The following is a 115,343-nucleotide window of genomic DNA, read 5'->3' as shown; positions in this document are numbered from 1 at the left end:
GCAGGTGTTTAATGGAAATTCAGAAGCGGGGCCCTATACCGAAAGCAGTACGCCGATTCCCAACACCTATTATGGCACTACCAAACTAATGGCAGAAACGGAGGTGCTCAAACATTGTCCGACTGCCTGGATTCTGCGCCTTACCTGGGTTTATGGGCTCCCGACCAAAGAATTCCCTAAGGTAAATCCGAATATTTTATGGGATAGCATTGTTGCGGGAAAGGAAGAAACTTTAATCAGCGCTTCCAAAAATGAATACAGAGGGCTGACTGAAGTTGGTGAACTGATGAGCCACTTGGACCATATTGAAACCATCCCCTATGGCATTTATCATTTCGGCAGTGAAAATAACGTAAGCCGATATGAAATCACGGAATACATTCTGCGGGAGCTTAACTTTGATGCAGACAATTTGCTAAGGGAAAAAAGGGCCGGCATCAGGGATTTACGCCTCAGCAACGAAAAAATAAAGGGAGAAGGGCTTTCCTTCCGCGATAGTAAAACAGCTATTTCCGCTTCTATTAAGGCATATCAACAACAATAGGGCTGCAATGAAAAAAAGGTGATTGGCCATTTATAAAAATGACCCATCACCTTTTTTTATCTTAATTTTTTCAGCCGACTCATAAGGGCAATCCCTATTGAACTGACCTATCAGTAGCCTAAAATTTTCATCATGGCTTTGTGGCTTTGCTCTTTGGAGAACAATTTGGTTGTAATTTCTCCATCCTGATCACGATCGATAATGACGTGTTTAGGCTGCGGAATCAAACAATGCTGTAGGCCTCCGAAACCACCAATGGTCTCCTGATACGCTCCAGTATGAAAAAAACCAATGTATAACGGTTCGTCACGATTGTATTCAGGCAAGAAAATCGCGTTGGCATGTTGTTCAGAATTATAATAATCATCCGAATCACAGGTCATTCCGCCCAGTAATACTCGCTCGTAGGGATCATTCCAGCGATTGATCGGCAACATAATAAACCTTCGACTGATCGCCCAAACATCAGGAAGCGTCGTCATGAAAGAACTGTCAATCATATTCCACGACTCCCGATCATTTTGTTTTTTCTGATTGAGGATCGAATAAATCATACCACCACTTTCACCCACAGTAAAAGAACCAAATTCTGTAAAAATATGAGGTTCATCAATCTGATCTTCTTCACACATTACTTTTATCAGGCCGATAATTTCCTCCGCCATATATTCATAATCGAAGTTGAAGCTTAACGAAGTGGATACAGGGAAGCCCCCACCAATATTAAGACAATCCAATTCAGGGCAGATCTTTTTCAGTTCACGATAAACCTTCAAACACTTCCGCAATTCGTTCCAGTAATACCCCGTATCGCGGATACCCGTATTGATGAAGAAGTGCAACATGCGCAATTTCAATCGCGGATTTTCCTGAATCTTCTTTTTATAAAAGGGAACGATATTTTTATACCCTATCCCCAATCTCGAAGTATAGAATTCAAATTTAGGCTCCTCTTCAGAAGCGATTCGAATGCCAAGATTGATCGTTTTATCATCGTCCACCAATTCCGTTAGGGCGTCCAGTTCACGATAGTTATCCAGTATCGGAAAGGTATTATGATAACCACTGTTGATTAAATTGGCAATATTCTCCACATATTGCTCTTTTTTAAACCCATTACAAATGATGTAATTCTCCTTGCTGAGCAGCCCTCGCTCAATCAGATTTTCTACAATATTGATATCAAAGGCAGAGGAAGTCTCGAGGTGGATATTATTTTTGAGCGCCTCCTCAACAATAAAAGAAAAGTGTGAGCTTTTGGTACAGTAACAATAATTATAAGAGGCCTGATAATCCACCTTCGCCATGGCTACATTAAACCACTTTTTTGCCCGCTTGATATTGCGCGAAATATTCGGAAGGTAGGAAAAGCGCAATGGAGTACCATATTGTTTGATCAAATCAGACAATTCAATTCCCTCGAAGGAAAGTTCTCCTTGCTCATTCACATCGAATGCTTCATTTGGGAAATCAAAAGTTTGATCCACCAAATCAATGTATTTATTCTTCATAACACTAAACTAACCAAGACACTTACCCTTTGAAAAGAACAAATAAGAAAGATGAATCAGTAAAAATGAAATCACTTAAATAAAATAAATCTAAAATAATGACTAAAAACGGCCATTATGACCATACCATTAAAATATTTCGAAATATAGTGTATAAAATTTAATATGCAACAATATTTCCATTCACTTTACTGAGTAAAAATCAAAGCCATCTAAATCGGTTAAATACTTTATTTGATCGCAAATAATTTGATTTATTGGTAGCAAAATAAAGCGTGAATAGCCATTTTTGCTTCATGGATGAAATCAATTTAACAGGCGAATGGCACTATCATGAAGATTTTGGCTATGGGACTTCTAAAGGGCATTTAGTTTTAACAGATCAGGCGGGAGAAATCACGGGCACCCTATTGGCGACTGAACAAAGCGAAGATGCGGAAACTTTCCGTGTGAAATTATTGGTAGAAGGAAAAATACAGGAAGGGGAAATTAGCTTTCTACAGCTCAGTGCGACCTCCTATGAAATTATCGAAGGTGAAGTAGACGACTACCAGCTTGATAAGTGGCGGGGGCGAATCATGTCGGACAAATTAATTGTGGGTGAGGCCGAAGACGACCAAGGTGTGTTGGGGATTTTCACCTTTAAACGTACCTGAGAAGGACGGTCGTATAAGTCTGTTTTGTGATCAGATCACTGAATAGCGAAATGCTATTTCATTTCTATCGGCCGAATTGTACGGCTATTTCAAGGAGATAACAAAAGACCGTTCTATCATCGCATGGACTTAATCGCCCGACAATTTTCAATTGTTTTTTAATTTTTTATCCACAGATTAAAGGGATGTAATTGAAGACAACAAGCACACTTTAAACACCTCAATATCATCTTTTCACAATAAATAAAAAGGACTTTGGTGGTTGCTCCCTAAATATCTAATCTCAATAATCTGTGGACAACAGTGCTACAGCACTAAACTTTTTCGCCCAATAGCGACCTAATCACTACAGAAGCGACCATCCCTCCTAACATCGGTGGCATGTAGGAAATGGTACCGATAACCGATTTCTTGTGCATGAGCCCATCTACCTCGTGAACCTTTGAAGTGTCGATATCTTCAGGAGAAAACACTACTTTAAAGCCTTTACGAATCCCCATTTTATGCAATCTTTTGCGAAGCATTCTTGCCAGCTTACAATTGTAGGATTTCGAGATATCAGCGACCGTCAATTTACTTGGATCCATTTTCCCTCCTGCACCCATCGCTGAAACTAAAGGTAACTTACGTTGCAAACAGTTGGAAATCAGGAATATTTTTGGTGTCAGGGTATCTATACAGTCCATCACATAATCATATTGGTCACGGTCAAGCAATTCCTGAATCTCAACATCAGTCAGGTATTGATTTACCACCGTCAGCTCCAAATAAGGATTGATGTCCAACAGTCGTTCGCCAAGCACAGTAGCCTTTTCTTTACCCACCGTGCTATCTAAAGCAACCAACTGTCGATTTTTATTGGACAAGTCCACCGTATCGCCATCAACGATCGTCATCTTGCCCACTCCTGCCCGCGCAATACATTCTGTCGCGAAGCCACCAACACCACCGAGCCCAACAATCAGGACGTGGCTATTGGCCAACATTTTTAATTTCTCATCGCCGAGCATTAACTCGGCACGTTCTAACCATGCATTATCCATAGCGAATTATTATAGGGATTTTGTTTGAGTCAATTATGGATATAGATCCTTAAAGTTTTGCCACAACTGAAGGCGAAGCTCATCGAGCGACTTACCACTGAGGTCGGCTGCCGTCTGATAAATTTTGACCAGCGGAGCTTCCGATTCATCGGTTTCCAGAAACAAGCGATCAATAGGCAGTTCTCCGAAGGTCTGCTGTAATTGATCAGTCTCCAGTAAATGCGCCCCAAAAGAAAGGTAAAAACCCGCCTGAATCAACTGATCGGCCAATATTTTTTTTCCTCTGAAACCATGAATAACCATTTTTAATGATGAGGGGCGTTGCTTGCGCAAGCGAAGCAAATCAGCATACGCTTTTACCTGATGAATAACCACGGGCTTTCTCAACTGTTTAGCAATATCAAGTTGCTCTTCAAAAATTAGCGTCTGAGTTTTCACATCAACCTCGTACCGATAATCAATACCACACTCCCCTATCATAAGCACCCGGGGGTCGTCGAATGCAGAAAGTTGTAAGGATGGTTTGGGCGTTTGCTGAAATTGCAAAGGATGAAAACCTACAGAGCCAATATCTGAGCGAAAATCCTCCCCATAGCAATGATTCATTATGGTAAATTCAGAAGTCGAAGCCTCCCGATGACTATGGATATTCAGCAGCTTATTTACGGGCAACTCAATCATCTTCAAGTGCAATTGGATCGATAGCAGGCACTTGGGCATGTTTGAGGTATCGGCCACCATTTAAATAGCGGTCAAACAAATCGCGTTCGGGCCAATGAGGCACCAAGGCCATTCCATAACGCATGGCATTCCGAATTTGGGTAGGCATATGGTTTCGTTTATAGGTTGAAGTATTGAGAATCATCACCCATACCGTGCCATCCTTTTCACGGGAAACCATCGCTGAAGTACCTGCTAAAGTACCCGTTCGCCACCAGTGTTTCCCTGAAGCTGCTCGCCAGCCCATCACTAAAGAGGGGTTCAGTTTATTCTGAGGCGTGACCATCTCGTGAACAGAGGATTTGGAAAGCAATGGCGGGACCTGGCTGTCCTGCACCCCATTGGCGCCAGCGACAATCCTTGCCAAATCCGAAGCGGAAGCAATCCAGCCTCCAGCACCTTCAAGGTGAGGCAAGCCCGAAGCACCAGCGGTTGTCAAGGCTTCTTTATTAAAATCGTAATTGGATTCCCGCTTGTCCATCTTCGGAAAATCATAATAATCCACTTCGAAGCGGTTACGGTCTTTATGCAAAGCCTTGCCAAGCTCCATATCAGAAATCCCCAAAGGCTGAAGCACACTCCAGCGCACAAAATCCTCATACTTCATATCGGTAACCGATTCAATAACCCTTGATAATATCAGGTAACCGAAGTTGCTGTATTCATAGCCTCGTCCCGGAGTGAAGCGTAATCGGCGCTTTTTCAGCGTGAAGGAAATCAAACTGTCGGTTGGAACGGGCAATGTCCAACCCTGGGATTTTGCAAGTTCAGGCCCTTCGAAAAGAGGGTCGCCAAGCTTTGCCGTAAAGCCTCCTTGATGATACAAAAGTTCCCGACAGGTGATACGGCGTGTTCGTGAATCCCTGAAAGAATTATAAATAGGCCCTTGCAGGTAGCCGTCGGTGCCAAAAACAGGCTTATCAAGATCAAGAATACCAGATTCTACCAGGCGCATAATCGCAATACCTGTTACCAATTTAGAAACAGAAGCAATGCGAAAAAGATGGGTGGGATTGACTTCTAAAGTATGCGAAGTATCGGTATATCCAAACCCCTTGGCATACACCAATTTATTATGTTTCATCACCGCAACCGATGCCCCCACAATATCCCAACGGCGCATCCACCGCTCAATATAAGCGTTCATCTTTTTGAAATCTTTTCCTTCCGAAATCACATTTTCCAAAGAAGGGGTCAGGTATTCCTTTTCATAGTCAATGGGCTCTTTACCCGTATGCGCAGAGAAGGGCGCCACGGGAAAAATCACCATCAGTAGGCTGAGCATACTGAATATCACTAAAAATGAATGCGCTTTTAGACGGTCAAAAATCACAATAAAAATCTATCTGTTCAACATTAGGCGTACATTTTGAAGCGATACGCCTTGGTACAAAAATATTAAAAGGGAAAATCGTGCGAAACTTTCAAAAAAACAGGATAAGCAAATTTAAAGGCTGAATAGTCACATTATTTAAATGTTAAAACTTAATTGATTTTGAGAAACGCCCATTAAATTTGATAAACGATATAAAATTCGTGCCCCCACATTGGCGTCCCAGGGATCATCACCTACTTCTGAAAGATCGAAACCAATGATGGTTCTACCCGAACGAACAGTCTGCTCCAAAAGGTATAGCGCCTCATTGAAGGATAAACCTCCTGCAACAGGCGTTCCCGTATTTGGGCAAAGGGATGGATCGAGCCCATCAATATCAAAGCTAATATAAACATGCTGAGGCAATCGTTCCACAATTTCCGTCACTTGCTGATGCCAACTGATGCCTTGGAAATGTCCTTTTTTTAGCTGAGCATCAGTAAACATGACCACCCGCCCATCAGACGCCTCGACGAGCTTTACTTCATCCTCACAAAAATCTCGAATTCCTACCTGAACCAATGATTTTACTTCTTCCAATTGCAGCACATTGTGCATAATTGAAGCATGGGAAAACTCGAAACCTTCATAGGCTTCACGCAAATCAGCATGCGCATCAATATGCAGAATGCCAAAATCGTTGTGCACCTCAGCCAAAGCACGAATCAGTCCCAAAGGCGTAGAGTGATCACCGCCAATTGTGGCAACCAACTTCCGTGCGGCTAAAAGTTCACTGCTTTGCTGATAAAGCCAGTCATTCAGCTTTTCACTCCCCTTATTAATTTCCGATAAAACAGCCTGATTTTCTTTTGCATCAACGGTGGTCGTCCCTTCTTCCAACGCTTCAATATATGGATTGACCTTCTGACGCAAATCAGCCCCCAAAGCAGATAGCTTTTCGGGGAATTCCGCCAAAGCAATACCCAGCTTCCAGGCATCAGTAATATCCTCCTGATAAAAATCCAATTGAGGAGAAGCTTCCAAAATTGCCGCGGGTCCCTTGCTTGTCCCTTCTCTAAAAGAAACCGTTACGTCCCACGCCACAGGAATCACGACCAGCTTGGCGTTTTCTACAGAAAAGGGCATGCCGAACAGCCGCCCTTGCACGCCTACACCATTTGGATCAAATGTATTGATGTCGAATTTTTCTGAACTCATAATGTTTCTAAGGTTTGACCTACAGCTAATCGCCGATCAATAATTTCTGCCCGATGAACTTTCCCACTGAAAGCCGAGCATAATAAAGAGATACTTTGATTTAAATCAATATCATCAGCACATGAATAAAAATCAAAAGAAGCAAAGCCACATTCAGGCCAGGTATGAATAGAGAGGTGACTTTCCTGAATCACAACCACCCCAGAGACACCCTGAGGCTCAAACTGATGAATGACTGATTTTACGATGGTTGCTCCCACCTGTTGTGCCACTTGTTCCAATAATGATTGTACCATTTTACAATCATCTAAAAGGGCAGCATCACACGCTTTCAGGTCCAGCAACAAATGCTGTCCGCCAATACCAATCTTTGAATTCATACCATTCTATTTTTTGCAACTCCAAAGATGATAAAAATATCTTAAACCCGAAAAAAATTGCTATTTTGAGCCACAAATAGCCTATACTCCTTAATTTTGCACCAATTCATAAGCCTATAAACAAGCAATCTAATGCAAAGCCCAGGGATAAAAAAAGTAAAATTAAACCTCAATGAATTGATTGAAGGAGTGGATTTTTACAAAGATGAGCGGGGACGAACAGTCTTTACCCGAGCTTTTCACCTGAAAAGGGGGCACTGCTGTAAGCCAAGAAGAGCCAATAAATGTAAAGAATGCCCCTATAAAGAATAAAAAACCATATAAATTTGTTGTATATCCATATATTTGTCGTTGAAAAACTATCAGCAAGTATTGCTTGTTGCTTACTTGTAATTATACAAATACAACTTATACTCCAAATTCATGAAAACAATCTACCTATTGCTTAGCCTATGCTTATGCATTTTATTCATTCAGCCGACCCAGGCGCAAACTGATGTTGGTGCAGGTGGGGATATTCAACTTGGGCTAAAATTCTCCCCCGTATTTTCCTACTCACGAATTGATAACAGCAGCCCTGACTATGACATTTCAAGAGGTGGCACAGGAACAAAATTTGCTTTTGGTTTGGTCGCTGATCTTCCCTTCGGCGCCAACTACTATTTCAGTACAGGTTTAATTTACCTGCCAAAAGGAGCCAAAATAGACTATACCAACAAAACCACAGGGGAATCAGGCACTGAAAAATACAAAACACACTATTTGCAAGTTCCACTGACCATCAAGTTAAGAACCAACGAAATCGCAGAAAGCATCAGCGGTTATGCTCAACTTGGAACTGCCGTGGATTTCAAAATCAATGACGATACAGGTGGCGACAAATTCATTGTCGAGAAATTCTTCTTTATGGATGTATCCTTAGTTGTTGGCGGCGGGATCATGTATGACCTCCCATTTGGTAACACCATTGGTTTGGGGATTATGTACCAACGCGGGCTGATCAATGCCGCAAGAGATGGGCAGGACATCCGACTGAAAAAAGACTTGTTGGTATTGGATGCCACTTTCTATTTTTAGACAAAAAAGAGGCTGCCGTATCGGTCGTTTCCATCATCAAATCACCTGATTATAAATGCTCATTCCTATTTTGCATCACATCGCTTGAAGCTTTTGCCCGATGCAAACCACGGAATAAATCAGTAACTTATGAAGAAACGACAAGGATACCACAGCCCCTTTCAAATATCTATGGCGCAATGTACTTACCTGCCGAACGGCTATACCGACAGGCATTGACCCAAAATGAAATTTCGCTAAAACATGCTAAAGAGCGCTCTATTAAAAATTAGAGGGCTCTTTTTCGTTGTGCTCCTCCTGCTGATCCCAAACAGGTAATTTGCGTTCAGGATCATCTTTCAATACCTTTCTATAGTAACTTTCACTTGCCCCCTTTTGCTTGATGCGGTTTTGCTCATCTTTCACATAGCCATCATTGTATTTCATGATCAGGAACTGCCCCAAGTCAATCCAGTCGGCAACGACAGATTCTGCGGTATTATTCGTGTAGTCCGTCATCATTTCTATGGCTCCTTTTTTATTCTTCTTCAATTCCGCCACCACTTTTGCTTCAAATGTCGCCTGCTGATCGATCAGCTCTGATTCAATCGCTGATTGCTTCTTTTGAACATCTTTCACCATATCGTTATAGCGAAGATTGACGTAATTGCCTACAAAATTAAAAACCCACCAAGCCGACGACCACGAAAATTTATTGATATCACCAGTATTGAAAGCGACAGGCATTTTGGTGCTTGACACATAAACAGGCATATAGCAATTGGTATAATTGTTATCCAATCCGTACCACATTAAAGCCCCAACCTCTCGGGGCAAATCAGCCCTTAACTGCGCAATAAAACTATAAGCCGTTACAGGAGTGGAAATCGGGCGCTCCCAGGAGCAAGTCGTGTCATCGACTTTCCAGGTCATTGGGCGCGCATAATTTGGCGAGCCGTAAGCCCCCGACGCAATCCCTTTACGCATATCCCAAGGCATGCCCTCGTAATGATCCCGAACCAAAGACATCATATTTTTTAAACTGATTTTTTCATCAGGCTTAATCCATAGCGGGTAGGCCTCAGCCCCCTGAACACCACGACAATAGTCCGAAGACAAATCCATTGAGGGTGCCATACGGTGGTACAAACTATACACCCGACTTTCACAATAGCGAAGCTTTGCAGGGGAAACGGGATCATAGGCTGAATTGAACTCAAAAGGCTTTCCAGATTTCGGATCGTAATACCCCTTTTCAACAGCGAAACTCACCACATCATGGGAATAAATACAGTTTTCAGGATCATTCATTGGAAAACTACTGATTCTACTATGGTTTGCATGTGCCACCACCATACCATCAGGAATTCGCTGAGCCACATAAAGCGCGCCGTGGCTCCCCTCGCCCTTGCCAATCATCTCCAGCAACCAAGCCTCATTGGGATCAACAATACTGAAACTCTCCCCTTCCGAACCATAACCATATTGCTCCACAAGATCAATAATAATATGTACCGCCTCTTTGGCCGTTTTCGCACGGCGAACCGCTTCCTCCATAAGGTGCCAGTATTCCTGCGCAACGGAACGGTTATGTAACTCGTGGCGGCCCCCAAAAGTGGTTTCACCGATGGCGACCTGATATTCATTAATATGATAGCCCAAAGCTGTATAGCTTTTTTTAGGCTGAGGGATATTTGCCCGAACGCCATTTGGCCAGCTGATCAACTCCACACTATCCCGTTTGGACCAACGTTGCCCCGCATGAATAGGCAGAACAGGGATATACTCGCCATCGTTGGCATAAAACAACATCGTTGAACCATCCGCAGAGGCTCCTTTAGTAACGATAAGGTTCGTACAGGCTTTGGCGCTTTCTGTCATCAATAGAATGACGCCCACAAAAAATAATAATCGTTTAATCATATCAGTCTTTCCTAAAAATCAAATTCCAATATCGAAACGATGGGGCAAATTTCAGTCAATAATTCGGATACATCAGGCATACAAAGCCACTGTAGCTGTTCAACAGTAAAAAAAGACGATAAAAAGCATACAACATAAAAAGCTGCGGTTAGCGAATAAATCAGGCTATTGATAATTGTTTGAAAAATAAATGCCCGCGGGAGAGTTGTAAGATTAGATGCCCAAATGCTATTCTATGATAAGACCTTTCCTATTCCTGCTCAGCTTACTTTTCTTCCTCCCCTCCATCAATTGGGCTCAGGGCCGAATGGCCAAAAAAGGGTATGCGTACCACACTTCACCGCAAAGTCCTTTGAAGGTGAATCTGTTTGCGGGAGTCAATGCCTATTATGGGGAATTTGGCAAACCATTTCAGCCCAAATCACAAAATGGCTATGCCAATCCGAACCTCGGAATTGGTCTGGAGTATGATGTATCGAACAGGGCCATGTTACGGATTGATGCCAGCTGGTTTAAACTGATCACCAAACAAATCAATAATAACAATTCGCAAGCAAGAGCAAGTACCACAGGTTACGAAGCCTGGGTGGGCTATAATCGGAATATCTTTTTGTCCCTGCAATCAGGAAGAAGTCGGAATTTCTTTTCCATGTATTTATATATCGGTCTTGGCATGATGGCCTTTAAACCTGAAATCGCCAATGCAGATGATGGTATCGATGGTGAAAATTTCCTTGATCAACAGCTGGAAGTGATGGTTCCTTTGGGTGGCGGGCTGCGGTATCACTTCAACGACACCTGGCAGCTTACTGCCGAGGGGGGTGTCCGTATATCTGGCACAGATTTGCTTGATGGGAAAGAGCTGAAATCGCGCTTACCAGATTTACTCTTCCCGCTCAATATAAAAATCAGTTACCGATTTAAAGGCAAGGGGAAAAGCAAATTCTTGTATCGGGATTATTCAAAGTTCAGGAAAAAGAATCCCTATATAAACAAAGGCTATTGATTCAGGAATCCTTCAGCCAATGGATAAGTTCTTTGTTCGACGACAAAAGGGCATCCATCAGTTCAAGGAGCTTTTCATATTCATCAGACATTTTCTTGACATCTTCGGTGATGATCGGATTGTTGGACATCTTAAATTTATGAAATTGACGAAAACCTTCGAGGATTTTCTGCATGTCGTCCGACTGTCCGATAAATCGCTCCAAGCGTTTCTTATTGTCCTCTAATTCCTCAATGAAGTGCTCCGTAGCTTCTCCTTCTCCTAAATTCGTAGGATTGGATTCACTATTCACTTTCTCCATTTCTTCTTGAATGATTGCGATATTTTGCAAATCTTTTTCAAGAAACTCCGACACCTCTACATTGAAAAATTTACATATTTTTAATAGATTTTCAATTTTTGGCTCTGCCGTCATTTTCTCGTAAGAGGCGATATTTCCTCTGTTAAGTCCGAGATGCTTAGCCAATTGCTCCTGGCTAAAATTATTCTGCCGACGTAAAAACTTTAAGTTATCCGCAAAGTATTTCATGAAAATCTAAAAGGGTGTTATCAATAATTAATCTACAAATATAAGACATATTTCATTGCTCAATACACCACAAGTTGTAATTATTTTTTACAAACAGCCTTGAATTGTAAAAATTATTGTCTAATTTTGCAGAATAATTAAAAAAAGCGGGTATCGCCTGCTTATTCTTCAACTAAATTAGTCATTATCGGTTTTACAGCAAAAAATACGGCAAAAAAATTATTACCACCAATAGCCCTCTTACCTACGGGCCAACATATTTCACGCCGTTACTCCCTGCGTGCCTGTCAAAGAAACAGGCAACATGTAAATATTTTTTACATTACGGGAAATTTTTTATACAAATTGCTGATTCCCAATAACACCGATAAGCCTCCTGCTTGTTATTCAATTTAGTATTGTTATTTTCAATAGCATACTTCTCTTGATCAATATGATTATCAATCCCTACCCAACCCTTCCAACTTAAAAATATTCTGAACTCAAAATTTTTGCATGAAGTATTCATTACCTATTATTCTATTACTGTTTACCATTCTGCCTTTCAGTATACAGGCACAAGATAAGCCCGAACTCCATGTAGGGGGAGCGTTGCGGTTTAACTACAATTACTCCAACTGGAAAGAAGGCCACAAAAAAAGAGGTGGCGATTTTGGCTATGATGTCTTCAGGATTAATGCACAAGCCAAATACAAAGGCGTTAAGCTTGATGCCGAATATCGCCTCTATTCAACACCGTTTGGTGGTGGCATGCTAAAGCAGGGTTGGTTAGCCTATGATTTCAGCCAAAATGATGAAATTCAGCTCGGTTTAACGCAAGTACCTTTCGGGATTACACAATACAATTCACATAACTGGTTTTTCAGCATCAATTATTACGTTGGGCTTGAGGATGATCACGACATGGGATTCAAATATTCTCATCAGGGCGAACACTGGGATTTTGATCTGGCGTTTTTCAAAAATGCTGAAGAGATGAATTTTGGCAGCTACTCTGATGCTTCTTACAGTCGCTATTCCTATGATGTAACCTCGTTCAGGGACGCGGCAGGCAATTATAGTTATCGAAATAAAGAAACAAACACCGTTAATGGGCGCTTAAAGTATAAGGCAACCACGGGTGAGGTTAAGCATGAGTTTGGAATTTCAGGCCAATATGGAGGAATCTATAATCTGGATACCGAAAACATGGGCGACCATTATGCTTTTGCGCTGCACTATGAGATGAACTACAAACGCTTTAATATCAAAAGCCAGTTCGCTCAATATGAATATCATACTGCTGGACCAGATACCGAAAGTAAAGATTTAATTGCCATGGGTGCTTATGGCGCGCCTTATTTTGTTGCGGCAGCTGCCAATTTATATACTTTCGGAGTTTCTTATACACAACCCGTAAGTTGGGGACCAGTCTCTTCCTTACAGTTCTATAACGACTTCGGCTATATGGACAAAGCGGTCGCATCTTTTACAGATACTTACCAGAACACTACTGGCGTTTTGGTTACCGCAGGCAATGTCTATACTTATATTGACCTTGCAGGTGGAAAGAACCAACCATGGCTCGGCCCCGATTTTAACGAAGGCTTAGGAGAAGGCAATCCAGATGCGGATTACACTTTTCGCTTCAATATTAACGTCGGATACTATTTCTAAGAAAAAAATTCATCATGAATATGAGTGAAAATACACCAGTAAAAATTAAAGTTGAAGATCTTTCATTAATCTTTGGAGCGCAAAAGAAACGTGCGCAAAAATTGTTGGATGAAGGCGTATCAAAAACAGAGATTTTAGCAAAAACAGGCTGCACCATTGGGGTCAATAAAGCCAATTTTGAAATTTTCGAAGGTGAAATCTTCGTGATCATGGGGCTTTCGGGCAGTGGGAAATCTACTTTGCTTCGATGCCTTAATAGATTGCACACCCCAACGGCGGGTAAGGTGTTGATCAACGGACACGACATCACTAAGGAAACCAACAAAGAATTGCTTGAAACCCGACGCACTGAACTGGGCATGGTATTCCAAAAATTTGGCTTGCTACCTCACCGTTCGGTATTGGAAAATGCTGCTTTTGGGCTGGAAATTCGGGGAGAAGGCGAACAACAACGCCTCGCTCAAGCGGCGGAAGCCCTGGAAACAGTAGGACTCAAAGGCTATGGCGACAAGCTCCCTTCTGAACTTTCGGGGGGAATGCAGCAACGTGTAGGTTTAGCACGTGCTTTGGCCAATAACCCTGAAGTTTTATTGATGGATGAAGCTTTTTCAGCATTGGATCCACTGATTAAATCGGATATGCAGGATGAGTTGCTGGAGATCCAAAGCAAGCTCAAGAAAACCATCGTTTTCATTACCCACGACCTTGATGAAGCCATTAAAATTGGTGACCGAATCGTGATTATGAAAGATGGGGTGATCGAGCAGTTGGGTACCGCAGAGGAAATTCTTACCAATCCTGCCAGTGAATATGTCGAGGCGTTTGTGGAAAAAATTGACCGCAAGTCTGTCATTACCGCTGGCACCATGATGTTCGAAAAAGTGACTAAAGTAAACGTGAAGCACCACGGACCTGAAGGGGTTATCCGCAGAATGCGAACCGCTGGAATGGAAGTGCTTCCTGTTGTTGATGAAAATAAATCCTTCCTCGGCTTTGTGTGGCTGCAAGATGCGATCGAGTCTTCAAAGGCGAAGAAAAGCTCTATTCAGGACATCATCAAAACGGAGGTACCGAGTGTGTACGCTGAATATACCGTGGAAGAAATGCTGCCTTTGATGGTGGGCACGAAATCCCCGCTTGCAGTGGTTGACCCGAATACGAACAAATTGCTTGGAGTTGTTTACCAAACTTCGCTGATCATTGAGGCAACAAAATATGACAGGGCAGAAATTAAGGAAATGAAAGAACAAGCAAACGACCAATAATCATGGAGAAAAAAATATTCTTAGGAAAATATATCAAGGTGGCCATTGAGGTGCTTGAAGAAAAGCTCTACCCGATATGGAATGCCATCGACATCGCCATCAGCTGGACTGTTGATACCTTCAATCATCTATTGTTGGCAATCCCCTTCCCAATCTTTGTTTTGCTTATTGGCGCCATTGCCTACTACTCTCGAGCAGGGAAAGATGGATTTAATAAAAAAGGATTCAAAAAAGGTTGGGGCTTAGCACTTGGTTCTATTTTGGGACTCATTCTAATTTACCTTCTGGGCTATTGGGTGGAAGCCATCCAAACGACCACACTGGTACTCACGGCTACGTTTATCTCTCTGTTATTGGGAATTCCAATGGGGATCATGGCGGCAAAAAACAGGGTAGCCAACATGATTATCAAGCCATTGCTGGATTTGATGCAAACCATGCCTGCCTTCGTTTACCTGATTCCTGCTATTTTCTTTTTCAGTGTTGGTAATACACCTGGTGTAGTGGCTACTGTTATTTTCTCCCTGCCGCCAGCGGTTCGTCTGACCTCACTTGGGATTAAAAATGTACCTTATGATGTGATAGAAGCAGGTTATGCTTTTGGTGCCACGGAACAACAGATTCTTTTCAAAATTCAGTTGCCTCTGGCCATGCCAACAATTCTTGCGGGGATTAACCAGGTGATCTTGCTGTCACTTTCTATGGTTGTTATTGCCTCTATGGTAGGTGCGCGCGGACTTGGTGCAGTAGTTTATCAGGGAATTCAGCAGAATGATATGGCCAAAGGATTTGAATCAGGTTTGGGTATCGTAATCCTTGCCATCATCCTGGATCGCGTAACGCAATCGTTCGGAAAGAAAAAATAACCAAGCAAAACAGATTATGAAATTTATACTCAATAAAAGTATCTCTCTTCTGTTGGTGGTATGTATGACCGTCTGCATGATCTCCTGTTCGGGATCAAGACCCATCGACCCAAACAAAGCGACCATCCTTTATCCCAATTGGGCGGAAGGTATTGCGATGACTTTCCTTGCGGAAGTTGCTTTGAAAGCCCATGGTTTTGAGGTGGCACTGATAAGCCTTGAACCAGGACTTATTTATGGTGACCTTTCAAAAAAACACCCTACAGGTGATTTCATGCTCGATGCATGGTTGCCACATACCCAATCAGATTACTGGAAAGTGTATGGCGACAAAATTGATATTGTAGGTAATGCTTTCGATGATGGATCTACGGGATTGGTCGTGCCTTCTTACGTGGACATTAACTCTATCGAGGAGCTGAATGCGCATCGTGATGAGTTCAAAGGAAAAATTATCGGAATTGGTAGTGGTGCTGGTATTCATGCCAACACGGAAAAAGCCATCAAAACCTATAACCTGAATTTTGAACAGGTAACTTCCAGTGGTTCTGCAATGGTAGCGACCCTCGAAAAGGCCATTTTAAGACATGAACCTGTAGTGGTTACAGGCTGGAAACCACACTTTATGTGGGGACAATTTGATCTGAAATTCTTGAAAGACCCGAAAGAGGTTTTCCCGAAAGATGCCTGCTCGATTATCGCAAGAAAGCGTTTGAAGCAAGATAAGCCGAGATTGTTTTCTGTACTTACCAAGCTCAACCTTTCAGAAGAGATGCTGAATGAGCTGATGAAAGATGTGCAAAAAGACGATAAAATCGGTGCTAAAAACTTCTATCAGAAGCACAAAAAAACCATTGATGCTTGGTTTGACTAAGATCAATTAAAATAAAAAAAGGCTGCCTTCGATCATCAATCGCTGGCAGCCTTTTTTCTGTTTAAGCCTGAAGAATTAGTCTTTCAAATCCCACAGTTCTTCCATCTCTTCCAAAGATTTACCCTTGGTTTCAGGAACACATTTGTAAATGAATGCGATCGTAACGAAACACATCAGTCCATACACCCAAAATGGAAATCCACCGTGGAATTGCTGATCAAGGGTTTCGTTTTCCATCATCATCGGGAAAGTTTGTGCCACTAATGCGTTAGAAATCCATTGTGCCGCTACAGCAATTGCCATACCTGTTCCCCTCAGTTTGTTAGGGAAAATTTCTGACAATAAAACCCAGGTTACAGGTCCTAATGAAACCGCAAAACAGGCAATGTAGCCCAACACAAAAATCAGCAAATATCCTGCGGTATTCTCAAAATATGCCGCAAAACCGATGGCGGTAATACATATCCCCATTCCGAGTGCGCCAATCAGCATCAACGGCTTACGCCCCACTTTATCAACCGTATAAATGGCCACTACCGTGAACGACAGGTTCACCGCGCCAACAATGATGGTCTGCAACATCGCCGAGTCGGCTCCGCTACCCATATTCTTGAAAATCTCTGGCGCAAAATACAAAAACACATTAATACCTGTGATTTGCTGAAAGATACTGATACAAACCCCGACGAAAATCACCCACACTACTTTCATGTTTCGGTAATTGACACGAATTTTCTTTCCTGCTTTATCACTCAGTGAATCTCGGATCTCCGCAATTTTTGCACTGATCAACGATACATCACCAATTTTCTGCAAAACCTGGCTCGCCTGCTCGTCCCTGTTTTTCATCACTAACCAACGAGGGCTTTCAGGAACAAAAAACAACATGATAAAAAAGGCAAGTGCAGGGATGGTTTCAGAACCAAACATATAACGCCAACCCATATTAACATTCCAGACCGCATCGCCTTGTACCGCGATACCATAGTTTACAAAATAAACGACTAACATTCCGAAAATAATGGCGAACTGATTGCATGCCACCAGTTTCCCCCGCATTTCTGCAGGTGCCATCTCAGCAATGTATAAAGGCGAAACCATAGATGCCAAACCAACACCTACCCCACCGACAATACGGTAAATAGAAAACATGGTAAAGTTATCTGCCAGGCCAGAACCGACCGCAGAGATCGAAAACAACACCGCGGCCAATAACATGGCCTGCCGACGTCCAAAACGATTAGACCACCAACCCGCAATGGCCGCACCAAACATACAGCCAAACTGCGCGCTACTTGCTGCCCAGCCCATCTCGGCGGCACTCAAATTGAAATACTCTCGGAGTGGCCCAATGGCCCCAGATATCACGGCAGTGTCATATCCAAATAAGAGACCTCCTAAAGCGGCCACCAAAGTAATGCCGACGATGAAAAAGTAATTTGTAGCGCCCGATTTAATCTCGGGTTCCGCTACTTTTAAGGTTTCCTGCATATCAAAAAGTTAAAAAAAGGGATCCTGAAAAGATCCCAATAAAAATTATGCTTCAATTAATTCCTGTGCTTTGGCGTGATCCGCCAAAAATTGTGCAAGCCCTTTGTCTGTTAAAGGGTGTTTTGTCAGGTTGGTGATAACTTTGAACGGACAGGTGGCAACATGCGCTCCTGCTTTGGCACAATCCAAAAGGTGCAAAGAACCACGTACCGATGCGGCCAATACCTCGGTATTCAGCGATGGATAATTGTTGAAAATAGTAACAATATCACGGATCAATGTCATCCCTTCCGTAGCGATATCATCCAATCGGCCGATAAAAGGTGATACATAAGTCGCACCCGCTTTGGCTGCAATAAGAGCTTGTGTGGCAGAGAAAATCAAGGTACAGTTCGTTCGGATTCCCTTATCAGAAAGGTACTTGATCGCTTTTACACCTGCTTCGATCATAGGAATCTTCACTACAATCTTTGGATCAATCGCTGCTAAAGCGACGCCTTCCTTAATCATGCCTTCATAATCTGTAGAAATAACCTCTGCAGATACTTTGTCATCCACTAAATCACAGATGGCTTTATAATGTGCCAAAACGGCCTCATCACCTGCAATTCCCTCTTTGGCCATCAAAGATGGGTTGGTGGTTACGCCATCCAAAATACCCAAATCTTGTGCTTGGCGAATCTCACTTAGGTTGGCGGTATCAATAAAAAATTTCATAATTGCTAAAATAAAAATGGAAATAGACTTTTGTCAGTATTAAGATAAAGTATAATAATCGAATTTTTAACCCCATTTTAGGTTTAAAACAAAAAAAGCGGTTTCGCAACCGTTCCCATCACCGATATATGCTTCAGGAATCGGCAAAAAACAAACAGGCACCATTTGTTATGGTTTTAAACTAAAGTAACATGCGCAAGGCCGCCAATATTTGTCCACAACCAATAAAGTTTCTATTTTTGACTTCTAATCTACGAAAATAATGAAAGCATACTTATCAATTATCCTTGGTGCGGTGGTATTGTTTTCCTGTAACAGTCCTCAGGAGAAAACCATTCAGCAGGTGCTTAGCCCTGAAGACCAAATTGCTGCCAATGCAGATCAGCATTATAACAGCTTCAAAGAAACCAAAAGCTACCCATTTTCATTTGGTGGAGATTCACAATATGAAGTATCAAGATATGACTCCGACAGCTTTCCGACCTATATGCAGGTACGCATAAACGCCGGAGATTATGGGCATGAGGAAAGTCAATTCTATCTGGATCGAAACAATCAGTTGCTGCTGATCACTCAAAATGGTTTGAGACGTGGGCCCGAGCTGCCCAGGGGCGGAGAGTTTTATGAAAGGAAGGTATATATTACGGCGGATACTATAAGAGTGGCCAAAGAAAAAACAGCGAGTCACAAAGAGGATTTGCAAAATGCAAAGTGGGAAACCTGGAAGCCAAAATCGCTTACCGAAGGCCAGTTCCGCCCAATATGGATGCTCAAGCATAATTACTATGATGCCGTAGCAGCGCAAGGAAACTTTGATTGGCACTTTGAACAAATTCAAAAGATTTCCGATGATATCAGTTTAATTGTACTAAATGGAAAAGAGCATGTTCAAAGTTCCTTCTTTGTGCACCCCAGCAAGGCCACGGGCTTACTTAAAGAATTAATTGATAAGCCTGAAGATTTCAAGGGCCAAAAAATTGAGGTGCAGTTGGTGAAAGAGGAACTTAATGGCGACATCGTGAATTTTGCCAAGTCGGCAAAAAAATAATCGAGGGATAAGGTGATCGGCAGGAAACTGAAAGACTATTATTATTTCCCAAATTATTATTTTATTGTATTTCCTTTATGCATAAATTGGGAGAAAATAACTCATATCAAACAATGATCGATCTTCTTAATAATAAAGAGTCAATAGTTAACTTTATCAACAGATTTTTTGTCGCTGTTGATGACCGTAATTGGCCTATCGTGCAGCGCCAATTTGCACCTGAAGTGGTGCTTGATTACTCCTCGATGGGCGCGGGCCCTGCAGGAACTGTTCGCCCTGAGGAAATCATTACAGAATGGAAAAAACTCCTTCCAGGATTTGACAACACTCACCACCAGGTCGGCAACCACGTTATTGAGCATTCGCAGAATAACACCACAGTGGTTTGTTATGCCACTGCATCGCATTATCTGTATAATGATTCAGGAGACCATATTTGGCGAGTGGTTGGGACGTACAATTTTGAAATTGCTCCGAACGAGCACAATAAATGGCGAATTCACCTGTTAAGATTCAATCTGAAGTTTACCGAGGGCAACGAACTTCTTCCAGAAATTGCCAAAAAGAAAATTAAGGAAAGCACCGTAAGCTAATCACCGAATAAAAAGCGCGATCTACCACAGATCGCGTTTTTTATTTTTAAAGAAAGTTGTAAGAAATGAGCTGGAACCTGATACAAAAGCAGCCCCAATCATTTCGTGCTTTGAGTATTTCTTGAGCGTTCAATTAATCGAAAAATCCGCCGCCGTCACTGTCACTATCGTCGCCACCAAAGTCAAAGAAGCTGCCACCATCGTCAGAACTCCCGCTGTCAAAAAAGTCAAACAAACCACCACCACCACTGTCGCCGTCTGAATCACTGCTGTCGCTGAAGAAGTCGAAAAAGCTGCCACTGTCATCCGAAGCATCATCATTGCTGCCAAAATCAAAAAAGCTGCCTTCGTTATCTGAGGAATCATCCTCTAAAAAGCTGCCCTGTTCCTCCTGATCCTGGTATTGACTGTAATCATTGTCCCCACCATCGGAATAGTCATAATCATTGCCATCAAAATCATGATCATCAAAATCGTGTTGCTCATGCTCCATATTCTGTTCATGGAAAGCTTCCATGCGCTCTTGGGTTGTCAATCCATAGTCAAACAAGGCGATATCACCCGCTTCTACACCATCAAGATAACCCATTTCATAACCATCGTGATTCACCACATAAGTATTATGAATATGAATATTATGACTGCGGCTCATGCCCGACCATAACATCGCATAAAACAATGCATCTGAAAAACCATAGTATTGATCGTAATGCTGATATGATGAACCTGCTGCAGAGGGCACGTCTTCCTCCTCAGGAACGATCATTTTCTGACTAAACGAAACGGCTATTTCATCCACACGAATGAACATCGCCAAAGTGCTTTTCAGCTCTTTAACAAAAGATTCAAACTCTACCCGTTTCCCTTCCACAAATTGATTGTAGGACTCTTGCGTCTGGAAAATAGTCTCCATTCTTTTGCGCATCTGGGCACTTGTCGCCCCATTTGCCGCCTTGAATTCCTTAATAAAACCATCCACCTTCACTTCAATAGGAAAAGTACCTACATCATGTGTTCGGTTAATGGTTACCTCAATGATATAATTAAAAGAGCCGTGGCTATGCTCCAACACCAAAAATAGCTGTTTAAAAAATTTAGCCATCGACTGATCAATGCGCATGTCATAATTTTCAAACGCTTCATCAAAATCATCTTCTTTACCTTCCCTGTCGAGGTAAAAATCAATATCATCATGAGATAACCGAATGATATTATTCACCTGTACCCTTTGCAAGCCCAACTTAAGTTGTTCTAAAATGGCTACCGCAGTAAAAGTTTCAATTTCTTCTTTTCTGCTGCTGAGGCCAAAAGTAAGGTTATGACAAAACTTTCGAAAGCCACCAGTCGGAACAACACGCTGAATTTTTGTCAGTTGGCTTGGGTCAACACCCATACTTGCATTAAATATCATAACAATGAGGTTTGTGTTTTTTACAATGTTAAAAGCAAAAAATAGACCATAATAATTTTTAATGGTAAGATCTACATATTGTTAAGGATTTCAAAAATAATTGTACTTTCTATGAGTCTGTTTAAAAACTTACAATCCTGCCGCAAATTATAATTTATAATACGCTCCAAGGTAACTTCCAAAAAGCTTAAAAATTAGAAAAAATATCTACACTATCGAAAAAAAAATTCTTCAACCGTAAACTTATCAAAGCTTTAAAACCGTAAAATATATAACGTGAATCATACGTACAAAAGCCATTTTTTAGGGAGTATAAGCACTTTTGATGGATTTGAACAAACGAAATTCATGTTAAGACTTACATTTGAACCCTTAATCATAAAAATCATTTTCAATAAATTATACTTTATAACAAAGCACATTAGCTTTAACACTGATGGTGTTTTACTCCTTAACAATAAAGTATAACCCTATGAACTCACTATTCCAGCAAATTGTATTTATTGATGATGATGAAGCCACCAATTTTCTGAATAGAATAATTACTAACAGTTTAAAAATCACCAACCAAGTGGTTCTTTTTGACAATCCAAAAGAGGCCATCTCGCACCTTAAACAGCAATTGCCCAATGGTCCTGAACTGCTTTTCCTCGACATTAATATGCCAGAAATGGATGGTTGGGAATTTTTAAAATATTTTGAAGAAATTCAGCAACAACAACAAGTACCTACTAAATTATTTTTACTAACAACTTCCAATAGCCAAAGAGACATGATCAAATCAAGGTATCATTCTTTAGTCAATGAATTTATTCAAAAGCCTTTATCCCGCAGACATATCAAAGACATATTAGCTAAACACTACTCACTAAACTATCAAAACTATGACTTCACTAACCAAAATTTTGCTAATTGATGATGAAGAAGCCACCAATTTCTACCACAAGCACATTATCTCAGAAATTGGGGTAGCAGAAAAGATAGAATGCTTCGAAAACGGCACGGATGCCATCAATTATTTGTTGAAAAATAATGAGGATAACGATCGGACCCTCATCTTTTTAGATCTCAATATGCCTGGAATATCGGGCTGGGAGTTCATGGAAATTTTCGGGAACCTCAAAAGCATCACAGACTTCAGAAATACAAAGCTTTATATTCTGACCACCTCTGTACACGATGATGATGAATTCAAAGCCTTGGAAGACATGAGTATCAATGGATTTATCAATAAGCCGCTGACCCAAGCCTCGGTAGAGGATATTATCGAAAAACATTTCAAGGCCGATCAAGTCTAAGAGCTTTTCACTTTTCCCCACCCTATTTACTGTTTCTCTACTTTTTGTTGTCGAGCATCAAAATTATTATATAAAATAGATTATAATTTTATTTTTTTGACACGATTTTTGATGTGGTACGTTGAATTTGACAACTACCGTATAACTGATGAAAAAAAACGACAACCTGACAGGCACGCTAATCGTGCTCATTTTACTTTGGCTACCCTTTTCCCCACCACACCTTTTTGCTCAAAATACCAACAACAGCTTCTTAAAAATAAAATCGCAATCGGGAAAAGTACTTTTAACCAACGATTTTCTGAAAGGCGATAACGAAACTTCTTCGCCTATCGATTATTACCATGCATATGCCCTTGAATATGGTCGGCAAACTGCGGGCAATAAGGCTTGGGAACGTGCTTACTTAATGCCTAAATATGGCCTGGGCTTTTATACTGCCGCTTTTTTTTATGACCAGGAAAATGAGGATCAGAGATTAGCAGCCAATGAACTTGGCCACCCCATGGCTGTTTACGCCTTTTTTGAAGGCCCATTTAAAAGGTGGCACCGATTTAGTTTACAATATCGGATGGCCTTTGGTCTGACTTACAATTGGAATGCCTACGACCCTGATGACAATCATTTTCAGGTGGCTATTGGATCAAAAAAAACAGTTTATATCGAGGCGGGTACTTTTGTGGATTATATGGTCAGCCCAAGATGGAATTTGCAGGCAGGTTTTTCTGCCACGCACTTTTCAAATGGAGCGACAACAACGCCCAATTATGGAGTCAACCTATTTGCCCCCTACCTGAGTGTACAATATAATTTCAACGATAATATTGCACCCAAATTTAATGAGCGTGTACGGGAACCCTTTGAAAAAAAGGATGAAGTTAATATCGGGTACGCCATGGGTGTCAAACAAATCAGCAATCCACAAAATACGCCGAATACCCCTTTCCCTGATCTTAACTTCGTAACCGCCAATATTAACACCAACTACATGCGACGCATCAGTCAGAAATCAAAGATTGGTGTAGGTATTGACCTGAATTTCGATGAGTCAAGTCATGCACAGGTTCGTGAAGACGAGCAAGGTATTCCTGAAAAGGAAAAGAATAAATTAATCTACAAGCTAAGTGCGGGCTCGTATGTCGGCTATGAATTAGTGGTCAATAAAGTATCTTTGGTGATGAATGTGGGCGCCTACCTGTTGCGCGAGCATTACGAGGGCATGAAACCAGTCATGTACCAACGTTTGGGGGTAAAATACCAGGCGACTGATCACCTGTATGGCGGAATTTACGTGCGTGCTTACAAATTCGGTATCGCCGATTTTATAGAATGGCAAGTAGGCTACCGATTCATTAAAAGCTAAAACGACCATGAAAAAAAGATGCCCTTGGGCAGAGGTGGATGACCTCTACCGAAACTACCATGACAACGAATGGGGTAAACCTGTTCATGACGACCGCCTGCTGTTTGAAATGCTCAACCTTGAAGGGGCACAAGCAGGAATTTCCTGGCATATCATCCTCAAAAAAAGAAAGGCTTACCAGGAATTGTTCTTGAATTTTGATGCTGAAGCCTTATTGGCCACTTCTGCCGATTACCGTGAACACCTTTTGCTGGAGCCTGGAATCATCAGAAATAAACTAAAAATAAAGGCCGTATTTACCAATGCCACGGCCTTTTTGAAGGTGAAAGAGGAATTTGGCTCATTCGATCAGTACCTGTGGGGTTTTGTTGATCATCAGCCTATCGACAATAAATTTACTACACTAAGCGAGGTTCCTGCCGAGTCAGAAATCTCTATTCAATTGAGTAAAGACCTGAAAAAAAGAGGGTTCAAATTCGTCGGTCCAAAAATCATTTATGCCTACATGCAGGCTATCGGAATGGTGAACGATCACCTCATGGATTGTCCCTGTCACTAAATAAATATTAATGGGTATAAAAATTATGTTTTTACATATTTGATCATAAATTTGTGGTTGATCAACCTATACCTATGAAACATTTTACCTACATTTTTGCGGCTGCTTTTTTGCTGCTTATGGGGCCATTCAGTGCCACAGCAAGTTCATTGGACAGCCTTAAACAACATAACAAACGAAACTTCCATCTTCGTTTTAAATACCAGGCCGGCGCTGTTTTACTGACCAATGATTTCCTTAAAGGAAACTTGGGAGACAATAAGGAATATGCCGACTTACCCGCAACAGATTATTACCAATCTTTTGCTATTGAATTTGGAAAACAAACTTTTGGAGAGCACGACTGGGAACATGCCTATAACTTTCCGAAATACGGTATTGGCTTTTACACCGCGCATTTTTTCGATGTAAATAATGCCGAAGTTTCCAGTTTACTCGGGCAGCCATCAGCTATTTACGGGTATTTTGAAGGGCCTTTCAAACGGTGGAACCGATTCAGCTTTGGCTACAGAATAGGTTTCGGACTTACCTATAACTGGAATCCGTACCACCCAGCAGACAACCCATTTCAAATTGCCATTGGTTCTTCTAAGACCGTGTATATTGAAGCAGCCCTGAAGGTAGATTACGAACTTACGGACCGTTGGGAACTTTCTGCTGGTGCTGGGTTTACTCACTTTTCAAATGGAGCCTCATCAACGCCTAATTATGGAATTAACCTGATGGCACCTTATTTGGCGGTTCAGTACAATTTCAATAATAACTTGCGACGGGATTTGGTAAGAAAACAGTTAGATCCAATAGAAAAGAAAAAAGAATTAAATATTGGTTTGTCGTTCACTTCAAAACAAATTGATTTTGATACTGATAAAGTAGGCGAAGAAAACAGATATGCGAATATTGATTACCTTGCCGTTAACCTGACCGCTTATTACATGAAGCGTATCAGTCAGAAATCAAAATTTGGTGCAGGGCTTGACTTAAACTATGACGAGTCGATCAATGCACAGGTGGATTTCAACGAAGGAGGAGAACTGGAAAAAGTAGAATCCTTACACAATGGCGACAAAGTAAGCCTTGGGGGATACGCTGCCTATGAATTGGTATTGGATCGTCTTTCAATCTTGATCAATGCAGGAGCATACATTTTAAGAAAGGATGATTACAGTGGTGTAAAACCGATCATGTACCAAAGAATTGGTCTGAAGTATAATGTTTACAATGATATTACCGCGGGAATATATGTCCGAGCTTATCACTTCTCAGTTGCTGATTTTCTCGAATGGCAAATCGGTTACCGTTTCGGCCAATAGGCGCTCATAAAGAAATGCTAAGAACCACCTTCGGGTGGTTTTTTCGTGGCATAAAAAAAGGGCGAAAACACAAAGTATTTCCGCCCCTCAACCCAACATCAACCTATGCAATTTAATTTGCAAGCTTTATGCCAAAATTGGGTCAGCCTTATATATATCGTAATTGTCTTAAATAATATTTGAATATTAACACAAAATCACCTCAACATGCTTAATTGTCTAATTTTCAATTATTTACATTTCCCAAAAAGGGACAATTAAACCCAGTTTGACATTATTTAGCGAAGGAAGCATCGTATTTGACCCCTCCGAACCAGTGCAAAAATATAATTCGGGAATACCTGAAAGTAAAAGGCAATAACGTGATGGCCACAATACTGATCCCCGCCAGGTACATCCAAAGGCTGGGTTCTTCTACCAGTACATTCAGGCCAATACTTACGGCAATAAAAATGGCAACAGAAACAGCGTAGGAAATGTACATTGCCCCGAAAAAGAACCCTGGTTCCACTTCAAATCGGAAATCACAGTGTGCACATTTTTCATTCATATCACTGAATTTATGCAATTTCGCCAAAGGGTACTGGAACATATCCCCCTGATGACACCTTGGGCACTTCCCTTCTAAAATAACTTTCGACATCCTTCCGTTTTTATTGATTTCACATCGAAAGATACAGCTTTTTAAGCAAATTAATGTTGATTTCAAATTACTTAAATCAGTCTGCTACGCTCTTTTTTCAACAATTTCAGTAGCCGTTTTATAAATTACATGAGATGGAACTGCTCCACGAACTGATTGAAGTGGGTAGATGACCGTATTTTTCCCAACAGCAAAGCCAGGGTTCAATACCGACTGGCACCCCACTTCCACAAAATCTCCCAATAAACCACTGAACTTCTCCAGCCCACTGGCGACATTTCGTCCATCAGGAAAGCGAATCACTATTTCGCCCTCAACCGATCGAAAATTCGACATAATTGCTCCTGCCCCCAAATGGGCCTTGTAACCCATGATGCCATCCCCAATATAGTTGAAATGTGGCGCCTGTGCGCCATCAAACAGGATGGCATGTTTAATCTCCGAAGAATTCCCGACAACACAGCCTCGCCCAATAATCACATTTGGCCTGAGGAGTGCCCCATGCCGAATCTCGGTACCACGCCCAATAATCGCAGGGCCAGTCATTTTCACATGCTCATCAATCATCACTCCTTCTTCCACCCACACCTGATGACCTATATGGTGAAAATCAGGTGGTAATTGATTAATCAGTTCAAGGATAATCTCAGGCAAATTGGCCAGCACCTCGAAAACAGACTGCTCCTTCAAATAAGGCCCAATCATGCTTTTGGAGAGATCAAAAAAATCGGTACTTCTCATCTTAAAAAAATTTAGTATCTTCTACCATGTCTTTTGCCACCTTTGGGCGGTGTGGGAACACTGACATTCCATCGTTTCAGAATGGCCACCCACTCATACTTTCTAACATAAGAAAGTCCGCCGTGAATCCCAAAAAGATCACTGAAGTCGGCATTTTTTAACTGTTCCTTTACTCTCTCCGCCATCTCGGCCAAGCTCCCCTGTCCAAACAACGCCTTCTTGGACTGTAAACCTATCAGCTTTCCAGCCATCATTGCCTGCTCAGCTTCAACCAACTGCTCCAAAGCCCTCAAATCTATGGCGTCTCTGTTTACGGATAACTCATCCCTGCCCCTGACCGACATTTTTGATCGGTCGCCAAAATGTTTCGCTGCCAATGACCAATTGAAAGGTTTCAGGTCCATAGAAAATACTCCTGCCTGCTGATACTCACGCGGCCCTGCAATTTCACGTGCACGCTGGGTTACCTCACGTACCTCATATTCGTCAAGCATCAACACATGATCAGCCACCCCGAAATAATCACCGATGCCGCCAATCACCAAAATCGTAGAGACCCCTTTGGCGCTCAACTCCTGAATTCGCTCGATATAAGCAGTGATCGGTTCTTTTGCTGTTGAAATCAGTTGTTGTACCTGCTGATCCCTGATCATAAAATTGGAGGCAGAAGTATCTTCATCAATCAAAAGGCACTTTGCTCCGCAGCCAATCGCCTCGATGATGTTGGTGGCCTGAGACGTGGAGCCAGAAGCATTTTCGGTACTGAACGACTGTGTATCTTTACGGTGAGGAAGGTTATTGATAAATGGGGAAATATCTACGGCATCAACATAACGCCCATCTTCGGCACGAACCTTCACCGCGTCTTCATCGGTAATGCACAATGTTCGACCATCGTTGGGAATATGATTATACACCCCCATTTCAAGGGCGTTCAACAAAGTAGATTTTCCATGAAATCCACCGCCAGTAATGACCGTGATTCCTTTGGGAATGGCCATGCCTGTAATCTTTTCCCCGTCAACATCAATGGTTTCCTCCATGGATTTCGGGCTCGAGAAAGGGACTGCATTAAGCATTGGCCGATCGTCTACACCTGATTTCCGCGCCAAAATACTGCCATTGGCAATGAACGCAAGCCATTGCTTTTACCTCAGTAAATCACGCACCTTTTCTGTCCGCTGATTGGTATTTACAAAGGCATCAATGCGTTTCGTATTCTGCTGATTGACTCGGAGGCTGGAGACCCAGGAAGGCAAATCCTCAAAGAACATCATGATGGCTTCCTTACCCAGGACACGGCGGCCTGCTGCAGGTAAACCCACAAAAAAAGTCAGAAAAAGCTGACCACCTTTAATTTCAACCGCTGACCTTCTGAACATCTGTTGCCCACATCGCTGCAGTTCGATCAGTCCGCTTTTACCACTCCCGCGTCGTGCACCACCTTTTAGGCCTTCTGCAGCAAGGTGATGGATTGCATTCTCCAGACCAACGATCTTCGCCTTATTGGAGTATAACGCATTCGGATAGCCAAAAGAAGCCAATGAAAAGTTCAGCCGCATCAAAGAGGGGCCTGCAAATGGATCCCCTTGTACCCTTACCACCTCAAGCTGATAATCATCGAACTGATAAGCACCTGCTATTTTGCGATAGGCGCCGTAAGATTGCCCATTGATCGTGGAAAGTAATTTTCTTAATTGGTTCATAAAATCTTTCTGAATTTAAAGCGATGAATTGAAATCCGCTGCTCAATTCAATCAACAGGACAAAAGTAATTGTAAAATTGGTCTGATGCTTCAATGTTGCAGACAATAATCCAGCATCAGGCTGCTTAATACAGTTCAACAAACAAGATAAAGTATCCAATTTCAATTTAATAATAGCTGAATTCGGCACATCGGTGATTATGGCATCATTTTTCATCACCTCTATTTTAACCTGCTATAAGAATACACCAATAAAGGTTAAACGGATTTAATAAATCATCTGTAAAAAGTATTCCTTTGATTAGTACAATAAAGCATTATCAATTCCTTGATTGTTTAACACAAAAACAATTGTATTAATATTTAAAGTCACCCTTTAACACCTTATCTTTCAAGTTTAAGTTGATAATTAATCAATAGTAATATATTTTAAATTTATCCTCCTAAAAAAAGACGATCGAATACCCCAACAAAACAGCTTGATAATCATTAAATTAGCCTTAGTAACTGCATTTATTCTGCAATAAATCATGCAATTACGGTAAAAAAAACTTAATTTAATGTGAAAGAAAATCATCATTGATTTCTTAAAAGGAGGTTTTGGTTCGAAATTTGTTACTATTACAAATGGAGGATTATTCATATAAACGCAATTCCGAAACATGAAAATTTTATTAGTTGAAGATGAATTCCAAATCTCGGAATTTATCAAAAAAGGATTAAGTGAAAGAAATTACGAAGTAGTTGTCGCTTCAGATGGTAAAACAGGCCTTGACCTGGCGACCTCAGATACTTATAATTTGATTATTCTGGATTTGATGCTGCCTAAGATGAACGGTATCGAAGTGTGTAAACACATCAGAATGACCAACTACGAAGTGCCAATCCTTATGCTTACCGCTTTGGATACCACTGACGATAAAGTAAAAGGTCTGAATGCGGGAGCTGATGATTACCTTCCTAAACCTTTTGATTTCGGTGAATTGGAAGCGCGTGTAAAAGCCCTTATCAGACGTTCAACTTTAGGTGCAAGTGCTCCTGTTGAAACTGAACACCGCAAATTGGCGGCTGCTGATTTGGTTTGCGATTTGGATAACAAACAAGTTACTCGCGACAGCAAGGAAATTCAGCTTACAGCTAAAGAATTTGCCCTTTTGGAATTGTTCCTGAGAAACAAAAACAAAGTATTGGACCGCGCGACTATCGCAGAGAAAATCTGGGGATTGACTTTCGATTCGGGAACCAACATTGTTGATGTTTATGTGAATTACCTTCGTAAGAAAGTAGATAAAGAATTCGACACCAAACTGATCCACACCCGTGTAGGTTTTGGTTATATTTTGAAGGATGAAGAAGCAGCTTCTGCATGAAAATCCGTTTAAAAATTGCCCTTAATACCACCCTTCTTTTTAGTGTCCTTTTGGCATTAATTCTTGGAGGGGTGTATTATATTACCCAGGCAATTATTGAAGTGAAATTTTATGAGCGACTGGAACAACGGGTTCAGATTGTCTCTAAGATTTACTTTGAAAAGGATGAACTTGAGGCCACCATTTATGCGGATTTTGCCGCAAGGTACCTCAAAAAGCTTCCTGAAGAAATTGATCAGATTTTTGATGATCAGATGAGTCCAGTGCTTCCGCCACTGCTCCCAGAGTTTGAAGATATGCCCTTTACCTTCAATAATGTCAGGGAGCAAAAGGTGGTGCAGTTCTCAGCCAACAAGCGATTGTATGTTGCCAAATATAAGCGCGATAATACAGGAGAATATATTGTGGTTGTTTGTGCTCAGGACTCCAATGGCGAGCAATACCTGAGTACTTTATGGCTCATTATGCTCTTCAGTTATTTAGTCAGTTTGGTGACGGTAATGCTGACGAGCTGGTTTTTTGCAGAAAAAGTACTGAGGCCGATCAATTCAGTGATTCGTGGGGTAGGAAACATCACCACCTCTAATCTTGAAGAGCGGCTTCCTGAAGGAAATGGCAAGGATGAAATTGCGCAACTGGCGAATTCATTTAATGGTATGCTCGACCGTATTCAGGAGGGCTTTCAGCAGCAAAAAAGCTTTGTTTCAAATGCCAGTCATGAATTGCGCACACCACTTACCGCCCTTATTGGGGAGTTGGAAGTGATGCTGATGCGTGAACGATCGGTGGAAGAATATCACGAAGGAGTAAGTACAGCGCTAATCCGTGCAAAATCCCTGCGCGAAATTATTAATCAGTTGCTGACTTTGGCCAAAACAAGTGAAGGCTTGCTGGCTGAAAAACTGGTTCCTGTACGACTGGATGAACTGATATTTGAAATTCAGATGCAACACCCACAGGGAGAAATCAAACTTGATTTTTGGGATATGCCTGAAGATGCTGACGACATGGAAATCATGGGTAACGAAGGCTTGCTGAGATTAGCGATTGGAAACCTGGCAGAAAATGCCTTGAAGTACTCTCAAAAAAGACCTGTAGAGATACAGTATTACCATGAAGGTCCCGTTGCCAACATCAGAATTATTGATAAAGGTATTGGTATTGATCCTGAGGATGTCCGTAAGGTTACCCAGCCATTTTACCGATCGCAACGTGCCAAAGATTTTGCACCAGGGAACGGTATTGGACTGGCCTTGGCTGCCAAAATTATTGCCATTTGTGGCGGCCGACTGGAACTCAGTTCCAAAGTTGGGGAAGGCACCACGGCACATTGTCAATTTAAGATGAAAAAATAATTTAAAGCACGCTGATCACAGCGTGCTTTTTTGTTTTCTTACATGGCAAGTTTAAAGTAAGGTCATCCTAAATATGTATCGATCAGCTACTTTTTAAACAAAAATAATTCAACAATTAGTGCACTTGCATAGGTTTATTCGTAACTGTAAAAAAGCATTTACCCAATAACCTAACCTTATGTGCCTACCGCCAAAAAGCGCTGCAATACAGCCTTACTTTTTCAGTTTGTTTGTAATTCTTCTTTGCATTCAACTGAGCAGTTGCATCTCCAATAAAAAGTTGGTCTACCTCCGCGATGAGGAAATGAAGCTCGACGAGGTCAAAACCTATCAGCCCCAAAACATTGAAGATTATAGGATTCAAGCCAATGATGTCCTCTCCATAGAGGTGCTCAGTCCTGACCCTAATGTTACAGGAATGTTCAACGGCAAAGGAAAAAACACCAATAATATGTCGTTCCGACAGGCGGAAGCGGCCTTCTTCCTGACTGGATATTCCGTCTCGGAACAGGGCAATGTCACTTTACCATTTGCAGGGCCAATAGCCGTCAGAGGTAAAACAGTCACTCAGGCCAATGACGCGATACAGTTGGAAATCAATAATTATCTGAAAAACTCAACGGTGATCACCAAACTGGTCAGTTTCAATATCACCATTCTTGGCGAAGTCAGAGCCCCAGGCCGTTACACGGTCTTCCATTCCAAAGCGTCAATTTTTCACGGTATAGGGCTCGCTGGAGATTTAAGCCCACGCGGGAAGCGGCAGGTGAAAGTCATACGACAAACCGATGCTGGCTCCGATGTTTTCGTTGTTGATTTAACCGACCCACAATTACTGGAAAAGAAGGCATACTATCTTCAGCCGAATGATATCATTTATGTGGAACCCATGGGAGCGGTCACCTCCAGAAATAACCTGAGTTTACTGACGACCTTTTTCGCTGGTATATCCACCCTTGTCCTTGTCCTTAACTACCTACAATAATACCTATGGGATCAATTATCAAAGGAGAAAAGCTAAATGTTACAGCCCTCATTTCAGCTGCACTCAGCAGATGGTACCTTTTTGCCATTTCCATTATTGGCTGCCTGGCTACTGCCTTTTATGTCGTATATACCTCGCCAATGGTCTTTGAGATTTCTGCCAAAGTTTTGGTCAGTGACGACAATTCAAAAGCTGGCCCTGAGGACTTTATGAAAGGGATGGAACTCTTTGCCACGGACACCGAACTGGAGGATGAAATTGGCCTTTTGAGTTCATATACCTTAATCAATAAGGCATTAATGCGCCTGGATGATTTTGATGTTTCCTATTATCAGGGCAATCAACTGAAGAAAAGAGAGCTCTATAAGACCTCCCCTTTCTCCGTGGAATTTGACAACTCAAAATTACAGCTCGCACAGAATTTCATCAACTTCAAGGTCATCAGCAATACCGAAATTCAGGTGTTTTTTGATATTGACAAAGGCCCTTTGTATAATTTGGAGTCGCAGAAAAAAATCACCAAGGTTGAGGATATTCAGGAAGACAAACTTCTACCGCTGAATCAGTGGTACCGCACCGACTACCTCAATTTTAAGGTGTCATTTTTAGAGGAAGACCTTTCTGATTATATCGGTGAAACCTTTGCTTTCAAGATTAATCCTTTGCACAAAATGACCAAAACGTATGTCAATAAACTTGACATTTCACCGATTTCCAAGGAATCGAGTATTGTAGAAATTGCATTACGGGGATCAACCCCTGAAAAGGAAGTGGAATTCGTTAATATGCTCATTCAGGTTTATTTGGAAAGCGACCTGAATAAAAAGAATGAACTGGGATTGCAAACCATTAAGTTTATTGACGGTCAGCTTGCTGGCGTTTCCGATTCATTAAAAAGTGTGGAAAAATCATTGGAAAATTTCCGTGCTGATAATGAAATTCTCGACATTACCACCACTTCCACCAACCTCTATACCAAGCTCGACCGACTGGAAACCGAGCAGGGGGAATTGAAGGCGAAGCTCAAATATTACCAGTATGTTTATGATTACTTAAATGCCTCAGCGAAGGATTTTCAGGACATCGTGGCGCCTTCCTCTATTGGGGTGGATGATCCGCTTTTGACCAACCTACTCATCGAGCTGTCGCAACTTAATCAGGAAAGAGCGGCCCTCGGTTACTCCACAAAAAACTCCAACCCCATCACCCAACAGTTTGATGCTAAAATTACCAACGCTAAAGCTGCGGTAAAGGAGAATGTGAACAACATCATCAACACGACAAAATTTGCTGTTTCGGATATCAACAAGCGACTTGCTGAGATTAAAAAAACGCTCAACAAACTTCCGAGCAATGAGCGCGCATTGGTGAATATTCAGCGACAATTCAATATCAATGATAATATCTACAATTACCTGTTGGAAAAACGGGCGGAGGCCGGCATTGCCATCGCTTCGAACACTTCCAATAAAACCATTGTGGATCAGGCCATGCTGAAAAGTGACTTCCCCGTGGCGCCAAAACCAAAAATCACCTACTTATTGGCGCTATTTTTCGGCATACTGTTGCCGCTGATCGCCATTGTGGTCCTGGATGCCATCAACGACAATATCATTTCAAAACAACAGCTCGAGCAACTGACGGAAATTCCAATTCTGGGAATGGTTCCCAATGGAAGTAAGGTACACCAGAAAGCAGTGGCCATTACCCACTACAAACCCGAAACAGTCCTTGCGGAAGCCTTTCGCTCCATCAGGGTGAACCTGCAATACCTCACTTTTAAAGAGGAACATAAAGTGATGGGCGTAACCTCCTCTATCAGTGGTGAAGGAAAAACCTTTTGCTCGCTCAACTTGAGTATCGTACTTGCACAGTCTGGAAAGAAAACCGTTCTTGTAGAAAGCGACCTCCGACGGCCAAAAATTTCAACTTACTGGGAGAATAGTCATTTTAAAACCGACAAAGGGCTGAGCTCTTATTTGGTAGGTCAGCATAATACGAAAAGTATTATTCAGAAATCAGAGGTAGAGAACCTTGACATTATTGTGGCTGGACCAACACCACCAAATCCCATCGACCTGATTTCGTCAGTAAGAATGAATGAATTAATTCAGGAGCTTCGGAAAACCTATGATTTCATTATTCTGGATACTCCCCCACTCACTTTTGTGTCGGAGTATATTATTTTGAAGGAGCTCGTGGACAACACCGTTTACGTGGTCAGGTCAAACTACACAAAACAGACATTATTGAATAACATCAATGAACTGTATCAGAAAAAACAGATCAACAATATTTCCATCCTGCTTAATTGCGTAAAAGAAGGCATGTTCTCTTCTGACAAGTATAAATCTTATGCGGCGAGTTACTCCAACACCTACAAGAATAAAAACTCAAAAAAAATAACCTCCAAAGCGTAAGGCGATTTTAAGCTTATTGCATTGCTAAAAATTTCAAGAATAATTCTATTAAAGAATTTCTGCCCGCTTTTTTGGAAATAAATTTCTTGATTAACCCTCTGAAAGTAAAATTTTAGAGGGTTTTTACTTTCCTTTGTGGCTTGATTTAAATTAACAAAAAATAGCGATAATGAGTATGATTTGCCCATGTGGACGCCCAAGGCTTTATGAAGACTGCTGCGGAAAATACATTACTGGACGAGAAAAAGCCCCTACCGCATTAGATCTGATGCGTTCAAGATATACGGCGCATGTGAAGGCAAACGTGGACTATATCGTCAATACCACCTTACCTGAGCAACAAGCCGACATTGACCGTGCTGCTGTAACCGCCTGGGCCGTAAAGACCCAATGGAAAGGCTTGGAGATTGTCAGCACCTTAGAAAAAGAGGAAGGCAATGAAGGTATTGTGGAGTTCAAAGCTTTCTTTGAAGCCAACGGACAGGTAAAACAACACCACGAAAGATCGATATTTGAAAAACGAGAAGACCAATGGTATTATGTGGGTGGTGCGACCAACCCCTCTTCCAAAGGAGATCGTATTCAGCGAAATGGCCAGTGCCCTTGCGGTAGTGGTAAAAAATATAAAAAATGCTGTGGAAAATAAATCCCCGCAAAAAAATAAAGCATACCCCAACGGTATGCTTTATTTTTTTATTTAAATCTGGCTAAAACTTCTTTTGTCAAATCATACTGTTCACTCCCCGAGAGTATGAAAATCGTGCCGCGAACTTTGGCGGTAAAAACATGAGTGAAACCCTCATTTTCTGCAATTTCCCGAATGTACCGGTCTACCTTATGATAAACAGGCTGAAACAGCGCTTGCTCTTTGCTCACAATATCGTCCTGACTTTTCTTGTCGAAGTCGATCAATGACTTTCGCATTTTTTCGACAGACTCTTCACGGCTCTTCACCACTTCCCCCGAGAAAGTATCCCGATAATGATTCAGTTCCATTATCTCATCCTGATACCGCTGCATTTTTTTGGCACGCTGCTCCGCAATCTGACGCTTAAAAAGCTCCAATTCTGCCTGAATAAGACCAAAACCGTTATGATGCTGCAAAACAAAATCTACATCTACATAACCTACCTTAACTTGTGCATGTGCTAAAGACGGTGAAATAAATGCTACCGAACAACTTAGGAATGCAAACAAAAATCGAATCATTTAAATCAATTACTCTTGAAAAAATCAATACCAAACACCAAAATAACCCCTTTTCGATAGATTAAGAAACAATGCTTCTCAAAATATCCTGATTATGGGCCAAAAATACCTACTGGGCTGAGATAGCACAGAAAATCATGACTTAAAGGAGAAGAATTATAATATGCAGTGGAATTTTTCAGGGTTCATGAACATTTGATCAACGGAAATGATTTTATCGCTGAACCAAAAAATGAAACCTTATGAGATCATTATTACTTTGTGTCTTATCCCTTGTGTTGATCCAAGCTGCGGCATTTGCCCAAGAGGATGATAATAACCGTTCAAAAAAAATTGAAACTTATGACCATAGTTCTCTTGCCGCTGGAACTTTCAGAATTGGGGCAGATTTTATTATCAGTGTTGAAGATGGCGACGACAATTATGGACTCACCACAGAAATTAATTATTTCCTGCTGAATAATCTGGCCATCGGTGGGGAAGCAACCTACCGCGATGTCGGCAACTCAACCACATTCTGGGTGGCAGCGAATTTGCGATATTATGTGATGTTCAATGAACGGGTAGGTATTTTCGGTAAAGCCGTTTTAGGTTATCAAAATGCCAATGCAAATGGCAACCCTGACAATGACAGTGAAAATGGGTCTGTGCTTTTCACCGCAACGCCTGGGTTGACGTATTTTATTTCCGACCGAATAAATTTGGAAACCGCTATTTCCCCTACATTTAATAATTTTGGATTGACTTTCAGTTACTTCTTTAAATAGTGTAATGGCCCTTCAGCATTAAGTTGAAGGGCTTTTTTGCTGAATTAATGCAGCACCCACTGCCGTTGCTGAAGCTGCTTGCGGAACGATGATGTATCGCTTATTATACAATACAGACAGTTGATCAAATACCTGTTTGGCATGCCCGAGAGTGGCCAACTTTCCTGTTACAATAATCGTGTTTGTTCCCTTCACCATTGCATGGGCATTGGCCAAAACCCCGACCGACTGACAAATCATATTCAAAATCGCCACTGCGTAATCTTCAGCGCTTGCACTGTCATGCGATTTCCCAAAATTCGATGCGGTTAAATGTGCCGGGAGGCCATCAATCGCCTTATCTACAATATCTCCTACTCGCAAGTCAACATTTTTCAAGTCCCCAACTTCAGACATTTTTTCAAGAAGTTGAAGGTCAGAAATCCCCAATATGGCATGGGCCAAGCCCTTGAGTGTACCACCGCCAATACCACTTCCTCCTACATGTTGAACGCTATCCTGATCAAAATAAACCATTGCGGTTCCTGTACCCATACTGACCACCAGCCCCGATGCTTCCCCTGAAAGATAAGCACCTCCGCGCCCAATAGCTTCAAACTCACTCACCATTTGTATTGGTAAACCCAATATCTGATCCTCAAAAAAAGTAGAACCAACCCCCGTGAGCCCTATATTGTCAATAGCGGAAAGGGGTAGCTTATGCGTCAACAGGAATTTTCCCAGCGCACCCGTAGCACTCGCGATCGGATCCGAAGCACTGACACTGACAGGCTCCAACATCACATCACCATTAAATGCTACTAAATCTGTCGTTGTTCCACCAATATCAATTCCTACGCTGAATCCCATATCAAAAAGGCTATAATTATTTAAAGTGCTACCAAAATTACCGTAATTTCGGCAATAAAGAAGTCAATAGAAAATGCAACACGAAAATAGTATTATCATTAATAAGCCCCTCAAGGAAGTTGTTCGCCTTTTTGAAAATGAAAACAACCTTTACGAGTGGCATGCCAATCTAAAAAAAATAAAACCCATTACCGGTAAAAAGCGGCAAACGGGCTATGAGGCCATAATGGTTTATGAAATTCAGGGGAGGTCATTTGAACTTCAGGAAAAAGTCGTGCTGAATAATTTACCTGAGCAATTCATCAGTGAGCACCTCCATCAAGGTGTTTACAACCGCGTTGAACACTGCTTCGAGGCCGAAACGGAGGAAGTAACACGGTGGACAACGGTCAATACGCTCGAACTCAGGGGATGGAAAAAAATATTCGGTATTTTCATGAAAAGCAATATGAAATCCACAGCACTACAAACAGCACGGGCGTTTAAAGCATTTGCAGAATCAAAGTGAAAAAAATAAAAAAATTTTGATCGCTAACTCCATGATCTATCGAAACTTAAACTTTTATGATAAAAATTGACAAATTATAGGTTTGGAAATTAGTCATAAATCACCTTATATTTGTTTCACAATCGGGATGTAGCGCAGTCCGGTAGCGTACATGCATGGGGTGCATGGGGTCGCAGGTTCAAATCCTGTCATCCCGACCACATAAAGTATTCTATTTAGCGCGGGGTGTAGCGTAGCCCGGTCATCGCGCCTGCTTTGGGAGCAGGAGGTCGCAGGTTCGAATCCTGCCACCCCGACAAAATATCAATAGAAATTACCCCAGGAGAGTTGGGTGAGTGGCTGAAACCACCAGTTTGCTAAACTGACGTACGGGTAACTGTACCGGGGGTTCGAATCCCCCACTCTCCGCCACCGTACCTTAGGCTTCCTGAGGTATTCGGGCTCTTAGCTCAGTTGGTTCAGAGCACCTGCCTTACAAGCAGGGGGTCATTGGTTCGAATCCAATAGGGCCCACAATTTTCTTGAAGACAAAAACAGGCGTTTCATTTGAGACGCCTATTTTTTTGACCAAGAATACCACCACATTATTTTAAAGATTATACCTATCTTTGCATTGAAAGACATCAAGATAAAATGGGAGTAGAAATCATTAACACAAAGGAAGTATCAAGTAGCCTGAAAATTCCTTTATGGCTTACAAAGTGGGTCATGAAATTGACAAAAATCAAAGACCTCAATAAACTTTACGAAAACGTGCATCCCGCACAAGGTATTGACCTTATGCATAAGGCACTCCACTATAATGGGACCAAAGCGGCAGTAAGCGAAGAGATGCTCGCAAAAATCCCTAAGGATGGTGCATTTATTACGGTAAGTAATCACCCTTTCGGTTTACTTGATGGGATCATGATTATCAGTGTTATTGGACGAATTCGTCCGGATTATAAGGTGATTGCCAATTATCTGCTCTCGATGATGGAACCACTGAAAGACTGTTTTATCTCTGTAGATCCTTTTGAAAATAAAAAGGACCGTAAATCTGGTATGGGCGCTTTTTCAAGATCGTTGAAACGTCTGGAGGCAGGACATCCTATCGGGATTTTTCCTGCAGGTGAGGTGGCCACAACTTACGATGGCAATCCAGAAGTTACCGATCGCCCATGGAGTTTATCTTCCATGCGATTAATTAAAAAAGCAAATGTGCCTGTCATTCCCATTCATTTTGGTGGGCATAACAGCAGCATGTTTCACCGCCTGGGCCGTATTCACCCGATGCTCAGAACAGCGACCATTCCGAGAGAGTTTTTCAAAAAGGCGAATACCGATATTCCTTTCAGTATCGGGGACCCGATTTCTGCAGAAGAAATTCAAGCACTTGACAAGCCAGACGCCATCCGTCAGCACCTCCGTGCCAAGGTCTTCGAAATGGATCCAGCAAAAAAGTAATTCAAATTAAGCTATAAATAAAAAGCGAAGCCCTAAAGATCAGGCTTCGCTTTTTTTTGGTTGAAAATGGAAAAAGCCGCTCCGAAGAGCGGCATTTCACATTAAATAAACAATAAATTAAAGAGGCTTACGAATATTGCAAAGCACATTGTCCCCCCCTCTATCCTACTGAAATACATGTGATCAAATTAATCCACATTTACACATGTCAACAATATTATGCTTATCGTATCAAGATTGTTTTTATCAAAAGATAATTTCAATATATCAATTACTTGGTCCACCAAAAATCCTGAGGCATTGCTTGAGCAGCCTGCATATTTTTCAAATTGGTTGATGCTTCAGAAATAGGATAATCGATTTTCCACTGATAAAATTCATCAAAGCTTTTATTAATATCATCGGAAACATCTACATAGTCCGTTCCAGGAATAAATACCTTACCGAAGAAAATATCAGCGTTTCTTCTAACCTCAGCATATGCTTCAGGCCCATTACCAATAAGTGCCACCCATTTTTGCTTCAAAATTGCGGCTTCAGCATCCGCGTTGAAGTCTGCCAAAATAGCTGCCCAAAATGCTGGATAATCTGTTTCTACATCACTACCCAAACCATAGTATTCTAAAGAAGCATTAACGCCATTTTTATAATACATCAATTTCATAGCAGCATCGGATGCGTGCTCTGCTCTCAAAAAGAATGCTTCAGCTGCAGTAAACACCAATTCTGGAGAATCTGCACCGCCTACATTTGCCGTATTACCTTTGAACATCCCATTAAGCGCACCTACATCCTCACCAGATTTTAGCTGCGGAGCGTACCATGGTTCTTCCGTCACAACACCCTCTTCATCCTCAGCCGTATTTGTAAAATAAACAGGTAGGCGAGGATCATCATTGGTCATATCCATATCATGTTGATTCATGGTATTCAATGCCGCCTGTGAAGGAAAAGCGCCTCCCCAGATAAAAGAAAATGCATCTCCATTAGAAGCTAATCCCCAAACATCACCTTCACCAGTATAAGGGATCATTGCAATGTCCGCATTAGTTTCAATTAATGGTTTTGACAGCGATTCCTGAACTTTGGCACTATTTCCAATACGAGTCGCCAAACGTAACCTCAAAGAGTTTGCTAATTTCACCCACTGCTCATGGTCACCACCATACACTAAATCAGCATCCCCAAAGGTATTACCAGGCTTAGAGAGGGTTTCCACTGCATTGTCCAATTTGGCAATCATATCATCGTAGATCTCTTGCTGAGAATCATATTTTGGCTTTAGGATGTCATCCGTAAGTTTTTCACCTGCTTCAGCAGCAGCAAAACCTTTACCAGCATCGAAATAAGGGATATGGCCATAGATATCAGTGATACGGTGAGCATTATACACTTTCCAGACATCGAGCATAGCCAATTTTGTAGCAGAATTGTCTGTCTTTTTAACATCACTTATAGCGACTTCCAAGTTACCAACAATCTTAACGTAAGATTTATTCCAATACTCTCCTACCCAGATTGGTCCATTACCTGTCAGCCACACACGAGAATCACCCCAGGCACCTACATAGTGCATACCTAACATTCCAGTTGTAAGGCTATTTAAACGAGATGTTTCATGACCAACTCCAGCAATTGCCAACTGTGTAAAAGTAAAAGTCTGCGCCGGTGATGGTTTGGTCGGAAGGTTAGGATTGGTATTTAAATCCTCGAAGTTACTTGTACATGAGGCCATTGTGATAGCCGCAAATGCTGTACAAGCAATATTTTTATATAATTTATTTAATATCATGATCGTTGTCTTTAAAAATAATAACTATCAGAGATCGGGGAAACTTAAAATTTTACATTCAAGTTAACACCATAGCTTGCGGTAGATGGTAAGGAAGCATACTCTACTCCAAGCATCCCACGAGAAACAATAGACTCAGGGTCAATACCATCCAATCCATTGTAAAGGAAGGCAAGGTTTCTACCTACTAAAGAGATGCTTGCATCACCAACATGAATTTTCTCTGTCCACGTTTTTGGGAATTTAAAGCCAAAGCTCACTTCACGAAGCTTCACATAAGTAGCATCCTTCACAAAGTCATCAGCAACTTTATTTTCTCCAACTTGACGATAATACTCTTGCGTATCCATCATCGTTTCTACGCCATTTTCATTAACAACACTTACCCCACCAGCATTTCGTTGTTCAGCCGTTGTTTGGTGGTTACCATTTTGGTGCAGCGCATAATTTGTATAGGAGAACATATCACCACCAACTTTCGCGTCTAATACCACATTCAAAAGGAAGTTTTTATAAGCGAAAGAGTTTGAAAGTCCCAATAGGTAATCTGGGGTAATATTTCCTAATGACTGATAAGTGTTCCCTGTATCATCTACTTCCAACATCAAGTTACCAGAACCATCCACCATTGGAAGGCCATCATTTGATCTTTGAAGTTTTGGCCCTTTGATTTCACCGTAAGCTTTACCCAATTCGGCAAAAATAGCAGCCTCTCCACGAGCTGATTGATTTAAAAGAATTTGTGTCAATCCTTCTTCCTCATAGAGCTCTTCCAAAACATTGACATTTTTAGTAAAGTTCAGACCAGCATTCCAACTAAAACCATTCAAATCCTCAACAATCTGAGCGGTAAGTAATAACTCAATACCTTTGTTTCGCATTGAACCTTGGTTAATTACCACAGAATGCGCACCAGATGAATAAGGTAAGGACACTGGAATTACCTGGTCAACTGTAATTGCATTATAATAGGTAATATCTAAGCCCAATCGGTTATTCAAAAATTTCAAGTCTGTTCCAAATTCAATTGCTGTTGTACGCTCAGGAGCGATGTTAGGGTCAACAAGACCAACAAATGCATCATCACCACGATTGTTTATTGAGCCTATTGAACCTGCTGGCTGACCATTAATGACATCCTGTGTAATCACTGAATAATTAAGGGTCTGTGCGTAAGGATCAGTATCTCTACCCACCTGCGCCCATGATGCACGAACTTTACCAAAGGTGAAACCTGAAGGATCAAGGTCTAACATTTCACTGAAAGCAAAAGCACCTGTGAATGATGGATAAAAGTAACCACTTGTATGGGTTGGCAAAGCAGACGACCAATCATTTCTTGCCGTTGCGTCTAAAAACAACATGTTTTTATAAGCCAAGCTTAATTGGGCATAGATTGATTGCACCTCTTTTTGCGTCAAGTTTTCTGTAGTTGCAGTACCGCCATCAGCATTATTAAAACTATACCAGTCTTTTTCCAATAAAGCATTAGCTGCTGTCAGGTTATGCTTCACGTTTTGCTTTAATAAATTACCCCCAGCGAGTAAATTCAATTCCAACTCATTAGCGAACGATTCTTTATAGTTCACCAAAAAATCAGTATTTTGCTCACTTACCATAAATTGATCCTTCAACAAACGCCCTGGTGCATGGTAAACGGTACCTTCAGCTCCTTTTGGTGCTGTTCTGTAACGCTCATGACTCCACATATCTGCCGCATGGCGTACCTGCACAGATAATTTCTCTGTCACATCATACTTTATCGAACCATATCCGATTACACGGTTTTTTTCATCCCAGTTAGGTGCATGATTAATCGAGAAATATGGATTAAATACAAATGCACTTTGAGTAAAGTTGTAATGCTCACCATTTCGAAGATAATTTGCTTTCAAATCTTGGTTACGAACCGTTCTTGGCATATTGATGAAGGTAAACATCGGATTCTCCATCGTTTCTGCCATATAAGCACGATTTTCTCCCTTTACATTGATATAATTGATTTTTGTATCAAACGTAAATTTGTTGCTTTTTAATCTACCTCTTAAGCCAAGGTTATTTCTGTTATATTCAGAAGATGGAATTAATCCTTGGTTTTGTAAGTTGGCATAAGAAACGCGGAAATCAGCTGTTTCCGAACCGCCAGAGATGGCAATAGAGTTGGTCATTGTAGAACCAGTCTGAAAGAAATCAGACACGTTGTTTGGCTGTGCGGTGTATGTAGAGGTCTCTCCTGTCCAATCAGTGTAAGACTGTCCCATTGTTTTTGCTCCCCAGCTCGATTGTGCATAAGCTTCTTTCCTTACATTATCTACTGAAGGAACCTCGCCATCACGTCCAACACCATATTGGTTTTGGAAACTCGGCATAATTAATGGCTTTTCAAAAGTGAAATTACCATTATATTCTACGCTGATTTTATCGGATTTTTTGCCTCCTTTGGTGGTAATAACGATCACACCACCACCAGCACGAGAACCATATAAAGCAGCAGCAGCAGGCCCTTTCAATACAGACAATGATTCAATATCATCTGCATTCAGATCCCCAATACCATCACCGTAATCTACACCACCATCCCAATAGGAACCTTGTGCAGAATAGAATGATGAGTTATCAATTGGCACCCCATCAACAATATACAAAGGCTGATTAGATCCAGTGAGGGAACTGTTTCCACGAATGACTACCCTTGAAGACCCTCCGGCCCCTGCAGCCGTTTTGGTGATCTGAACCCCGGCAATTTTACCAGAAATGTTGTTAATTACGTTTGGCTCTTTGGCAACAGCCAGATCCTCACCTTTAACTTCCTGCACTGAGTAACCTAAGGCTTTGGTTTCTCTTTCCATACCAAATGCTGTTACCACAACCTCATTAAGTTCGGCAACATCAGCATTTAACCTTACAGAAATAGTGCTTTGATTTCCGACGGTAACTTCTTTATCTGCATAACCGACAAAAGAAAAAACCAATACTGAAGACTCACCTGGAACGGTGATAGAGTATTGACCGTCAACATTTGTAGCAGTACCCGTTGTACTACCTTTAATAATCACATTCGCTCCAGGAATAGGCATGCCATCATCGGAGGAAGATACTGTACCTGAAATTGTCAGGCTCTGAGCCCAAGACACAGTGGTAACGCATAGCAGTAGAGCTACTGCCATTAATAGGTTAATGTGTTTCATGTGGTAAAAAATTGGTAAATAAAGTAAGTTAAGCATTAAAAAAATGTAAGTTTTTCTTCTGCTTACTCTAATGTATAAAGAAGATATTAAATAAAAAACGTTTTTATTAATAATTATCGTCTTTTTCTAATTTTAGCATTGTAATAGGCACTAATTTCAAAAAGCTTGTGAAAAAAGTGATTAATATTGCGTTTTACACAATTACACCCTCATGCATCATTATTTAAATAGCATTCCGTGAATTTAAGATGAGCAAAATCATGGATTTTCGGCTATTGTGTCATTTCAAATGATACGTTTCGGTTCTTTAATTGATCTTTTGAAACAGTAAAGGGGCGTATTTTTCGCCCCCACCAATTATAAATAAGGCTTTATTTTAAAAAAACACAGATTTTAGGGGCTAATTAAATAAATTATCTACATAAATAGGGGTGATAAAAAAATTTAGCTCAAATATTACCGGCTTCGTTTTTGGCAAAACCCCTCATTACGCGCGTAACAGGCTGATATTCTCAGAATAATTAAATAATCCAACTGATTAATAGTAAATAACTGATGTAATAATGGCAGTAGGCTGCTCATTTTTCGTTATAATAAGCGAAATATTTTTCTTAATGCCCCTACAAATCAAGCTTTGTAATACAGCCCAACAACTTTTATGTTTAACCTTATTCTCATCAAACTCCTTGGAGCTCCCCATAAGCTAACCTTCGAAAATAGAGGACTGAATGCCATGAACGGCATCCTGGTGCTTATTTGCTTAGTGATGGTCGCTATTAATGTCATATTTAACCAGGTGATGCTGCTCAATGTGCTATATATGGGATTGGTTGTTCTTTTTGGCTTTAACTATTATCTGTCAAGATTTGCGAATGCCTATAGAAAAAGTTTGCTGATCATGGTGAGCGGAATCATTACTGCCTTGGCCTATTTATGGTTTAAAACAGGTGGAATTACAGGATCAGCTTCCTTTGCGATTCTTTTTATGATTATCTGTATCATTCAGTTTACAGAAAAACGTTTCCTGACCACGACCGTCAGCTTGCTCCTGGTTTCTGTCTTGATACTGATCGTTGTTTCGGTGCTTTTCCCGAGTATGGTGATTCAGTTATCTGCAGAGGAGCGGGAATACCGGATGACGATGAGTTTTATCACAGGTGCGGTGATCACGATTCCGATCACCCTGTTTTTTAAAATCAACTTTATCAATAAGCAGCATAAGGAGGTTCGGCACCGAAAAGAGATTGAGCAATATAAAAATCAGCTTGAAAATCTGATGGACACCATCAGTGAAGAATTTTATGTTTTTTCAAGGGATGTATCCGAGGTGATTCTTTTTGCCAGCGACCACCCACAAGCGGTATTTGGAGAGGAATACACTACAGAAAATATTGCGCAACACCTTAAAGATAATATTCTCCCACAGAAAAAGGCGTCAGACGAACATACCTTTGAGGCCAAAGTGCAGCGTAATAATTCTGTGCAATGGATAAAAATCACAGAATTTGAAGTGATAGAAGCTGGCAAGGTGGTGAGGATAGATGCTATTGCTCAAGATGTCACCAAACGAAAATTCCTTCAGCAGAAAGTTACACAGGCTCTGGAAAAGGAAAGGCAGCTGAATGAAAGTCAAAGGCAATTTGTATCGATGATTTCCCATCAATTTCGAACTCCCCTGACGGTGATTAAAACGGCGAGTCAGTTTATTCAGCAGCTTTCTTCAGAGCAGCGGGAAGAAGTGAAAAGCATGATCGCGGGCAGGTGGACGCAAATCTATTCCAATATTGATCAGCTGACAGAATTTATGGAAAGCATCCTGACGCTCCACCAGCATGAATCCAGAAAAATTAAATTTACTCCTGGCAAATACAATATTGTGGAAATGATCAGCCAAATCTGTGAACAATATGCCATGCTGGATTTTCATAACAGAGAGATTCAGATCGTCACCGAAAATGAAAACATCGAATGGCTGTTTGACATCACTTTGTTGCGGCAGGCATTTTCAAACCTGATCTCCAATGCCTATAAATATTCTCCTGGAGCGGTGGCTCCACGAATTTTTATTACGGAAAAAAATGATACCCTATCAGTTGAGGTCCGAGATTTCGGTATGGGGATTCCTGAACATCAAAGGGACAAACTTTTCAAGCCCTTCTTCCGGGCAACGAATACCGATCAGATCAAAGGCACAGGCGTCGGGCTGACACTGGTAAAGCATCTTGTCGAATTACATAAAGGACAAATAAGAATGATTTTTCACGAGCAATCAGGCACCTCCTTTTTTATCGACCTTCCCCGACAACCAGATAAGCAAACCGCGCCACTACATAATGTGTGGATTGAAGCATAAAAAAGGGCAGTGAACCACTGCCCTTTTTTATCATTATTTATCTTTTAGCCAACCTTCCGTAACGGCATCCAAAGCTTTGATTTTCGCTTCCATATCCCCCTTCAGTCGGTCTCTGATGGATTTTAAATTATCCAAAAGCGACTGGGTATTATCGGGAAGTGCCTCATTCAAATATTCTTTAATGCGCTTTGCCAATGTTGGCGATTTTCCATTGGTAGAAATCCCAATTTTCAGATCCCCTTTTTTTACCGTTGAGCCAAGATAGAAATCACAAATTGCGGGCGTATCTGCCACATTGGTCAGCAGGTGCCTTTTCTGTGCCTCCGCCTTAATTTCAATATGCAGTTCATGATTGTCCGTTGCCAAAAACAATAAATCCCGGCCCGTCAGATCATCATACATGAAGGGGCGCTCCAAAAGTCTGATCTTAGGTTTATTGGCCACCAAGCTCTTCAGCTCCTGACAAATTTCCCTGGCCACCACCGTGATGTGCGCATCAGGATCATTGTTCAATAGCGCCGTCACTTTTTCCGTCCCGACATAACCACCACCAACAACCAAAATATTGATCTGATCAATTTTTACAAAAATTGGGAATAATGGATTTCCGCTGTTATTCATATTTGTGTTAAGATAATGCCTCTGCCTGTATGGCGTATGTTTCTTTTTTAACCGCCGTCAGCATATTGGCATTCAGCCTTTTACTTACCCCTCCAAAAACAATAATTGCTGGAGAGGCGAATTGGTGATCCCGTGCTAACTGCGCAATATTATGTGCTTTGCCAATGATTGACCGCTCCCCTTGCGCTGTACCATTTTGAATGATGGCCACATCAAGATCCGAACGCCCATGGCGACAAAACACCCCGCTGATTTCCTCGATTTTTGTCATGCCCATCAAAACCACCACCGTAGCAGAGGATTGAGCGGCAAGTTCAATATCTCTGGAAATTTCCCCGGTCCGCAACATCCCTGTAATTACCCAGAAACTTTGCGATACCCCGCGTTCTGTTAATGGAATGCCAGCGGATGCAGGTACTGACAAGGCACTGCTCAATCCTGGCACCAGCGAAGTCAATAAACCATGCGACTTTGCATAATCAATTTCTTCCTGACCACGACCGAACACAAAGGGATCGCCCCCTTTGAGTCGTACCACATTACCCCACAGGTGTGCATAATGCACAATCATCCTATTGATCTCCTCCTGCTTGGCAGAATGCTGACCAACACGTTTCCCGACAAAAATTTTGGGCACATTTGCGGGGGCATGCTGCAAGAGCTCGGGATTTACCAAGGCATCATAAAGAATGCAATCGGCATTAGCGATCGCCTTTACTCCTTTAAGTGTGATCAATTCTGGGTCCCCCGGTCCCGCCCCCACCAAGGTGAGTTGCGGGCACTTCTCCTGCTTCAAATTTTTCATTAAACTGATGCTTCTTGCTTTTGATAGTATGCTTTCACCTGGTCAATCACCGCCTGCGCATCTGCGTGAAATTGCTCCGCAAAGGCTTCGGTCGGTTCATTTTTATTGATCGACAAAACGAAATCTTCGTAGGAAGAAACGCCATTGATGGCCAACTCCCCATTAGAAATAAAATGCTCATCAAATGCCTGCAAAACTTTAATCTGGTTGCTTGCCTTCACCTCTTTGGTAATCAGCATCGCTTTGGCCAAATTCACAAGCGCGGCATAAGAATGATAAATACTATCTGCAAAAGCCCTGCCTTTCAGTGTATTTGAGGCAGAAATCATTTTTTCTTCCACTTCAAAAAGCAAGGTCGCTACTAAATCAACAATCACCCCTGCACACTCGCCAACTTCCGTTTCCACTTTAAAATCCTGCTCATAACCCCAATCCATATAATCATCAGGAATGAGTGTTGACAGGTTAGCCAAAGGTTTCAGCAGGTTGAAGAAATAATCTTTACCCTGACGCAGGTAATAATTAAAATAGTATTCGCCCTCTTGCTGATGTGTTTCGAAATCATTCAAAAGCATTCTCAAAGCCTCAGGCCCTCTTTTTGAAGGAATTTTGATCACCTTTTCCCCTAAATAACCTTGCCCGTCTTTTCCAATTCCACCGCCAATAAGCAACTGTAAAGCTGGAAGAATTTTTTTGTTTTCACGATTTTTAAGGCTTGAACCATGAATACCAATAGAAGCAATGGTGTGCTGCCCACAAGCATTCGGACAACCCGAAATTTTGATAGAAAGCGACTCATCCTTCACATATTCAGGATACTCGTTAACCACCACATTTTCTAACACACGCGCAATGTGCGTACTGTTGCTGATGGCCAAATTACAAGAATCAGTACCAGGACATGCAGTAATATCAGCAAGGGTATTGAAACCCGCAGCGGCCAAATCCAATAGGGACAACGCATTGTAAAGCGCAGGAATATTCTCTTCCTGAACAAAACGAAGCACATACCCTTGATTGATCGTTACACGGATATCATCAGCGGCAAACTTTTTCACGGCCGCAGCAAACAACCTTGCACGCTCGGCTTTGAGGTCCCCATTTTGCAATTTTACTGCGACAGAAAAATAACCCGCCTGTTTTTGTGGCTTAACATTCACCTGCTTCCACAATTCATATTTTGCCAAATCTCCTTGAACCTCTTCAGGGAAAATCGCCTCAGGAATAGGTGCTTGCTGATAATCATCAAGATCAACAGGCAACACCTGATGCGGCAATGCTTTTTCTTCCTCTTTCGCCAGACGAAGAATTTCTGTTGCACCCAAATCTTTCAGCAAAAACTTAAAACGGGCTTTCATTCTTCGGTTACGCTCTCCCCAACGGTCAAAAACGCGAATGATAGACTCCGAAAATGGAATCAGACGATCTTCTTCCAGGAACTCAAGAATTGGCTCCGCCATGCTTGGCTGTGCACCTAAACCACCACCGAGCAGGACTTTAAAACCACGAACTTCTTTACCATCAATCACTTTCACCTTAGGAATAAATCCAAGGTCATGAATAAAAGATAATGCGGAATCATCTTCACTTGAACTGAAAGAAATCTTGAACTTTCGGCCCATTTCCTGACAGAAAGGACTACGCAACAAATATTTGAACATTGCATAGGCGTATGGAGATACATCAAATGGCTCGTTAGGGTCGATACCCGCATAAGCAGATCCCGTGATATTTCGAACGGTGTTTCCACAAGCTTCGCGAAGCGTGATATCATCCTGCTCCAGCTTGGCCCATAATTCAGGGGTTCTGTCGAGGGAAACATAGTGAAGCTGAATATCCTGACGGGTGGTAGCATGAAGGTTGCCACTTCCGTATTCTTCAGACAAATTTGCAATATGAACCATTTGGTGGCTACTCATGCGGCCGAAAGGAATTTTAATTCGGATCATCTGTACGCCTGCCTGGCGCTGCCCATATACTCCCCGAGCCAAACGAAGGCTACGGAATTTATCGTCGTCAATTTTTCCCTCTTTGTGAAGTTGAATTTTATCTGCAAGATCGATAATATCCTGTTGAACAATCGGATTCTCGATACTTTCAAGTTCTGATCTGAAGCTTTGCATGATGGTTATTGTTATTTAGGTGTTGTTTAGAATGGATTGGGTATAAAAAAACCTTCTCAGAAAACTAAGAAGGCGCGCTTTAAGGATGATATGTGAGTATAAAACTAACTTTCACATTGACAACAAAGCACACCTGTCCCGCACATGCAACAACAATTGTTATCACCTGCTTGCTTGGCAAAGAATAAATAAAGATTAAACGGGACTGCGTTCATGATATTCTGATGTTTTACGATATTAAATGTATAAAATAGGAATCAATATCCCAAATATTGATTGGGATAAGCCATGATTTTTTCTGCTTTTGTTTTACTGGATGCAAACATAGGTGGAAATGTTGTAAATCACACAACATTTCCTGCGAATTCTTATCATCATTTTAATGTAATTTCTACTGATTTTTATTCAACTATGAGGTAGCAGGAAAGCGAGGTCGATAATTTTTGTCCACACGTTCCGCCGATAAATCCCGCTTTTTCTAAATCGAAAATGGCAGTAAGATCCTCACCCGCCAATAAATCAGAAGAGAAAACGCACCTGCATCAAACCAATAAAAATGAAAATGATCCCAAGTATGGCATTTAATTTCCGCTGGTGCCCCATCAGCCGGTCGCTGTATTTCATCCCAATGACGGAATATGAGCGGAGAATGGCGTACTTCCCACAAAATACCCCGATCAGGAATAAGGCCAATGTTATATAATGCTGCGCCTCCTGATGTTGTGTCAGAGGGTGCAGTGTAAAGATCAGCACCCAATAAGGGATAGCCTGTGGATTGAGTAATGCCACGATAATCCCACGGAAATAGGCGGGAAATTTCGCCCAATAGCTTTCTTTGTCGGAGGATTTGGGTTTGAGTAGCAGTACCACCAGGCCGATCAATACCAAAATACCGCCAATGATTCCCCGGATAATGGGGTGGGCATCAAGGTAATGAATAAACATGGCCCCGATTAATAAGGCGACACTTCCAAAAAGAAGTTCAACGGTGGCCGCTCCAAAACACATTTGCTTGGCAGACTGAATATCGCGCTGTGCGCTGGCTTTTAAAATAGACATATTAATGGGTCCCAGAGGAATTGCTCCAACAAAGGAGCCTCCGAAACCCATAAATAATGCGATTATTGATTGTATCATTCGTCAAAAAGAAAAGTCCTTCCCCCCTTTCAAAAAATTAAATGGGAGTCTATTATTTTTTGAAACCGTTAATAATTACCGTTTTCATATTGGTAAACTCAAGCATTCCTTCGGCGCCCATTTCCCTGCCGAAACCTGATTCCTTTACGCCTCCAAAAGGCATTTTTGGACTTGACTTCACCATTTCGTTGATGGCCAAAGCACCTGCCTGAATCTGTGGAATAACCCGCTCTGCCTGCGCTTCATCCTGGGTCCAGAAGGAGGAGCCCAAACCAAACGGAACCCCATTGATCAGCTCAACCATTTCAGCTTCCGTTTCATAAGTAACAATGACGCCCACAGGGCCAAAAATCTCATCGTGGAAAGGCAACATGTCAGTCGTAATATTACGCAGCAAAGTGGGCTCGAAATGATTGTCTTTTCGGTTCCCACCAAAAACAAGTTCGGCACCCTGTTCTATCAGCTTGTCCAGCTGTTCCTCTACGGTATCCACCAAATCTGTCCGTGACATCACGCTCATCTGGGTTTCCTCGTCCATCGGGTCGCCAATACGCCAGCTTTCATTAAGCGCTTTCAGTTTTTCAATCACCTGTTCTTCAATGGAGGCGTGCACAATGAATCGCTTAGCGGCAATACAAGTTTGCCCACTGTTCATCATTCGGCTTCTAAATGCACGATCTGTCGCTGTATCCAGATCTGCGGTTTCTGTAATCGTCAGGGCATCGGATCCCCCAAGTTCAAGGACACATTTTTTCAGGTACTTTCCTGCAAGCTGCGCCACGGCTTTTCCCGCATTTCCACTTCCGGTGAGCGTTACGCCCTGTACCTGAGGGTGGGCAATCACCTGCTCAACCTGGCTTGAATCAATCAATAAATGTCGAAAGCTACCCAACGGATAACCCGCAGCCTGAAAAAGCTGCTGAATAAATTCGCCACAGCCCAATACATTAGAAGCATGTTTAAGCATGACTGCATTTCCTGCAAGCATGGTTGGTACGGCAAAACGAATCACCTGCCAAAGCGGAAAATTCCAGGGCATCACAGCCACAATGGTACCAATAGGGTCATACCTCAGGTAACTTTGGTCAAAGTCTGAAGGTAGTTTTTTAGGCTGAAGGATTGTTGGTGCCTGCTCCGCAAAATAATTGACCAGCAAGATACACTTGTCCACCTCTGCCAAAGATTCCGAAATCGGCTTGCCCATTTCACGGGTAATCATCTCTGCCAAAGAACGCTTATTCTCTGTCAATAACTTCGCCAATGCCTTCGTTACCTCGCAACGCTGATCGATCCCCGTTACAGACCATTCTTTAAAGGCCTTTGCACTTTGGTCAATGGCGTTATCTATGGCTTCTTCATTCAATTTTGGGAAAGTTGCAAGTACCTCCCCTGTATATGGATTTATGCTTTGAAGTATATCTGACATCTTAATTTTTTGTTTGTTCGTGCTTTTTGTCCGCCCTCAGTGTGATCTTCGTCGGTTTTTCAAAAGAACCCCTAAAGGTAAGCAAGCAGTTTAAATTTTGAGTTGAATTTCACTAAATATTACACGATTTGATGGCTGAACATCCCTAAACAGCCACCAATCACCACCTTACAACAAATTGTATCCTGCTTTTCTTTTTCTTTTGGTCATATAACAACAAAGCCCCCCGCTGTGTCTACAACGGAGGGCTTCAATATTTTTAAAAATCTGAGGTGCTTAGCCTGCTACTTCGGAGATTTGTTGCTCAGAAAGTCCGATCAGCTGAGCAATTGGATTGATCACCTGAAGCTCACAACGACCACCCTGCTGACGTGCATGGTGCAATGTTTTCGCTGCCTGATTCAACCAGTCCGCTGACCGTTCAAATTCTGGATCAATGCCCTGTAAGCCAATCGTTGCTACTTCAGACAATTGCGCCGACAAGCCACTTACTTCTTTTAGCATAGGAGAATGTGCAATTACTTGCTGCAACTTGGCATCGTTAGCCTGCCACAGTTGAAGCATATCTTTGATGTCCTGCAACTTATCAAGTTTACCTGCTTTAAAGTCCTGTACCAAAAATTTAAACTTCAATGCATCTGGCGCATCGGCAGCACAGGCATCGGCAAATTTCTGGAATGAAAAATAGCTGTTGTACATCGTCCCCATAGGATTTCGGGTATAGCCTTTCATTGGCTCGGACACCCGCACCAAAGTATGCAAAGCGTTCGTTTCCTGCCCATTGGCCAACAATCGAATAATTCCTTCACGTGATTTAATATGCTGAAGGCCTTCAATTTCCAGCTGATGACTCACGATATCCAATCGTCGGTACATGTCCCGTACATCGCGAACATCTGCCGCAGACCATAAACGCTCCGCCACTGCGGCTGTTCTTGGCCATACACGACTCTCCTGTGTTGTAGCTGTTACAAGCTCCGACCACATGGTTGCTTCACCACCAAGAATCAAATCCTTCTCTTTCTGCGAAGTCAGCTGCTTTGGCATCACATAAGTATTGTAATGATCTTCCGCAGAAAATAATAAATCCAAATAAAAACCGTTCGACAACACCGTTGGGTAACCTGCCTGTACCGCCGTTACCAAACTCTCTCCTGGTCCTTTGCCTTCGTTTTCTCCTCTCCAGGAATGGATTACCGCAGTTGTCGGAATTTCTGGATTCTGAATTTCTTCCCAACCCATCATTTTCTTGTTATTCTTTTGAAGGATCTTCTCCACTTTCAGGTTAAAATAAGCTTGCAAGGCATGATTATCCTTGATGTTATTTTTTGCCATAAAAGCCTGAATTGAGGGGTTGTGTGTCCAGTGGTGCCCTTCATTTTCATCACCACCAATATGGAAATAAGGATCAGGAAATAGCGCGGCCATTTCAGTAAAAAGAGTATTCAGAAATTTATAGGTCGCTTTATTGGTAGGGTCAAGGGTTGGGTCAAAAATACCCGCATTTACCTCCCGCTGATAAGCGGTGGCGTTTTGGTCAGAGCCCAATGATGGGAAAGCCTCCAGAATTGCCGTGGCGTGACCAGGAACATCAAACTCAGGCATCACACGAATTCCGCGATCTGCAGCGTATTGAATAATCTCTTTGATCTGCTGTTGTGTATAAAACTCCCCATCGGAAGCCTTTGCCGTAAGCTGTGGGAATTTCTTGCTTTCAATTCTCCAGGCCTGATTATCCGATAGGTGAAAGTGCATCACATTCATTTTCACAAAGGCCATTCCGTCGATATTCCTCTTGATGACATCCATCGGCATAAAATGGCGGGCGGCATCAATCATCAGCCCTCTCCATACAAACCTTGGCGCATCTTCAACCGTCATGGCCTGAAAATAATAGCCGTTGGCATCAGATTTCACCAACTGGCTCAAAGTGGTAAGCCCGTGCATGGCTCCCAAATCTGTTGGGGCGGTCAATATTACCTTTGAAGGCGTAATTTCGAGCGTGTAGCTTTCATCCTCTCCTACTTCAAGGGTACCTGTGCGCTGTACGTTCACTTGCATGGGAAAGGCGGCATCGGCGGTAGCCTGACGGACAAACTGCTGGGGAAACCAAAGTCCTGTACGGTGATCAAGACCTCTGAGGAAATGGGTCGTTGCTTTTGAAAGTCGTTCTCCACCACCATTAATGGCAATTTTGAAAGACTGTTCCAATCGGTACTGTCCCTGGTCAATTTTTACACTTTGTGGTAATGGCATAACATCGACTGGGGCATTTTTCGATAGGCCGATATAGGGCACCAAGGCGATGAGCAATAGGAGGAGAAAAAACTGTCGCATGTGATAATTTTTATTTTCTAAAAAAAGAGCTTCTTATTTTTAACAAAAATAAAAAATATAGCCCAATAATTAAGCATAAATTATAAATAAATGCCTGCTATAGAAAATAAAAAGAAAAAACACCCCACCAACCCCTCAACTTACAATTAAAAAGGGCTTAAATAATCGCTGAAATTAATTATTACTGTTCTGAACCAGATGAAAAGTGAAATTATCTTTGGAAAACTTCTCACAGCAAGATTTCATCCAATGGCCTATTTCATTCATGTCTCGGCCTTTTTTGATTTTAGCCCTGAAAAGTCGAAGATCCACACCTTCCAAAACGCCATCGGTAGCCAAAAAGAATACATCACCTTTCTGAACCTCCGCCTGATAAACATCTGCCTGGGTTTTTTCTCCACGAAGAGAAACGCTACGGGTAATTACATTCCTGCCTGGCCAAACCTTGCCTTCTTTTTCGGAAATGACCCCAGCGTCAATGAGGTTCTGAACCATCGAATGGTCTTTGGAGCGGTAAACCTGCTCGCCGTTCTCGGAAAAATGATAAAATGGGGAATCGCCAACCCATGCCACAATCACCTGATCCTGCACCCATTGCGCAACCACCACAGTGGTGCCCATTTGCTGTGTTGCAGAGGAAGAAAATTCCGATCGAAAATCAAGCTCTGCGCGTTGAATTTCGTGCTGCAATTCCTCAGCAAGCCAGGGGGCATTATTGGTTCTCCATGCCGTGGCAATATGTTCAGCAATATACTTGGAAGCTTCCGCGCCTCGTTCAGCACCACCAACACCATCACAAACCACCAGCAATCGACCATAATCATTGGATTCCTCCGTGAAGTAGTCTTCATTGGCGCTACGCTTTCCCACTCCAGTACAAGCATATGCATGGGGATTTGCAAATGTGGGAAATAAAGACTTATTCATCAAACTCAAGATACGGGTGCTTACAAACATAAAAATATAGCTCTAACATATATATATGAGCAATAAATTCACAGAAACCACATCTTTTTTTTTACAATAGCCATTTATTTTGACTGATTTTAAGGAAAACTAAGGCTATAGGGTAATTGGTGCTATTTTATGAATGTTTTCCGTATCTTTACTTGTTCAATCAATATATATGATGGAAAAGACCATGCAAACAGGGAAACGCCCGATCACCGATTGGCTGCCAATCACCAGAAAAGAAGCACTCTCGCGAGGGTGGGATGAAATTGATGTTGTGCTGATTTCAGGGGATGCATATGTGGATCACCCCTCTTTCGGAGCGGCGGTTATCGGCAGGATGATCGAGGCCGAAGGTTTACGTGTCGCAATTGTTCCGCAACCCAACTGGCAGGATGACCTGCGCGATTTCAAGAAATTCGGGAAGCCGCGTTTGTTTTTCGGGGTTACTGGTGGCTGCATGGATCCTATGGTTAATCATTATACCGCCAACAAACGCCGCCGATCCAATGATGCCTATACCCCTGGAGGTGAAGCGGGATTCCGCCCCGATTACGCTACATCGGTTTATACGAGAATCCTGAAAGATTTATATCCTGACGTGCCCGTGATGATCGGTGGAATCGAGGCCTCTTTGCGTCGTGTAACCCATTATGATTACTGGCAGGACAAACTTTTACCGTCGATTATGGCCAGTAGCAATGCCGACCTGTTGGTGTACGGTATGGGGGAGCAACCCCTTCGTGAAATTATCCGACTGGCAAAAAAAGGCGTGCCTTTAAGTTCGATGCATAATATCCCTCAAACAGGAATTATGCGACCTATTGAAGAGCCTTTACCGATCAATAAAGGGTGGGAAGACCAACAATTGCATTCTCATGAATTATGCTTGAAAGACAAACTGGCCTATGCTGCCAATTTCAAACATATTGAGCAGGAAAGTAACAAGCTGTATGCAAAGCGGCTCATCCAGCCGATTGGCGAACACCACCTGATCATGAACCCGCCATATAAAACCATGACGCAGAAGGAAATGGACAAATCGTTTGATATGCCCTTCACCCGCCTGCCGCATCCGAAATATGACAAACGGGGGGTAATCCCTGCCTGGGAAATGATCAAGTTCTCCATCAATATGCACCGTGGCTGTTTTGGGGGCTGTTCGTTCTGTACCATTTCTGCACATCAGGGGAAATTTATCGCCAGCCGTTCACAAAAATCCATCATGAAAGAGGTGGAACAGGTAACAGAAATGCCTGACTTTAAAGGCTATATTTCTGATATGGGTGGCCCTTCAGCCAACATGTATAACCTGAAAGGGATAGATCAGGCGATTTGTGACAAATGTGTCAGCCCATCGTGTATTCATCCTGTGGTGTGTTCCAACCTCGACACCAACCACCAGAGTATGGTCGATCTTCTGAAAAAGGTGGATCAGCACCCGAAAGTAAAAAAAGCCTTTGTGGGCAGTGGTATCCGCTATGACCTGCTTGTGAAGAGTTTCAATAAAAATGGCGACAACAGCCTCGATAAATACCTCGATCAGGTGATTGGCCACCATGTATCTGGCCGTTTGAAGGTAGCCCCTGAGCACACCTCCGACGATACCCTGAAGCTGATGCGTAAACCTTCTTTCAAACACTTTCATGAGTTCAAGAAGAAGTTTGACCATTATAATGAAAAGCATGGTTTGAAGCAGCAGCTTATTCCCTATTTCATCTCCTCGCACCCTGGTTGCAAGGAAGAAGATATGGCGAATTTGGCGGCAGAAACCAAAAATATGGGCTTCCAGCTTGAGCAGGTACAGGATTTTACGCCAACCCCAATGACGGTGGCTACGGTTGCCTATTATGCAGGAGTTCACCCTTATACGCTTAAACCGATTTACACCCCAAAAACCAAAACAGAGAAATTGGCACAACATCAGTTTTTCTTTTGGTACAAATCGGAAAAACGCGAAGGTATCCGTCGTCGATTACGGGAGTTGAACCGAGAAGACCTCGAGGCTATTTTGCTCAAAGGTCCTGTAAAATCGAAAAACGACCGACCGTCGAAATCACCTGTGCGCAATAAAAAGAAATCGGATATGCACCAGGCATTTGTAAGTGCAGATGGGTCATCAGAATCATCTTCAAAAACGCGGAACGGGAAAAAACGCTCGACTACTGGCGTAAGAGATGGGAAGTCAAGAGCAAAAACAACCCATAATGGCGGAAAATCTTACAAGCCTAATAGCAAAAGAAAGTCCCGAAGATAAACCAAAAACAAAAAAACTGAAGCGTAATTTTTAATCGATTTACGCTTTAGTTTTTGAACAAAAAAAAGTCTCCTATTTTAAGGAGACCTCTACTGAACCCAAAATAAACTATTAAGTTTAATTTTTTGTCTGACCGAATATTTCGTCAGTCTTATCGTAAATGATAATTGCCTTGGACAAGCAACTATCGGCTTGGTAACAGCGTTACCGAATGTTTTTATCGACCTTTTAGAATGGATGTTGGTCGATTGATTAGTTCGATTTTTATCGAATGGCTTTTTGTTGTTAATTCAATATACAATAAATAATTACAAATTTTTCAATCTTCAATAATAATCAATGCTCAAAACCGAACAATGACGACGATAAATTGTGAAGATTAAAAAATATGACATGAATTAATTATTTATATTTTTAACCTAAATCATTATATCGCGATCGGGTGAAAATATTTTACTATGTTAACAAATTGTTAAGAAATTAATTAATCTGAAAAAGTTTTGCATTTAAAAGCACACTCGGCAAAATTGGATCGGAAGTCAAATAAAAAGAAGATGACAGAGAAGAAATTAAATCAGGTGGCTGAGCAGGAAGTCCGTCAGTTAAGAAGATTCATTAAAGAGGGACACGTTCCAAAGGAGTCCGTAACCATGGAGTTGTTTGTGGAAACCGTTTCTGAAGATCGCAATGTTCCCCGCGAACAAGCTGCCAAACTCGAAGAACGTTTAGCCTTCTGGATGAAGGAAATTGGCTTTGAACTTTAAGTTGATGAAATAAAAAAGGGGTTTCCAATAAGAATGGAAGCCCCTTTTTTTGCGACCGCTTTCAAGCTGATTGTAGCCATTTTATAAATTTCAGCACCTCAATTGAGGCGTTCATGCCTGATCCTACTTCATATCGCGCTGGCGAACGGCTTCAAAAGTAACGACGGCTGCCGCTACTGAGACATTCAGCGAATCGTTAATGCCCCGCATCGGGATCACGATATTTTGGTCTGACTCCTCTGCCCATAAATCAGTAACTCCCCAAGCCTCAGAACCTGCAATAATTGCACACGGACCTTTATAGTCCTGCTCATAATAAGGAGCCGCCGCTTCAATATGTGTTACATAAATTTTGATGCCCTTTTCCCTGAGGAACTTAATGACATTCTCGGAAGTGTCAAAAGCCACAGGCATCGAAAAAATACAGCCCACCGAAGAACGAATAGCATTTGGATTGTATAAATCCACCTGAGCGTCCGCCATAATAACGGCTGAAACGCCTGCGGCATCTGCGGTACGAAGCAAAGCCCCCAAATTTCCAGGCTTCTCCATTCCTTCACAAACCATCAGCAAAGGATTTTCGCCCAAAGGTAAATCTTCCAACTGCTGCGAACGCATCTTTACAATGCCCACCATCTCGCTGGTACCTTCCCGATAAGCAATTTTTGAAAATACATTATTAGAACACGCCAACCATTGCGGGCGCAAACCCTTCGCTGTACAGCATTGCTCTACGGCTGTCAGATGTTCCTGCACCGTCTTTTCTTTCGAATAATACAGCTCCTCAACTACCAGCCCATTTTCAATGGCAAAAGTAACCTCCTTGGTTCCCTCAACAACAAACAGCTGATTCTTCTTCCGCTCCCGAGATTTGGACTGCAACTTAATCAGTCGTTTTATCCTCTCGTTCGATGGCGCATTAATTTCAATATGCATGGATTCCTTTTATACTAAGATCATTCTCGATTTTCACAAAGGTCGCTGAAGTTGCCCTTAAACGCAAATCTGAAACACCTGCATTTTTTGTTCAGTGCACAACAGCTTATCATACATTGTACTTTCTTAACGGAAATATATCCTTATCTTTGCAGGAAGATTTTAGGCTTTTCCAAGATGCGGAAAAGCCTAAAATCTACATATTTCATTATAACACATTGCACATATATGTCTGTATATTCACTGAATAAGGCCGTTTGGAAGGATTATGAATTGATCGATTCTGGAGATTTTGAGAAGTTGGAACGTTTTGGTCAGATGGTACTTTGGAGACCTGAACCACAGGCGGTTTGGTCGAAACAACTGCCCCTATCAGAATGGAAAAAAAGACATCATGTGCGCTATATCCGTTCCAAAACACCAGGCATCAAGCTGACAAGCGAAAAAGGAATTTGGGAGAAAACACCCAAAGCGCAGGAGGAATGGCCGATCACCTATCATGGCTCAGAGTTCCATTTCAAACTGAAGTTACAACTGACCTCCTTTGGCCATGTAGGGCTTTTTCCTGAACAGTCTGACAACTGGGAGTATATCTACAAACAGGTAAAGGCACATTCAGAAACCAAACCTAAGGTCCTGAACTTATTTGCCTATACGGGTGGCGCTTCGCTGGCTGCTGCGGCAGGTGGTGCATTTGTTTCCCACCTCGATTCGATCAAAAAAACAGTAACGTGGGCCAATCAAAACCGACAACTGAATGACCATCTTCCAGAAATGCGCTGGGTGGTTGAGGATGCCCTGGCTTTCGTAAAGCGTGAAGCACGTCGTGGAAACAAGTACCACGGAATCATTCTTGACCCTCCTGCTTACGGTCGTGGCCCTAAAGGAGAAAAATGGGTATTGGAAGAGCAAGTGGACGATTTGGTAAAGAGTGTTGCACAGATTCTCGAAGAAGAATGCTTTGTCGTTCTGAACCTGTATTCAATGGGCCTTTCGGCGGTAATTATCCGCAACCTGGTGAGAATGCACATTAAAGGATCTCTGGAAATTGAGCTGGGCGAAAACGTTGTGCCCTCAAGCACTGGCGCAGAATTGCCTTTGGGGACCTTCCTGCGTGTATCAAAAAAGAACTAAAATTTTTTACCGACTGAATTATGAACAGAACACGAGCGCAAGAGTCGCGAGCGGCTATCGAAAAATTATATGTCATGATGCGCCACCTATTTATGCGTGGCTTTTACAAACCATTGGGAGTATCTGGAGAAGCATTGCGCTCTGCCCTGCTTTCCTTACGCCCAGAAATTTACGGGGTAATTGCCGATCCTGAGAAGGTGGAGCTGAATGGTTTGGCTTATGTGATTGAACGACTGCCGAAAGGCATTGAGCAATGTCGCTTTATAAAACTGACAGCCGACGAAGGTTATGCGGAATCCAAATTCCCGACGATTATTCCTTCAAAACGCCGACGCCGCTGTTTCCGCATCGATAAGGAAACCATGTACATTGAGGTTACCCGTGGCCGAAGTGAGATCTATGACATCCTGACCCACCTGACCTTCCTTTATGTGGAAGCGGACAAAATCCGCAGATATGCCCTTGACGACAAAGGCAATGTTACCCGCCAATGGGAAAAGCTTGCTGAAATTGCCCATGGGGATGTCCGCATTACAGATGAAAACAAAGAAAAAGCACTTGTTTACCTGTCGGGAATGCTGGGGCGCACTTTCCATGAAACACAGGCGGCCTATACAAGATTCGAAGAATCGAGTGAGGATCACAATGGTTTGTTCAAAGTCATTTACAGCCTTGGAAAACAAGCGATTGAAGAAACAAACGGGAAAAAATTACGCCAGGTGAGTTTCACGCCTGCATTGCGGGAACGAATTGGCCACCATATTCATGGGTCGGTTTGGGCTCAAAACATCAAACGAACCTTAAAAGAACACGGACTTATTGACCGTCCTATTCATATCATCAGTGCCAATCTGCACTCGGTAATGAATAGCCTGTACGCCTATCCGGCACTTGCTGCGGCCAAAGAAAAAACAGGTTCTATCCTCGAAATGGCCACAGCACTGAGCAAGTCAAATGCCAAGCGCAACCAAAACCTGATCAGGGAATATGCTGAAGCCAATGGATTATTGGAAATCCCTGATTCTTCAGGTACCAATATTGGTGTTCAGCTGATTGATACGCAGCAACTCAAATGGAAATCCTTGAGCCCAGAGATCAGCCGATTGGATACAAAATCACAGAAAGCTGCACCTGTTCTTTTGGTGATGGATTATGCATTTGGGGAACAGGCATTCGAAACGGTGGACGAACTGGTGAAGCCTTATAAAGAAGATGGACAGGTCATTCCACTGGATATTCAGTCGGTTAATATTATGGGTAAGGCTGGCATTCTGACAGGTGGCAAAGGAGATATTATGATTCCTAACGCCCATGTTTTTGAAGGTACCGCGGATAATTATCCTTTTGACAATGACCTAAGCATTGAAGATTTCAAGGACGATCAGCTTCCTGTATATGCAGGCCCGATGATCACCGTTCTGGGAACTTCTCTGCAAAATAAAGATGTGCTTTCGTATTTCCGCCATTCATCATGGAAGGCTATTGGCCTGGAGATGGAAGGTGCCCATTATCAAAAAGCGATACAGGCGGCCTCAAAAATCCGTTGCACAATTAACAGTGATGTCGTACTGCGCTACGCATATTATGCTTCTGATAATCCATTGCATACGGGCTCAACGCTCGCAAGCGGGCCTTTGGGCGAGGTAGGCGTACGACCGACCTACTTGATTACTGTAAAAATTCTGAATAAAATTTTCGAAAGAAAATAGAAATATGGACAAGCAAGGATTCTCCTATCATATCCTTAATAGTATTTCACAAAGCCCACTGTTGCACGACGAAGGTCTACACAACAGTGTGGCCTTTCAAGTGGTGGCCACCATCATGATTTTCGTGGTGGCTTTCGGCTTGGGGGAAATTAACCGCCGACTGATTTTCCGCCCGATAATCCACCTGATCTACCAAAGAGATAAGGACCTGCCCAAGAAGCTCGCCGAGCTGAAATTACTGCGGTTCATCTCCTTCTTTACCAACATTACCATCGTTTATTTACTGGTCGGTAATATCCCCTCTTTACTGGATACCATTCAAAATTTTATCGCCAAGCTCTCCCTGGTGATGCTGTTATTTTTGGGGACCCGTCTGGTTACGCTTTTCCTTGAATTGGCAGACTATAAATACGCCCAGAAAGCGATGCAGAAGCAGTCGTCTTTCAGTGGTTACATTGGAGTGCTGAGCTTCTTCATGTATCTGGTCGCCTTTATTTTCTCTTTGTCGATCATCATTAATGAATCACCTTTTGCCCTCCTGACAACCCTTGCGGGTTTTACGGCCCTGTTTTTATTGGCATTCCGCGATACCATTATGTCTATATATGCATCGGTGGTCATTACACACGGGCAGCTCGTTGAAGTTGGCGACTGGATAGAAATGCCTTCTGACGGGGTTGATGGTGAAGTGGATGAAGTTAGTCTGAATGTGGTAAAAGTCCGAAACTGGGATAAAACCATCATGACTTTTCCGACCTACAAACTTGTGGGTGGGACTTTCAAAAACTGGCAGGGAATGCGACGGTTGGGCATCCGCCGAATCAAGAGAATCATTCTCCTTGACATGAATTCGATCCGCTTTCTGAGTGAATTGGAAGTCAATCAGATTAAATCGCAAATTCCATTGCTGTCGGATATGAAGATCAAGGATGACCTTCACAGCTTTAATGCCGTTCCGCAGGACCCGATTACAAAATATGTTTCCAACGTAACGCTGTTCAGAAATTATATGGTTCAGTATTTACATGCTCATCCAAAAATTTCGAATCGGGGAATGTTGCTGGTGCGCGAAAAAGAGCCAAGTCAAAATGGCCTGCCAATAGAGATCTATTGTTTCTCCGACAGATCCGACTGGGTTTATTATGAAAATTTACAATCCTCCATTTTTGATCACATCCTTTCGGTGGTCGCTCTTTTTAAATTAAGAGTCTATCAGCGGGATCAGTCGTGGCAAAATGGGCTGCAAGGGACCTCTTCAGAAATATTCTGGGAAATGCCCAACAAACCGCATGGTTATAGCGATATCGACACCTTTAAAAAAAGATAAGTACTTAAAAGCACGGGCGGAATACCCCAAAAAGCAGTTTTTCTTACCTCTCAAAGTCCTTCGGGACTTTTTTTTATCCCCCATTAGCTTGGTTCACCCTTAGTGAAACACTTTTCATCCCGAATACAAAGGAGGCTAAACATAAAGTTTTCAAGTAGGTTAGTAAGGATAGTAATAACGCATTCTATTCGAACATCTTAACCTGCAATTTATGATTCAGAAAAAACAATTGCTCTCCGTTAATTATGCGATTGTAAACTATGAACAGGCTTCTGATCACTTGATTGAAAAGGCTAAAACCCGTACCTCATACGGAGTTTCTGCCTTGGCCGTTCATGGGCTCATTGAGTCTTACTGGGATCGCACACTGAGTGAACAAGTCAATAAAATTCCGCTGGTTGTTGCTGACGGGCAACCCATTCGATGGGCACTTAACAGCATATATGGCACTGGCATGAAAGATCGGGTCTATGGCCCGACCCTGACTCTTCACGTGCTTGAAAAGGCGAATCGCGATCATTTAAATGTTTACCTGTACGGCAGCACGGCCAGTACTTTGAAGCAATTTCAGGCATTTATCCATAAAACATATCCCAACGTACACATCTGTGGCGTGCATCAGGACAGGTTCCGTGATGCCACTGCGGAAGAAGATCTCGAAGACATTGAAAAGATCAATGCTTCAGGTGCTCATGTGGTTTTGGTGGGCAGAGGTTGCCCCCGACAGGAAAAATGGGTGGCGGACCATCTCGGTAAAGTAAATGCCATGATGATGGCCGTCGGTGCTGCATTTGACTTTCACGCGGGAACCCAAAAGCAGGCCCCAAAATGGATGCAAGACAATGGTTTGGAATGGTTCTTCCGACTGACTCAGGAACCCAAAAGGCTGTGGAAGCGCTACCTGACCACCAACAGCACCTTTGTCTATCTTTTTCTTCGTCAAAAGTTTTTCGCTTAACCAACATATAATAACAACTCACATCATGAAAGCAGTTTTAATCACAGGCGCTGCGGGCCTGATAGGAAGTGAGGCCGTGGCCTTTTTTGCTGATAAATTTGACACCGTTATAGGTGTTGATAACAACCTGAGAAAATATTTCTTTGGGGAGGCAGGTTCCGTAGAATGGAATCAGGCACGACTGAAGGAAAAATATCCCAACTACAAACATGTAAATCTGGATATTCGCGATCAGCAGGCGCTGGAGGAACTCTACAAGGAATATGGCACTGACATTGATCTGATTGTCCATACAGCGGCACAACCAAGCCACGACTGGGCAGCCAAGGAGCCATTTACAGATTTTACAGTGAATGCCAATGGCACCCTGAACCTTTTGGAGTACACCAGGCAGTATGCCCCAGAGGCCGTATTCATCTTCACCTCAACCAATAAGGTTTATGGTGACACGCCCAACTATTTACCCCTGATAGAGCTCGAAAAAAGATGGGAAATTGTGGAAACACACCCATATTTCGATCATGGGATCGATGAAAATATGTCGATAGACCATTCAAAGCACTCTTTGTTTGGCGCTTCGAAGGTTGCCGCCGACGTATTGGTACAGGAATATGGTAAGTATTTCGGAATGAAAACAGGTGTTTTCAGAGGTGGATGCCTAACTGGCCCCAACCATTCAGGTGCTAAACTGCATGGATTCCTGAGCTACTTGATGAAATGTGCCGTGTCTGGTGATCATTACACAATTTTCGGCTACAAAGGCAAACAGGTTCGGGATAACATCCACGCGCACGATTTAGTCAATATGTTCTGGCATTTCTACCAAAACCCACGACAAGGAGAAGTTTATAATGCTGGCGGTGGCCGCCACTCCAACTGTTCAATGATGGAGGCCATTGAAATCTGTGAAGGAGTCACAGGTAAAAAAATGAACTACTCTTATTCTGACGATAACCGAATCGGGGACCACATCTGGTATGTCAGTGATTTAACAAAATTTAAAAACCATTATCCAGATTGGCACTGGAAATATAACCTTGAGGATATTCTCAATCAGATTCACACTGGGATTACCGTGCGGGTCTAACAGAAAGAGCGATCAAATGATCGCTCTTTTTTTATTTTTCTATTTCCAGTTTTTCGCTGCCCAATCCTTACGAGCCTGCTCATCTTGGAAAGTCCAGGCTAAAAAGCGGGTACGCTTCTGCCCTTGCATCATTTTTATTTCTCTAAAATCTGCCACACCCACTTTTTTCAACTGCTTTTTAAGGTCAAAAATATGGTCTTTTTGCGACACCAATGCACTGAACCACAGCACTTGATCTTTATGGTTTAAGCTTTCCTTAATCATGAATTTCACAAAAAGCAACTCACCTCCAGGTACCCAAAGTTCGGCATCCTGACCACTGAAATTCCTTTTGGGTAAAACGGGCTTATCACGATGAAGCTTCTGCCACTTTTGAATATTGGCCTTTTCTGCTTCCGCCTCTGAACTGTAAAAAGGAGGATTACACATGGTGAAATCGTAACACTCCCCTTCACGGATCACCCCTTTGAAATACTGCTTAATTGCTTTTTGATGCACTAATTTGATTGCAGAAGGACCAAGGTCGTTCGCCTTCAAGATACTTAACCCATGCTGAATAGAGGCCTGACTTTGTTCTGAAGCAACAAATGACCACTGAAACAACTTTCGGCCAATGATCGGGTAAATCAAACTTGCGCCAGTTCCAATATCAACGCCCTTAACTTTATCAGTAGGAATCACTCCTTCGTTGCATTCTGACAACAAATCGGCCAGATACAATACATAATCGGCACGGCCTGGTACAGGTGGCACCAAATTATTGCGAGGAATATTCCAGTCACTGATCTCGTAGTGCGCCTTGATCAGTGCGCTGTTTAAAGCTCTTACCGACAAATCATCGCTGAAATTAATGGTCTTCAAACCATTTTGTTTGGTAATCACATATTTTGACAACGAAGGATCTTTTTCCTCCAAAAGGTCAAAATCATAACCATCTTTATGGGGGTTCGAAGGATGGTGAGGTGGCAATTCTACCACACCATTTTTCGATTTTTTCTTATTTTGCATCATGCAAGTTACGATTAAGTTTGCTCCTATTCAATCTTTTATCCAATACTTGAACAAGGTCAATGATTCATCTCGGTTAACCCCTTTAAACTGACGGATGTTTATCAAAAGCCTGATGGACATTTTTGCCTACCAAATTCGGAACACCGTCAAAATGGTAAAGCAAGGAACCTATTCGGTATTTTTGAGCCCCTCGAAAACATTCATTTCCATTTTCCACAAGCACTCGAATGGCAACACCCTGATTATCTGCAAGTCCTAAAAAGATCAGTTTGGGCTATTGTAATGGTATAAATATTGATATTCATTAATTCGAATATTCGATTGATAAAAATTTAAATTCAACAATTTCCCTTTTATCTTTGGTAACCTACTTTTCTGAAAATCCTATGGGAGCTTAGGCCCTCACTTTTGCAGTTTTAAACCGCAAACAAGCGCTTCTATGTTAAAATTTTCAGGAATAAAATTCGGTCTGTTATCCAAACTACTGCTCGCCATTATCCTTGGTATTGCTATGGGCAGCCTTGACTTTTTGCCGTTGGTTCGCCTAATGGCCACTTTCAATGGTATATTTGGCAACTTTCTGGGCTTCGTCATCCCATTGATTATCGTCGGGTTTATCGCCCCAGGTATCGGTGACCTGGGAAAGGGAGCCGGTAAATTATTGGCCATTACGGCTGGCCTGGCCTACCTCTCTACTGTTTTTGCAGGCAGTCTGGCGTGGCTGATCAACACCTTGGCCCTTCCCTCTTTACTTCAGGGAAATGTCTTCAGTATCGGAGAACAACAGGAAGCCGTTATTGCCCCATTTTTCAAGGTGGATATGCCTCCCCTAATGCCCGTGATGTCTGCACTGCTTTTGGCTTTTATCTTAGGCTTGGGTATTACGATCCAAAAAGGGAATGCGATCAAGAATGTGATGAAGGAATTTCAGCTGATTATTGAAAAGATCATCTCGACGATCATCATCCCATTTTTACCGCTGCATATTGCGGGGATCTTTGCACAAATGACCTATTCAGGACAGGCAGCGATGATCCTGTCAGTATTTATAAAAGTGTTTGCCATCATCTTTGCCTTGCATATGCTGATGCTTTTGATACAGTTTACGGTAGCTGGAGCGCTCACAAAGCAATCGCCCTTTAAGCTGATCAAAAATATGTTGCCCGCTTATTTTACCGCCATTGGTACACAATCCTCTGCGGCAACCATTCCTGTAACCTTAAAACAAAGTCTGAAAAACAAAGTCAGTGAAGAGGTCGCCGACTTTGCCGTTCCTTTATGTGCAACCATTCACTTATCAGGTAGTACGATCACCATTACCTCTTGCGCCATGGCGATCATGATGCTCAATGGTATGCCGACGGATTTCTCACTGATCTTCGGCTTTGTGATGATGCTCGGCCTGACGATGATTGCCGCACCTGGTGTGCCAGGTGGTGCCGTGGTTGCCGCTCTTGGCTTGTTGGAAGCCATGCTGAATTTCTCTTTACCATTGACTTCCCTGATGATGGCACTGTACATGGCACAGGACAGTTTCGGTACGGCCTGTAATGTAACGGGCGACGGGGCGATCAGTATCATGGTGGATAAGCTGAATAAACAGAAGGGAGAAAAAGTGCCAACAAAACAAATAGAAGACCTTCAGAGCGTATAAGTTACGCAGCCATGGGACTTCACTTGTCACTTATTTTGGGGCGGTCGCACAACTATAATTGCAATTTATCAAACCAAATAAAACTTACTCATGCCCATTTAACCATGGAATGAATTCCATGTCTATTACAAAAAGTCCTTTCAGGACTGGTATGCCAAAGGAACATTTTGTGAAAGCTTTGGCTTTTAAGCCGAAGTAGATAGGTGGCAGAATAAAATTTGGATATTGTTCTTCCATGGACAGTTACACAACATTCCTACAATGAAATATTAAAACACAAAAAGCACCGAACAAAATGCTCGGTGCTTTACTTATTCTTGTCTTGAAAACCATCTATGGTCAAGAAATATTTCTGTTAGTGTTTTGCTACTGCATAATGAGTCTGTTGCAAATTAGGGTTAGCCAAAACCTTATCTACTGGAATAGGCATCCAAAACTGTGGGCTTCCCGCCTGCGCAGAGGCAATATCCATTAGATGACCATCACTTGAATTTAACGCTTGAGAAGTTGTTGCCAAATGATTTCTTCTTAAATCAAACAAGCGGAAACCTTCAAATGCCAATTCCTTACGACGCTCTGTCAACACTTCATTCAAAGTACCTGTTGCTTTTGGAGGCGTAACACCTTCCTCAAATCGTTGTGCTCGAAGCTGATCAAGAATTGCCGCCGCTTCAGCCGTTTTGTTCAACTGCGCCAAAGCTTCTGCTTTATTCAATAATACTTCAGCATAGCGAAGGATTTTTGGAGCTGTTAAGCCAAATACACCACTTGCTTCTTTGAATTTTTCTGGGAACACATATTTAATGGTATCACCTGCAGAAGACAAATGGTATGCCTTTCTCATGAAATCGTCACGAACATCTCCTTTTTTGAAGACTGCCAATAGCGTTGGGTTCGCACAGAATGCGTTGTATCCGTCATGAAGGTAAAGGTTCCCCTGATTATTGGTTCCATTGGAATTATCTGCGGTTACGCCAAACTCAAAGATTGTTTCGTCCGCTGAATTTTGACCATTGAAATAATTCAAAAAATCTTTCGCTGGTACCAAAGAAACGCCTGTTACCTTATCCGCATTCTTTACCACCTCTTCCAAAGCCTGCTCTTTTGTCAAGCCATTCACTTTTCCTGCTTCCTCATCAGCAATAAAAAGGTAAACACGGGTTCTCAAAGCATAAACCGCATTTACGGTTGGGTGCTGAACATCCGTAGTATTTTTGATCATGGTCTCGGCTTTGGCCAAATCAGCCAATACTTGCGCATAGATCTCCTCAGGTGTTGCATTTTTTGGTTGGAAAGCTTTGGTTTCCTCGCTATCGTTGGTCATTACTTTATTTACCAACGGCACACCCCCATAATTCTTCACCAATTTGAAATCTGCCAAGGCGCGAAGAAAATAAGCCTGACCTTTAAGGTCCTGAAGTTGAGCATCGTCCTTAAAGAATGATGGCGCTGTTTCCAGGATAAAGTTAGCTGATTCAACGACCTGATAAAGTCCCAAATAGGGTTTCAAATCACAGTTAGCTGGAGAACTTGTCAGGTTAACTCTATTGGTAAATCTTCCTGATGTGTTCCATGAAGGAACAACATTATCCGTTCCAATATCTGCGCCGTAATATTCATTACGTCCATAGAGGTTTTCATTCCAGAGTTTGGAAATCGTTCCATCCAATAATTCGCTTGGATTTTCACGGATACCATCTGCCTTTTTTGCAAAATTTGGATCCAAGTCCAAGTTACAAGAAGTCAAGCCCAGGGCCATTGCAGCCAATGCCCCCAGAAAATATGTTTTAATATTCATTATACGCTCAGCTTAGAATTTAACATTAACACCTGCAGACACCAAACGTCCTTCTGGGTATTCATAGAAGGTAGCGCCGTTATCAACAGTTGTTGGGGTGTACCCACTGAAGTTTGACCATGTAAACAAGTTTTGACCTGATACATAAAAACGAACACTTGACAATTTCAATTTATTCGCTGTCGCTTGAGGCAAACGGTAACCCAATATAACATTACGCAACTGTAAGTAATCACCATCCTCTAAAGTACGGGTAGAAGGTTGATTTCCTCCTCGTGATCCCCAGGCAGGGCGGAAGGCAATATCTCCAGGTTTTTCCCAGCGATTTGTATTTGCTGCAGCCACCTGATTATCCAAATAGTTTCCGTCAGAATCAGCATAATCCAGTGTGCTGTTCAAGATTTTATTACCCCCACGGAAGTTGAACATAAAGCTGAAATCGAACTGTCTAAAAGAGAAACTGTTGGTAATACCACCATTCCAGATCGGCATGGTACTCCCAGCATCAATTTGATTTGCCTCGCCATGAACGGTCGTTGCTACTCGGCCATTTGGCGCATAGAATAGCGATGAACTTTTCTGTACCGTCTCTTTAGTGATAGGTGCATTTTCATTCACATACCAGGCAGGCTTACCTGTCTGAGGTTCAGCACCCATCCATTCTTGCAAATAGAAACGATTGTAAGGCTGACCTTCAATTGTTCTGTAAGAGTTGGTAATCATTGGAGCATTCAACGTCAGCACCTCATTCTTATTGTAAGAGAAGTTCAAACTGGTATTCCAGGTAAACTTATCCATTTTAAGGTTTTGGGAATTAATGGCAATCTCAATACCGCGGTTAACCATTGATCCGATATTGCTTTTAATACTTCGGAACCCACTTGAGGAAGCTAATTGCTGACTCAGCAAGATATCTTTCGACTTTTCACTGTATAAGTCGACGTTTACCGACACACGGTCGATAAGACTGAAATCAAGACCAATATTTGACTTCACTTTTTTCTCCCATGTCAGGTTCTCATTCCCCAATTGGTAGTGGTAAGCTGCAGGATTCCCCAAATAAGTATTATAAGAGAATAAGTTTTGCCAGTTATAGTTACCAATAGAAGCGTTACCTGTTGTACCATAAGAAGCTCTCAGTTTCAAGTCGGTAAAAAGCTTGCTTTTGAAGAAAGACTCATTGGCAATGTTCCAGCTCGCTCCCACCGCATAGAAGTTACCATAGCGATTTTTACTTCCAAAACGCGAAGAACCATCACGGCGCAAAGATAAAGAGGCATAATATATCCCGTTGTAATCATAAGTTGCCTGAGACAACAATGAGAAGAATTTAAAATCATAAGACTTTCCACCGATACCAAATTGATCAGAAGCTGAGCTTGGGTTCTCCAAACCTGAAGGAAGGGATGTTCCTTTCAAGTGGCCCCAGGTATTTGTTTCCGATTGGTACTCAGTACCTGCCATCACGGATACATTGTGCTTTCCGGCGAATGTATGCTCGTAGTTCACCAAGTTAGTAGTGGTGAATGTTCCGCGATTACCAAATGAATTATCTACACGACCATGCGAAGCATTTCCGTCAAAAGTAGAAGGCGCGGTGTATGAGTTAGAGAGCGATCGATTAAATCGATAAGAGTTGGTTGAACTCAAAGAGAAATCATCATTGATTTGGTAATTCAGTTTACCAGAAACACCACCCCAAAGATTATTTCTTTTGTTGTATTTGTTTGCAGATTCATAAAGGAAATTCGCACGAGTTGTATTCATTTCATCGAGACGAGGCAATGGGTTTCCGTGATCGTCACGGCCACTTACCAAAGGAGAGTTGCCATAAGCCCCAGACAATGGAGAAGAGTAAGCCTCTCCTTTACCTGCATTTGTTGTGTTCGACAAAGACAAATCCGTTCCAATATTGAACGATAATTTTTCATTGACTTGATCATCCAAGCTGAAACGGCCATTGATACGGTCAAAATCTGAACCGATCAAAATACCATCTTGCTGAAAATAACCCATTGAGGCATAGTACTTCACGCTTTCATTACCACCATTGGCAGACAATTGGTAGTCTTGAGTTTTGCCCAAACGGAAAGCTTCATCCACCCAGTCAGTATTTATGCCAGTATCAGGAATACCATGCATCTTGCCGATCGTCGACGCATAGGTAGGGCCGTCCATAAGTTTGAAATTCCCACGGTTGATCTGCGTTACACCGTAACTTCCTGAGAAGTTGAATTTAGTTTTACCTGCTTTCCCTTTTTTGGTCGTGATCACGATCACACCGTTAGAACCACGTGCACCGTAAAGTACAGTCGCTGCTGCATCTTTTAAAACACGGATATCTTCAATATCACTTGGGTTAATAGAGGATAGTGGATCAGTATCTGCACCATTTCCATCAGAAACTACAGGATCTGCACTAACAATCACACCATCGATCACATACAATGGGTCTGCGCTACTGGAGATCGATCCCATACCACGAACACGAATGTTTGCTTTAGCACCTGGCTGCCCTGATGACTGCTGAATACTCAAACCAGTCGCTTTACCTTCCAAGCCATTAGCTACACTTGGGGTAACAATTTCTTTTACATTTTCAATTTTTGGAACGCTGGTCGCCTGGTTCACCTTAGTATAACCGACAATCTCTACCGCCTCCAGTTGTTTGGCATCAGCGCCTAAAACCACATCCATTTTGGATTGATTTCCGATGGTTTTGGTGATGGTTTTCAAACCAACAAAAGAATATACCAAAGCCGCTTTTGGCTGATTGACTTCAAGGGAATAATGACCATCAAAATCGGTAACCGTACCGGTGGTTGTGCCCTTGATCATAACGTTTACTCCTGGGAGCGTTTCTCCCGTATCATCAGTAACCTGTCCGGTTACTATTTTCCCTTGTGCCAATGCCATATTTATGGTAGCCATGGCCAGGAAAAACATCAAAAAGGAAATTTTTCTCATCGCAAAGTGCTTTTCAAGAATTAAAGAATAAGTAGGTTAAATAAACTTCAAAGATCATACTAAACTTGATTGCCCCGAGTCAACGGGTCAATTTCACCTTCCGAATTATCAAATTCATTTTGTGTAGCGTCTTATCAAACAGTGAAATTTATATGGTATTAATTTGATAGAATATTGGGGTATTTAGTAAGAGATTATCACCATTGAATGCTCATTAGTGATAAAAACACAAAATTATCCCTCCTTCTAAAGCACTAAACTAATTGGTCGGAATCGCTTATACCAACTTGTTAAAGACAATTTACACTCCCTTAACTGCATTCTAATTAGCCGCCTTGAAGAGGGATAATTAACAATACCTGATTCACTAAATGCTGAATTAAGAAAAGATTGGCTACACAATAAAAATTGTATTTGACCGATATACATCAGTTTAGGAATAGACTCTCAGAATTCGATAACAAATATTCAATGCATAAATCATAAATAACCAAATATTATTTTGTTATGGCTTTGGGCGTATTTCAAGCATGGAAGATTAAGCCAAAACGATCGTGTGCCTAAGCAAAAATTCGAAATGATGAACGGTATTTTAAAATGACAAATAAAATAAGTGCAAATAGTAATTTGGCATCAGTGGGGGCTGATGAATAAAATGAAGCGCATGAAAAGTAGGAAGCAGGTCGCTTTAAGGCATGTAATAAATCAACTTTCAGGGATCACGCTAATTTCATCAGCAGCAACTCCTGAAAATAAAGGGGAAACTCGTATTCCGTTAAGAAAGTGCCGGGCGATATTCTCCCGTGTGCGATTGAAAAATCCGTGGCCAATAAAAAAGCCTCAACCAAGTGGCTGAGGCTAATTTAAGTGATGCGGTTTATTATTTCAGGTTTTCAGGGTTCAGTCCTTCCAACTCTGGAATTACAAATAATCCATCTTTGCGAATCAAACGGCCATCGAAATACATTTCGCCTCCGCCATATTCCTCACGTTGAATACAAACCAAGTCCCAGTGCACGCTTGAACGGTTACCATTGTCTGCAGACTCATAAGCCTGTCCAGGAGTGAAATGGAATGAACCGCCGATTTTTTCATCAAAAAGAATATCGCCCATTGGTTCCATGATATATGGATTCACGCCAATCGCAAACTCCCCAACAAATCTTGCGCCTTCATCAGTATCAAATACCTTATTGATACGCTCGGTATCGTTGGCCGTGGCTTTGATGATCTTTCCGTTTTCGAAAGTCAGCTGAACATTTTCATACATGAATCCCTGATAAGGAGACATGGCGTTATAAGTAACAGTGCCATTAACCGAATCCTTTACTGGAGCGGTAAACACCTCTCCGTCGGGAATATTTCGCTTACCCGAACATTTCACCGCAGGAATATCCTTGATCGAGAAAGTAAGGTCAGTATTTGGTCCTTTAATATGAACCTGATCTGTGGCTTCCATCAATGTCTGAAGTGCATTCATGGCTTCGTCCATCTTGGCGTAATCAAGGGTACAAACGTTAAAATAATGATCCTCGAAAGCCTCAGTGCTCATTTTCGCCAACTGCGCCATCGAGGCGGTTGGGTAACGCAACACCACCCAGCGGGTCTTAGCCACACGAAGGTCAAGGTGGACTTTCTTTAAAATAGTCTCATTGAAGATTTCTGTCTTTTCATGCGGAACGTCCGTGAATTCGTTCACATTATCACCTGCACGCAAACCGATGTAAGCATCCATATCCCTCATCATGTCAGCTTCGGCCTGCGCCATGCGTTCAAATTGCGCTTTAGTCGCACCCATTCGCAAGCTGCGTTCCACTTCAAGGTCTTTTAATGAAACAAAAGGAAGGGCACCGATTTTATTGGCCTCTTTCACCAAAGCTATGACTAATTCCTTTTGCACACCAAAATTTTCAATCAGCACTTTTTCACCTGCTTTGAGGTCGCAGGAGTAGTTAATTAAATTTTTGGCTAATAGATCTATTCTTGGGTCTTTCATGAGTGAACTATTTTGTTGTTTAAATTTATTTTACGAAAAGAGATTTTTTCAGCCCAAAGCTAAAGAAAGAATTTTAAGTGTGCTTATATTTTAAGCCATAGATTGATATTTTAGTTTAGGTGGTTTGTATGGTTGGAGGTGTTAAGGACCATGATTACCTTGATTTACAGGATTGCCGGGATATATGATAGGGGTAGTGAAAAGCGCCATCCCGTAGAGACGTTATTTTTAACGTCTAACACAGTGCTGATTTTATCTGCTTTCCCGTAGGTTTATTCAAATGGTTGGGTGAGTCGTTCTTCCGAACGCCGGTACATGCATTTCAAATTTAGGTTCGTACCACCTAAAATCTTTGACTTAATAACACGAGACTTGGGGTACGGTGCTTTAGCACAACGGAATTCAATAAATCTAACACAAAATATTTTTCTCAAACTGTAAGGGTACTTCCATCTTGGTTTAAGTATTTTGACATAAAAAAAGAGCCCCATAAGGAGCTCCTTTCCATTTAATGTTAATGATCTTTAACCTCTAATAATGAATTAATTATCTGTACAAATAACCTCTTCGTTGCGATAACCAGTATTGTCTTTGTACCAATCAGGATAGCTTACACCTCCAGATTCAGCCCACGTTTTAAAATAATTATAGGCTTTAGTAATGTCAACTCCTTCTTCCACTACTCGGTAATCATGAATAATATGAATAGCCCACGGATGTTTTTTAGCCGTTTGGTAATAAGCACCACTATCTGGATCTGAAGCGTCTTCCATTGAACCAAAAATATCCATATCGTGGAGCGCCGTAGGTTCTTGATTAAATAGGTGAATTTCATGTTTACGGTCACCATTTTTCAAAATAAAAGGATTATACGGAAAGTTCGTCAATCCAAAATCCTGCACACTCATTGGTCTGGCAAAGAACACCTCAACATTCATAATGTTGTACTCATCTTCAGGCAGGCAATGTCCATATTCACTCATCTGGGTACTTTGATCGTAAGCAATAATGACTAATCGGTTGTCGGGATTGACTTCTGTACCATTTTCATTTAGGTTAATCGCTCCAGTGTTTAGATTAGTACCCGTAATCTTTAATACATGATTAGAGACCATTTTTTCCGGCAACATGATACCAAAGCCATTATCGTAACTCGCTGATCTTGCCTTTTGCTTCAGTTTTATTTCCATTTTAGTGGCTTCTCCATCTGCATTAACATACAGTTTGAAGCGATAATTTACCACCAAATCGTTGAAGTCATAATCTCCTTTAGAAGGCCATAAATCTTCATAGGCAATTGATCCCCAGCCTAATTTACTTGGTCCATAAATGACTGAACTTATTGTTGGATCCTCTGGAAATTCATCTGCACAATCCAGCACACCATCACCGTCTGAATCAACATTTTCACATTCTTCAAGTGTACAAGGAAAAGCGGAGAGGTCATTAATCTTACCAGGCATATTCCCTCTTAAATCGTAAGCACCAGTCGCTTTATCCATCTCAACAAACAAGCTTGGATTATCGGTGGTTCCCATAAACAAACGATCCTTTTGGTCAATGGCTAAAGAGGTTGGTTTAAATGGTAAATTTTCCGCACTGATTCTTTCAGTTTTAATGATCCCATTTACATCATCAATGTCTGTGAATTTATAAAGTCCAGAAAAACAACACATAAAGACCTCACCCTCTAAACTAATCGCAATATCACCTCCGCCAAAAGGTTCTGCCAGACCTTCAATCGTAAATTTCTTTTTGATAGAGCCATCAGCGGGATCAAGAGTGTACATGGTTTGGTTGTCAGCGATCCATAATTCTTTGGTAACATGGTTATATTCCATTCTTGGATACTGGCGGTTGAAAGGGTTACCCTCTGCGATCGTCACCCATTCTTTGGTGTCAAGATCATAATATCGAAGTCTTTCTTCAAAGTTGATATAAACCCTTTTATTATATTTATCGACCGCACAGGCAAAAGACCCTCCATCGGGCATTTGTTGCTCTACGGTACCCCAGTCATAATTATTATCAGGATCAATCGTAAATAATTCGCCATCACCATTCACCCCGTAAATGGTTGGGGTACAATCCAGCATCCGTTGATTATCTGCAGTAAAGGAAATGTTTGTTGTCGGTGTCAGGTCAACTTTTTGCTTAACTTGCTGTCCATTAACAACCTTATTGACCACCAACTCTTTTACGTGAGCAGGAAAGGTCAATGGATAGCTGAAACTATTTTCTCCTTCACGAATAAACCCACGGCCAATTTCGATTTCCTGACCATCCACATCAACAAATGCAATTTCATAAAAAGCACCATTATTAGCCTGCTCATCATTTACATTTAGCGAAATTTGTGTGGTGGTTTCATAGGCAAAACCCTCTGGAACAGTAATGGACTCAAAACCACCATCGGATGGACTCACATCATCTCTTTTAGGAAAACAACTTGCCATCAGCAAAGTGAAAATCAATAGGAATTGGGTAGGCTTCATTTTAAAGTTATTTTAGTAAACAACCTTAATAACGGCCATTTAGCAATACCCAAACATAACAAGTATTATAATCAAGGAACTTGCAATAATTTTAATGCCACAGTGACCTTAATTGAATAAAAGGAGGTTTTAGCAGCTATTTTACAGCTGTATTCAATGTAAGTTTTAGAGGAATTTGAATAAATATATCACAAACAAAAGCCCCATTATTACACTTACCCGCTGTAAATACCCCCATCTGAACCTATGCCTCTTTAGGCTCGATGTATGGTCCCCCTAACCATATTAATACAGCCTTTATAAGTACTTGATCAAAAACAACTTGTATAAAGTGACCGGTGATCAGTGCCTCGTGACTGGTATTATTTGGACTCCAACCACCGATCACAAGTCACCAGCCACCTTTTCTCGGATAAATTCTTAGATCTTTGAAAATTTAAGGCATTCGGCATTATACAAGTTAAATATGACCAAGTACTTATATGAGCTAAAAAAATAAAGCCCCGACCCAAAGGCCGAGGCTTGCAAAAGTAAAAACAAATTATCTTAAAGCTTAGAACAAGTGGCGGTTAACCATTGCTTCAATGAACTCCTGACGGCCAGAAGTACGTGCAGGCTCACCTACGCCAACAGCATGCGTACGCAAATCTTCCAAAGTCAATTTTCCTGCTTCGAAGTCTGCACCGATACCTGCATCAAATGATGCATAACGTTCTTTTCTCAATTTCTTGTAATCAGAGTTTTCAAGGATGTCATTTGCCACCAACAACGCTTTGGCGAACAAATCCATAGAAGAGATGTGTGCGATGAACAAATCTTCCGCCGTGAATGAATTACGACGAATCTTGGCATCGAAGTTCACACCACCGCCTTGCAATCCACCACCTTCAAGGATGATCAACATCGCTTCAGTGATTTCCGACAGGTTGGTTGGGAATTGATCGGTATCCCATCCGTTTTGGTAATCTCCACGGTTGGCGTCAATCGATCCCAACATGCCATTATCAACAGCTACTTGCAATTCGTGCGTGAAAGTATGCCCCGCCAAAGTAGCGTGGTTCACCTCGATGTTCAATTTGAAATCATCCTGAAGACCATATTTATTCAAGAAACCTACTACTGTTTCAGAATCAAAATCATATTGGTGCTTGGTTGGCTCAGCTGGCTTAGGCTCAATGAAGAATGTTCCTTTGAAGCCATTTTTGCGAGCGTAATCACGTGCCATCGTCAAGAATTGAGCAAGGTGCTCTTTCTCACGCTTCATATCGGTATTCAACAAAGACATATAACCTTCACGGCCACCCCAGAATACGTAGTTTTCACCACCCAAAGCGATCGTTGCATCCAAGGCATTTTTCACCTGCGTACCCGCATGCGCCAATACATTGAAATCAGGGTTGGTAGAAGCACCATTCATGTAGCGTGGATTAGAGAATACGTTGGCCGTACCCCACAACAACTTCATGCCTGTTTCTTTTTGCTTCACCTGCGCATGCTCAACGATGCTGTTCAAACGGCGCTCATATTCCGCAATTGAACTGCCCTCATCTACCAAATCGATATCGTGGAAACAGTAATAAGGTGTTCCCAATTTTGACATGAATTCAAAAGCGGCATCCATACGCATTTTTGCGCGCTCCACTGCATCCGTTTTGGCAGCCCAAGGGAACTCACGTGTTCCAGGACCAAATGGATCACCACCCTCACCACAGAAGGTATGCCAGTAGGCGGTAGCAAATTTGAAGTGCTCCTTCATGGTTTTTCCTGCTACTACACGGTTTTCGTCATAATAACGGAATGCCATTGGATTCTTTGAATCCACGCCTTCGAATTTGATTTTATCGATGCCTTTAAAAAATTCACTCATAACTATATCTTTAAAAATGTTTATTATTTCTTTTTTTATGAAAAAGGTGATTTGCGGTGAGTAGTTTACCTACTGATTTTCACCGATTATTTGTTCTCCATTTATTTCAATAAAGCCTTCCAACGCTGATAAGCCTCCTGATATTGGGCACTCATCGCAGTATTGGGCTCAATCAATCCCAGTTTTTCGGTAGAAGCGAAAGCCTCATCAAAAGAAGCAAAATGCCCGTGTCCATAAGCTGCTCCCATCGCTGCCCCACGGCTTCCATCAGTGGCATATAGCTCAATCGGAGCTCCCGAAACGCCTGCAAGCGTATCTCTAAAAATCGGACTCAGGAACATATTCGCCTTTCCCGCACGGATCACCTTCGGATCAATTCCGATTTCCTGCATCACCTCCATGCCGTAATAGAAAGAGAAAACAATCCCTTCCTGCGCAGCACGCAACAATTGTCCTTTTCCATGACGGTTGAAGTCCAATCCATGAATCGAAGCACCAGGGTTTGCATTTTCCAATACACGCTCCGCCCCATTACCAAACGGCAAAATACTCAGACCTTCCGCACCGATAGCGACTGATGATGCCAGCTCATTCATTTCAGGATAAGACAAATCCTTAGCGACATTCTGACGCATCCAGTTATTTAAAATTCCTGTTCCATTGATGCACAATAACACCCCCAGACGCCTTGCGGATTCGCTGTGATTAACATGCGCGAAAGTATTTACCCGTGATTTTGGATCGTATTTCAATTGATCACTTACCCCATAAACCACGCCCGAAGTCCCTGCCGTAGCCGCAATACCCCCTGGTTTCATCACATTGAGAGACAAAGCATTATTCGGCTGATCTCCAGAACGGTAACATACTGGCACGCCCTCCCGAAGGCCGAGCTCTTCTGCCATGGTGGAATTTACACGCACCTGCTCGCCAAAAGTGGGAACAATATCGGGAATCAATGATGGAGAAATACCATACTGTTCAAGCACGATCTCCGCGACATCATTAGATTTAAAATCCCACAAAATACCCTCCGATAAGCCCGTAGGTGTAGTAGTGATTTCACCACTGAGTTTCATTGCGATATAATCACCAGGAAGCATCATTTTGTGTACCTGCTCATAAACCGCTGGCTCGTTTTCCATCACCCATTTAAGCTTGGAGGCCGTAAAATTTCCCGGGGAATTTAAACAGTGACTAAGACATTTTTCAGCACCGATATTTTCAAAAGCAGTATTTCCAATTTCCACCGCTCGACTGTCGCACCATATAATAGAAGGGCGTAATACCTGCTGCTGTTTATTGACCAACACCAGACCATGCATTTGGTAAGTGATGCCAATCCCATTAACAGCCTTGAGGTCAATTTTTTTTCCTGCAATTTTTGTCGCAGCAGTTAATGAGTCCCACCACATTTCAGGTGACTGCTCTGCCCATCCCGCCTGAGGGCTGTCAATTAATTGCTCCTGCTCAGGGTAAGTTACAGAGAGGACTTGCTGCCCATCAGTTGCCGAGATGACCGACAACTTTACTGATGAGGTTCCTATGTCATAGCCTAAAAAATACATATAGGATTAATTTTATGATGAAGCGCAAATCATTGAATAGTTCGTAATTCAATAAAAAATTCAACGCTGTATTTTGTGTTCTTCATAAAGAAACACTTAAAATCCGCTTATGTCAATATCCCTGTGCCGCCCGCTGAAAAAAAGCGGTTTCGCAACCGTTCCCGAGCCTATTTTTTTCTGCGGATTTGTTACATCTCCTACGTCGGGCAAGAAAATTTTCCAACAACTCAATGAAATGATCATGGTATATTATTGCTAACAGTATCACCAAAATCTTACTTATATGAAAGGCATCATTTTCACCGAATTTTTAGAATTGGTTGAGGACAAATTTGGGTTTAGTGTTGTAGATGAGATCATCGAGCAAAGTGAACTACCCTCCGAAGGTATTTATACTGCCGTTGGGACTTATAATTATAAAGAGATGGTCTCGCTGGTAATGAACCTCCAAAAGCAAACCGACATTCCCGCAATAACACTCATGGAAGTTTTTGGAGAGCACCTGTTCAGTCGATTGGCCAAACTATACCCCGTCTTTTTAAATGGAGTGGAAGACCCCATTAAATTTCTGATGAGTCTGGAGGATTATATCCATGTAGAGGTGAAAAAACTCTATCCCGAGGCAGAGCTCCCCTCCTTCGATACTGAGCTTCAGAAGCCCGACCAGTTAAAAATGACTTACCACTCCGTCCGATGCCTGTATCCTGTCGCTGAGGGATTGATTAAAGGCTGTTTCAAACATTTTGAATCTGAAGTACAAATCACTAAAAATATGATTACGGAAAGTGGCAATAAAGTAGAGTTCATAATTAACAAACTATGATGGAAAAGGAATTGGCGGCTTTAAAAAGAGCCATTCAGCGGGAGCGACAAGCAAGAAAGAATTCTGAAGCATTATTGGAGGAAAAATCCCTTGAACTATACCATGCCAATCTGAGATTGACCAACCAAAACAATGTCTTAGAAGAAGAAGTCAGCAGACGCACCAAGCAACTTGTAGAGGAAAAAGAACGCGCCGAAGAAGCCTCAAAGGCAAAGGCACAGTTCCTTTCTGTTATGTCGCATGAGATCCGTACCCCACTCAATGCCGTAATTGGTATGTCTCATTTATTATTGGACAATGAACCCCGTGAGGATCAGCTGGATTTGATGGAATCATTAGAATTTTCCGCAAAACACCTGCATAACCTGATCAATGACATTTTGGATTTCAGTAAAATCGAAGCTCAAAAACTTGAAATAGAAGAGATTAATACTGACCTCGGGTACATTTGCCGCCAACTTTCCAAAACGCTAAAATTCAGGGCTGACCAAAAAAACATCCTATTCAAACTTGATGACCCTGAGGTCATCCCTACGGTGCTTACCGATCCCACACGTATAGCGCAGGTCATTACCAACCTTGCGGGAAACGCCATAAAATTTACTGAAAAAGGGGAGGTTGGCATCCGTATGAAATCCCTCGAAAAGAAGGCGAATGAAATCCTTGTTCAAATCACTATTTATGACACTGGAATTGGTATTCCTGAAAATAAAATCGACACCATTTTTGAGTCTTTCAGTCAGGCGGATCTAAACACCACCCGAAAATTTGGAGGAACAGGACTTGGACTGACCATCACCAAAAATATTGTCCAAATGATGGGCGGACATATTAAAGTCACAAGCCAATTAGGGAAAGGCAGCCAATTTAATGTCATTATTCCATTCAAAATATCGCAAGATCATACATCAAGCAATACTTATGCGGAAAACAAAATCCCTACAGGCAAAACCATTCTACTGGCAGAAGACAATGCCATGAATGTAAAAGTGGCCAACGGGTTTCTCAAGAAATTGGGGATTAATATGGTGCATGCAGAGAATGGCAAAAAAGCCTATATGATGATTGTCGAGCAAGGCATTAATGCCGATTTGATTCTTATGGATTTGGAAATGCCAGAATGGGATGGCTACCAGGCTACCGAACAAATTCGTCACCATTTCCCTGAATTACCCATCATTGCCCTGACCGCAAATGCTACTGTGGAAATAAAAAAACGCGCGCTTTCTGTAGGGATGAATGACTATTTAACAAAGCCCTTTGACCCAGGGACTTTTACAGCGACACTCAAAAGACACCTCGCCCCGAAGGTCTTACAGTAAATTACATAGGATAATTTGAATGTTCATTTATAAAACGATAGGTTGAACATTACATGACATCACCCTAAAATAGCATAGCGTTGAAAAAAGCATGACAATAAAGCAACATGCAAATTTCAATCGTTCTACTTATTTAATCCAATTAGTTTTCAGGAGTTACCTGTTCTGGATGCTCATATTTGCAGGACAACGCGCCCTGTTTCTACTCTTTAATCAGCATCAGTTAACAGCCGTTCCTGTTCAAGACATTATTCTTAGCTTTTTATATGCCTGGAAGCTCGATACTTCCACCGCTTGCTATCTATTGGTGCTCCCAGCGCTGATCGCTTTTGCCGCTCAATACTTAACGTCAGGTCCTTGGCTGAAAATCTCCATTCGATATTATACCCTATTCTTTCTCACCTTTCTGAGCTTCCTGATCAGTGCCGAACTGAACGTATTTGAAGTATGGCAAACCAAGCTCAGTTACAGCGTTATGCGATATGTGCAAGAGCCTGAATTGGTGATGGATGTAACTTCTAATTGGATCATCCTGCGGACAATCTTCTTTTCAGCCTTACAAATTGGCTTCGGCTATTTGCTTTACCTTGTTGTGGTAGAGAAGCATTTATCAGTGATCCGTCAGCACAAAATCACTGCCATTCCACAGTTTTTAGTCATTGGGATTGCCATTGCCTGGGGAATCCGTGGGGGCCTTTTTCAAATGACCCCAATTACACAAAGTGTCGTGTACTTTTCAAAACATCCTTTTATCAACACCGCAACGGTCAACAGTCATTGGAATCTTATCCAAAGTATTGAAAATAATGCCCGAAATGGCAATGGGAAAGCATTTGAATTTATGCCCCACCAGCAAGCCGAGGCGATTATCAATCCGTTGCTTCAACCTAAAAAAGATACGACCACAAAAATTATTCAGGTTGAAAAACCCAATGTAATGATCTTCCTACTCGAAGGCTACACTTCTGACCTGATCGAAAGTTTGGGAGGCTATGCTGGAGCGACACCATTTATGGAGGAACTCATAGACGAAGGATATACCTTTACCAATTGCCTATCCTCTGCAGTAAGGACGGAGCAGGGCATTTCGGCGGTACTGAGTGGCTACCCCGCTCAACCACGGACAGCCATTATTGGGCAAATTGCCAAACATCAAAACCTGCCAAGTATTACAGAAGAATTTCAACAGGCTGGTTATTGGACCTCCTTTCACTACGGTGGCGAACTCAGCTACATCAACATTAAAGCGTGGATGTATTCTAAAAAATTGGACCTCATCATTGATGATGAACATTGGGCTGACCACCAAAACAAGGGTGGATTAGGCTTCCATGAAGAGTATGTTTTACCTCAACTACTGAAAGATCTCAATCAGGCACCGAAGCCATTTTGCTCGGCCATGCTCACGGTCAGTACCCACGATCCTTTCGATAATCCGAAAATTAAAACCTTTAAAGTGGGCAGGGTCATGAATCAACTACTTGATGCCGCCTATTATACCGATGCACAATTCAAAGCCTTTTTTCAGGCCGCAAAAAAACAGGATTGGTATAAGAATACTTTATTCGTTTTCGTTGCTGACCATGCCCGTGTCTCCCCTCGCGAATGGCCACGGGATTCCTACGATTCACGGTTAATTCCCATTATTCTTTATGGCGATGTACTGAAAAAAGAATATCAGGGAGTGAAAGACGACCGACTCGTTTCTCAGATTGACATCACTAAATCCTTGTTGCATCAGGTGTCGCTACCAAGTGACCGTTACCCGTGGAGTAAAGATATGTTTAACCCAACCATGAAGGAGTACGCATATTCTTCCTCCTTTGAAAATATCATTTGGTCAGAGGCCCCAGACAAATACCTCGTCTATGACATCAATGAAAACAAACCTGTTGAGCATTTAAGCAAGGGGTATTCTGCCAAAGACCAAGAAATAGTCAAAGCATATTCACAGTTATTAATGCAAGATTATAACCGCAGATAATTCACTTGAGTGTCAAATAACGTATCTTGCGCAGCATAAAAATTGACACTTATGAGATTTCTCGCCATAGACTTTGAAACCGCTAACAGTAGCCGAAATAGTGCTTGCTCCGTTGGGGTAGCATTATTTGAAGAAGGCAAACTGATTCAGAGTGGGCATTATTATATCAAGCCTGAACCCAATTACTTTGCCCCAATAAACATTGGTGTTCATGGCATTTATCTTGAAATGGTAGAGCATGCCCTGGATTTCAAAAGTATTTGGGAAGAAATTATGGTGGATTACGCCGCAGAAATTATGGTTTGCCATAATGCAGGCTTTGATATGAGCGTTATTCGTTCTTCCTTTGATGCTCTTGGCCTACCTTATCCACAGGTAAATTACGCCTGTACCCTTCAGTTGGCAAAAAAACTGCACCCTCAATTACCCCATCATAAATTGAACCTGCTTTGCCAGTGTTATGATATCCCATTGAATCACCACAATGCAGAAAGTGACGCCGTCGCCTGTGGGTTATTGATGACCCATTTTATGCATCACTTTAGCACCCAAAGTCCTGAAGACCTATATTTGCAATTAGATGGTAGTATGGGCACCTTACATTCCAATGCTTACGAAAGACCATACATTGGATATGCGCCTCAGATTCCTTTACTTTATCAATCGCCTACAGAAAAAAAAGCCAAAGAGGAAAGTCCGCTTACGGGCAAACGGGTAGCCTTCACGGGCAGTCTGAATAATTTCAGCCGTTCGGAAGCACAAAAACTGACGGAACAAGTAGGCGGAATTGCTTTTCCTGCCAATGTAAGCCGTTATACACATTACCTTGTTTCCAACAACCCACAGAGCCGAAGTACCAAAATCCAAAAAGCCCAACAGTTACAAAGTCAGTGTCATCCTATTCAAATAATTGATGAGGAAACTTTTACTCAATATGTGCTGGAGGAATGCGATTAGGAAGATAGGTTTTTGCCAGTGCGAAGAAATCTGACATTTCTTGATCGAGCCAGGCGGCATCCTTCTCCAGCAATTGCTGAAGGATCAGCCCAACCTCCCCTGCAATGCGCAGGGCTTCCTGGGCATCGAGAAACAGTGCTCTTGAACGACGGGCAAGGACATCTTCTATTTTTCGGGCTTTTTCGTGTTTTACAGCCCAATAAACCTGCCCTTCACTTAAATTCAATGAGGCGGAAATGACCCTCCCATAGTTTCCTTTTTCCAAAGCAGCCAATTCGGGCGCCGCAGCACCATAGTGCAGAAGATGCGTCGGAATATCATCATTGGCTGTTCCACTGAAGAGGGGGAGCTGTGCCGTTACACATGGCTGAACAGGTAGATTGAAATGTTGAATCACCCGATCAAGGGTATCTTCAGCCATCTTTCGATATGTCGTCCATTTCCCTCCTGTAACTGTAACCAGCGAAGCTTCATTGATATCAATAAAATGACGGCGGGAAACATCCTTGGTCGCTGCCTTTTTACCCTTGGTGGATACCAGTGGACGCAATCCCGCAAATATGCTTCTGATATCCGCCCGACGAACTTTTCGGGTAATAAATGCGTTCAGGGTGTCGAGGATAAAATCAACCTCATGATCGAAGGCCGTGGGATCTATTGAAGGAGATTTAATGGGCGTATCAGTAGTGCCAACCAACACTTTTCCGTGCCACGGAATTGCAAACAACACGCGACCATCCTGCGTTTTTGGAATGAGTAATGCCTGATCTGAGGGTAGAAATTCCCGATCAATCACAAAGTGAACGCCTTGACTGCTCTGTATTTCGAATTTTTTGGCAGGAGAAGATAAGGCATGAATTCGCTCAGAAAATACCCCCGTGGCGTTAATAACAACCTTGGCATTTAGGGCAAACTCCTCTTGACTTTCACGATCACAAGCCATCAGGCCTGCCACTTTGTCCTGATCATTTTTTATAAAACCAGTCACCTGGCAGTAGTTGAGGCAAACCCCGTGATATTGTTCAATCTTTTGGACCAATGTGGTCGCCAGACGGGCGTCATCAAATTGAGCGTCAAAATACTGAATACCGCCATTCAGCCTCTTTTTGTTTAAAGTTGGCTGTGCATACAACACCTCATTTACGGAAAGCCATTGCGAACTCCCCAGGCTCATGGTTCCTGAAAGCCAGTCATAAAACTTCATGCCCATCAAATAGTAACCACTTGAAAAGTAATTATAAGTCGGAATGATGAAAGAAAGTTTTTTTACCAAATGGGGTGCATTCTTCAGCAATAGTCCACGCTCCAGCAGTGCTTCATGAACTAACGAAATATCACCATTTGCCAAGTAGCGTACACCTCCGTGAATCAGTTTGGTGCTTTTGCTCGATGTTCCTTTGGCAAAATCAGCTTGTTCAAGCAGCAGTGTTTTGAAGCCTCGGGTAGCGGCGTCGAGGGCACAACCCAAGCCTGTGGCACCACCTCCAATAACGACTATATCCCAGTCTTTTTGTTGTTTAACCTCATGAAGTTGCCTTGCTCTATCCATCTCAAAATAAAACCGCAACAATCAATACTTGTTATATGATAATGCCCAACGACTAAAAAAATAGTTTAATGAAAACAATAATCTTAAAAGCGGGAGCGTACCACAAACTGATAAACATTTTCATAAAGACGGTAAGAGTACTTTAGGTTATCCTCCAATATATAAGTGAAATCTATTTGCCAGTGTGCTCCAATAACGTAACCTGTGCCAAAGGAAAAACGGTTCGTTTCGAAGCCTGTATGCTCCTGCCGATTAAATACTTTCCCTGAAAATATTTCGTTGGCCACCATCACAAAAACTTTTTTGCCTTTCTGAAAATTAAACCACGGAAGCTCATAATTAAAGCCTGCCAAATAGCGAACACGAGCACCTGTATCGTTGCTCGCATCGCTTCTCCAAAAATACCGTTCTTCAAAACGCAAACGATAAGAAACCTTTAAACCACTTAATCCGAGCGGATGCTTTCCTGTTAAGTCCTGATTGAGCCTAACCTCATTCACCCACTCGAATTGATCTCGGATAGATTCTACAGGTTGTTTCCAGTCCTTCCAGAATCCGCCACCAACACCTACCGTTAAGGATTTACTATTAAAAAGCGGGGTAACAGCCTTGGTCCGAATCTGAAAACGCTTTTGATGTTTGTCAAAATAATTGACATAAGCATAATCCGTATTGAAGGATAACCGCGGACTCACCGTATGCCGATCAAAGTGACGTAACCATATTCTACTGGTCTGCGCACTTGCAGTAACAGAAAAAAATAAAAACAATGAGGTATATAAAAATAGCTGAATTCTCATACACTAAAAATCGTAATATAAATTAACAATTACGAGTGATTTTTAAGTAAATTTATTCTAAATTATTAGACTGTCCTAAAGTGGTTAAATTTTAGAAATCATATCCAAAAAATCAAAAGTTTCATTCTTATCTTTAACAACAAATATCAGCTTATTGGGCACTTCTTCAATCAGTTGCTTTACTTTTGTCCCCATCAGGAGGCGGGTGAGTTTTGTCCGTGCTTGTGAACCAATCACCACAGCAGTATTGCTTGTTTTATTGATAAATTCCGCTAAGCTTCCCGCAAGCGTATCATATCTATCGAGGTATAAATGATGAAGCTCATTCACCTCATCTGTCCACTCATGCTCGGCCAAAAATTCATCAATATTCTTTCGTTCATTCTCTTCCATGATCGATTTGAATTCTTCGGGAGATTTCCCTGAAAATGAATAACCCTGCGGAAGAGAATAGGCATTTACCAAATCAATTTTAGCTTGCAATCGGGCTTTCATTCTTTTGGCAAATTCAAATGCCAACACGGACTCTTCACCACCGTCAATTGGCAGCAATACAGTATCAAATTTTAACGCTTCTTCATTTTTGGGGATAAAAGCCACAGAGCAAGGTGCCAGATTTAAAATACCATAAAGATTGGTGTCTGTAAACTTTTCCTTTCGCCCGAACATTAAAAGGTCGGCCTGCTTTACCTTTTGCCATTTGAGTACTTCTGTACCCAAATTTCCTTCTTTGACCATATAATCTACTTTCGTAGAATCACCATCAAAATAATGGCTCACCTCCTCCATCATCAAGGATTTAAGTTGCTCATCCAAGGGTTGTGGCTCCCCCTGTTTTGACTTATAATGCGGATGGTCAAGATCTCTGATCACATGCATGAGATAGATTTTCTCAAAATTTAACAGGCGATCATAATGATGTACAGCCTTCAGGACATACTGATCCGTAGCTGAAAAATCAAGTCCTACAATTACTCTTTTGATTTGCTCCATAGTTATATAATTAAAAAATGCAGATTTAATTATATATACGTAAAATACAATTTAGCGTTAGGAACCCAAAGACACATTTTTAACATTAAGACTAAGTTCTTTGAGAACTTCAACAGCCGAAGCCTGCCCTGAATTTTTCGCTTGTTCATAAAATATTACCGCTTGCTGAAGGTCCTTTTTTACACCATGCCCTGTCTGGTAAGCATGCCCAAGCATAAACTGTGCTTCCCCATTCCCCTGAAAAGCAGCTGTTTGCAGCCAATAAATCGCTAAATCCATATCATGCTTCACCCAAGCGGTATTTTCCATATAAAGTTTGGCCAATAACAATTGCGCTTCAGGGTGATTCTTTATGGCCGCCTTTTTTAACAATTCAAGTGCTTTCAGCTGTTCCTCTTCATCTGTGATTTGCAACAGACTTTTTCCGACTTCGAATTGTGCCTGAAGATCACCTGCAGCAGCAGCGGCTTTCCACCAGGTTTGCGCTACTGATTTATTGATCTGAATACCAATGCCATACTGGTACATTTTGGCCAATTGCTTCTGTGCGCCAACATGCCCCTGATTGGCCGCCACCTCCAAATGCTCCATCACTTGCACTGCCTTGCCCTGCGGGCCGACGGTGGTATGCATTTGCTTCATGGCTTCTATATAATGATTATTGGCTGACATCCCTAAATGTGGAATTTCAATTTTAAAGATGGCGCTGCTCACTAAAAAGCCCAAACCAACCAAAAGGAAGAGGCAATTGGCGTAAATGAATGATTTTTTAGAGTACATCAAGGTAGTTGTTTTAGCATATGTGGTAAATGGTCTACCTATTAAATGTAATATAGGCGTAATTTGTTAATGGAAATTCAATCTTTTATTTGTACGAGCTGATGTATGGATCAACCGATATAATTTGGGCCTAAAATGTAGATTTTCAACATTTTAAGAATGTGACTTAAAGAAGTTGAATTAAAACTTTAGATAAAAATAGCAGAATCACGACTTGGATAATTAATAATTTAATCATAAATCCAAAACGTTCAGATGCATGCCAAGTGGGCTAAAGGCAGTAATTTTAGAAAAAAACCAATGGCTTTTCAATTTCAATCTGTTCGACAAAAATTTACGGCCACCATTCTGCTTATGGCCCTGATTTCCTGTGTTAGTGGCGCGTTATCGTATTACCTTTTCAGGCAAAACAATGCCTTGCATCAAACTCAATTGATGGTCAATCAATTGGAGAAAAACCTGCAACAGGCAACCCAACAACAAACCCTTTTTCAATTGAGGGGTAGAAAAAAAGAGACTTTTTATATTCAGCAGGAAACATCAGAATTATTAGCGATGGATAAATCGCTGTCAGCAATCGATGCTACATTATCGACCCTTGAAAAAGACGAGATGATCAGTGATCAACAACTACAATTCAAAATTAACAGATTGTGGTTGCTTGTTGGCCAGTATGCTTCGCTAACCACACAATTATCAAAAGCCTATCTTGAAAGAGGCTATAAAAGCTATGGCTTGGAGGGGCAAATGCGAGAAGCCGCACATGCACTTGAAAAGTCAAAATTTAAAACAGATCAAATCTTCCTGTTGACTTTACGCCGACATGAAAAGGATTACATGCTTCGGGGAGAAAAAAAATACATCGAAAGTCTGCACAAAACCGCTGAAACATTTTTGCAACAGGTCGATCAAAATGGAGATGCCGCTCGCAAAAGCTACCAAAATGCCATCAAGCAGTATGTCCGTTTTTTCGATCAGATTGTTAAGGTCGATACGCAAATAGGACAAGATACTGAATCGGGTATTCGTAAAGAAATTGAGGTGGTCAAAGCCCGCATTCACCCGATAGTTGCTGAGATTGAGACTAAAATTACCGAACGAAACCAACAGCTAAAAACCAATTCACAAATGGCTTTGGCGTTGTTCATTATCATCAACTTATTGGCTGGTTGCTTCTGCATTTTCTTTATCAGCAAAAAAGTAACTGCATCTATCAGCAGGCTGAATAAAGCGGTAGGTAAGGTTATGATAGAAGATATTTCAACAAAAGAAATTGAGCGTCAGTTTGATGATCAAAGCAGGGACGAAATTGGCAGCCTCAACCGTTCATTTAAAAAACTGATGTTGCAGATTAAGCAAAGGGAAACGGAAAACAAAGCACAGACCGAAGCCCTCGAAGCCGCAGCTCAGGAAGACCAAAACAGACAGTGGATCGTAGCGAGTGTCAATGAGTTGCACCGGTTGTTCAAGGAAACAGATGGCATCAACACGCTTTGTAAGAATATTTTAAAGTATATTATTGATACCGCACAGCTGAACCAAGGTGCCCTTTTTGTGAAGCAAACAGACGAAGATGCTTCGAATATGGAACTGCGGGCATGTTATGCCTACAACCGCGAAAAATTTATTTCAGAAAAATATGAATTAGGGGAAGGATTGGTTGGTACCGTTTGGCAGGAAGAAGAAGCGATGTACATGACTGACATCCCTACAGACTATGTGAAAATAACGAGTGGCCTCGGGCATGCCACGCCAAAACATTTATACATTACGCCTTTGCTGCATAATGGGACCGTTGAGGGGGTTTTGGAGCTGGCTTCATTAACAGAAATTTCACCTACGGCAATGGCCTTTATTCAACAGGCAACAGGGCTGATTGCATCAATCATTAATTCAGTAAGAATTCAAGAAGATACCCACCGCCTTTTAAGGGAAAGTCAATCGCAGGCCGAGGAATTAAAGGCGCAGGAAGAAGAACTACGCCAAAATATGGAAGAGCTTGAGGCAACACAAGAAGAAATCCGCCGACTCGCAGACAAAAAAAGTGAAGAAATTAAGCAGTGCAGACAAACGGCAAGCTTGAAAAGCCTGATTATTGAGGAAAAAAAATCAAGCACTTCTGAGCAAGAACTTCAGGCTCATTAATGAAAAAAGATATACATATTTTTGTAATCTTCTTCCACCGACTTATTCGTCGCTGAATTGAATACACTGAGACTGTCATTCAGTGCTTCCTGAACAAGCTCCTCATGCTCTCGCGAGAGCACAATTTCTACATCCTCTTTTACCTCCTGATAAAATAAGGTATTGGCCTCATGGTTTACAGCCATGAGGCTAATGCATACAATAAGTCCGAAGAAGATTAGAATGTTTCTCATGCTGTAAATGTATACAAATCCAAATACAAAAAATGTTCCTTATAGTGCTATTGAGCACAATGTAAGGTTTTCCCATTTTATGCTGAATTACTCACAACAAAATACTGAATTCATATTGAGGTAACATTGAGATAACAACAATCCTACTGATGTATAAGTATACGATAATAATGCTGATGGCACTCGTCGAAAACGAACATGTAGGATTATTGTCAGAATACTAATTTTTGGACATTATCACTCGACAAAAAGCTATAATCAGTCCGAAAATTACAAGCTTTAATGCTCAAACTTTCTACGTAAAAATACACTGAATAAAGCGCCTGCACCTAATACCAATGCCCACTGCGTAATGACTGTGGCATTCGAATAAACATCTATAAAATTCCAGTTGCCGAGTTCATCAAACCAAGGGTAATCACTATAACCTCTCGACAGCCACCAGTAGACTAAACCCAACCCTAAGGGAATAATGGACAGCATGAAAATCTTGAATAACAGATCGGGGAATTTAAGATTGCCTGGCATGTCAATCCACTCCCTTTTAAAGTTGCCTATTCCAATTTTTAGCACCGCAAAGGTGACAAACATGCCACTGAGAATTAATCCTACTCCCCACACCCAGTCCTGATTGGTAAAGAAATCCAAAGACCAGGCCGAAGGGGCACCAAATACAAAGCATAAAATAGCAATGATAAATAATGCCCGCCCACGTGGCATTCCAAGATCAGAGACAAATCGTAAAAACATTTCCAGCATCGTCAATAAACTGCTAAAAGCTGCAAGGCTGAATGCGAGGAAGAATAAAATAGCCACAAACTCACCTGCCGGCAATTGCTCAAACAGATTGGGAATTACCGTAAAAGTCAGTGCCTGATTACCCGTTTGTAATAAACTTACTGCCTCCTGAGCACTCGGTGCCAATAAAAATACCGCAGGAATAATGGCTACTGCGCATACCATAGAGGCCACATTATTGCCAAGGCCAGACATCACCACATTGAAAGTAACATCATCGTCACGCTTGGAATAGGAACCTAAAGTCATGATCAAACCCCAGCCAGCACCCGTCGACCATGCCGACTGAGACAGTGCCTCTACCCAAACCACCGGGTCTGAAAACAGTTCAGGGCGAATATTAAACATATACGCAAGGCCTTCTCTACCGCCTTCCTGACTAAAAGTACTTGCTGCAAGCACCAATAAAAGCACAAACAAAGAAGGGATCAGTATTTTGCTGGCATACTCCAAACCATGTTGTACACCACGTACCAACACCAATACAGCAACAATAATTACCCCACCGTGCATCAACATCGTCGGCCAATGATTCGATGAAACGGTGTTCCATAAGTTATCAAAATACACCTGATCATAGGTTACAGGCACATCGGAAGTCCAGGATGAAAATGCAAAATCGAAAGCCCAAAACAGGAAGTGCAGTCCCCAGGAAACCACCACTGAATAATAGAAAGTAATACCAAGGGTACAACAGAAAATGAAAATACCCATCCACGAAAATTTCCATCCTGCTGCATTACTAAAAGAGGCAACGACATTTTTCCGAATTCGCTTTCCTATCGCAAATTCGGCCAATAATATTGGAATAGACCAAACGAACAAAAATAAAAACCACAATAAAATAAAACTGCCACCGTACTGTCCTGCAAGCCTTGGGAACCGCCATAGGTTACCTGCACCAATGGCCATTCCCAATGAGGTAATAATTAATCCCCATCGGCCACTAAATCCTTGTTCGTTCGTCATAAAATTAGTTTATGAAAGACTCCATCCGCGCAATCAACGCCTGGATGTTTCGCTCACAGTGCCACATATTAATTGTTTGGCTACTGAGAAAACCTTCGTCCTTCATCTTTGTGAAAAAAAGTTGCAGTGGATCATAAAACCCATCTACATTATGTAAAATTGAAAACTGATGATCGCCAGCTCCAATTGCTTTATTGGTAATAACTTCAAAAAATTCATCCATAGTGCCCGAGCCCCCAGGCAGGGAAATACTGCCAATAGACAGCTTTTCCATCAGGGTTTTCCTTTCGGCCATACTCGCAACAGGATATAATTCCGTAAGATTCGGGTGAAGAATTTCTTTGTCCTCAATAAATGGAGGGTAAACCCCAATAACATGCCCACCACTTTCCAGGGCTCCATTGGCCATAGCGCCCATCAGCCCTGAAATTGAACCGCCATACACGATCCGCCAGCCCGCTTTTGCCAAGGCCTGCCCAAGGGCAAAGGCCTGTTCCATATAAATATCTTTAGCGCCAGTTCGTGAGGCGCAATAAACCGCTACCGTTTTCGTTCTATTTTCCATTTTCTAAAAAGTGATAAACTCAAATATAATGGAATTCCGAAAGCTGAAGGGCATTTATTGGTCTTTAAAAGGCAACCATTGCTGGGTTTTATAAAGAAAGCCGAGATATCCCCTGACCATCAGGTGATCTCCTTCTCGCCAGATTTTGCCATCGTACATTTTGCCATTTTCAGGTTTGAGGATTTCTCCCCCAGCCCAGGTGTCCCCCTGTTGTTTCATGGATTTGATAATGACCATTCCCAACAGCGGCTGATTCTTCTGATCGCCTGGGCATTCCTTACAAAGGATGTCTTTATCACCCACCAGAATGTCGACAATCTTTCCAAACATTAGACCGTCTTGCTGATAAATCTCAACAATGGCTTTATGTTCCCCACTCACTTCATCAACCGTTATCCAACGGCCAAAAGGAGACTGTGCATAAAGCTGAACAAATGACAAACACACGAATGCGAAAGTGACCAATCCTATCCTCATGATGAATAATTTTTGAATGAATATTTATAAAATTACCCATTATTGCCCGTCAAAGCAAAAAAAAGCCCCTAAACTTAACTTTAGGGGCTTTTTTCAGCTACCGTAATTTTTTTATTTGCTGATGTTCATTTCCAATTCTTTGGCTTGCTCTGCATCATTTGTTGGAATTTTCCGCAGCTTAAAGTAAAGTAATACCATACTCAGCAACCCAAAAATGACCGTCATTAATGCAAGTACTTTCAGCTGAGGGATGATGTCTGATAAGCCAGCACCATAAAATGACAGCTCACGGAAAGCGGCCAAAAAGTGCGTCAAAGGAATGCATCGACCTATGAAAGCCACGGCATCAGGCATCTGAGATAATGGCCATGTAAAACCTGAAACCACAAAACTTGGCGTCGCCAAAACCATCGCAATTTCTGTGGCTTTCAGCTGGTTAGGCACCAACAATGAAAGCAAAATACCGAGGAATATCACTGGTAATAAAAATGCAAAAAGCAAAACGGCCATAGCTGGCATATTTTCGGCAAGCGGAATGTTGAACATTGGGAACATCACGCCTACCGCAGCGAGCATCATTACGCCAGTCAGTAAAAATGGTAAAATCTTGATCCCCATAATCTTCCATCCTTTTTTGGTTTTTGAGGTGATTTCATGCCATTTCCCCTCTTCAAACTCCCGAGCGAAAGTCAAAGCCAAGGCCAACAGGAATACCTGCTGAATAATGGTACCGATCATTCCTGGCCATAGGAAACGCATATAATTGGCCGTTTCGTTGTAGTATCGCTCATAATTCACCGAAAAAGGCTCATACTGATGGCGCGCAATTTCTTCAGGAATTCCCTGTTTTTTTAGGCCTTCAATTTCTATCCCCGCCTGCAGGGTTTTCATCACATATTGCACCCCTTTTGCAGAATAGTTTGCTGAGACAATATTGGCCGTATTGATCGCCACTGAAAGCTCAGGGTCCCGCTTTTGAAGAATATCCGCCTCAAAGTGATGGGGAATGGTAATGACCGCTTTATACTTTTCCGACCGAATTGTTTTCGGTAGGTCTGTTTTGTCATACTTGACCATATCCACAGTAATGAGTTCATTATCGTCAAGCATATCGACAATTTTAGAACTGAGTGCAGACTGATCAAGATCGACCACCATAATCGGTAAATTTGACGGTGAGCCTTTCTGATAGGTAAAGCCGAATAACAAACCATAAACCACTGGTGCGGCAAAAAATATCGCCATCACCACTGAATTACTGAACATCATTCGGAACTCCCGCTTTATTAAAGCTATAAATGTTTCCATTGCCCGTTAGTCTTTAATGAGTGCGTTGGTATTAACAAAAAGGTGGTTGGCTTCCTGCTGATCAATAGCCTTGACCTGAATTTCGAAAGCACTTTCACCAAGTTTAGCCGTAGGATAAGCCGTTGTACGGTCGGCGTATTTAGTCAAGGCGGAAACTTTACTCACTTTCGCCTTGATAGATTTATCAAGATATGGGACATAAACGGTATGTACAGCGCCCACTTTGTATTGGTTCACCTCGGATTCAGCTACCGTAAAACGGAAGAAAGTGCTGTTAGGCAACCAGCCAACAAAAAGGCTATACCCTGCCAAAGACAACTCCCCTTCCTTTAAGGTAATGGTAGAAATTTCCATAGATTTTGGTGCAATGACAAACCGCTCAGATTCGGCCACTTTAGCCAGCTCCACAGCCCCTTCGGCCCTTTGCATCGTGCCCAGCGCCATGCGTACTTTTTCATTCCTTACCCCCTTGGTAACTTCTTTCTTTTTGGCAAGGACACCCTCGTATTGGGCTTTGGCTCCGATGTACTTCATTTTTACTTCATCAAATTTCTGTGCGGAAATCAACGAGTCTTCGTACATGTTTTTCATCCGATGGAAAGATTTCGAAGCGAAATCATACTGCTCCTTAACTGCCGACAGCTTGGCATCAATCTGTGCAAACTGCTCTGCCGTAGCTCCGTTCAAAGCCATTTCATACTGCGCCTTAGCTGCAAGCAAAGCCCCTTCAGCCTGATGCTTCTTGGCTTCCACTTCAGGAATATCGAGAATGGCAAGGGTATCCCCAGCTCGTACAAAATCACCTTCCTCTACTTTTAGAGAGAGAATTCTTCCAGGAACCTTTGGCGCGACGGCAATAGAGGACTTTTTCACCTTTCCTTTGATGCCTGCCGCTTGTTCATTACTGTTACATGCAGCCAATAAAGTAGCTACTGCGAGGGATATAATTGTTAATTTTTTCATGATGCTAATTTGGAAAAATAGGTTATTGGATATTTTCTAACTGAAGATCGCCTGTCGCCTCAAGTAAGGAAACACCTGCACGACGCTGGTCATAGATCACTTTGTTCAAGGCCATTTTGGTTTGTTGCAAATCCGTGATGGCCTCTAACAGTTGGTTCACTGTAGCAAGCCCTTCCGCATATTCTTTTGAGCGGATTTCAAGGCCAAGATTTGCCTTTTCAACCTTTTGCTGCAATACGGCAATTTTACTGCTATTGACCTGAAAATCAACCTTCGTTTTTTCTAAAGATAAAGCCAATAGTGAGGTGGCGTCCTCGAGTTTATTCACTGCAATAGTATGGTCTATTTTTGCTATCTGACGTTCATGAGCGGTATGAAAACCATCGAAGATTTCCCAGGTAACCGCTACACCAACCATACTTGCAGGGTCCACAACCGCCATATCCTTCATGTTAATATACTGCGACGTTCCGAAGGCCATCGCCTTAGGCAGATAACCCGAAATGGTGGCTTTCTGCTGATATGATCTTGCCGCCACCGATTCCTTCAATGCTGCCACTTCTGGTCGGTGATTGATATCGTTCCCTGTAGAAACCTGCACCCATGGTGTCAGTACCACATGATGCATAGCAATTGCTTCGGCAGGCTCTCCTGTAAGTTGCTCAAGACGGGTCAAGACCAACTGCTTATTTCCCGACAGCTCAATGTCTTTGGTATCAAGATCCAATGAGGCAATTTCTATTTTTTGAAGATCGTAACGGGTAATTAATCCATTGGCCTTCGCTTTTTGGGCCCGCGTCTTTTCCTTATCGAGCAACTTTCTGGCATCATTCAATACTTGTTCCGAAGCGGAAATCAGCCCTAATTTATCGTAATAATCCGTTACCTCTTTAATCACCTGCCCTTCCTGACGTTTAACCATCAGGCGTTCAGCGGCAATTTTATGATCCAGCGCCTTGGAAAGATAAGTCACTTTAAGGCCTGAAAACAATACCATTTTCGCGGAGATACCTGCGTTCCAGATATTCATATCATTGGAAGTCAAACCAAACGATGACGGAATCTCAGGCAGTTTGCCGATTAACTCCGGCAACATCGCTCCCAAAGCGGGGTTTCCTGCTGCAATAACTGGCGCCAAACCACCAAGCATCCCACCAAGGTTTTGCCCCATTCCCAAAATTGATTGAGGAGTTTGGATATCATGGACATTCAGACCTGCATAAGCATAACCACCATTAAGCGATACCTTTGGGATAAAAGTTCCCCAGGCCATCTTCTTTTGAATTTCCGTTTTGTGATAACCTAATTGTAGATTCTGCACTTCCCTGTTTTGGTGCAGGGCCTTTGAAATTAGGTCTTGTAAATAAGCACGGTCTTGGGTCTGCTGTGCTTCCGTATTAATTGATTGTGCTTTTGACGGCACCCACAGGGTGATGCTAAAAACCATCAAGCAAAAAAATGTCACTTTCCTTTTCATCATTAAGGCGTCTTGTTCTAAATGTTGAAACAAAAGTAAAACAAAAATCAGAAAATGGAAACCGATAAAATAAAATTAGTTCCCTATTAGGAAACCTAAAAGATGGGAATAACCAAAAACACACCTTATAATAATCCTATGGCTTATTTTCAGAAACTCATTGAAAAAATAAAAATGAATATTTTTTCATAAAAATCTTTATGCGCTGAAATTGTAGTCATATTTACAGAAACGAGGCGCTAAAAATACCATATTAAAAAGGAATACTATGCTAACATATAAAGATGATAATATTTACTGATGCATTTAAAGTGATAATCCTCAATCATAAAACCAATAATAGTCATTGATGAATATATATTCACCCAAGTATAGATATAAAAAAAGCAGCCATAATGACTGCTTTTTGTAAATATTATAAAACTGGAAAATTACTTTTCCTCATTTTTCATGCTATAAGGCTGTCCTGTATTCTCCAATACCGACCACCAAAGTTCACCTGAAAGGTCAATTTTCTTACGAGAACTTGTTGCTGTAGGAATTGGCAAGAAGGTAAAGTGCATATTCCAACGGCCCACTACAAAGTCTGTTTTACCAGCCATTACACCATGAACCGCATTCATTGCCAATGAAGAACAGAAGATAGAATCTGCTGCAATCGCTGGTTCAGAACGGATGATATAAGAAGGGTCAATATATTTTACCGTTGCCTCAAAGTTCTGATCTTTGAAGAATTTCGAGATAGAATCTTTCAACAACAAGCCAATATCCTGGTGCTTGATGTTTCCTGAAGCATCTTTCTCAACATTTTGGTCATCCTCAAATAAGTTCTGACCCGCGCCTTCGGCAACTACGACTACTGCATGGTGTCCTTTTACCAGACGATCCTTCAGGCTCTCCAAAAATCCATTTGGTCCGTAAAGATCAAATTCAGATTCAGGAACCAATACAAAGTTCACATCAGGCATGGCCAAAGCCGCATTAGCAGCAATAAAACCAGAGTCACGACCCATTACCTTAACAATAGCAACACCATTGTAAGCACCTGTAGCCTCGTTGTGAGCATCACGGATGATTGGCGCAGCAGTTGTAAAAGCGGTTTCGAAACCAAAAGTTTTGTGGATAAAATTGACATCATTGTCAATCGTCTTAGGAATACCCGCAGTAGCGATTTTCAAGCCACGACGCTCGATTTCTTCCTGAATAACGTGGTTACCAGAAAGGGTACCATCACCACCGATAGTGAACAACATTTTGATGTTGTTACGCTCCAAAGTATCCACCATGCGCTCGATATTCTGACGACCACGGCTTGAGCCAAGAATCGAACCACCGAACATGTGAATGTCTTTTACTTTTTCTGGGGTAAGGTCAACCCACTCGTGACCAAATTCAGGAATTAAACCTTCATAACCGTAAGGAATTCCAACAATATTTTTAATGTTGTAACGGTAATAAAGGCCGTTTACAACTGAACGAATAACGTTATTGATACCTGGGCACAAACCACCGCAAGTAACGATCGCTGCCTTGGTATTGGATGGAGAGAAGAAGATTTTTTCACGGGGCCCCGCCTTTTCAAACGTAATTGGATCCGTCCCTTCTTTCAGGCATTTTTTAAATCCTTCCAGAGTAGGATCATATAAAATGCGGTCATCGTTGTCTACAAATAATCCCTCCGCCATCGGAGTATTCTTGTAAGCAGTATACAATGGAGATGTAACTGTACATTCTCCCAAAGATTTAACTTCGAAATCTTGATTTGTCATCGCTTCTATTTCCGTTTGCTTATTTCCTTCAATACTATATTTGAATCCAAAGTTATTTGAATCCTTCATTAAAATTAATGACCTGCCTTACCTTTTAAAAGATAATGCTCCAAAAAAACTGATATTTAGCAGATTTGGGCGTTCAATTGCATTACAGGCTATTAACATACATTAAAATACGAAAATTTATCGCTTGTATAAAGGTAAATAGCAAATGAATCAGCACAAACCCGAGCTACGCCCTGGTTATTTGATGGTCTCGTTTTAATTTTGCCAAATATGAGAAAAAAAAGATGGAACTCACAAGGGTTCGGAGGATTTCAGCGGTGAAAAAAATAAATAAAATACATGATTTCCTTTGAATTGGTTAACCAATAGGATGGAGATAAAAAAAGAGGCGTCCATAACCACCTCTTTTCATTTGTTTGCTAAAACAATCAGTCCAGCAGCTCCACTTTCTGAGCGCCTTCTTTTATAGATTCAACAATGCTTGGATCCAGCAAAGTTGAAATATCTCCAAAATTCTCCACCTGCCCTTCGGCGATTTTGCGGAGTATTCTTCTCATGATTTTTCCCGAACGGGTTTTAGGCAACCCACGGACAATCTGCACTTTATCTGGCCGGGCAATCTTGCCGATTTTCTCTACCACCGTCGCCATGATTTCAGCCTTGAGTTCTGTAATCGTGCTGACCTCAAGCTTGGAGGAATCGCACACTACATAGGCATAAATTCCCTGACCTTTGATGTCATGAGGGTAGCCGACAACGGCACTCTCAATAACCCCCGTGTACATATTGATGGCATTTTCAACTTCTGCCGTACCGAGGCGGTGACCTGAGACATTAATCACATCGTCCACCCGACCCAGGATTCTGTAATAACCATCCTCATCCCTTCGGCAACCATCCCCTGTAAAATAATACCCTTTGAAAGTAGAGAAATAGGTGTTTTTACATCGCTCATGATCCCCCCAGGTGGTGCGGATCATTGATGGCCATGGGAATTTGATACACAGATTTCCTTCCACACCTTTTCCTTTTATCTCCTTGCCTTCCTGATCCACCAAAACAGGCTGAATACCTGGCAAGGGTAAAGTGGCATAGGTCGGCTTGGTTGGCAACACCCCAGCAATTGGACTGATCATAATACCACCAGTTTCGGTCTGCCACCAGGTATCGACAATCGGGCAGCGCCCTTTTCCAATATGGAGGTGATACCACTCCCATGCCTCACGGTTAATGGGTTCCCCAACCGTACCAAGCACCTTGAGGCTCTCCAATCGATAAAGTTCTACATACTCCAAACCTTGCGCCATCAGGGCGCGGATGGCCGTTGGAGCGGTATAAAAAATGTTCACCTTCAGGCGATCCACAATCCGCCAGAAACGGCCAGCATCAGGATAGGTCGGGATGCCTTCAAACATGACGCTTGTCGCCCCTTCCAACAAGGGGCCATATACTATATAAGAGTGCCCAGTAATCCAGCCAATATCAGCTGTACACCAGTAAACATCATTTTCCTCGTACTGAAATACATTTTTGAAAGTATAGGCGGTATATACCATATAGCCGCCAGTCGTATGCAAAACCCCCTTAGGCTTCCCTGTGGAACCAGAAGTATAAAGGATAAACAAAGGATCCTCGGACTCCATGATTTCTACTTTACAGTTCGCATCCACCTGCTCGAGCTCTTCGTGCCACCATACATCCCGACCGGCGGTCCAGGAGGTATGATCTTTCGTGCGCTCATAAACAATCACTGTCTCCACCACTCCAGGGCATTTTTCCAATGCCTCATCAGCAATGCTCTTCAAAGGGATCACCTTATTTCCTCTCGGGCCAAAATTGGCCGTCAGCAACACCTTTGCGCCAGCATCTTTTACCCTGTCTGCGAGGGCCTGCGCTGAAAAGCCGCCAAAAATCACCGAATGTATCGCCCCTACTCGTGCACAGGCCAAAACTGCAATAGCGAGTTCTGGAATCATCGGCATATATAAACATACCCGATCACCCTTTCTCACACCTTTAGACTTGAGAACATTGGCAAATTTACACACCTGCTCATGCAATTCCCGATAGGTAAAAATACGGTCCTCCTCTCGGGGATCATTGGCAACCCAATGTATGGCTGTTTTTTCAGCCCGATGTAAAAGGTGCCGATCGAGGCAATTTTCCGTAATATTTAATTGCCCTCCTTTGAACCAGGAGACATTATAATCTTCGAAATCATATTCAAGAACTTCATCCCAGTGTTTTCGCCAGACAAATCGCTCGGCTTGTGCGGCCCAAAAGCCCTCGGGGTCGGTAACACTCTTTCGGTAGTCTACGGCATAGTCCTCAAGATTTTTAATTCTGCTCATGTTGGTTGTGGTAATTTTAGTTTTAGCTTGACTGTATTAGTTTCCTTGAATCCTTTTGTAAACTGCTGCACCTGTTAAATAATAAAAAATTATAATTATCGGATTATTAACTTAACAACAGAATAAATTAAGGCCTAATTATTGATTAACAGAATTTAATAGTATTTTTTAAGAATTCACAATTATTAACCGAAGATTTACCGTATTTTTTCCACCTTCATAAGCTGACCAACAGCCAGAAAAATCCCAAAGCGGGTTTCCAAAAAAATCGAGGTATAAAAAAATCCCACTTTTGGAAAAAAGTGGGATTTGAATATGTTATGTAGCGCCTATGAATTACAAAGCAATCTGCGCCTGAATTCTGAATTGTTCTGTAGTTTGTGCTGCAGAAAGGTTGTTGAAATCATTGGTGTATTCCGCAGTAATCTTTGCGTGAACCCCCATCAAGTACCAGTTAGCACCAATGTTCATTTGGTATCCGTTCTGATCTGCATATTGGAAACTGCTTCTTGAATATGCTGCGTAAGGCTGCAAGCGGCCTTTCTCCGAGAACTTAGGTAATAGAAAGCCAACCTGACCGTACATTACATCACCATTTGAAGTCCATTTGCCTTTATAAGCGTCGTTACCATAATCGTAGTGGTAATAAGCGCCATATGCTGTAAGTGCTCCACGACCCATTGGGGCATCATAGAAAAGATCAGCAGCAAAATGCTTCACATCATTGGTTTGAACAGCATTTTTAAAAGCATTCATATCTGTTAACGACAATTGCTTCAAATCTGAGAATGACTTTGATTCACCATTTTTGGTCTGAATCATGCCATCTTTATGATAGAAGAATCCTGCACCAACATTGAAGATGTGTTTCTGACCCAAATAAGTTCCGACAGCGAAAGGTAATTTATCTGATTCCTGATCCAAGAACTGGTAAGTGAAATAACCCTGAAGAACGGTATTTCCCAAGTTGCCATTAGACAAGTATTTTGATGCATACGCACCGTTTGATGTCAAGTCGGTTTTACCAGTAGCATCAAATGAATTTTCCATTGCATCGTTAAATGCCATGCGGTAATGTAATTTACCGATATGTCCTTTGGTGTAAACACCGATATGGCGAACAAACTGATCTGAGTTACCCAAAGTAGGCCACATGAAGAAAGGCTTCTGCATGTCCAAAGTCAGCATATTGATCGTAGAACCGTTGCTCATTCTTGATAAACCATTCCAATAATGCAAACCTGCACCAATAAACATAGAAGCAGGAGCTGTATCGAAAATTTTGTATTCCGCCCATGCATCATGTAAAAATACCTGAGAAGCATTTCCTGAACCTGTTGGAGACATATTGTGTGCACCAAGGCTGTTGGTACCAAAGTGTGTAACGATCAAGAAGCGATCTGACATTTGCGCCATCGCCAATAAACGTGCACGGCGAACACTTGGTGTGAATTTGAATTCATGCTGTGCATTCTCCTGACCTACAGCCCAGATTTGCGCCCACATGATAAAACGGATATAAGCAGAACCACTCTCATTCAATTTCAATTGAAGTGGATGGTAGGTTTCGTGGTGATCAGCAGTCACAGGGCCCACTACTACATTTTGCCCCAATTCCGTTGTTGTTTTATGGCCTTCAGCTTTGGTAATTGCTGAAATAGAAATCAAAAACACCAATAGTAAGGCTACTTTAAGCCCCGATTTTTGTAACAATTGATTCATTATCAAAAGCGTTTAGTCTTATAAGTTAAGTGTTCAAACGAACACTGAATGAATTGCAAAAACTTTACCCAAATGATGGATAATGCAAAAATTCTTGAAAAAAGATAAAATTGATCTATAAAAAACATACTTAAGATCATAATTGAGCTTTCGATCTAAAGTAGGATCTCCTCGATAAAAATTCTTGGCAAGGTCATTGAACACCACTCCATAAACAACAAAAAAATTATGGAAACGGTATTACAACTCATTGAATTACTGAACAATAAGGACGAATCTCCAAAAGCAATATTGGTTCACCCTGAGAGCTACGATATATTGAAGTTATATCAAAAAGATGATTTCTATATTTCATTTTTCAAGGGAAATCCACCCATTTTAGTTTCGGATGATTCCATTCCCTTGGGTCAATTATCGGTTAAATTCTAACAATTTTATTACATCATTTATCATCCCATAAATTTAGAATTTTATTCTAAAACATAGGCTAAGGCCAATAATATTATTATATTTGGATTATAATAATACAACTTAACCTATGATTAAGCATATAAAAACTTGGCTATCAGCCATATTGGTGCTATGCTCAACATCTGCCTGTGATCACAGCTGGCTTAATGTAGAGGAATTAAACATCGAGCAAAATGATGGACACTACTACATGCCTGTTGGACAAGCCAATTACAGCATGCGGGAGTTTATGAAGCTCGTTACAGGTGATGAGGTGAATATAGATGAAACCGAAGACGGCCAACTTTATTTGCGATACTCCCACAACATCGAATCCCAAACGTTACAGGATCTTATAGAAATTCAGGATGAACAGTGGCGAGAAGATATCAATCTCGCATTGCAGCAGGTTCCTTCCTCCAATCAGCGGATGCAGGCCGATGGGGCACTGATCGCGCATCGTGAGTTTGAGTGGGAAATGGCCGCTATTGAGGGTTTTCAGATGACAGAACTGAAATTTCTCGAAGCACTAATGACCTTCAGATTTGAACACAGTGCCAGATCGCTTTTTATGGTCAACATTACCATTCCAAGTATAAGAAATGCAGATAAAACGGTGGTTAGTTATGAGGTAGATTTGGCTAATAACCTCCCACAACTCAGCACAACATTAAAGGATCATTTTCTGAGCCTGAGAAAAGAGGGCGACAAAAATTACGTGGACATCACCATGGATGTTTACGCCAAATCGGGCACTCCACCCGATATTGCCACTTTACAAGAGCCGCTACAAATTACCTCAACAATTACCAATGCTGAAATGGCCCACATTTACGGCTACCTCGGCCAAAAAAATGATTTGCTCGAGCTTGCGCCTATTAACCTGGAATTCATGAAAGAGATGGAGCCTGATCAGATCAAGCTGGCTTCATCGAAAATGACCGTAAATATTACAAACAAATTTGGGGCAAATCTGGATGTTGACCTGCAATTGGCAGGCAGCCGCGATGATACGCAAACCGCTTTAAACCATACCGAGGAATTACTGATTCAGCGTGCTGCTAATATTGGCGACGAAGCGAGTACAATTTTTACTTTCCATCGCGATAACAGCAATATTACTGATTTACTCAACACCTTCCCCACCTCCATAGCCGTGGCCATCGACGCCACCTCGGTACCGCATAATGCCAGTGAAGGCGAAGAGTTGAACTTCTTTTCCAGCCATGGGGGAATTGATGGTACTGTGGATATTGAAATTCCGCTTGAAATGTCTTTTGACACCTTCATTTACGATCAATCCACCGAAATTAATGAGATTGACGTCGATACCGCAGCGATACAAAGTGCTTCGATCATCATCAATACAACCACGACGATCCCCTCCAATATTGCTCTGCAGTTTGTTTTTATCGGTGAGAATGATCAGCCCCTGGCTACGCTCTTTCCCGCCGCGGGCAAACTGATTGTCGGTTCCTTTGATGGAACACCGCAGGAATCTATCAGCCATACGAATATTGACAAAACCACCCTTTTTGCGCTCTCTCAAGCTAAAAAGATCAATACCTACTTTACATTCGATACGCGTACCGATCAATCGTTACAAAAATCCAAATTTGTCGCCGATCAGAATATCGATATAAAGATAGGGCTGAACGTCAGCATGAAAATTACCGACTTATAACCTCCAACCCGCATCAACCCATGAAATACTTTCTATTCCTCATTATGGCTTTTGGAGCGTTCTACAATACTCATGCTCAAAATCAGCAAACCCTCTATCAGTTTGACCCTCAGAGTAATGCAACAGCTTTTCAGATGAATCCTGCATTCATCCCCGCTGCCAAATTCACCATCGGGTTACCCATAAGCCAATTGAATATTCAAGGGCGTTTTGGACTGAAACCCACTGATATTGGCACCTATGATCAAGAAACGCAAACGTTGAACATTAATGCAAACAATTATAAAATAAGATCAGGGGAAGATTTTGAAAACCGTTTCTCAGGAAATTTCACGCCCATATTTATTGCTTATTCCAATGGGAAAACGGCATTTTCTTTCAGTGCTGGTACCCGATTTTACGCACAGCACCAAGTTTCGCAATCCCTCATCGACCTTGCCATTAATGGCAATGGCTTTACGGAGGAAGAACTTGCTGGCGGTCAATATACAAAAGTAACGACAGGAAATATTTCCACCTCTAATATAGTTTATGGGCAAGCATCGATGGGTTTTGGAAGAAAAATAGGCGAACGCCTGACCATCGGGCTGAAAGGTAGCTTTCTTTGGGGCATGTATAATGTGAGTACCAATGACATGAGTGTGACCATTGAAAGCGATGCCCGTGCCAACCGAAACAAGGTGCATTCCAGCGACGGGGTGATCAATACCTCCAATATTTCTGACAATTCCGCGCATGGTGACGAGATTCTTTCCGCCATTTCTCCAAATGGAAATTATGGCGTAGCCATAGATTTGGGAATCAATTATCAGCTGACCGAAAAGGTGACCATCAGTGCTGTCGTTAAAGATATGGGCGCTATCCAATGGGATCAGCAAACAGAAGAAATTACTTTTTCAAAAAGTGCAATTGACCAAAATGGAATTGATTTGGATCGCTTCCTGAATATCAAGAGTGAGTCTGATGGCAGTGATGTGGATTTTTTAGAAGAAGTTACCGACCAATTCGAGGAAGTTTTGCAATTAGACTCCGTCCAAAATAAAAAGCACACTGCAACCTTACCGATCAGAAATATGATCAGTATTGATTACCAGCTATCCAAGCGGCACCGCGTAGGCCTAACCTCCATTAATGAGTTTCATCAAGGATCATGGAATGCAGGTATCAGCACTTTCTATAATTTTTACCTTGGCTCAGCCTTTTCCATGATTGTCAACTGGACAGCAATTAATAATAGCTATGATAATATTGGCGCAGGATTTCGATGGAATATTGGAGCGGTACAACTTTACATGCTGACAGATAATATACTTGCGCCACTGCGACCACACCAAACCAATAATTTTGCACTATCTACAGGTATAAACCTGCAGTTTGGTCGTAAAAAAATGAAGGTTAAGAATTGGGAGGATTAAATTTATCAATTTTCTACAATTGTTACCAGGGTCTGATGATTGATGATAAGCTTGGGCTTCATAAAAAAATGTACCAATATTTGACATCAATCATCGGCCTGTTTTTAATAGGAAGCACCAATAGGGTCCTCAATTGTGCTACATAAAATGCCCACCATTCCCTCCAAGTATTGCCTCTTCATTAAGTTCTCCTTACTGAGCCTGTAAGGAAAAAGGGACATCAAAAAGAATAACACACACTGAATCCACAATATCAGTTATCGACGACACTTAAATCTGTGTTCAATACCGATTCATCGATCATTTTTTTAAGATTGGCAATAAAATGCGGACTATCGCTTTGACCTGATTCTTCAATTGTCTGATTCGGGAAATGGAAGATCGCCTTACCACTTAATGCAAAATTGAGTATTGCACTATATATGATCGACACAAAGAAAGTGGGGCTTATCCTCAGGTCTATATTATATTTCAGGGTAACCTTCAGCAATTGTTCGTTCAGGCCTGCAAGAATTGATTCTGTAACACCGATTGCCCGAGCGCACAACATTGGCCGCGCATTGAGATGTTGCTCAATCTGAACCACTTTTAACAATGGCCGCAATTCAATAAATAACTCCAGCAGTGCAATACAATTCTCTGTAAAAGACTGCGCGGTCAGATCTTCAGACTTACAGGAGTTCATCAGGTCACTGACTCTTTTCTGATACATTACTATGGATTCATTGAGAATCGCCTCCTTGGAGCCAAAATAGTAATTCAGCATTCCCTGGCTTACATTGGCACTCTGCGCAATCGCTCGAGTTGATGCTCCATCATAACCTTTGGCAGCAATTACATTTATGGCTCGTTGTAAAATTAGTGACTTCTTCGTTCTCGATATCATAACTTAATTATCTTCGAATTAACCATTCACTCACCGTAATAACACGTGGGCTATGGCTTATAAATAATGTACAAGATGTTCAAGTCACGCTATAATCACAAAATTCAAAATCAAACAACTAAGTAAACCGTTAATAGCAGATTAGAAAAATTAACTCAATCAGTTGATTAACAGCACTAACTATTGGTTAAAGTTGAATCAACAGCCATTTTAATCGCTATATCATATCGATATTTATTTGTATTCTAACCCAATTATAATAATTACTATCCCGAAACAAAACCCGAAATAGTGCTAATCATAAAAATAGGACAATGGTTTGGGACAAAAAAATACCACCAAAGGTTGGTGGTATCATTTGTAAGGCAAATTTATAATTCTTCAAGCATTTCATTCTCGATCCGTTCTTGCCGTTTTCGGCTTTTAAATTCAGAGGCCTGCCGCTTAATATCAATCTTTTCCATTTCGCTGAGCGCATTTTTCAAACGCTCCCTTTTCAGTTCAAATGGAAAGTTGATACTTTCGAGTGCCTGTAACTGAAGGGGCGTTCGTGTCCGCTTAATTTGATTATACATCCATGCATAAAGCTTCTTCTCAGAAGTAGGGACGTTGAAGTGGCCATGTTTCTTGTAGAAGCGTTTCATTTTGAGGAACATTTTCTCCCAATAGTCCTCCAGTACATTCCACGAAAAACCGATATCCTCAAGGCGCTTGATCCGATCCAGCGGCATTCTGTTTTCTTTATACAATCTGCGCTGTTCATTCACAAACCGACTCAATTTGTAAAGATCAGAACCACGGGGCCATAAGGTCTGGGAAACGTGCGTCGTCCCATATTTTTCTTTATAGTCGATCAACTTACCAATGTTCTCTTCGAACTTATCGGCTGTTCGGTAACCCCAATCAAAATTAATCGCTTCCAAAAGATCACGCTTCTCCTGGGAAAAAACCGAGCGGGTACGAGAGAACCTTCGCTGGTTTTTACACCACAGATATAATTTTGAAAACTTGGCATCACCATGAGGCACTTTAGAGTGCCCATGTTCCTCATAAAAAGCTTTTAGCTCTTCATATCGCTCTATCCATTTGGCATCCCAATATTGATGATTTGAGGCTTTTGAGATTTTTTCCATCAAAATATCTTGAAGTTAACTGACTATCATTACACATATATGTATACCAAAAGTTTAATCTATTGATCAGCGAATTGAGTAAACGCATTATTAACCCCACTTCCATCCTTAACCGCAACAAACACTCAACCCCTTTAAAACCAATGATATACAAAAATATTGTTTAATACTCAAACAATATTTATTCAGAAATTTAATTTATTATAACCATAATTTAACAGAATAAATATGTAATTCTGTTTAAGATCAAATCAAATAAGCTAAGTTCAATTTTTTTTGTACAGAACAATTGACTATCGCTATCTGATAGGAATGGTATGAATAAGTAACATCCTGTCCTTAAAAATAATAATAATTTTACCTAAACAAAAGTATTTTATTGACAATCTAAAGCAAAAAAATACAATTTGAAAAATTGGACATAAAAAAACGGGTACGAAACTTCGCGTACCCGCATTTCCACTGTTCAACCTGCAAATTGCTGTTACTCAAAAATAGGCAATTTTTTGCAAGTAGAGAAGTTGAACCGTATTTATATTTTTTATTATGAAAAAAACTTATCCAATTGTTTTCACAAATTCTGTAACAGAAGCAAAAGCAACAATTTGATGGTGGCTTTCCTCAGCAGGAGCTACTGTTTCATGTTCCCAAGTGCTTGAAAATGGAATATGTACCGCTTGGCCACCGATTTCAAGAACGGGAAGAACATCCGATTTCAAAGAATTGCCAATCATCAGAAACTCTTCCGCCTTAATATCATGACGGTTGAGTATTTCCTGATACTGTGCCGCGGTCTTGTCTGATACAATTTCAACCTTATCAAAATAATCTGCCAGCCCTGAACGGGCTAACTTGCTTTCTTGGTCTAATAAATCACCTTTGGTAATAACCATGAGTTGATAGTGCTGAGAGAGGGTTTTTAGGGCCTGCTCAACGCCTTCAATATTTTCAACGGGATGTTCAATCATTTCTCGCCCCCAGTCAATGATCTGCTGAATGTCCCCTCCTCTTACCAAACCTTCGGTAAGTTCAACGGCAGTTTCAATCATTGAAAGAATAAAACCCTTCACACCGTAACCAAAATACTTGAGGTTTTTGATTTCCGTTTGAAACAAATGCTTCCGCAGCACTTCTTCAGGAACGTACTGTTCCAAAAGCTTGAAAAAACGTTCTTGTGTGGCATCGAATATGGTTTCGTTCACCCACAGCGTATCATCAGCATCAAAGGCTATCGTTTTTATTTTTGGATCTATCATAATGGGACTTTTAGAGCGATTATTGGTTTGAGGCAATAATAATTACTTTAGTGCGGAATAAGAACTGCACTAATAAAAATTAATCAACAATTCGCAATACGCAAAAAAAACAGCTTCAAACTGAAGCTGTACATGTTATTCATTTATAAGAACAGAACCCTTAAATGGCCTTTCTGATGTTTTAGTCTTTAATAATCTCGTTCATGTAGGAGATCCTCTTTTGAATTTCAGCTTCAATAACATCAATTATTTTCACTACTTCTTTCGGATTCATCCTATCCACCGCTTTCATCTTCTTATTGTAAGACTGATAGCTGATGCCCATTCCTTTGACAATATCGGTTTGCTTGATCGGCAATTCCGCAATCATTGAAGGAAGGTGCTCAATCATTTCCTGATATTTTGTGATAAGATCCTTCATTTCTTTTAACGAAGGCACAGATTCATTATTGCTCATAGTATTAACAGTTAATTTGATGTCGATTCAATTTGGTAGAAATTATAACAAAAATTGAACCATCTCAAAAGCTGAGGTTCAAAATCCGCTCATATATATAATCTAACTGTCAATAAAAATGTTTAATATAGGATGATAAAGGTTAAAATTTTCTTTTGAAATTGATGTTTCTGATCTCAACAAAAACCTAACTTACTGAAAAAGAGTCAGTAAAAAAAATTATGAATGATCCTCTTAATTTATGTTATCATTAAATTTATAGCCTACCCCTTTAATGGTCACGATCAGGTCATTGCCAATCTTCTCACGAACCTTCCGCACGTGCACATCCACAGTTCGAGGAAGGATATACACATCTGTTCCCCAGATATCCCTTAATAACTCATCCCTTGAGAGTATTTTTCCTGGTGATTGCGCAAGTGTATAAAGCAACTCAAACTCTTTCTTTGGAAGCGGCAGCTTTTCTCCATGCGTCTCCACGGTGTAACTCGTTTTATCAATGCGTAGCGAGGGAAACGTCAATACATCCTGCGCATCCATCGTTTTGGGAGAAGTACGCTCCAGGAGGGCTTCTATTCTTCTTTTAAGCGCACGTGGCTTCACAGGTTTGATAATATAGTCGTTTGCCCCCATATCGAAGGCTGCAACCTCTGAATACTCTTCAGAACGCGCTGTTAAAAATACAATCAATGCCTGATCAATCTCAGGATTATTTCTCAGTTGTCTGCAAGCCTCAATGCCATCCATATTCGGCATCATTATATCAAGCAAAATTAAATCTGGTTTGAACACCCTCGCACGCTCAACGGCTTCGATCCCATCTGCCGCAGTTTCAATGGCATAGCCTGCATTTTTTAAATTATACTCCAGTAAATCGCGGATGTCTTCTTCATCATCCACTACCAAAACTTTATGTTGTATTGATTCCATCATGTATCTTAAATTACAATGACAATGTTACAACCTACCCGTGAATAAATTTTTGTGCAAAAATTACCATTGCTTTAAGATATCAGCTTGATGATAACATTCGCTTAACCGCCTATTTTATTTATTTTTAAAGACGCTCCCAAACATTTGTGTTGCAATAAGTTTAGAGGTGACAAAACAGGTAGCTTGATTCATGTTCCGTCGCACCTAAAAAAGAAAGTCATCAATCGCCCGCGACAAAATAGGTACGTCCCTTTAATTTACTTTTTAAAGCAATATCCCAATATTTAAATTTCATCTGAAAGACAAAATCAATCGGTGTGTTTTGTATTGTTTTTTTATGTTTTAACTGTTTTAATTGTTTTAGGCTTTATATCCTTTTGATATACAGATGGTTATAAAGGGTTATTACGACATAGTAGGTAATCTGCGCGACAGATCATGTATTTGGCGTGACATAGTAGGTAATTGGTACGACGTATTGTGGATAAAGTCTGACGTATCATGAACATCACGGACATTT

At 41.7% G+C, this 115,343-nt stretch carries 95 protein-coding genes, 4 tRNA genes and 1 pseudogene (1 of these 100 running past the window's edge); 46 read left to right on the top strand and 54 right to left on the bottom strand.

Features of this window, described 5'->3' with window-relative positions; translation table 11 throughout:
* Positions 1 to 544, top strand: partial view of an SDR family oxidoreductase gene (locus AABK40_RS20340; RefSeq protein WP_338398941.1) — the 3' portion only. 317 nt of this gene lie to the left of the window's left edge; the window shows 544 of its 861 coding nt (coding positions 318-861); its start codon lies off the left edge, out of view; the stop codon is at positions 542 to 544.
* A gap of 110 nt (positions 545 to 654) precedes the next feature.
* Here the strand turns inward: AABK40_RS20340 and AABK40_RS20335 are convergent, their stop codons facing one another.
* On the bottom strand, positions 655 to 2,055 hold the full coding sequence (locus tag AABK40_RS20335; RefSeq protein ID WP_338398940.1) for a type III PLP-dependent enzyme domain-containing protein: 1,401 nt from the start codon (positions 2,053 to 2,055) through the stop codon (positions 655 to 657).
* A 296-nt stretch (positions 2,056 to 2,351) separates the two neighbouring features.
* On the opposite strand from AABK40_RS20335, the gene AABK40_RS20330 reads away from it, so the two are divergent.
* Positions 2,352 to 2,711, top strand: a complete 360-nt coding sequence (locus tag AABK40_RS20330) for a hypothetical protein (RefSeq protein WP_338398939.1) — start codon at positions 2,352 to 2,354, stop codon at positions 2,709 to 2,711.
* 314 nt (positions 2,712 to 3,025) lie between these two features.
* On the opposite strand, the gene AABK40_RS20325 is transcribed toward AABK40_RS20330, so the two are convergent.
* The 5 genes from AABK40_RS20325 to speD all read right to left on the bottom strand — a co-directional run bounded on the left by AABK40_RS20325 (position 3,026) and on the right by speD (position 7,387).
* Positions 3,026 to 3,754 carry a tRNA threonylcarbamoyladenosine dehydratase gene (locus tag AABK40_RS20325; RefSeq protein WP_338398938.1) on the bottom strand — a complete coding sequence of 243 codons (729 nt, stop codon included), beginning with the start codon at positions 3,752 to 3,754 and terminating at the stop codon, positions 3,026 to 3,028.
* Between the two features lie 33 nt (positions 3,755 to 3,787).
* Positions 3,788 to 4,474, bottom strand: a complete 687-nt coding sequence (locus tag AABK40_RS20320; protein ID WP_338398937.1) for a TatD family hydrolase — start codon at positions 4,472 to 4,474, stop codon at positions 3,788 to 3,790.
* A complete protein-coding gene (locus tag AABK40_RS20315) occupies positions 4,428 to 5,759 on the bottom strand; it encodes a serine hydrolase domain-containing protein (protein ID WP_332920175.1) in 1,332 nt (443 codons plus the stop codon). The genes AABK40_RS20320 and AABK40_RS20315 overlap by 47 nt, the downstream gene beginning before the upstream one ends.
* 186 nt (positions 5,760 to 5,945) lie before the next feature.
* Positions 5,946 to 7,007 carry an agmatinase family protein gene (locus AABK40_RS20310; protein ID WP_338398936.1) on the bottom strand — a complete coding sequence of 354 codons (1,062 nt, stop codon included), beginning with the start codon at positions 7,005 to 7,007 and terminating at the stop codon, positions 5,946 to 5,948.
* Positions 7,004 to 7,387 (bottom strand): adenosylmethionine decarboxylase, encoded by a 384-nt coding sequence (gene speD, locus AABK40_RS20305; RefSeq protein ID WP_338398935.1) that lies wholly within the window; start codon positions 7,385 to 7,387, stop codon positions 7,004 to 7,006. Before speD ends, AABK40_RS20310 begins: the two co-directional genes overlap by 4 nt.
* Before the next feature lie 132 nt (positions 7,388 to 7,519).
* On the opposite strand from speD, the gene AABK40_RS20300 reads away from it, so the two are divergent.
* Both AABK40_RS20300 and AABK40_RS20295 read left to right on the top strand, forming a co-directional pair.
* Positions 7,520 to 7,699 (top strand): DUF5522 domain-containing protein, encoded by a 180-nt coding sequence (locus AABK40_RS20300; protein WP_338398934.1) that lies wholly within the window; start codon positions 7,520 to 7,522, stop codon positions 7,697 to 7,699.
* Between the two features lie 111 nt (positions 7,700 to 7,810).
* Positions 7,811 to 8,464, top strand: coding sequence for a porin family protein (locus tag AABK40_RS20295; RefSeq protein ID WP_338398933.1), 654 nt, complete (start codon positions 7,811 to 7,813; stop codon positions 8,462 to 8,464).
* Positions 8,465 to 8,725: 261 nt separating this feature from the next.
* Here AABK40_RS20295 and AABK40_RS20290 read toward each other — a convergent pair whose 3' ends face one another.
* Positions 8,726 to 10,366, bottom strand: coding sequence for a dipeptidase (locus tag AABK40_RS20290; RefSeq protein ID WP_338398932.1), 1,641 nt, complete (start codon positions 10,364 to 10,366; stop codon positions 8,726 to 8,728).
* 235 nt (positions 10,367 to 10,601) lie between these two features.
* On the opposite strand from AABK40_RS20290, the gene AABK40_RS20285 reads away from it, so the two are divergent.
* Positions 10,602 to 11,372, top strand: a complete 771-nt coding sequence (locus tag AABK40_RS20285; RefSeq protein WP_338398931.1) for an outer membrane beta-barrel protein — start codon at positions 10,602 to 10,604, stop codon at positions 11,370 to 11,372.
* Between the two features lies 1 nt (position 11,373).
* Here AABK40_RS20285 and AABK40_RS20280 read toward each other — a convergent pair whose 3' ends face one another.
* Entirely contained in the window at positions 11,374 to 11,901 is a 528-nt protein-coding gene (locus AABK40_RS20280) for a helix-turn-helix domain-containing protein (protein WP_332920168.1), read from the bottom strand.
* A gap of 495 nt (positions 11,902 to 12,396) precedes the next feature.
* Here AABK40_RS20280 and AABK40_RS20275 point away from each other — a divergent pair, with 495 nt between their 5' ends.
* Genes AABK40_RS20275 through AABK40_RS20260 form a run of 4 tightly spaced genes read left to right on the top strand, consistent with a single transcriptional unit; the run spans position 12,397 to position 16,562 of the window.
* Positions 12,397 to 13,557 (top strand): hypothetical protein, encoded by a 1,161-nt coding sequence (locus tag AABK40_RS20275; RefSeq protein WP_338398930.1) that lies wholly within the window; start codon positions 12,397 to 12,399, stop codon positions 13,555 to 13,557.
* A 20-nt stretch (positions 13,558 to 13,577) separates the two neighbouring features.
* Positions 13,578 to 14,822, top strand: coding sequence for a quaternary amine ABC transporter ATP-binding protein (locus AABK40_RS20270; protein WP_332920166.1), 1,245 nt, complete (start codon positions 13,578 to 13,580; stop codon positions 14,820 to 14,822).
* A 2-nt stretch (positions 14,823 to 14,824) separates the two neighbouring features.
* On the top strand, positions 14,825 to 15,688 hold the full coding sequence (locus AABK40_RS20265; RefSeq protein ID WP_332920165.1) for an ABC transporter permease: 864 nt from the start codon (positions 14,825 to 14,827) through the stop codon (positions 15,686 to 15,688).
* Positions 15,689 to 15,704: 16 nt separating this feature from the next.
* A complete protein-coding gene (locus tag AABK40_RS20260) occupies positions 15,705 to 16,562 on the top strand; it encodes a glycine betaine ABC transporter substrate-binding protein (protein WP_338398929.1) in 858 nt (285 codons plus the stop codon).
* Between the two features lie 75 nt (positions 16,563 to 16,637).
* On the opposite strand, the gene AABK40_RS20255 is transcribed toward AABK40_RS20260, so the two are convergent.
* Entirely contained in the window at positions 16,638 to 18,053 is a 1,416-nt protein-coding gene (locus tag AABK40_RS20255) for a sugar porter family MFS transporter (RefSeq protein ID WP_338398928.1), read from the bottom strand.
* A gap of 45 nt (positions 18,054 to 18,098) precedes the next feature.
* On the bottom strand, positions 18,099 to 18,770 hold the full coding sequence (fsa, locus tag AABK40_RS20250; RefSeq protein ID WP_338398927.1) for a fructose-6-phosphate aldolase: 672 nt from the start codon (positions 18,768 to 18,770) through the stop codon (positions 18,099 to 18,101).
* A gap of 262 nt (positions 18,771 to 19,032) precedes the next feature.
* Between fsa and AABK40_RS20245 the strand changes: the two genes are divergently transcribed.
* Both AABK40_RS20245 and AABK40_RS20240 read left to right on the top strand, forming a co-directional pair.
* On the top strand, positions 19,033 to 19,818 hold the full coding sequence (locus AABK40_RS20245) for a hypothetical protein (RefSeq protein ID WP_332920161.1): 786 nt from the start codon (positions 19,033 to 19,035) through the stop codon (positions 19,816 to 19,818).
* 113 nt (positions 19,819 to 19,931) lie between these two features.
* Positions 19,932 to 20,411 carry a nuclear transport factor 2 family protein gene (locus tag AABK40_RS20240; protein ID WP_332920160.1) on the top strand — a complete coding sequence of 160 codons (480 nt, stop codon included), beginning with the start codon at positions 19,932 to 19,934 and terminating at the stop codon, positions 20,409 to 20,411.
* Positions 20,412 to 20,544: 133 nt separating this feature from the next.
* On the opposite strand, the gene AABK40_RS20235 is transcribed toward AABK40_RS20240, so the two are convergent.
* A complete protein-coding gene (locus tag AABK40_RS20235; protein ID WP_338398926.1) occupies positions 20,545 to 21,822 on the bottom strand; it encodes a hypothetical protein in 1,278 nt (425 codons plus the stop codon).
* Positions 21,823 to 22,294: 472 nt separating this feature from the next.
* Here AABK40_RS20235 and AABK40_RS20230 point away from each other — a divergent pair, with 472 nt between their 5' ends.
* The 5 genes from AABK40_RS20230 to AABK40_RS20210 all read left to right on the top strand — a co-directional run bounded on the left by AABK40_RS20230 (position 22,295) and on the right by AABK40_RS20210 (position 26,355).
* Positions 22,295 to 22,738 carry a response regulator gene (locus tag AABK40_RS20230; protein WP_338398925.1) on the top strand — a complete coding sequence of 148 codons (444 nt, stop codon included), beginning with the start codon at positions 22,295 to 22,297 and terminating at the stop codon, positions 22,736 to 22,738.
* Positions 22,707 to 23,120 carry a response regulator gene (locus AABK40_RS20225; RefSeq protein WP_338398924.1) on the top strand — a complete coding sequence of 138 codons (414 nt, stop codon included), beginning with the start codon at positions 22,707 to 22,709 and terminating at the stop codon, positions 23,118 to 23,120. The genes AABK40_RS20230 and AABK40_RS20225 overlap by 32 nt, the downstream gene beginning before the upstream one ends.
* Before the next feature lie 148 nt (positions 23,121 to 23,268).
* Entirely contained in the window at positions 23,269 to 24,483 is a 1,215-nt protein-coding gene (locus tag AABK40_RS20220) for an acyloxyacyl hydrolase (protein ID WP_332920156.1), read from the top strand.
* Positions 24,484 to 24,490: 7 nt separating this feature from the next.
* Positions 24,491 to 25,042 (top strand): DNA-3-methyladenine glycosylase I, encoded by a 552-nt coding sequence (locus tag AABK40_RS20215; RefSeq protein WP_338398923.1) that lies wholly within the window; start codon positions 24,491 to 24,493, stop codon positions 25,040 to 25,042.
* A gap of 74 nt (positions 25,043 to 25,116) precedes the next feature.
* Positions 25,117 to 26,355, top strand: coding sequence for an acyloxyacyl hydrolase (locus tag AABK40_RS20210; protein WP_338398922.1), 1,239 nt, complete (start codon positions 25,117 to 25,119; stop codon positions 26,353 to 26,355).
* A 274-nt stretch (positions 26,356 to 26,629) separates the two neighbouring features.
* On the opposite strand, the gene AABK40_RS20205 is transcribed toward AABK40_RS20210, so the two are convergent.
* The 5 genes and pseudogenes from AABK40_RS20205 to AABK40_RS20185 form a co-directional block, all read right to left on the bottom strand.
* Positions 26,630 to 26,998, bottom strand: a complete 369-nt coding sequence (locus AABK40_RS20205; protein ID WP_332920153.1) for a DUF983 domain-containing protein — start codon at positions 26,996 to 26,998, stop codon at positions 26,630 to 26,632.
* A gap of 84 nt (positions 26,999 to 27,082) precedes the next feature.
* Positions 27,083 to 27,739, bottom strand: coding sequence for an LbetaH domain-containing protein (locus AABK40_RS20200; protein WP_338398921.1), 657 nt, complete (start codon positions 27,737 to 27,739; stop codon positions 27,083 to 27,085).
* 11 nt (positions 27,740 to 27,750) lie between these two features.
* Complete coding sequence (locus AABK40_RS20195; protein ID WP_338399080.1) at positions 27,751 to 28,083, bottom strand: hypothetical protein; 333 nt, start codon at positions 28,081 to 28,083, stop codon at positions 27,751 to 27,753.
* A gap of 90 nt (positions 28,084 to 28,173) precedes the next feature.
* A pseudogene (locus AABK40_RS20190) lies at positions 28,174 to 28,872 on the bottom strand (P-loop domain-containing protein); the annotation flags it as partial.
* Between the two features lie 15 nt (positions 28,873 to 28,887).
* Positions 28,888 to 29,445, bottom strand: a complete 558-nt coding sequence (locus AABK40_RS20185) for an ABC-ATPase domain-containing protein (RefSeq protein ID WP_338398920.1) — start codon at positions 29,443 to 29,445, stop codon at positions 28,888 to 28,890.
* A 662-nt stretch (positions 29,446 to 30,107) separates the two neighbouring features.
* Between AABK40_RS20185 and AABK40_RS20180 the strand changes: the two genes are divergently transcribed.
* From AABK40_RS20180 to AABK40_RS20160, 5 genes are all read left to right on the top strand, one after another.
* Positions 30,108 to 30,815, top strand: coding sequence for a response regulator transcription factor (locus AABK40_RS20180; RefSeq protein ID WP_332920150.1), 708 nt, complete (start codon positions 30,108 to 30,110; stop codon positions 30,813 to 30,815).
* The gene (locus AABK40_RS20175; protein WP_332920149.1) at positions 30,812 to 32,170 is read left to right on the top strand and encodes a sensor histidine kinase; all 1,359 of its coding nucleotides are present in this window, start codon (positions 30,812 to 30,814) and stop codon (positions 32,168 to 32,170) included. Before AABK40_RS20180 ends, AABK40_RS20175 begins: the two co-directional genes overlap by 4 nt.
* Before the next feature lie 280 nt (positions 32,171 to 32,450).
* Positions 32,451 to 33,155, top strand: coding sequence for a polysaccharide biosynthesis/export family protein (locus AABK40_RS20170; protein WP_338398919.1), 705 nt, complete (start codon positions 32,451 to 32,453; stop codon positions 33,153 to 33,155).
* Positions 33,156 to 33,160: 5 nt separating this feature from the next.
* The gene (locus AABK40_RS20165) at positions 33,161 to 35,575 is read left to right on the top strand and encodes a GumC family protein (RefSeq protein ID WP_338398918.1); all 2,415 of its coding nucleotides are present in this window, start codon (positions 33,161 to 33,163) and stop codon (positions 35,573 to 35,575) included.
* Between the two features lie 169 nt (positions 35,576 to 35,744).
* Positions 35,745 to 36,221 (top strand): YchJ family protein, encoded by a 477-nt coding sequence (locus AABK40_RS20160; protein ID WP_332920146.1) that lies wholly within the window; start codon positions 35,745 to 35,747, stop codon positions 36,219 to 36,221.
* Between the two features lie 47 nt (positions 36,222 to 36,268).
* Here the strand turns inward: AABK40_RS20160 and AABK40_RS20155 are convergent, their stop codons facing one another.
* On the bottom strand, positions 36,269 to 36,772 hold the full coding sequence (locus AABK40_RS20155; protein WP_332920145.1) for an OmpH/Skp family outer membrane protein: 504 nt from the start codon (positions 36,770 to 36,772) through the stop codon (positions 36,269 to 36,271).
* A gap of 254 nt (positions 36,773 to 37,026) precedes the next feature.
* Here AABK40_RS20155 and AABK40_RS20150 point away from each other — a divergent pair, with 254 nt between their 5' ends.
* The gene (locus tag AABK40_RS20150; RefSeq protein WP_332920144.1) at positions 37,027 to 37,551 is read left to right on the top strand and encodes a hypothetical protein; all 525 of its coding nucleotides are present in this window, start codon (positions 37,027 to 37,029) and stop codon (positions 37,549 to 37,551) included.
* Positions 37,552 to 37,569: 18 nt separating this feature from the next.
* Here AABK40_RS20150 and AABK40_RS20145 read toward each other — a convergent pair whose 3' ends face one another.
* Positions 37,570 to 38,400 carry a BadF/BadG/BcrA/BcrD ATPase family protein gene (locus AABK40_RS20145; RefSeq protein WP_338398917.1) on the bottom strand — a complete coding sequence of 277 codons (831 nt, stop codon included), beginning with the start codon at positions 38,398 to 38,400 and terminating at the stop codon, positions 37,570 to 37,572.
* Between the two features lie 73 nt (positions 38,401 to 38,473).
* Between AABK40_RS20145 and AABK40_RS20140 the strand changes: the two genes are divergently transcribed.
* The 6 genes from AABK40_RS20140 to AABK40_RS20115 all read left to right on the top strand — a co-directional run bounded on the left by AABK40_RS20140 (position 38,474) and on the right by AABK40_RS20115 (position 40,354).
* Positions 38,474 to 38,908: an SRPBCC family protein gene (locus tag AABK40_RS20140; RefSeq protein ID WP_332920142.1), complete on the top strand. Its 435-nt coding sequence runs from the start codon at positions 38,474 to 38,476 to the stop codon at positions 38,906 to 38,908.
* A 123-nt stretch (positions 38,909 to 39,031) separates the two neighbouring features.
* Positions 39,032 to 39,108 (top strand) — tRNA-Pro (locus AABK40_RS20135).
* 21 nt (positions 39,109 to 39,129) lie between these two features.
* Positions 39,130 to 39,204: transfer RNA gene (locus AABK40_RS20130), tRNA-Pro, on the top strand.
* A 25-nt stretch (positions 39,205 to 39,229) separates the two neighbouring features.
* A tRNA-Ser gene (locus AABK40_RS20125) sits at positions 39,230 to 39,319 on the top strand.
* Between the two features lie 27 nt (positions 39,320 to 39,346).
* Positions 39,347 to 39,421: transfer RNA gene (locus AABK40_RS20120), tRNA-Val, on the top strand.
* A gap of 120 nt (positions 39,422 to 39,541) precedes the next feature.
* Positions 39,542 to 40,354: a lysophospholipid acyltransferase family protein gene (locus AABK40_RS20115; RefSeq protein WP_332920141.1), complete on the top strand. Its 813-nt coding sequence runs from the start codon at positions 39,542 to 39,544 to the stop codon at positions 40,352 to 40,354.
* Between the two features lie 271 nt (positions 40,355 to 40,625).
* Here AABK40_RS20115 and AABK40_RS20110 read toward each other — a convergent pair whose 3' ends face one another.
* Entirely contained in the window at positions 40,626 to 42,146 is a 1,521-nt protein-coding gene (locus tag AABK40_RS20110; RefSeq protein WP_338398916.1) for a SusD/RagB family nutrient-binding outer membrane lipoprotein, read from the bottom strand.
* Positions 42,147 to 42,190: 44 nt separating this feature from the next.
* Positions 42,191 to 45,334, bottom strand: a complete 3,144-nt coding sequence (locus AABK40_RS20105; RefSeq protein ID WP_338398915.1) for a SusC/RagA family TonB-linked outer membrane protein — start codon at positions 45,332 to 45,334, stop codon at positions 42,191 to 42,193.
* 658 nt (positions 45,335 to 45,992) lie between these two features.
* Here AABK40_RS20105 and AABK40_RS20100 point away from each other — a divergent pair.
* Entirely contained in the window at positions 45,993 to 47,687 is a 1,695-nt protein-coding gene (locus AABK40_RS20100; RefSeq protein WP_338398914.1) for a PAS domain-containing sensor histidine kinase, read from the top strand.
* 33 nt (positions 47,688 to 47,720) lie between these two features.
* Here the strand turns inward: AABK40_RS20100 and AABK40_RS20095 are convergent, their stop codons facing one another.
* The 7 genes from AABK40_RS20095 to AABK40_RS20065 all read right to left on the bottom strand — a co-directional run bounded on the left by AABK40_RS20095 (position 47,721) and on the right by AABK40_RS20065 (position 57,006).
* Entirely contained in the window at positions 47,721 to 48,308 is a 588-nt protein-coding gene (locus tag AABK40_RS20095) for a precorrin-2 dehydrogenase/sirohydrochlorin ferrochelatase family protein (RefSeq protein ID WP_332920137.1), read from the bottom strand.
* 7 nt (positions 48,309 to 48,315) lie between these two features.
* Positions 48,316 to 49,113, bottom strand: coding sequence for a uroporphyrinogen-III C-methyltransferase (cobA, locus tag AABK40_RS20090; RefSeq protein WP_338398913.1), 798 nt, complete (start codon positions 49,111 to 49,113; stop codon positions 48,316 to 48,318).
* Positions 49,113 to 51,236 carry a nitrite/sulfite reductase gene (locus tag AABK40_RS20085; protein ID WP_338398912.1) on the bottom strand — a complete coding sequence of 708 codons (2,124 nt, stop codon included), beginning with the start codon at positions 51,234 to 51,236 and terminating at the stop codon, positions 49,113 to 49,115. Before AABK40_RS20085 ends, cobA begins: the two co-directional genes overlap by 1 nt.
* Before the next feature lie 519 nt (positions 51,237 to 51,755).
* On the bottom strand, positions 51,756 to 52,346 hold the full coding sequence (locus tag AABK40_RS20080) for a LysE family transporter (protein ID WP_332920347.1): 591 nt from the start codon (positions 52,344 to 52,346) through the stop codon (positions 51,756 to 51,758).
* A 79-nt stretch (positions 52,347 to 52,425) separates the two neighbouring features.
* Positions 52,426 to 53,799 (bottom strand): NAD-dependent succinate-semialdehyde dehydrogenase, encoded by a 1,374-nt coding sequence (locus tag AABK40_RS20075; protein WP_332920134.1) that lies wholly within the window; start codon positions 53,797 to 53,799, stop codon positions 52,426 to 52,428.
* Positions 53,800 to 54,075: 276 nt separating this feature from the next.
* Positions 54,076 to 56,136, bottom strand: coding sequence for a beta-N-acetylhexosaminidase (locus AABK40_RS20070; RefSeq protein WP_338398911.1), 2,061 nt, complete (start codon positions 56,134 to 56,136; stop codon positions 54,076 to 54,078).
* A gap of 174 nt (positions 56,137 to 56,310) precedes the next feature.
* Complete coding sequence (locus AABK40_RS20065; RefSeq protein ID WP_338398910.1) at positions 56,311 to 57,006, bottom strand: PP2C family protein-serine/threonine phosphatase; 696 nt, start codon at positions 57,004 to 57,006, stop codon at positions 56,311 to 56,313.
* 256 nt (positions 57,007 to 57,262) lie between these two features.
* Here AABK40_RS20065 and AABK40_RS20060 point away from each other — a divergent pair, with 256 nt between their 5' ends.
* Together AABK40_RS20060 and AABK40_RS20055 are read left to right on the top strand one after the other, a co-directional pair.
* Complete coding sequence (locus AABK40_RS20060; protein WP_332920131.1) at positions 57,263 to 59,344, top strand: YgiQ family radical SAM protein; 2,082 nt, start codon at positions 57,263 to 57,265, stop codon at positions 59,342 to 59,344.
* A gap of 554 nt (positions 59,345 to 59,898) precedes the next feature.
* A complete protein-coding gene (locus AABK40_RS20055) occupies positions 59,899 to 60,108 on the top strand; it encodes a hypothetical protein (protein ID WP_338398909.1) in 210 nt (69 codons plus the stop codon).
* 123 nt (positions 60,109 to 60,231) lie between these two features.
* Here AABK40_RS20055 and AABK40_RS20050 read toward each other — a convergent pair whose 3' ends face one another.
* Positions 60,232 to 61,044, bottom strand: a complete 813-nt coding sequence (locus tag AABK40_RS20050) for a TrmH family RNA methyltransferase (RefSeq protein WP_338398908.1) — start codon at positions 61,042 to 61,044, stop codon at positions 60,232 to 60,234.
* Positions 61,045 to 61,272: 228 nt separating this feature from the next.
* On the opposite strand from AABK40_RS20050, the gene AABK40_RS20045 reads away from it, so the two are divergent.
* From AABK40_RS20045 to AABK40_RS20025, 5 genes are all read left to right on the top strand, one after another.
* The gene (locus tag AABK40_RS20045) at positions 61,273 to 62,178 is read left to right on the top strand and encodes a class I SAM-dependent methyltransferase (RefSeq protein ID WP_332920128.1); all 906 of its coding nucleotides are present in this window, start codon (positions 61,273 to 61,275) and stop codon (positions 62,176 to 62,178) included.
* 20 nt (positions 62,179 to 62,198) lie between these two features.
* On the top strand, positions 62,199 to 63,887 hold the full coding sequence (locus AABK40_RS20040; RefSeq protein WP_332920127.1) for a DUF6909 family protein: 1,689 nt from the start codon (positions 62,199 to 62,201) through the stop codon (positions 63,885 to 63,887).
* Between the two features lie 4 nt (positions 63,888 to 63,891).
* On the top strand, positions 63,892 to 65,214 hold the full coding sequence (locus AABK40_RS20035; protein WP_332920126.1) for a mechanosensitive ion channel family protein: 1,323 nt from the start codon (positions 63,892 to 63,894) through the stop codon (positions 65,212 to 65,214).
* Positions 65,215 to 65,425: 211 nt separating this feature from the next.
* Positions 65,426 to 66,172 (top strand): WecB/TagA/CpsF family glycosyltransferase, encoded by a 747-nt coding sequence (locus AABK40_RS20030; RefSeq protein ID WP_332920125.1) that lies wholly within the window; start codon positions 65,426 to 65,428, stop codon positions 66,170 to 66,172.
* 25 nt (positions 66,173 to 66,197) lie between these two features.
* On the top strand, positions 66,198 to 67,259 hold the full coding sequence (locus AABK40_RS20025; protein WP_338398907.1) for an NAD-dependent epimerase/dehydratase family protein: 1,062 nt from the start codon (positions 66,198 to 66,200) through the stop codon (positions 67,257 to 67,259).
* 39 nt (positions 67,260 to 67,298) lie between these two features.
* Here the strand turns inward: AABK40_RS20025 and rlmF are convergent, their stop codons facing one another.
* The gene (gene rlmF / locus AABK40_RS20020; protein ID WP_338398906.1) at positions 67,299 to 68,270 is read right to left on the bottom strand and encodes a 23S rRNA (adenine(1618)-N(6))-methyltransferase RlmF; all 972 of its coding nucleotides are present in this window, start codon (positions 68,268 to 68,270) and stop codon (positions 67,299 to 67,301) included.
* Between the two features lie 94 nt (positions 68,271 to 68,364).
* Here rlmF and AABK40_RS20015 point away from each other — a divergent pair, with 94 nt between their 5' ends.
* Positions 68,365 to 68,529: a hypothetical protein gene (locus tag AABK40_RS20015; RefSeq protein WP_338398905.1), complete on the top strand. Its 165-nt coding sequence runs from the start codon at positions 68,365 to 68,367 to the stop codon at positions 68,527 to 68,529.
* 180 nt (positions 68,530 to 68,709) lie between these two features.
* On the top strand, positions 68,710 to 69,924 hold the full coding sequence (locus AABK40_RS20010) for a dicarboxylate/amino acid:cation symporter (RefSeq protein ID WP_338398904.1): 1,215 nt from the start codon (positions 68,710 to 68,712) through the stop codon (positions 69,922 to 69,924).
* A gap of 355 nt (positions 69,925 to 70,279) precedes the next feature.
* On the opposite strand, the gene AABK40_RS20005 is transcribed toward AABK40_RS20010, so the two are convergent.
* The 6 genes from AABK40_RS20005 to AABK40_RS19980 form a co-directional block, all read right to left on the bottom strand.
* Complete coding sequence (locus AABK40_RS20005; RefSeq protein ID WP_338398903.1) at positions 70,280 to 71,722, bottom strand: RagB/SusD family nutrient uptake outer membrane protein; 1,443 nt, start codon at positions 71,720 to 71,722, stop codon at positions 70,280 to 70,282.
* Positions 71,723 to 71,734: 12 nt separating this feature from the next.
* Positions 71,735 to 74,689, bottom strand: coding sequence for a SusC/RagA family TonB-linked outer membrane protein (locus tag AABK40_RS20000; protein WP_338398902.1), 2,955 nt, complete (start codon positions 74,687 to 74,689; stop codon positions 71,735 to 71,737).
* 880 nt (positions 74,690 to 75,569) lie between these two features.
* Positions 75,570 to 76,685: an aminopeptidase gene (locus AABK40_RS19995; protein ID WP_338398901.1), complete on the bottom strand. Its 1,116-nt coding sequence runs from the start codon at positions 76,683 to 76,685 to the stop codon at positions 75,570 to 75,572.
* Positions 76,686 to 77,227: 542 nt separating this feature from the next.
* Positions 77,228 to 79,180 carry an LruC domain-containing protein gene (locus tag AABK40_RS19990; protein WP_338398900.1) on the bottom strand — a complete coding sequence of 651 codons (1,953 nt, stop codon included), beginning with the start codon at positions 79,178 to 79,180 and terminating at the stop codon, positions 77,228 to 77,230.
* Positions 79,181 to 79,733: 553 nt separating this feature from the next.
* Positions 79,734 to 81,047, bottom strand: coding sequence for a xylose isomerase (gene xylA / locus AABK40_RS19985; protein ID WP_338398899.1), 1,314 nt, complete (start codon positions 81,045 to 81,047; stop codon positions 79,734 to 79,736).
* Positions 81,048 to 81,148: 101 nt separating this feature from the next.
* Positions 81,149 to 82,615 (bottom strand): xylulokinase, encoded by a 1,467-nt coding sequence (locus AABK40_RS19980; protein ID WP_338398898.1) that lies wholly within the window; start codon positions 82,613 to 82,615, stop codon positions 81,149 to 81,151.
* A 283-nt stretch (positions 82,616 to 82,898) separates the two neighbouring features.
* On the opposite strand from AABK40_RS19980, the gene AABK40_RS19975 reads away from it, so the two are divergent.
* The 4 genes from AABK40_RS19975 to AABK40_RS19960 all read left to right on the top strand — a co-directional run bounded on the left by AABK40_RS19975 (position 82,899) and on the right by AABK40_RS19960 (position 87,701).
* Positions 82,899 to 83,438: a heme NO-binding domain-containing protein gene (locus AABK40_RS19975; RefSeq protein WP_338398897.1), complete on the top strand. Its 540-nt coding sequence runs from the start codon at positions 82,899 to 82,901 to the stop codon at positions 83,436 to 83,438.
* Positions 83,435 to 84,760, top strand: a complete 1,326-nt coding sequence (locus AABK40_RS19970) for an ATP-binding protein (protein WP_338398896.1) — start codon at positions 83,435 to 83,437, stop codon at positions 84,758 to 84,760. Before AABK40_RS19975 ends, AABK40_RS19970 begins: the two co-directional genes overlap by 4 nt.
* A gap of 91 nt (positions 84,761 to 84,851) precedes the next feature.
* The gene (locus AABK40_RS19965; RefSeq protein ID WP_338398895.1) at positions 84,852 to 86,744 is read left to right on the top strand and encodes an LTA synthase family protein; all 1,893 of its coding nucleotides are present in this window, start codon (positions 84,852 to 84,854) and stop codon (positions 86,742 to 86,744) included.
* Positions 86,745 to 86,795: 51 nt separating this feature from the next.
* Positions 86,796 to 87,701, top strand: coding sequence for an exonuclease domain-containing protein (locus AABK40_RS19960; RefSeq protein WP_338398894.1), 906 nt, complete (start codon positions 86,796 to 86,798; stop codon positions 87,699 to 87,701).
* Here the strand turns inward: AABK40_RS19960 and AABK40_RS19955 are convergent.
* The 4 genes from AABK40_RS19955 to AABK40_RS19940 all read right to left on the bottom strand — a co-directional run bounded on the left by AABK40_RS19955 (position 87,670) and on the right by AABK40_RS19940 (position 91,823).
* Complete coding sequence (locus AABK40_RS19955) at positions 87,670 to 89,250, bottom strand: glycerol-3-phosphate dehydrogenase/oxidase (protein ID WP_338398893.1); 1,581 nt, start codon at positions 89,248 to 89,250, stop codon at positions 87,670 to 87,672. The two genes, AABK40_RS19960 and AABK40_RS19955, sit on opposite strands and share 32 nt — an antisense overlap.
* A gap of 83 nt (positions 89,251 to 89,333) precedes the next feature.
* Positions 89,334 to 90,050 (bottom strand): DUF2490 domain-containing protein, encoded by a 717-nt coding sequence (locus AABK40_RS19950; protein WP_338398892.1) that lies wholly within the window; start codon positions 90,048 to 90,050, stop codon positions 89,334 to 89,336.
* A gap of 84 nt (positions 90,051 to 90,134) precedes the next feature.
* Positions 90,135 to 91,043, bottom strand: coding sequence for a universal stress protein (locus AABK40_RS19945; RefSeq protein WP_338398891.1), 909 nt, complete (start codon positions 91,041 to 91,043; stop codon positions 90,135 to 90,137).
* 57 nt (positions 91,044 to 91,100) lie between these two features.
* Positions 91,101 to 91,823, bottom strand: coding sequence for a tetratricopeptide repeat protein (locus AABK40_RS19940; RefSeq protein ID WP_338398890.1), 723 nt, complete (start codon positions 91,821 to 91,823; stop codon positions 91,101 to 91,103).
* Between the two features lie 300 nt (positions 91,824 to 92,123).
* On the opposite strand from AABK40_RS19940, the gene AABK40_RS19935 reads away from it, so the two are divergent.
* Positions 92,124 to 93,968 (top strand): GAF domain-containing protein, encoded by a 1,845-nt coding sequence (locus tag AABK40_RS19935; RefSeq protein ID WP_338398889.1) that lies wholly within the window; start codon positions 92,124 to 92,126, stop codon positions 93,966 to 93,968.
* On the opposite strand, the gene AABK40_RS19930 is transcribed toward AABK40_RS19935, so the two are convergent.
* From AABK40_RS19930 to AABK40_RS19885, 10 genes are all read right to left on the bottom strand, one after another.
* Complete coding sequence (locus AABK40_RS19930) at positions 93,965 to 94,201, bottom strand: hypothetical protein (protein ID WP_338398888.1); 237 nt, start codon at positions 94,199 to 94,201, stop codon at positions 93,965 to 93,967. The two genes, AABK40_RS19935 and AABK40_RS19930, sit on opposite strands and share 4 nt — an antisense overlap.
* A gap of 279 nt (positions 94,202 to 94,480) precedes the next feature.
* Positions 94,481 to 95,968, bottom strand: coding sequence for a sodium-dependent transporter (locus AABK40_RS19925; RefSeq protein WP_338398887.1), 1,488 nt, complete (start codon positions 95,966 to 95,968; stop codon positions 94,481 to 94,483).
* 4 nt (positions 95,969 to 95,972) lie between these two features.
* On the bottom strand, positions 95,973 to 96,533 hold the full coding sequence (locus AABK40_RS19920) for an LOG family protein (RefSeq protein ID WP_332921782.1): 561 nt from the start codon (positions 96,531 to 96,533) through the stop codon (positions 95,973 to 95,975).
* 54 nt (positions 96,534 to 96,587) lie between these two features.
* Entirely contained in the window at positions 96,588 to 97,010 is a 423-nt protein-coding gene (locus AABK40_RS19915) for a DUF2147 domain-containing protein (protein WP_332921783.1), read from the bottom strand.
* Between the two features lie 111 nt (positions 97,011 to 97,121).
* The gene (locus tag AABK40_RS19910) at positions 97,122 to 98,318 is read right to left on the bottom strand and encodes an ABC transporter permease (RefSeq protein WP_338398886.1); all 1,197 of its coding nucleotides are present in this window, start codon (positions 98,316 to 98,318) and stop codon (positions 97,122 to 97,124) included.
* A 6-nt stretch (positions 98,319 to 98,324) separates the two neighbouring features.
* The gene (locus AABK40_RS19905) at positions 98,325 to 99,281 is read right to left on the bottom strand and encodes an HlyD family secretion protein (protein WP_338398885.1); all 957 of its coding nucleotides are present in this window, start codon (positions 99,279 to 99,281) and stop codon (positions 98,325 to 98,327) included.
* A 22-nt stretch (positions 99,282 to 99,303) separates the two neighbouring features.
* A complete protein-coding gene (locus AABK40_RS19900) occupies positions 99,304 to 100,728 on the bottom strand; it encodes a TolC family protein (protein WP_332921786.1) in 1,425 nt (474 codons plus the stop codon).
* A 461-nt stretch (positions 100,729 to 101,189) separates the two neighbouring features.
* Positions 101,190 to 102,527 carry an ATP-dependent 6-phosphofructokinase gene (locus AABK40_RS19895; protein WP_338399078.1) on the bottom strand — a complete coding sequence of 446 codons (1,338 nt, stop codon included), beginning with the start codon at positions 102,525 to 102,527 and terminating at the stop codon, positions 101,190 to 101,192.
* 437 nt (positions 102,528 to 102,964) lie between these two features.
* Positions 102,965 to 104,887 carry an acetate--CoA ligase gene (gene acs, locus AABK40_RS19890; RefSeq protein ID WP_332921788.1) on the bottom strand — a complete coding sequence of 641 codons (1,923 nt, stop codon included), beginning with the start codon at positions 104,885 to 104,887 and terminating at the stop codon, positions 102,965 to 102,967.
* Positions 104,888 to 105,223: 336 nt separating this feature from the next.
* The gene (locus AABK40_RS19885; protein ID WP_332921789.1) at positions 105,224 to 106,609 is read right to left on the bottom strand and encodes a hypothetical protein; all 1,386 of its coding nucleotides are present in this window, start codon (positions 106,607 to 106,609) and stop codon (positions 105,224 to 105,226) included.
* Positions 106,610 to 106,837: 228 nt separating this feature from the next.
* Here AABK40_RS19885 and AABK40_RS19880 point away from each other — a divergent pair, with 228 nt between their 5' ends.
* From AABK40_RS19880 to AABK40_RS19870, 3 genes are all read left to right on the top strand, one after another.
* The gene (locus AABK40_RS19880; protein WP_332921790.1) at positions 106,838 to 107,038 is read left to right on the top strand and encodes a hypothetical protein; all 201 of its coding nucleotides are present in this window, start codon (positions 106,838 to 106,840) and stop codon (positions 107,036 to 107,038) included.
* Positions 107,039 to 107,147: 109 nt separating this feature from the next.
* A complete protein-coding gene (locus tag AABK40_RS19875) occupies positions 107,148 to 108,743 on the top strand; it encodes a hypothetical protein (protein WP_338398884.1) in 1,596 nt (531 codons plus the stop codon).
* A 20-nt stretch (positions 108,744 to 108,763) separates the two neighbouring features.
* Positions 108,764 to 110,158, top strand: coding sequence for a DUF5723 family protein (locus AABK40_RS19870; RefSeq protein ID WP_338398883.1), 1,395 nt, complete (start codon positions 108,764 to 108,766; stop codon positions 110,156 to 110,158).
* 253 nt (positions 110,159 to 110,411) lie between these two features.
* Here the strand turns inward: AABK40_RS19870 and AABK40_RS19865 are convergent, their stop codons facing one another.
* The 5 genes from AABK40_RS19865 to AABK40_RS19845 form a co-directional block, all read right to left on the bottom strand.
* Positions 110,412 to 111,044 (bottom strand): TetR/AcrR family transcriptional regulator, encoded by a 633-nt coding sequence (locus AABK40_RS19865; protein ID WP_338398882.1) that lies wholly within the window; start codon positions 111,042 to 111,044, stop codon positions 110,412 to 110,414.
* Positions 111,045 to 111,415: 371 nt separating this feature from the next.
* A complete protein-coding gene (locus AABK40_RS19860; RefSeq protein WP_332921794.1) occupies positions 111,416 to 112,177 on the bottom strand; it encodes a helicase associated domain-containing protein in 762 nt (253 codons plus the stop codon).
* Between the two features lie 557 nt (positions 112,178 to 112,734).
* Positions 112,735 to 113,433 carry an HAD family hydrolase gene (locus AABK40_RS19855; protein ID WP_338398881.1) on the bottom strand — a complete coding sequence of 233 codons (699 nt, stop codon included), beginning with the start codon at positions 113,431 to 113,433 and terminating at the stop codon, positions 112,735 to 112,737.
* A 181-nt stretch (positions 113,434 to 113,614) separates the two neighbouring features.
* On the bottom strand, positions 113,615 to 113,890 hold the full coding sequence (locus AABK40_RS19850) for a hypothetical protein (RefSeq protein WP_332921796.1): 276 nt from the start codon (positions 113,888 to 113,890) through the stop codon (positions 113,615 to 113,617).
* Positions 113,891 to 114,124: 234 nt separating this feature from the next.
* The gene (locus AABK40_RS19845) at positions 114,125 to 114,823 is read right to left on the bottom strand and encodes a response regulator transcription factor (RefSeq protein ID WP_332921797.1); all 699 of its coding nucleotides are present in this window, start codon (positions 114,821 to 114,823) and stop codon (positions 114,125 to 114,127) included.
* Positions 114,824 to 115,343: the final 520 nt, after the last annotated feature.

It is taken from the genome of Persicobacter psychrovividus, assembly GCF_036492425.1.
Classification (GTDB): Bacteria; Bacteroidota; Bacteroidia; order Cytophagales; family Cyclobacteriaceae; genus Persicobacter; species Persicobacter psychrovividus.
This window is presented reverse-complemented; position numbering and strand designations above follow the sequence as displayed.

Coding starts and splice junctions, on each gene's coding strand:
- AABK40_RS20335 (WP_338398940.1), bottom strand. CDS start 2,055: ATGAAGAATAAATACATTGATTTGGTGGATCAAACTTTTGATTTCCCA.
- AABK40_RS20330 (WP_338398939.1), top strand. CDS start 2,352: ATGGATGAAATCAATTTAACAGGCGAATGGCACTATCATGAAGATTTT.
- AABK40_RS20325 (WP_338398938.1), bottom strand. CDS start 3,754: ATGGATAATGCATGGTTAGAACGTGCCGAGTTAATGCTCGGCGATGAG.
- AABK40_RS20320 (WP_338398937.1), bottom strand. CDS start 4,474: ATGCCCAAGTGCCTGCTATCGATCCAATTGCACTTGAAGATGATTGAG.
- AABK40_RS20315 (WP_332920175.1), bottom strand. CDS start 5,759: ATGCTCAGCCTACTGATGGTGATTTTTCCCGTGGCGCCCTTCTCTGCG.
- AABK40_RS20310 (WP_338398936.1), bottom strand. CDS start 7,007: ATGAGTTCAGAAAAATTCGACATCAATACATTTGATCCAAATGGTGTA.
- speD (WP_338398935.1), bottom strand. CDS start 7,387: ATGAATTCAAAGATTGGTATTGGCGGACAGCATTTGTTGCTGGACCTG.
- AABK40_RS20300 (WP_338398934.1), top strand. CDS start 7,520: ATGCAAAGCCCAGGGATAAAAAAAGTAAAATTAAACCTCAATGAATTG.
- AABK40_RS20295 (WP_338398933.1), top strand. CDS start 7,811: ATGAAAACAATCTACCTATTGCTTAGCCTATGCTTATGCATTTTATTC.
- AABK40_RS20290 (WP_338398932.1), bottom strand. CDS start 10,366: ATGATTAAACGATTATTATTTTTTGTGGGCGTCATTCTATTGATGACA.
- AABK40_RS20285 (WP_338398931.1), top strand. CDS start 10,602: ATGATAAGACCTTTCCTATTCCTGCTCAGCTTACTTTTCTTCCTCCCC.
- AABK40_RS20280 (WP_332920168.1), bottom strand. CDS start 11,901: ATGAAATACTTTGCGGATAACTTAAAGTTTTTACGTCGGCAGAATAAT.
- AABK40_RS20275 (WP_338398930.1), top strand. CDS start 12,397: ATGAAGTATTCATTACCTATTATTCTATTACTGTTTACCATTCTGCCT.
- AABK40_RS20270 (WP_332920166.1), top strand. CDS start 13,578: ATGAGTGAAAATACACCAGTAAAAATTAAAGTTGAAGATCTTTCATTA.
- AABK40_RS20265 (WP_332920165.1), top strand. CDS start 14,825: ATGGAGAAAAAAATATTCTTAGGAAAATATATCAAGGTGGCCATTGAG.
- AABK40_RS20260 (WP_338398929.1), top strand. CDS start 15,705: ATGAAATTTATACTCAATAAAAGTATCTCTCTTCTGTTGGTGGTATGT.
- AABK40_RS20255 (WP_338398928.1), bottom strand. CDS start 18,053: ATGCAGGAAACCTTAAAAGTAGCGGAACCCGAGATTAAATCGGGCGCT.
- fsa (WP_338398927.1), bottom strand. CDS start 18,770: ATGAAATTTTTTATTGATACCGCCAACCTAAGTGAGATTCGCCAAGCA.
- AABK40_RS20245 (WP_332920161.1), top strand. CDS start 19,033: ATGAAAGCATACTTATCAATTATCCTTGGTGCGGTGGTATTGTTTTCC.
- AABK40_RS20240 (WP_332920160.1), top strand. CDS start 19,932: ATGATCGATCTTCTTAATAATAAAGAGTCAATAGTTAACTTTATCAAC.
- AABK40_RS20235 (WP_338398926.1), bottom strand. CDS start 21,822: ATGATATTTAATGCAAGTATGGGTGTTGACCCAAGCCAACTGACAAAA.
- AABK40_RS20230 (WP_338398925.1), top strand. CDS start 22,295: ATGAACTCACTATTCCAGCAAATTGTATTTATTGATGATGATGAAGCC.
- AABK40_RS20225 (WP_338398924.1), top strand. CDS start 22,707: ATGACTTCACTAACCAAAATTTTGCTAATTGATGATGAAGAAGCCACC.
- AABK40_RS20220 (WP_332920156.1), top strand. CDS start 23,269: ATGAAAAAAAACGACAACCTGACAGGCACGCTAATCGTGCTCATTTTA.
- AABK40_RS20215 (WP_338398923.1), top strand. CDS start 24,491: ATGAAAAAAAGATGCCCTTGGGCAGAGGTGGATGACCTCTACCGAAAC.
- AABK40_RS20210 (WP_338398922.1), top strand. CDS start 25,117: ATGAAACATTTTACCTACATTTTTGCGGCTGCTTTTTTGCTGCTTATG.
- AABK40_RS20205 (WP_332920153.1), bottom strand. CDS start 26,998: ATGTCGAAAGTTATTTTAGAAGGGAAGTGCCCAAGGTGTCATCAGGGG.
- AABK40_RS20200 (WP_338398921.1), bottom strand. CDS start 27,739: ATGAGAAGTACCGATTTTTTTGATCTCTCCAAAAGCATGATTGGGCCT.
- AABK40_RS20195 (WP_338399080.1), bottom strand. CDS start 28,083: ATGTCGGTCAGGGGCAGGGATGAGTTATCCGTAAACAGAGACGCCATA.
- AABK40_RS20185 (WP_338398920.1), bottom strand. CDS start 29,445: ATGAACCAATTAAGAAAATTACTTTCCACGATCAATGGGCAATCTTAC.
- AABK40_RS20180 (WP_332920150.1), top strand. CDS start 30,108: ATGAAAATTTTATTAGTTGAAGATGAATTCCAAATCTCGGAATTTATC.
- AABK40_RS20175 (WP_332920149.1), top strand. CDS start 30,812: ATGAAAATCCGTTTAAAAATTGCCCTTAATACCACCCTTCTTTTTAGT.
- AABK40_RS20165 (WP_338398918.1), top strand. CDS start 33,161: ATGGGATCAATTATCAAAGGAGAAAAGCTAAATGTTACAGCCCTCATT.
- AABK40_RS20160 (WP_332920146.1), top strand. CDS start 35,745: ATGAGTATGATTTGCCCATGTGGACGCCCAAGGCTTTATGAAGACTGC.
- AABK40_RS20150 (WP_332920144.1), top strand. CDS start 37,027: ATGAGATCATTATTACTTTGTGTCTTATCCCTTGTGTTGATCCAAGCT.
- AABK40_RS20145 (WP_338398917.1), bottom strand. CDS start 38,400: ATGGGATTCAGCGTAGGAATTGATATTGGTGGAACAACGACAGATTTA.
- AABK40_RS20140 (WP_332920142.1), top strand. CDS start 38,474: ATGCAACACGAAAATAGTATTATCATTAATAAGCCCCTCAAGGAAGTT.
- AABK40_RS20115 (WP_332920141.1), top strand. CDS start 39,542: ATGGGAGTAGAAATCATTAACACAAAGGAAGTATCAAGTAGCCTGAAA.
- AABK40_RS20110 (WP_338398916.1), bottom strand. CDS start 42,146: ATGATATTAAATAAATTATATAAAAATATTGCTTGTACAGCATTTGCG.
- AABK40_RS20105 (WP_338398915.1), bottom strand. CDS start 45,334: ATGAAACACATTAACCTATTAATGGCAGTAGCTCTACTGCTATGCGTT.
- AABK40_RS20100 (WP_338398914.1), top strand. CDS start 45,993: ATGTTTAACCTTATTCTCATCAAACTCCTTGGAGCTCCCCATAAGCTA.
- AABK40_RS20095 (WP_332920137.1), bottom strand. CDS start 48,308: ATGAATAACAGCGGAAATCCATTATTCCCAATTTTTGTAAAAATTGAT.
- cobA (WP_338398913.1), bottom strand. CDS start 49,113: ATGAAAAATTTGAAGCAGGAGAAGTGCCCGCAACTCACCTTGGTGGGG.
- AABK40_RS20085 (WP_338398912.1), bottom strand. CDS start 51,236: ATGCAAAGCTTCAGATCAGAACTTGAAAGTATCGAGAATCCGATTGTT.
- AABK40_RS20080 (WP_332920347.1), bottom strand. CDS start 52,346: ATGGGTTTCGGAGGCTCCTTTGTTGGAGCAATTCCTCTGGGACCCATT.
- AABK40_RS20075 (WP_332920134.1), bottom strand. CDS start 53,799: ATGTCAGATATACTTCAAAGCATAAATCCATATACAGGGGAGGTACTT.
- AABK40_RS20070 (WP_338398911.1), bottom strand. CDS start 56,136: ATGCGACAGTTTTTTCTCCTCCTATTGCTCATCGCCTTGGTGCCCTAT.
- AABK40_RS20060 (WP_332920131.1), top strand. CDS start 57,263: ATGATGGAAAAGACCATGCAAACAGGGAAACGCCCGATCACCGATTGG.
- AABK40_RS20055 (WP_338398909.1), top strand. CDS start 59,899: ATGACAGAGAAGAAATTAAATCAGGTGGCTGAGCAGGAAGTCCGTCAG.
- AABK40_RS20050 (WP_338398908.1), bottom strand. CDS start 61,044: ATGCATATTGAAATTAATGCGCCATCGAACGAGAGGATAAAACGACTG.
- AABK40_RS20045 (WP_332920128.1), top strand. CDS start 61,273: ATGTCTGTATATTCACTGAATAAGGCCGTTTGGAAGGATTATGAATTG.
- AABK40_RS20040 (WP_332920127.1), top strand. CDS start 62,199: ATGAACAGAACACGAGCGCAAGAGTCGCGAGCGGCTATCGAAAAATTA.
- AABK40_RS20035 (WP_332920126.1), top strand. CDS start 63,892: ATGGACAAGCAAGGATTCTCCTATCATATCCTTAATAGTATTTCACAA.
- AABK40_RS20030 (WP_332920125.1), top strand. CDS start 65,426: ATGATTCAGAAAAAACAATTGCTCTCCGTTAATTATGCGATTGTAAAC.
- AABK40_RS20025 (WP_338398907.1), top strand. CDS start 66,198: ATGAAAGCAGTTTTAATCACAGGCGCTGCGGGCCTGATAGGAAGTGAG.
- rlmF (WP_338398906.1), bottom strand. CDS start 68,270: ATGATGCAAAATAAGAAAAAATCGAAAAATGGTGTGGTAGAATTGCCA.
- AABK40_RS20015 (WP_338398905.1), top strand. CDS start 68,365: ATGTTTATCAAAAGCCTGATGGACATTTTTGCCTACCAAATTCGGAAC.
- AABK40_RS20010 (WP_338398904.1), top strand. CDS start 68,710: ATGTTAAAATTTTCAGGAATAAAATTCGGTCTGTTATCCAAACTACTG.
- AABK40_RS20005 (WP_338398903.1), bottom strand. CDS start 71,722: ATGAATATTAAAACATATTTTCTGGGGGCATTGGCTGCAATGGCCCTG.
- AABK40_RS20000 (WP_338398902.1), bottom strand. CDS start 74,689: ATGAGAAAAATTTCCTTTTTGATGTTTTTCCTGGCCATGGCTACCATA.
- AABK40_RS19995 (WP_338398901.1), bottom strand. CDS start 76,685: ATGAAAGACCCAAGAATAGATCTATTAGCCAAAAATTTAATTAACTAC.
- AABK40_RS19990 (WP_338398900.1), bottom strand. CDS start 79,180: ATGAAGCCTACCCAATTCCTATTGATTTTCACTTTGCTGATGGCAAGT.
- xylA (WP_338398899.1), bottom strand. CDS start 81,047: ATGAGTGAATTTTTTAAAGGCATCGATAAAATCAAATTCGAAGGCGTG.
- AABK40_RS19980 (WP_338398898.1), bottom strand. CDS start 82,615: ATGTATTTTTTAGGCTATGACATAGGAACCTCATCAGTAAAGTTGTCG.
- AABK40_RS19975 (WP_338398897.1), top strand. CDS start 82,899: ATGAAAGGCATCATTTTCACCGAATTTTTAGAATTGGTTGAGGACAAA.
- AABK40_RS19970 (WP_338398896.1), top strand. CDS start 83,435: ATGATGGAAAAGGAATTGGCGGCTTTAAAAAGAGCCATTCAGCGGGAG.
- AABK40_RS19965 (WP_338398895.1), top strand. CDS start 84,852: ATGACAATAAAGCAACATGCAAATTTCAATCGTTCTACTTATTTAATC.
- AABK40_RS19960 (WP_338398894.1), top strand. CDS start 86,796: ATGAGATTTCTCGCCATAGACTTTGAAACCGCTAACAGTAGCCGAAAT.
- AABK40_RS19955 (WP_338398893.1), bottom strand. CDS start 89,250: ATGGATAGAGCAAGGCAACTTCATGAGGTTAAACAACAAAAAGACTGG.
- AABK40_RS19950 (WP_338398892.1), bottom strand. CDS start 90,050: ATGAGAATTCAGCTATTTTTATATACCTCATTGTTTTTATTTTTTTCT.
- AABK40_RS19945 (WP_338398891.1), bottom strand. CDS start 91,043: ATGGAGCAAATCAAAAGAGTAATTGTAGGACTTGATTTTTCAGCTACG.
- AABK40_RS19940 (WP_338398890.1), bottom strand. CDS start 91,823: ATGTACTCTAAAAAATCATTCATTTACGCCAATTGCCTCTTCCTTTTG.
- AABK40_RS19935 (WP_338398889.1), top strand. CDS start 92,124: ATGGCTTTTCAATTTCAATCTGTTCGACAAAAATTTACGGCCACCATT.
- AABK40_RS19930 (WP_338398888.1), bottom strand. CDS start 94,201: ATGAGAAACATTCTAATCTTCTTCGGACTTATTGTATGCATTAGCCTC.
- AABK40_RS19925 (WP_338398887.1), bottom strand. CDS start 95,968: ATGACGAACGAACAAGGATTTAGTGGCCGATGGGGATTAATTATTACC.
- AABK40_RS19920 (WP_332921782.1), bottom strand. CDS start 96,533: ATGGAAAATAGAACGAAAACGGTAGCGGTTTATTGCGCCTCACGAACT.
- AABK40_RS19915 (WP_332921783.1), bottom strand. CDS start 97,010: ATGAGGATAGGATTGGTCACTTTCGCATTCGTGTGTTTGTCATTTGTT.
- AABK40_RS19910 (WP_338398886.1), bottom strand. CDS start 98,318: ATGGAAACATTTATAGCTTTAATAAAGCGGGAGTTCCGAATGATGTTC.
- AABK40_RS19905 (WP_338398885.1), bottom strand. CDS start 99,281: ATGAAAAAATTAACAATTATATCCCTCGCAGTAGCTACTTTATTGGCT.
- AABK40_RS19900 (WP_332921786.1), bottom strand. CDS start 100,728: ATGGTTTTTAGCATCACCCTGTGGGTGCCGTCAAAAGCACAATCAATT.
- AABK40_RS19895 (WP_338399078.1), bottom strand. CDS start 102,527: ATGACAAATCAAGATTTCGAAGTTAAATCTTTGGGAGAATGTACAGTT.
- acs (WP_332921788.1), bottom strand. CDS start 104,887: ATGAGCAGAATTAAAAATCTTGAGGACTATGCCGTAGACTACCGAAAG.
- AABK40_RS19885 (WP_332921789.1), bottom strand. CDS start 106,609: ATGAATCAATTGTTACAAAAATCGGGGCTTAAAGTAGCCTTACTATTG.
- AABK40_RS19880 (WP_332921790.1), top strand. CDS start 106,838: ATGGAAACGGTATTACAACTCATTGAATTACTGAACAATAAGGACGAA.
- AABK40_RS19875 (WP_338398884.1), top strand. CDS start 107,148: ATGATTAAGCATATAAAAACTTGGCTATCAGCCATATTGGTGCTATGC.
- AABK40_RS19870 (WP_338398883.1), top strand. CDS start 108,764: ATGAAATACTTTCTATTCCTCATTATGGCTTTTGGAGCGTTCTACAAT.
- AABK40_RS19865 (WP_338398882.1), bottom strand. CDS start 111,044: ATGATATCGAGAACGAAGAAGTCACTAATTTTACAACGAGCCATAAAT.
- AABK40_RS19860 (WP_332921794.1), bottom strand. CDS start 112,177: ATGGAAAAAATCTCAAAAGCCTCAAATCATCAATATTGGGATGCCAAA.
- AABK40_RS19855 (WP_338398881.1), bottom strand. CDS start 113,433: ATGATAGATCCAAAAATAAAAACGATAGCCTTTGATGCTGATGATACG.
- AABK40_RS19850 (WP_332921796.1), bottom strand. CDS start 113,890: ATGAGCAATAATGAATCTGTGCCTTCGTTAAAAGAAATGAAGGATCTT.
- AABK40_RS19845 (WP_332921797.1), bottom strand. CDS start 114,823: ATGATGGAATCAATACAACATAAAGTTTTGGTAGTGGATGATGAAGAA.